The organism is Adhaeribacter swui (assembly GCF_014217805.1).
Classification (GTDB): domain Bacteria; phylum Bacteroidota; class Bacteroidia; order Cytophagales; family Hymenobacteraceae; genus Adhaeribacter; species Adhaeribacter swui.
Genome location: NZ_CP055156.1, coordinates 1,153,430 through 1,268,772, shown reverse-complemented (window position 1 = coordinate 1,268,772; position 115,343 = coordinate 1,153,430). Strand labels below are relative to the sequence as shown.

Annotated in this window: 77 protein-coding genes and 1 other RNA gene (1 of these 78 cut by a window edge); 63 read left to right on the top strand and 15 right to left on the bottom strand. The window is 40.8% G+C overall.

Going from position 1 to position 115,343, the window contains the following annotated elements; genetic code table 11:
- Positions 1–20: 20 nt before the first annotated feature.
- The 13 genes from HUW51_RS06190 to HUW51_RS06130 all read left to right on the top strand — a co-directional run bounded on the left by HUW51_RS06190 (position 21) and on the right by HUW51_RS06130 (position 17,334).
- Positions 21–788, top strand: a complete 768-nt coding sequence (locus HUW51_RS06190) for a S1/P1 nuclease (RefSeq protein ID WP_185273118.1) — start codon at positions 21–23, stop codon at positions 786–788.
- Between the two features lie 979 nt (positions 789–1,767).
- Positions 1,768–2,748, top strand: coding sequence for a YpdA family putative bacillithiol disulfide reductase (locus HUW51_RS06185; protein WP_228466940.1), 981 nt, complete (start codon positions 1,768–1,770; stop codon positions 2,746–2,748).
- An 88-nt stretch (positions 2,749–2,836) separates the two neighbouring features.
- Positions 2,837–3,562, top strand: a complete 726-nt coding sequence (locus HUW51_RS06180) for a DUF4184 family protein (RefSeq protein WP_185273117.1) — start codon at positions 2,837–2,839, stop codon at positions 3,560–3,562.
- 1,253 nt (positions 3,563–4,815) lie between these two features.
- Positions 4,816–5,598 carry a polysaccharide biosynthesis/export family protein gene (locus HUW51_RS06175; RefSeq protein ID WP_185273116.1) on the top strand — a complete coding sequence of 261 codons (783 nt, stop codon included), beginning with the start codon at positions 4,816–4,818 and terminating at the stop codon, positions 5,596–5,598.
- Between the two features lie 31 nt (positions 5,599–5,629).
- Positions 5,630–8,014, top strand: a complete 2,385-nt coding sequence (locus HUW51_RS06170; RefSeq protein WP_185273115.1) for a GumC family protein — start codon at positions 5,630–5,632, stop codon at positions 8,012–8,014.
- Between the two features lie 302 nt (positions 8,015–8,316).
- A complete protein-coding gene (locus HUW51_RS06165) occupies positions 8,317–9,639 on the top strand; it encodes a flippase (RefSeq protein ID WP_185273114.1) in 1,323 nt (440 codons plus the stop codon).
- A 3-nt stretch (positions 9,640–9,642) separates the two neighbouring features.
- Complete coding sequence (locus HUW51_RS06160) at positions 9,643–10,584, top strand: nucleotide-diphospho-sugar transferase (protein WP_185273113.1); 942 nt, start codon at positions 9,643–9,645, stop codon at positions 10,582–10,584.
- A gap of 6 nt (positions 10,585–10,590) precedes the next feature.
- The gene (locus HUW51_RS06155; protein WP_185273112.1) at positions 10,591–11,706 is read left to right on the top strand and encodes a glycosyltransferase family 4 protein; all 1,116 of its coding nucleotides are present in this window, start codon (positions 10,591–10,593) and stop codon (positions 11,704–11,706) included.
- Positions 11,690–13,015: an O-antigen ligase family protein gene (locus tag HUW51_RS06150; protein ID WP_185273111.1), complete on the top strand. Its 1,326-nt coding sequence runs from the start codon at positions 11,690–11,692 to the stop codon at positions 13,013–13,015. The genes HUW51_RS06155 and HUW51_RS06150 overlap by 17 nt, the downstream gene beginning before the upstream one ends.
- Positions 13,016–13,154: 139 nt before the next feature.
- Positions 13,155–13,919 carry a glycosyltransferase family 2 protein gene (locus HUW51_RS06145; protein ID WP_185273110.1) on the top strand — a complete coding sequence of 255 codons (765 nt, stop codon included), beginning with the start codon at positions 13,155–13,157 and terminating at the stop codon, positions 13,917–13,919.
- Between the two features lie 8 nt (positions 13,920–13,927).
- Entirely contained in the window at positions 13,928–14,986 is a 1,059-nt protein-coding gene (locus HUW51_RS06140) for a glycosyltransferase (RefSeq protein ID WP_185273109.1), read from the top strand.
- Positions 14,987–15,067: 81 nt separating this feature from the next.
- Complete coding sequence (locus HUW51_RS06135) at positions 15,068–16,141, top strand: glycosyltransferase family 4 protein (RefSeq protein WP_185273108.1); 1,074 nt, start codon at positions 15,068–15,070, stop codon at positions 16,139–16,141.
- Complete coding sequence (locus HUW51_RS06130; protein WP_185273107.1) at positions 16,138–17,334, top strand: delta-aminolevulinic acid dehydratase; 1,197 nt, start codon at positions 16,138–16,140, stop codon at positions 17,332–17,334. The genes HUW51_RS06135 and HUW51_RS06130 overlap by 4 nt, the downstream gene beginning before the upstream one ends.
- A gap of 203 nt (positions 17,335–17,537) precedes the next feature.
- On the opposite strand, the gene HUW51_RS06125 is transcribed toward HUW51_RS06130, so the two are convergent.
- A complete protein-coding gene (locus HUW51_RS06125) occupies positions 17,538–18,323 on the bottom strand; it encodes a polysaccharide lyase (protein WP_185273106.1) in 786 nt (261 codons plus the stop codon).
- Positions 18,324–18,515: 192 nt separating this feature from the next.
- Here HUW51_RS06125 and HUW51_RS06120 point away from each other — a divergent pair, with 192 nt between their 5' ends.
- From HUW51_RS06120 to HUW51_RS06080, 9 genes are all read left to right on the top strand, one after another.
- On the top strand, positions 18,516–19,871 hold the full coding sequence (locus HUW51_RS06120; RefSeq protein ID WP_185273105.1) for a lipopolysaccharide biosynthesis protein: 1,356 nt from the start codon (positions 18,516–18,518) through the stop codon (positions 19,869–19,871).
- Positions 19,872–20,260: 389 nt separating this feature from the next.
- Entirely contained in the window at positions 20,261–21,487 is a 1,227-nt protein-coding gene (locus HUW51_RS06115; RefSeq protein WP_185273104.1) for an EpsG family protein, read from the top strand.
- Positions 21,488–21,764: 277 nt separating this feature from the next.
- On the top strand, positions 21,765–22,505 hold the full coding sequence (locus tag HUW51_RS06110) for a WecB/TagA/CpsF family glycosyltransferase (protein WP_185273103.1): 741 nt from the start codon (positions 21,765–21,767) through the stop codon (positions 22,503–22,505).
- 50 nt (positions 22,506–22,555) lie between these two features.
- Positions 22,556–23,650 carry a non-hydrolyzing UDP-N-acetylglucosamine 2-epimerase gene (gene wecB, locus HUW51_RS06105; protein WP_228467034.1) on the top strand — a complete coding sequence of 365 codons (1,095 nt, stop codon included), beginning with the start codon at positions 22,556–22,558 and terminating at the stop codon, positions 23,648–23,650.
- Between the two features lie 138 nt (positions 23,651–23,788).
- Positions 23,789–24,499: a polysaccharide deacetylase family protein gene (locus tag HUW51_RS06100; protein ID WP_185273101.1), complete on the top strand. Its 711-nt coding sequence runs from the start codon at positions 23,789–23,791 to the stop codon at positions 24,497–24,499.
- Between the two features lie 103 nt (positions 24,500–24,602).
- A complete protein-coding gene (locus HUW51_RS06095; RefSeq protein ID WP_185273100.1) occupies positions 24,603–25,550 on the top strand; it encodes a nucleotide-diphospho-sugar transferase in 948 nt (315 codons plus the stop codon).
- Positions 25,551–25,947: 397 nt separating this feature from the next.
- Entirely contained in the window at positions 25,948–27,054 is a 1,107-nt protein-coding gene (locus HUW51_RS06090) for a glycosyltransferase family 4 protein (protein WP_185273099.1), read from the top strand.
- 549 nt (positions 27,055–27,603) lie between these two features.
- A complete protein-coding gene (locus HUW51_RS06085) occupies positions 27,604–30,894 on the top strand; it encodes a LamG-like jellyroll fold domain-containing protein (protein WP_185273098.1) in 3,291 nt (1,096 codons plus the stop codon).
- A 145-nt stretch (positions 30,895–31,039) separates the two neighbouring features.
- Entirely contained in the window at positions 31,040–31,771 is a 732-nt protein-coding gene (locus HUW51_RS06080; RefSeq protein WP_185273097.1) for a WecB/TagA/CpsF family glycosyltransferase, read from the top strand.
- 114 nt (positions 31,772–31,885) lie between these two features.
- Here HUW51_RS06080 and fcl read toward each other — a convergent pair whose 3' ends face one another.
- Both fcl and gmd read right to left on the bottom strand, forming a co-directional pair.
- Complete coding sequence (gene fcl, locus HUW51_RS06075) at positions 31,886–32,812, bottom strand: GDP-L-fucose synthase (RefSeq protein WP_185273096.1); 927 nt, start codon at positions 32,810–32,812, stop codon at positions 31,886–31,888.
- Positions 32,813–33,925 (bottom strand): GDP-mannose 4,6-dehydratase, encoded by a 1,113-nt coding sequence (gmd, locus tag HUW51_RS06070; RefSeq protein WP_185273095.1) that lies wholly within the window; start codon positions 33,923–33,925, stop codon positions 32,813–32,815.
- A gap of 668 nt (positions 33,926–34,593) precedes the next feature.
- Here gmd and HUW51_RS06065 point away from each other — a divergent pair.
- Complete coding sequence (locus tag HUW51_RS06065) at positions 34,594–35,988, top strand: undecaprenyl-phosphate glucose phosphotransferase (protein ID WP_185273094.1); 1,395 nt, start codon at positions 34,594–34,596, stop codon at positions 35,986–35,988.
- Between the two features lie 560 nt (positions 35,989–36,548).
- Here the strand turns inward: HUW51_RS06065 and HUW51_RS06060 are convergent.
- Positions 36,549–37,574 carry an L-dopachrome tautomerase-related protein gene (locus HUW51_RS06060; protein ID WP_185273093.1) on the bottom strand — a complete coding sequence of 342 codons (1,026 nt, stop codon included), beginning with the start codon at positions 37,572–37,574 and terminating at the stop codon, positions 36,549–36,551.
- Positions 37,575–37,921: 347 nt separating this feature from the next.
- On the opposite strand from HUW51_RS06060, the gene HUW51_RS06055 reads away from it, so the two are divergent.
- The 6 genes from HUW51_RS06055 (at position 37,922) to HUW51_RS06030 (ending at position 47,547) form a co-directional block, all read left to right on the top strand.
- On the top strand, positions 37,922–38,833 hold the full coding sequence (locus tag HUW51_RS06055; RefSeq protein WP_185273092.1) for an SDR family oxidoreductase: 912 nt from the start codon (positions 37,922–37,924) through the stop codon (positions 38,831–38,833).
- 249 nt (positions 38,834–39,082) lie between these two features.
- The gene (locus HUW51_RS06050; RefSeq protein WP_185273091.1) at positions 39,083–40,054 is read left to right on the top strand and encodes a helix-hairpin-helix domain-containing protein; all 972 of its coding nucleotides are present in this window, start codon (positions 39,083–39,085) and stop codon (positions 40,052–40,054) included.
- A 120-nt stretch (positions 40,055–40,174) separates the two neighbouring features.
- On the top strand, positions 40,175–41,029 hold the full coding sequence (locus HUW51_RS06045; protein ID WP_185273090.1) for an SdiA-regulated/phytase-like domain-containing protein: 855 nt from the start codon (positions 40,175–40,177) through the stop codon (positions 41,027–41,029).
- 152 nt (positions 41,030–41,181) lie between these two features.
- Complete coding sequence (locus HUW51_RS06040; protein WP_185273089.1) at positions 41,182–42,057, top strand: SDR family oxidoreductase; 876 nt, start codon at positions 41,182–41,184, stop codon at positions 42,055–42,057.
- Positions 42,058–42,276: 219 nt separating this feature from the next.
- Positions 42,277–44,214: a DNA polymerase III subunit gamma/tau gene (locus HUW51_RS06035; protein WP_185273088.1), complete on the top strand. Its 1,938-nt coding sequence runs from the start codon at positions 42,277–42,279 to the stop codon at positions 44,212–44,214.
- A gap of 366 nt (positions 44,215–44,580) precedes the next feature.
- On the top strand, positions 44,581–47,547 hold the full coding sequence (locus HUW51_RS06030; RefSeq protein ID WP_185273087.1) for a M16 family metallopeptidase: 2,967 nt from the start codon (positions 44,581–44,583) through the stop codon (positions 47,545–47,547).
- 181 nt (positions 47,548–47,728) lie between these two features.
- On the opposite strand, the gene rlmB is transcribed toward HUW51_RS06030, so the two are convergent.
- From rlmB to HUW51_RS06005, 5 genes are all read right to left on the bottom strand, one after another.
- On the bottom strand, positions 47,729–48,538 hold the full coding sequence (gene rlmB / locus HUW51_RS06025) for a 23S rRNA (guanosine(2251)-2'-O)-methyltransferase RlmB (RefSeq protein WP_185273086.1): 810 nt from the start codon (positions 48,536–48,538) through the stop codon (positions 47,729–47,731).
- Positions 48,466–49,722, bottom strand: a complete 1,257-nt coding sequence (locus HUW51_RS06020; protein ID WP_185273085.1) for a GWxTD domain-containing protein — start codon at positions 49,720–49,722, stop codon at positions 48,466–48,468. The genes rlmB and HUW51_RS06020 overlap by 73 nt, the downstream gene beginning before the upstream one ends.
- Before the next feature lie 215 nt (positions 49,723–49,937).
- On the bottom strand, positions 49,938–52,904 hold the full coding sequence (locus HUW51_RS06015; protein ID WP_185273084.1) for a protein O-mannosyl-transferase family: 2,967 nt from the start codon (positions 52,902–52,904) through the stop codon (positions 49,938–49,940).
- Between the two features lie 125 nt (positions 52,905–53,029).
- Complete coding sequence (locus tag HUW51_RS06010; RefSeq protein ID WP_185273083.1) at positions 53,030–53,623, bottom strand: T9SS type A sorting domain-containing protein; 594 nt, start codon at positions 53,621–53,623, stop codon at positions 53,030–53,032.
- Positions 53,624–54,013: 390 nt separating this feature from the next.
- On the bottom strand, positions 54,014–54,772 hold the full coding sequence (locus HUW51_RS06005) for a biotin--[acetyl-CoA-carboxylase] ligase (RefSeq protein ID WP_185273082.1): 759 nt from the start codon (positions 54,770–54,772) through the stop codon (positions 54,014–54,016).
- A 41-nt stretch (positions 54,773–54,813) separates the two neighbouring features.
- On the opposite strand from HUW51_RS06005, the gene rsfS reads away from it, so the two are divergent.
- The 9 genes from rsfS (at position 54,814) to HUW51_RS05960 (ending at position 64,463) form a co-directional block, all read left to right on the top strand.
- Positions 54,814–55,203, top strand: a complete 390-nt coding sequence (gene rsfS / locus HUW51_RS06000; RefSeq protein ID WP_185273081.1) for a ribosome silencing factor — start codon at positions 54,814–54,816, stop codon at positions 55,201–55,203.
- Between the two features lie 60 nt (positions 55,204–55,263).
- Positions 55,264–57,408, top strand: coding sequence for an ATP-dependent zinc metalloprotease FtsH (ftsH, locus tag HUW51_RS05995; RefSeq protein ID WP_185273080.1), 2,145 nt, complete (start codon positions 55,264–55,266; stop codon positions 57,406–57,408).
- A 30-nt stretch (positions 57,409–57,438) separates the two neighbouring features.
- Positions 57,439–58,089 carry a LutC/YkgG family protein gene (locus HUW51_RS05990; RefSeq protein ID WP_185273079.1) on the top strand — a complete coding sequence of 217 codons (651 nt, stop codon included), beginning with the start codon at positions 57,439–57,441 and terminating at the stop codon, positions 58,087–58,089.
- Positions 58,073–58,843 carry a UDP-2,3-diacylglucosamine diphosphatase gene (locus HUW51_RS05985; protein ID WP_185273078.1) on the top strand — a complete coding sequence of 257 codons (771 nt, stop codon included), beginning with the start codon at positions 58,073–58,075 and terminating at the stop codon, positions 58,841–58,843. The genes HUW51_RS05990 and HUW51_RS05985 overlap by 17 nt, the downstream gene beginning before the upstream one ends.
- Positions 58,833–59,684 carry a hypothetical protein gene (locus HUW51_RS05980; RefSeq protein ID WP_185273077.1) on the top strand — a complete coding sequence of 284 codons (852 nt, stop codon included), beginning with the start codon at positions 58,833–58,835 and terminating at the stop codon, positions 59,682–59,684. The genes HUW51_RS05985 and HUW51_RS05980 overlap by 11 nt, the downstream gene beginning before the upstream one ends.
- Before the next feature lie 203 nt (positions 59,685–59,887).
- Complete coding sequence (locus HUW51_RS05975) at positions 59,888–61,045, top strand: zinc-dependent alcohol dehydrogenase (protein WP_185273076.1); 1,158 nt, start codon at positions 59,888–59,890, stop codon at positions 61,043–61,045.
- Positions 61,046–61,425: 380 nt separating this feature from the next.
- A complete protein-coding gene (locus HUW51_RS05970) occupies positions 61,426–62,763 on the top strand; it encodes a PSP1 domain-containing protein (protein ID WP_185273075.1) in 1,338 nt (445 codons plus the stop codon).
- Positions 62,763–63,239, top strand: a complete 477-nt coding sequence (locus HUW51_RS05965; RefSeq protein ID WP_185273074.1) for a gliding motility lipoprotein GldH — start codon at positions 62,763–62,765, stop codon at positions 63,237–63,239. The genes HUW51_RS05970 and HUW51_RS05965 overlap by 1 nt, the downstream gene beginning before the upstream one ends.
- Before the next feature lie 120 nt (positions 63,240–63,359).
- Positions 63,360–64,463: an endonuclease/exonuclease/phosphatase family protein gene (locus HUW51_RS05960; protein ID WP_185273073.1), complete on the top strand. Its 1,104-nt coding sequence runs from the start codon at positions 63,360–63,362 to the stop codon at positions 64,461–64,463.
- Positions 64,464–64,611: 148 nt separating this feature from the next.
- Here the strand turns inward: HUW51_RS05960 and HUW51_RS05955 are convergent, their stop codons facing one another.
- Positions 64,612–64,803, bottom strand: a complete 192-nt coding sequence (locus HUW51_RS05955) for a cold-shock protein (RefSeq protein ID WP_185273072.1) — start codon at positions 64,801–64,803, stop codon at positions 64,612–64,614.
- 648 nt (positions 64,804–65,451) lie between these two features.
- Here HUW51_RS05955 and HUW51_RS05950 point away from each other — a divergent pair.
- A complete protein-coding gene (locus tag HUW51_RS05950) occupies positions 65,452–67,152 on the top strand; it encodes a hypothetical protein (RefSeq protein WP_185273071.1) in 1,701 nt (566 codons plus the stop codon).
- Positions 67,153–67,354: 202 nt separating this feature from the next.
- Positions 67,355–67,725: a transfer-messenger RNA gene (gene ssrA / locus HUW51_RS05945) on the top strand.
- A gap of 342 nt (positions 67,726–68,067) precedes the next feature.
- Here the strand turns inward: ssrA and HUW51_RS05940 are convergent.
- Entirely contained in the window at positions 68,068–68,769 is a 702-nt protein-coding gene (locus HUW51_RS05940; protein ID WP_185273070.1) for a FadR/GntR family transcriptional regulator, read from the bottom strand.
- A gap of 388 nt (positions 68,770–69,157) precedes the next feature.
- Between HUW51_RS05940 and HUW51_RS05935 the strand changes: the two genes are divergently transcribed.
- The 9 genes from HUW51_RS05935 (at position 69,158) to HUW51_RS05895 (ending at position 85,587) form a co-directional block, all read left to right on the top strand.
- A complete protein-coding gene (locus HUW51_RS05935) occupies positions 69,158–72,469 on the top strand; it encodes a SusC/RagA family TonB-linked outer membrane protein (protein ID WP_185273069.1) in 3,312 nt (1,103 codons plus the stop codon).
- Positions 72,470–72,488: 19 nt separating this feature from the next.
- Complete coding sequence (gene nanU / locus HUW51_RS05930; protein WP_185273068.1) at positions 72,489–74,027, top strand: SusD family outer membrane lipoprotein NanU; 1,539 nt, start codon at positions 72,489–72,491, stop codon at positions 74,025–74,027.
- A 200-nt stretch (positions 74,028–74,227) separates the two neighbouring features.
- The gene (locus HUW51_RS05925; RefSeq protein WP_185273067.1) at positions 74,228–75,160 is read left to right on the top strand and encodes a dihydrodipicolinate synthase family protein; all 933 of its coding nucleotides are present in this window, start codon (positions 74,228–74,230) and stop codon (positions 75,158–75,160) included.
- Positions 75,161–75,229: 69 nt separating this feature from the next.
- Positions 75,230–76,354 (top strand): kelch repeat-containing protein, encoded by a 1,125-nt coding sequence (locus HUW51_RS05920; protein WP_185273066.1) that lies wholly within the window; start codon positions 75,230–75,232, stop codon positions 76,352–76,354.
- A 54-nt stretch (positions 76,355–76,408) separates the two neighbouring features.
- Entirely contained in the window at positions 76,409–77,665 is a 1,257-nt protein-coding gene (locus HUW51_RS05915; RefSeq protein WP_185273065.1) for an MFS transporter, read from the top strand.
- A 143-nt stretch (positions 77,666–77,808) separates the two neighbouring features.
- Positions 77,809–79,386 (top strand): sialidase family protein, encoded by a 1,578-nt coding sequence (locus tag HUW51_RS05910; RefSeq protein ID WP_228466939.1) that lies wholly within the window; start codon positions 77,809–77,811, stop codon positions 79,384–79,386.
- Between the two features lie 19 nt (positions 79,387–79,405).
- On the top strand, positions 79,406–81,493 hold the full coding sequence (locus tag HUW51_RS05905) for a GDSL-type esterase/lipase family protein (protein ID WP_185273064.1): 2,088 nt from the start codon (positions 79,406–79,408) through the stop codon (positions 81,491–81,493).
- Positions 81,494–81,603: 110 nt separating this feature from the next.
- Positions 81,604–82,788, top strand: a complete 1,185-nt coding sequence (locus HUW51_RS05900) for an AGE family epimerase/isomerase (protein ID WP_185273063.1) — start codon at positions 81,604–81,606, stop codon at positions 82,786–82,788.
- Between the two features lie 228 nt (positions 82,789–83,016).
- Positions 83,017–85,587 carry a family 20 glycosylhydrolase gene (locus HUW51_RS05895; RefSeq protein ID WP_185273062.1) on the top strand — a complete coding sequence of 857 codons (2,571 nt, stop codon included), beginning with the start codon at positions 83,017–83,019 and terminating at the stop codon, positions 85,585–85,587.
- 63 nt (positions 85,588–85,650) lie between these two features.
- On the opposite strand, the gene HUW51_RS05890 is transcribed toward HUW51_RS05895, so the two are convergent.
- Positions 85,651–86,418 carry a DeoR/GlpR family DNA-binding transcription regulator gene (locus HUW51_RS05890; protein WP_185273061.1) on the bottom strand — a complete coding sequence of 256 codons (768 nt, stop codon included), beginning with the start codon at positions 86,416–86,418 and terminating at the stop codon, positions 85,651–85,653.
- Positions 86,419–87,001: 583 nt separating this feature from the next.
- On the opposite strand from HUW51_RS05890, the gene HUW51_RS05885 reads away from it, so the two are divergent.
- The 8 genes from HUW51_RS05885 to HUW51_RS05850 all read left to right on the top strand — a co-directional run bounded on the left by HUW51_RS05885 (position 87,002) and on the right by HUW51_RS05850 (position 98,885).
- Positions 87,002–90,334: a SusC/RagA family TonB-linked outer membrane protein gene (locus tag HUW51_RS05885; protein ID WP_185273060.1), complete on the top strand. Its 3,333-nt coding sequence runs from the start codon at positions 87,002–87,004 to the stop codon at positions 90,332–90,334.
- 13 nt (positions 90,335–90,347) lie between these two features.
- Positions 90,348–91,748, top strand: a complete 1,401-nt coding sequence (locus tag HUW51_RS05880) for a RagB/SusD family nutrient uptake outer membrane protein (protein ID WP_185273059.1) — start codon at positions 90,348–90,350, stop codon at positions 91,746–91,748.
- Between the two features lie 201 nt (positions 91,749–91,949).
- Positions 91,950–93,263 carry an MFS transporter gene (locus HUW51_RS05875; protein ID WP_185273058.1) on the top strand — a complete coding sequence of 438 codons (1,314 nt, stop codon included), beginning with the start codon at positions 91,950–91,952 and terminating at the stop codon, positions 93,261–93,263.
- A gap of 89 nt (positions 93,264–93,352) precedes the next feature.
- Positions 93,353–94,354 carry a 2-hydroxyacid dehydrogenase gene (locus tag HUW51_RS05870; protein WP_185273057.1) on the top strand — a complete coding sequence of 334 codons (1,002 nt, stop codon included), beginning with the start codon at positions 93,353–93,355 and terminating at the stop codon, positions 94,352–94,354.
- Positions 94,354–95,823: an FGGY-family carbohydrate kinase gene (locus HUW51_RS05865; RefSeq protein ID WP_228466938.1), complete on the top strand. Its 1,470-nt coding sequence runs from the start codon at positions 94,354–94,356 to the stop codon at positions 95,821–95,823. Before HUW51_RS05870 ends, HUW51_RS05865 begins: the two co-directional genes overlap by 1 nt.
- A complete protein-coding gene (locus tag HUW51_RS05860; protein WP_228466937.1) occupies positions 95,802–97,277 on the top strand; it encodes an FGGY-family carbohydrate kinase in 1,476 nt (491 codons plus the stop codon). The genes HUW51_RS05865 and HUW51_RS05860 overlap by 22 nt, the downstream gene beginning before the upstream one ends.
- Positions 97,270–97,869 (top strand): histidine phosphatase family protein, encoded by a 600-nt coding sequence (locus HUW51_RS05855; protein ID WP_185273056.1) that lies wholly within the window; start codon positions 97,270–97,272, stop codon positions 97,867–97,869. The genes HUW51_RS05860 and HUW51_RS05855 overlap by 8 nt, the downstream gene beginning before the upstream one ends.
- 98 nt (positions 97,870–97,967) lie before the next feature.
- Entirely contained in the window at positions 97,968–98,885 is a 918-nt protein-coding gene (locus HUW51_RS05850) for a glycerophosphodiester phosphodiesterase family protein (RefSeq protein ID WP_185273055.1), read from the top strand.
- Between the two features lie 166 nt (positions 98,886–99,051).
- On the opposite strand, the gene HUW51_RS05845 is transcribed toward HUW51_RS05850, so the two are convergent.
- From HUW51_RS05845 to HUW51_RS05835, 3 genes are all read right to left on the bottom strand, one after another.
- On the bottom strand, positions 99,052–100,137 hold the full coding sequence (locus HUW51_RS05845; protein WP_185273054.1) for a type I restriction endonuclease: 1,086 nt from the start codon (positions 100,135–100,137) through the stop codon (positions 99,052–99,054).
- A 695-nt stretch (positions 100,138–100,832) separates the two neighbouring features.
- Complete coding sequence (locus HUW51_RS05840; protein ID WP_185273053.1) at positions 100,833–101,708, bottom strand: phosphoenolpyruvate hydrolase family protein; 876 nt, start codon at positions 101,706–101,708, stop codon at positions 100,833–100,835.
- Between the two features lie 282 nt (positions 101,709–101,990).
- Positions 101,991–103,247 carry a Tm-1-like ATP-binding domain-containing protein gene (locus tag HUW51_RS05835; protein WP_185273052.1) on the bottom strand — a complete coding sequence of 419 codons (1,257 nt, stop codon included), beginning with the start codon at positions 103,245–103,247 and terminating at the stop codon, positions 101,991–101,993.
- Between the two features lie 515 nt (positions 103,248–103,762).
- On the opposite strand from HUW51_RS05835, the gene HUW51_RS05830 reads away from it, so the two are divergent.
- From HUW51_RS05830 to HUW51_RS05805, 6 genes are all read left to right on the top strand, one after another.
- Positions 103,763–104,803 (top strand): LacI family DNA-binding transcriptional regulator, encoded by a 1,041-nt coding sequence (locus HUW51_RS05830; RefSeq protein ID WP_185273051.1) that lies wholly within the window; start codon positions 103,763–103,765, stop codon positions 104,801–104,803.
- Positions 104,804–105,252: 449 nt separating this feature from the next.
- On the top strand, positions 105,253–108,891 hold the full coding sequence (locus HUW51_RS05825) for a PVC-type heme-binding CxxCH protein (protein WP_185273050.1): 3,639 nt from the start codon (positions 105,253–105,255) through the stop codon (positions 108,889–108,891).
- A 107-nt stretch (positions 108,892–108,998) separates the two neighbouring features.
- Positions 108,999–109,772 (top strand): ThuA domain-containing protein, encoded by a 774-nt coding sequence (locus tag HUW51_RS05820; protein WP_228466936.1) that lies wholly within the window; start codon positions 108,999–109,001, stop codon positions 109,770–109,772.
- A 270-nt stretch (positions 109,773–110,042) separates the two neighbouring features.
- Positions 110,043–111,188, top strand: a complete 1,146-nt coding sequence (locus tag HUW51_RS05815) for a Gfo/Idh/MocA family protein (protein ID WP_185274436.1) — start codon at positions 110,043–110,045, stop codon at positions 111,186–111,188.
- Positions 111,189–111,245: 57 nt separating this feature from the next.
- The gene (locus tag HUW51_RS05810) at positions 111,246–112,118 is read left to right on the top strand and encodes a sugar phosphate isomerase/epimerase family protein (RefSeq protein ID WP_228466935.1); all 873 of its coding nucleotides are present in this window, start codon (positions 111,246–111,248) and stop codon (positions 112,116–112,118) included.
- A 534-nt stretch (positions 112,119–112,652) separates the two neighbouring features.
- Positions 112,653–115,343, top strand: the 5' portion of a protein-coding gene (locus HUW51_RS05805) for a SusC/RagA family TonB-linked outer membrane protein (RefSeq protein WP_185273049.1). 543 nt of this gene lie beyond the right edge of the window; the window shows 2,691 of its 3,234 coding nt (coding positions 1–2,691); its start codon is at positions 112,653–112,655; its stop codon lies off the right edge, out of view.

The window sequence follows — 115,343 nt, the reverse complement described above, 5'->3', positions numbered from 1 at the left end:
GTTTAATAGTTTAGTATGTAATGAAAAAAGTAATTAGTTTTTTATTAGTTTTTCCTTTCCTCATTAACCAGGCATTTGCTTATGGCCAAACTGGACACCGGGTAGTGGGGTTGGTAGCGGAGCAACATTTAAGTAAGAAAGCCCGCAAAAAAGTACTGCAGATTTTAGAAAATAACTCGCTGGCCGAGGTTGCTAATTTTATGGACGATATCAAGTCTGATCATGCCTACGACCACACCCACGACTGGCACTGGGTAACCATACCCGATGGGCAACAGTACGAGCAAACCCAGAAAAACCCACACGGCGACGTGATCATGAAGATTGAAGAGCTAATACAAACGCTCAAAGCTGGTAAACTCACCCCGGCTCAGGAACAAGAAAATTTAAAATTTTTGATTCACCTGGTGGGCGATCTGCACCAGCCTTTGCACGTAGGCGGCCAAGACGATATGGGCGGCAATAACGTAAAACTGCAATGGTTTGGCCAGAACTCTAACTTACATCGGGTTTGGGATAGCGACATGATTGAAGGCAAAGATTTAAGCTACACCGAACTCGCTGCTTTTCTGGGCGAACCCGATAAAGCCCAGATAAAAAGCTGGCAAAGCACCAACGTAAGAGCCTGGGCCTCCGAAATGACAACTTACCGGCCGCAAGTCTACGCCATCCCACCTGACGGAAAATTAGGTTACCGCTACTCCTACGATAACTTTAACACCATTCAGAAATTATTACTGCAAGGCGGTATCCGGCTAGCCGGTTTGTTAAATCAAATTTACGGGTAAAAGCCTAGTAAAGAATTCAATTTTAAAAATGCCCGATCAGAAGCTGTTTTGATCGGGCATTTTCTATTTAAAGCTAACTAACCGGCTAATACCCGCTGCGAAAACTAATTTTTGTGGTGAAGTAAAGTTTATCCGTTTACGTACTCCCTAACCAAAAGAGTTTGGCTGTACCCTAGCCCTGAAGTAAACTAAAACAGATTGGTTGTTTATACCTAAAGCCTACAGTTGTACTAATACCAAATCGTATTAATAAGCTACCATTGATTTTGCTTGATAAATAGCGTTTTCTTTGGAGCCGGTTCCCGTCTCCATGCTCAAGTGCTATCTTATTTGAAAAGTAGCCAGTTCGCCTCGTGGCCGGCGGGCCTCGTTTGACTCTCTCGTACTCGCCAGCCTTCCTTTCCTCGACTCCGTCTACGGAATTTTGCTGCGCAAAACCGGAACCCTAGCAGGTGCTCAACAGCCAAACTGGGATCAGTGGCGAGTAGCTACGGTTTTTCTGACTTACGCTTTTTAGAAAAGATAATTAGAGTATATAATGTTTGTACTTTAAGTTTTGGTAGTTGTATAGGTGCGTATGGAGAAATTCTAAACCAAAGAATATTGCTGATTCTCTGACATCTGTAAACAAGTAGCTAAACGCAAAGATACCAGTTTGGCTGTTGAGGGCCTTTTAGCGTTCCGGTGCCGACGCAGGAGGCATGGCGCAGTGCAACGAGCCAAGGTTTGCTAAACCGCCCGAAAGAGCCAAACGAGGCCCGCCGGCCACGAGGCAAAACTTGAAGCCAGCAAGTTAGATAGCACCAATGCATGGAGACGGGAACCGGCTTCAAAGAACAACATCAAAATCCGCTATAGCAACTACTTCTTAACACTAACCTAATTTAATAACTCCCGCAGAAACGACTACTTTTGCTTTTACAACGTAGTTACGTTTTGTATCATAAAGCCAACAATTATTTGGTGTAGTTTATTAAGTATGATGGATTCTCCTGTTTTAGATATTTTAATTATTGGTGCCGGTCCTATTGGGCTGGCTTGTGGGCTGGAAGCTAAAAAAGCCGGCTATTCGTACCTGATCGTGGAAAAAGGTTGCCTGGTAAATTCCTTATATAAATACCCTTTAAACATGACCTTTTTCTCTACTGCCGACCGGCTGGAGATTGGCGGTATTCCTTTTGCTTCCATTCAGCCTAAACCTAACCGGCCCGAAGCCCTGGAGTATTACCGCCGGGTAACCGATTCACAAGCGCTAAACGTAAATTTATTCGAAGAAGTAACCGCCTTAGGCGAATCAGAGGGTATTTATCAAATTACAACGTCCAAAAGTACTTACCGGGCCAAACACGTAATTATTGCCATCGGCTTTTACGACGTACCCAACCTGTTAAACATTCCCGGCGAAGGTTTACCTAATGTCCGGCATTATTACTTCGACCCGCATTTTTACTACAAACAGAAAATTGTGGTAATTGGGGCCAATAACTCCGCCGCCGATGTAGCCCTGGAAACTTACCGCAAAGGTGCCGACGTAACCATGGTCATCCGCGAAGCCGAACTGGGTCGCATTAAATACTGGACCAAACCCGACCTCGAAAACCGCATTCAGGAAGGTTCCATTAAAGCTTACTTTCAATCGCACCTTACGGTAATCCGGGAAAACGAAGTAGATGTACAAACCCCCGCCGGGCTGGTTACTTTACCGAATGATTATGTCTTAGCCATGACCGGCTACCAGCCGCAGTTCTATTTACTCGAAAAGTTCGGCATTACCTTATCCTCGGACTTAAGACGCCATCCTTTCTATAACCCCGATACCATGGAAACGAATCGCAAAAACGTGTTTCTGGCCGGGGTTATTTGCGGCGGCATGGATACCCACATCTGGTTTATCGAAAATTCCCGCGAGCACGCCGTTAAAATTATCCGGCACATTCAGGCGCAAACGCAAGCTGGGTAAAGAACCCGCAAAACCAGCTACTTGCGAATGCCAGTAAAACCTTTTATACTACTGCTGTTATTAACTACTGCTTCCAGATTTAAGTAAAATGCCGTTTACCTTTTCGCATCCCGCCATTGTTCTGCCGCTTTACTACTTACCCCGAAAGACCCGGTCTATGACCGGTTTAGTGGTAGGAAGCATGGCTCCGGATTTTGAAAAGTTTTTCCGGATGAGCATTCATGATGGTTTCAGCCACACCTGGCCCGCTATTTTTTATTTTAACTTACCACTGGCCATTCTGCTGAGTTTTGCCTTTCACCAGGTAGTGCGCGATCCTTTGATTGATAATTTGCCTGGTTTTTTAAAAAAAAGATTAGTGCTTTACAAAGGTTTTAACTGGCTCAGCTATTTTAAAGCGCATTATTTGATTGTTGTGTTTTCTATATTAGTGGGCGTCCTATCTCATCTCACCTGGGACAGCTTTACGCACCCGGGCGGCAGGTTGGCTTTAATGCTGCCCTTTTTATCAAACTGGATAGAAGTTTTCAATCATTATATGTTATTATCTACTTTTAGTGATCGGGTAAGCTCTATTTTGGGTTTGTTGGTAATTAGCGGGGTAATTTTTACCAGTCCTTTTAGGGAGATTCCTGAGGGAGCAGACAATAAAAGAAGAAATTATTGGTTTATCATGGGGTTTATGATTGTATTTGTCCTTTCAGTCCGGTTGCTGATTGGGATTGAATCTGATAACTTTCTCTGGGATTTTATAATTTCTATCATATCGGCTACCTTATTTAGTTTGTTTGTTACTTCTTACGTAGTTCGATAAAATTCCATCATAACTTAAGAAACTGTTTTACCAGGCCAGAATTTAATGCTTTGTCTGAATAAGAGCCTGGGTTAGAATATATATATACGTTTTCACGAGCAGCTTTAATAAAAATGCAATCACCTTTACCTTCCTAAACTTAGGAAAGAAGCTTGTACCCCAACTTAATGTATATTATATATATTGCTTCATTGATTTTTTACTATATAAACCTGATAATTTAGAAAGTAAATATTCTCCGCTTTACATTCCGGATTTAGACTTCAGGTTTATTTAGCTGGCTTCACGCAATAAAATGTACATTCTTCGGTGTTAAATATTTCGGAGCATCCGGGATTTAAAAAACACAGAACGCGCCAGGTGTAATTCAGTCCAAAACTTTTGAATCATACCCTACCTAATACTTTCATTGCAGCAGATGGATTGGGGCAATCGGTATAGATAAAATATTCTAAAGATTTTTCTAAAATACCCGGTAACAAATCAGCAACTAACCGGATTTATAGTTGAACTACAAAAGAAGGAGCTAATCTGATAAATAGAATAAAGAAGATTGAAGGATATACAAGAGGCTGTTGCATTTTTAAGTAAAAGTTAATAGTAACGCTTACTATATCTTTAAACAAGACAGACTTGGGTTTATTGTATTGCAAGTATTCTTGATTATGTTCAATTTAATTGGTTCTACTTATAGGAGTTGTATATAAGTAATTTAATATGCTTGCTGGTTTTAAATAGTTGTTATTTTAAGCTAGAAAGTGATTTTATATATTTTAAAATATATAATTAAAGAAGTTGTGTTATAATTACTTAGTTGGGTGTTTAAAGGTTAGATTGGAATAGTTCTATTTTGCTACTAAATGTCGGCTTTGTATAAGGTATTTAATAGGGTTTTATATAATCCTTATATACATTAATAGGTTTTTTTAAATATTTGTAATAATCAAAGTCAAAGTTTAATTATTTTAAAAAAAACTTAAGGCATACGAAACTTATTTATTTTGGTTTCATGTTAGGCGGTATATTATAAAAAATCTCTCTATTGTATAATATTATTCATGCGCTAATTTACAATCAATTAGAGAATTCAAAATTTCTTTGAACATTATAAAATAGCTGTTCTTTAAGTATAAATCGCTTATCGTCAATGTACTACTAACTAGAATTAAAACTTTGTTCTAGATTTTATCTGATTTTTATTATTAGCCCTAAAATAAGTCAAACTATCGAATTAATTTTTACCTAACTTCTAAATGCGTCTTTTTACTCTCCGAATCGTAGGCTTATTGCTGTTTGCCTTACTTACTGCTTGTAGTTCTTATAAAAACATTCCTTATTTCCAGGATTTAAATAGGACGGCGCCTTCCAAAGAAGATATTACTAATTTTTCGCCACTTAAAATTCAGCCGGGTGATATTTTAGGTATCCACGTAAATAGTTTAAATCCAGAAGCTTCTGCTTTATTTAATTATAATATGAACCGGATGGCAGGGCCCAGTAATGAGTTCTTTTATAATAACCCGGTAGTTGGTTTTTTAGTGGATGTTAACGGAGAAATTAATTTGCCTTTAATCGGCACCGTAAAAGTATCTGGTTTAACTACTACGGAGATACAGAATAATTTAACTGCGCAACTGGTTACTTTCCTTAAAAAGCCCGTGATAAATGTTCGTATTTTAAATTTCAGGGTATCGGTTTTGGGGGATGTACAAAACCCGAATGTGTATACCGTTCAAAACGAGAGAATCACTATCACGGATGCTTTAAGTTTAGCCGGCGATTTAAACATTACCGCTATGCGTAATAATGTTCTCCTGATCCGCGAAATAGACGGAAGCCGCGAGTATTATCCCATTGATTTAACTTCTAAGAAACTTATGGAATCGCCTTATTTCTACCTCCGGAACAACGATGTACTATACGTGCAACCCGATAAATCAAAATTCGCTACGGTTAACCGGGGTTATCAAAATGCAAATCTGGTGTTCTCGGCTGTATCAGCTCTTTCCATCCTTTTAACGATATTCTTAAGGTAATTTTGCTAGTTTATTAATAATAGCTTAGTGTATGAGTACTACCCAGCAAGCAGCCCAGTTTACCACATTTACCCTCCCTGCCCGAGAAGCCGAGTCGTTTGATATTAAAAAATTAGTAGATAAATACCTGTACCATTGGCCGCTCTTCGCGTTAGGGATGGTACTTTCAGTAGTGGGTGCTTTTTATTATTTGCGGGTAACCGACCCCACTTACGAGGTAAAAGCAGCGCTGGAATTTAAAGACCTCAGAAAAACAGGGGTTAATACAAATAACAAGAATTTATCGCTGAACGAAATAGCGCCGAATACCACTAAATTAGTAGAAAACGAAATGGAACTGTTGAAATCCCGGAAGCTGGTGCACCAGGTAATTATGGATTTACAGTTGTGGGTTTCTTACCAGCACCAGGATAGCGTAAAAAACCGGGATTTGTATGCCATTACTCCCGTAAAACTTACCTTTTTAAAGCAGCCCACTACGTTTACTATTCCGGAACTGGAAATTCAGATAAAAAATAAAAATAGCTTTATTCTAAAAGAACCGGATGGCAAAACGAAAGAATATGCTTTTAACAGTCCCATTCAGAATGATTTAGGTAATTGGCAATTAAAACCAACTGCTAACCTAAACTGGTTTATTGGTTCGGAAATTAAAATAATTATTCAGGACCCGGACATTGTTTCGGATGCGTACCAGCGGAACCTGAAAGTATCCATGGAAAACAAATTAGCACCCTTTGTTTCCCTGGCCATAAATGAGCAAGTTCCGCAACGGGGCCGCGATTTTCTGAATACTTTATTGGAAACATACAGTAACGATGCAGTTAATCAAAAAAATAATGAAACGCAAAAGAATTTAAATTTCATTAACTCCCGGATTGATTCACTGGCAAAAGAATTAAGCCGTACCGAGGAAGAGTTAGAAGATTTTAGAAGCTCGCAGGGTATTACTGATATTTCTTCTGAATCGAAAGTGTACCTGGATAATGTGCAAGCTAACGAAAACAAGCTAAACGAGGCAACGGTACAACTTAATGTTATTCAGGGTATTCAAAATCACCTCAATTCTCCGCAAAATAAAAATACGGTACCAAGTTTAGTGGGTATTGCGGATGAAGGTTTAGTTCAACTCCTGCAAAAATTGTCGGATTTCCAATCGCAACGCGACCAGATGCTGGCTACTACTCCCGAAGCAAACCCCATTTTTGAGCCCATTGATCTCCAGATTAAAACGACCAAAGAAGCTATAAACGAAAAAATAGAAAATATTAAATCTTCGTTTCTGACAACCCAAAAACAACTCCAAGCTTTTAACCAAAAGTTTGAAGGTTCCATTAAAAAATTACCGGGGCAGGAACGACAATTGATTGTATTACAGCGGGAACAAGCCAGTAAAGAAAAGTTGTACACCTACCTGCTCGAAAAAAAGGAAGAGGTGGCCCTGAGTTATGCTTCTATCTTATCGGATGTGCGGATAGTGGATGATGCCCATGCCGGTCCGGTAAAATGGCCACAGATCCCTATGGTATTGGGCATTGCGCTTTTATTAGGCTTAGTGGCTCCGGCAGGATTTATCTATGCCCGCGAAAATTTAAACGATAAAATCATCTCTCGTCAGGATATTGAAAACGAAGTGGACGTACCCATATTGGCAGAGTTATCGCACCAGAATTCAAAAGAAGCGATTGTGGTTACCAATGGCCGGGGCAATTTTGCCATTGGGGAACAATTTCGGACCCTGCGCACGAACTTGTATCACGTGCATAACCACAATGAGGGTGGCCGGGTTACCTTAATTACTTCCAGTACCGGGGGAGAAGGAAAAAGCTTTGTAAGTACTAACTTAGGGGTAGTACTGGCCCATTCCGACCGGAAAACAGTTATTCTGGAAATGGACTTACGTAAACCCAAAGTTTCCCAAGCGTTTAAGATATCCCTCGAACAACAAGGCATTAGTGATTTCCTGAATGGACAAGCAGCTTTAGAGGACATTATTCAAGCTTCGGGCATCGCTAACCTGGATATAATTGGCTGCGGTAGCATATTACCTAATCCTTCTGAATTACTGGAGAAAACGAAATTAGACGATTTAATCCTGATTCTGAAAAATTGGTACGACGATATTATTATTGATAGCCCGCCCATTCACTTGGTTACGGATGCCGTTATTATCTCCCGCGTAGCCGATGTAACCTTGTATATCGTGCGGCAAGGCTTTACCCGTAAAATTGAACGTGACTTTATCAAACAAGTATTTAAAAGTAAGAAAATGCCTAATATGAAAATTGTTTTCAACGGCATACAAGGTGAAAAATTTGGCTATGGATATAACTATGATGATAGTTATTATAATTCCTATAATCCCGACGTGAATAAGCCAGTTACACGATTTAAAAAATTCTTTAATCGATTTTAATTCTATTCACTATGAAATAAGTTGTTATATCATTTAATAATATAACAACTTGGCTATTCTAAATCCAAAAAATCTAGCTATACTTTGTTAACATAACTACTTGATATGAAAATTAATAAATATCAAAAATTAATTATAAAAAGTAAGTTTATAAATACAATATACACCTAAATATAATTATTTATGATTGCCATAAATTTAAAAATCAAAAATTCATACTAAGTAATAAACATTACAGCTTGATAATGATTCATGTAGCAGCTTAAATAAGTATGTAAATTTAGAAATAATACAAAATATTAATGGAAGTTCTAAATGATTTTGTAGGGAAGCTAAAAAATAAACAAAAGATAATCTTTAATTCCATATGGGTAATTGGTGATAAATTAATAAGAATGTTTGGTGGTTTAATCGTTGGTATCTGGGTGGCTAGGTATTTGGGGCCATTCAATCTAGGCGCTTTAAATTATGCACTAAGTATAATTGCTATTTGTGTGCCAATTATAAGTTTAGGTTTAAATAATATTGTACTAACAGAATTAATAAAGGAGAATAATAAAGGACAAGTCGTTTTTACTTCATTAATTTTACGATTATTTTCAGGTTCTATTATTTGTTTTTTGATTTTCCTATTTTCTTTTACTTTAAATAATGAACCTTTAATAAAGTATTTATTAATTATTTTATCGTTTCAATGTATTTTCCAAAGTTCAGAAATTTTTGATATCTATTATCAATCCCTAACTGAATCAAAAAAATCAGTTATTGCAAAATCAAGCGCGTATATTATTATTAATATAATAAAAGTTTTTGCATTATTAAATGGTTCAAATATTTTAATATTTGGTTTGTTGTCAATTGCAGAAACTTTTATAGCGGGAGTTATATTAACTTATTTTTATTTGATAGTTTCAAGACAAACCATAAATGAATTAAAGTTTGATCTATCTTATGCTAAAAATTTATTGTCACGTTCATGGCCATTAATAATTTCTGATTTATTCATTATTATTTACATGCGGATAGATCAGTTAATGATAAAGAATATGGTTGGTAATACAGAACTTGGTAGATATAGTGCAGCCGTTCGCTTATCTGAAATACACTATTTTTTAGCAGGAGCAATATGCATTTCAGTTTATCCTTCAATTATACAGCTTAAGGAAAAGAATGAAACAGACTTTTTGAATGCATTCCAAAAGCTATTTAATATCCTCTGTACGATTTCAGTTGTATTCGCAATAATATTTACCTTTTTTTCTGATATAATTGTTAACACACTCTATGGAATTGAATATAATGGAGTAGGTGGGGTATTAGCAGTGCATATTTGGACGGGAGTATTTGTATTTTTAGGAGTGGGAAGTAGTAATTGGTTTATAATCAATAATTTACAACGACATGTAGTAATTAGAACTATAATAGGTTTAAGTATAAATATTATTCTAAATATTGTTTTAATACCTGAATATCAAGCCTTTGGTGCCGCTATAGCGACACTTATAGCACAAATGTTTGCAGCATTTATAGCAAACTCTTTTACAACAAAAACACGTGTTATTTTTAATCTACAATTAAAATCTTTTTTGGTATTCTTCAAGCCATCAATTAAAAATTATATTTAATCTATGCCTGTTCCTCCTGTATTAATTATTGGCTTCAACAGACCTAAACACATTCAACAAGTTTTTAATGCAATCAAGCAAGCAAAACCTAATAGACTTTATATTGCAGTAGATGGGCCCAGAAAAGATAGAAAGGCTGATTTGATTAATGTTCAAGAGACAATTAATATATTCGAAAATATTGATTGGCCATGCAATGTCAAAAGATTAATACGTAAAGAGAATTTAGGGTGTAAAATGGCGGTAAGCTCTGCTATTACTTGGTTTTTTGAACATGAAGAACAGGGTATAATACTAGAAGATGATTGTTTGCCTTCATCTTCATTTTTTAATTATTGTGAATATTTACTTGATAAATATAAGTATAATGATTCTATAATGCATATAAATGGCGTTAATTTTCAAGATGGTATTGTAAGAGGAACTGGATCATATTATTTTTCAAAAATTTGCCATGTATGGGGTTGGGCAACTTGGAGAAGAGCATGGGAAAAATATGATATAGAAATGAAAGAAGTTGAAACCTTTTTTGAATATAATATCTACAAAAGTGTTATCAATTATCCTAATTCTTTAAAATATTGGCAAAGTGCATTTTATAAAACAAAACAAGGCTTAATTGATACTTGGGATTATCAGTGGGTGTATTCTGTATGGAAAAATAATGGCTTAGCTATAGCTTCAAATTATAATTTAGTTTCAAATATTGGCTTTGATGAAATGGCTACTCATACTAAAGATATAGATTTAAATGTATCAGGAAAAGCTTTAGAATCTATTAAAGGAGAAGTTCAAGACTGTAGTATTTACATACCACACTATGATGCAGATATTTATTCTTGTAATAAATTATTTACGGTGCGAAAAAAGAATTTATTTGTAAGATTTAGAAATAAAATAAAGAGTGAAATTTTAAAAATAAATAGTTATTATAATAGTAACTGAGCATTAATGAAAGTTTTAGTAGATTTTCAAATATTTTTTCTTCAAAGATATGGTGGAATATCTAGATACCATGCAACTATTAATGATTATATAAATGCTTCTAAGAAGGAAAGTAAATCATCTATCATAAACCTTGGCTGTAATAACGCCTATACATCATCACAATTTGAACTTTTAAAAATTTTTAATAGGAAAGGATGTAGAAGGCTTCTTTATGCAATTAACAAGTATGTGGTAGCTTTAAAAATTAATAAGTTTGACATTTTCCATCCAACATATTATGATTCATATTTTCTAAAATTAAATTCATCTACTCCTTATGTTATAACAATACATGATATGATTCCTGAGATTTTTTTTAAAGAATCGATGAAAACTCTTATTGACAACAAAAGGAAAATAATTTTAAATGCTTCAGCAATAATTGCAATTTCAGAAACAACAAAATCTGAAATATTAAACCTTTATAATATAGACCCTGATACCATACACGTTATTTATCATGGCTACCCTGAAGCCTTTACAATGCATAATGTAAGTGAAAATAATAATAACCTTATTACTGATGGTTCATATATTTTATTTATAGGACAAAGAGAAACTTATAAAAATTTTATATTTTTTATCAATGCGGCTTCAAACTTCTTAAAAAAGAATAATATTCAATTAAAAGTAATAGGAGGTCCTGCTTCATCTCAGGAGTTAAAATTGATAGAATCTCTTAATTTGACAAATAGAGTTATTTTTAAGAACCATGTTTCAGACTTTGAGTTATATTCTTTCTATGCTAATGCACTTTGTTTCGTGTTTCCTTCCCTCTCAGAAGGCTTTGGTATGCCATTACTAGAAGCATTTATAGCGAATTGCCCTGTTGTTTGTTCTGATATTCCTATATTTAGAGAAATCTGTGGGCCAGCTGCTGAGTATTTTAAATTAGACAATAAGGAAAACTTAGAAAAAAGTTTAGAGAATATACTTAATAATAAACTCCTCCGGAAAGACTTAATCAAAAGAGGTAAAGAACAAGTTAAAAAATTTCAATGGAGTGATGCTGCAACAAAAACCCTTAATGTTTACCAATCTGCTTTGAAAAATAATAAAACTTATGAAAACAATATATAAAATAAATAATTGGGTTTTATTTTTTCTTGCTATTAGTATTCCTTTTTTAAACTCTTGGAAAATTGGTGGACATAGTATAGCGAATTTTACACAAATAACTATTATTTTATTATTATACTATTTTGTACTTGTTTTAAAATCACCATTACAAAATAATCCTTATAAAAGTACAAGTTCTTTTCTTACTATTTTCCTTTTTTTATTTACTTTATCTATCGTCTTTTCCCTTATTCAGGTAGAAGATATAAAGCAAGGATTTACACAATTTTTTAATTATTTACAAATTCTGATTATATATATTATACTATCAGAAATTACATTTTATGACAATGCATTTGAGTACGTCATTAAAGGATTGTATTTTGGGTTTTTAATATCAGTATTTATTTCAATAATGCAATATTTTGGGTTTTCTGCATTTAACTTATTTACAGAAGATCAACTAAATTCAAATACAACTTTTAGTTCAAATGAAAGTGAATTAAGTGTTTCACGTATCTGGGGGCCTTTTGGTAACTCCTTAACTTTTTCTCTTTATCTTTCTGTTGTTGGATTAGTCCTTTATGTTTATTTTAAATATTATAAAAATAGAAAACTTGTAGCATTATTTTTACTTATACTTACATTGCTTTGTATTGGTTTGACTATCTCCAGAATGGCTCTTTTTGCATTTGGTGTATCTTTATTTATTATGGAGTTTATAGCTGGTACTAAAAAATATAGGATAATTTATTTGGGTTTATTATTAGTCTTATTTTTTAGTTGGGAAACAATACTAAACCAGATTGCAGGTGGTAGCCCTTTACTAAGTAGAATTAATAATTCTCAGGATGATTTACAAAAAGGCAGATTAGAATTATGGGAAGTTGGTTATCAGGTTTGGAAGGATAATATCTTTTTCGGTTCGGGCCCAGGCAATCTTGCATACGAACTTTATCATCATGGTTGGAATACATCTATTGATAAAATAGTTTATACAAACACCGCTGGACATGTGGAAAACTTCTATTTAACTGTTTTATTTACTTTTGGACTAGTACCATTCCTTTTTTATTTTCTATTTTTTTTAAAATATAATATTGTAGCACTTTCATTATTTTATAATTCATTTAAAAATAAAATAGATTTAATGTCTATGATATTGTTTCCTGGATTTTTATGCTTTTTTATTAATAATCTTATTAATCCCGCTTTAAATAGTGATCAAAGGATACAGCTTTTATTTATATTTCTACTGGTACTAACAAATATTTATTATAAGAAAAGTAAATTAGTTAATAGCTTAGCTAATGCAAATTATAGATTATAAAGTGAAAAATTATTGTAGCTCAAAAAATAGAAATCTAAGACTAATTCTCCAAAATTTGTAAAAAGTTATATTGGTGCAAAAATTTGTTAGCATTGTTTTTTTGCAAACATATTAACTTAGTAAAATTTAAAATGCCTATATGACAAATAATATATTAGTTTCAATCATTACACCTTCATATAATCAAGGTTCGTATATAGAAGAAACTATTTTATCTGTTATTAATCAAACCTATAAAAATATTCAATACATAGTTGTTGATGGTGGTTCGTCAGATAACACGATGGAAATCGTAAATAAATATAAGGATAAAATAGATATTATTATTCATGAAAAAGATAACGGGCAATCTGAGGCAATAAACAAGGGTTTTAAATTATCTAAAGGTGAATTGGTAGGTTGGATTAATTCTGATGACTTATTGTATCCTGAATGTGTTGAGAAGATAGTGGAGTTATATCACTCTAAACCAAATGGAAGCATTTATTATAACGCCTATGGGAAAATGATTGATGGAAAAGGGGATACTATCAAAGAGTATTGTATCATCATACCAAATAAGGATTATCTTCTTAATCATGATTATCGTGTTTCTCAACCAGGATCATTTTATAACAAAGCAATGCTTAAAAAGGTAAACTACCTAGATGAATCTATTCATTATTGCATGGATTTAGATTTGTGGCTTAGATTATTAAATTTTGCCCCTATATATTATACAACTTATCCACCATTAAGTTGCTTCAGAATTTGGGAAGAAACAAAGACATCAACTGGTGGCCAAAAATTTTTTAATGACATAAGATTAGTACTTTTAAAAAATGGTGCTAAGAAGTATGCTAAAACTGTTGTAAAAACCTATTGGTATAGTTTTAAGGCACGTATTAAGGATTTAATTAAATAAAGTAGTTGGTGAAAATAGTACACGTTATATTTTCTCTGAAAACAGGTGGAGCAGAAACCATGTTAGTTGATGTTTTAAATGAGCAAATAAAAAGTTCCAGTGTTGAATTAATTATTGTTAATAATATTTACGATCTAACTTTAATTAAATGCATTGATAAGAGAGTCAAAATTAGCTTTATTAATAGAGAACCTAAAAGTTTAAATATTCTCAAATTATTAAAGCTTAACTATTTAATTTTTCAGATTAATCCAACTGTTATTCATTGTCATAATCATAACTTGGCGCCACTTATAAAATTTACAGGTACTTCAAAGATTTGCTTAACTGTTCATTCTTTAAATATGCCTTTAAAGCATTTTACAAAGTATAACCAAGTTTTTGCTATTTCTGATGCGGTCAGAAAGGATATATTAAGTAGAAGTGGTATTAATGTTAAGGTTGTTTACAATGGAATTGATTTTGAAAAAGTTGAGTATAAAGAAAATATAAATAGCTATAGCCCACTCTTTTCTATACTTCAAGTAAGTCGATTAGATTACAAATTGAAAGGTCAGGATGTCCTTTTAAGAGCATTAGCAATCTTAATTCATGATAAGGGTATCAAATATATAAAGTTAGATTTAATTGGAGAGTCTAATAACAATTCAGACAAAATTTATTTAGAAAATTTAGTTCACGAATTGGATATTAAAGACTATGTTAATTTTCTCGGACTTAAGAGAAGAGATTATGTATATCTAAACCTAAAATCATATAGTTTACTTGTTCAGCCATCAATTTATGAAGGCTTTGGTTTGACAATTGTGGAAGCTATAGCTGCCAAGATTCCTGTGTTAGTTTCAGATATTGAAGGTCCTATGGAAGTAATTGGTGGTGGTAAATTCGGCGAATATTTTGAAAAGGCTAATCATTACGACTGTGCTAGTAAAATTGAAAAATTAATTATGGATTATTCAAATCAACACAGATTGGATAAAATTAATAGAAGTTTTGAATTTGCTTTTAATACTTTCAATATAAAAAATACAGCGAATAATTATTTAAAAGAATATGCATTGCTTTAACATTTATTTTGATAAAATGAAATTCTAAATTTTAGTATTAAATGCCGTCTTAAAGCAAAATTTTAATAGGCTCAATACAAGTTGAAAGTTTTAATAACAATTCCTGATTTGTCTATTACTGGAGGTGTTTCTTCTCTTTTTAATATATTAAAAATGAGCCATATATCAGGGGTAGATTACTTTTTTGTTACCGAAAATGGAGAAGTGGGAGGAATTTTAAGATTTAAGAAACTTGTTTATAAATTTTGTTATTTCTATTTAAAAATAGTAAAATACGATTTACTTCATGTAAACCCATCTTTAAACTCAAAATCTTTTTTTCGAGATGCAGTTTTTGTACTTCTGGCTCTAATTCATAAAAAGAAAGTTTTAGTATACTGGCATGGATGGCAAGATGATTTTGAACAAACCATAAAAAAAAACTGGTTAAAAAAATGGGTCTTTAATAGAACCTTTAAGAGAGCAAATACATCTATTGTTCTCGGGGCTGTATTCAGGGATAAGCTAATCTCTTTAGGAGTAGTAAACACCATAATTTTAGAATCTAATGCAGCTGACGATTATTATTTAAAACTTAGTGGCGGAGGTAAAGAGACATTATTGGAAAATGAAACTTTTACCTTGCTTTTCTTGGCTAGAGTAGTAAAGGAAAAAGGCATCTATATTGCCATAGATGCTTTTAAGGAATTAAAGAGGAAATTATCAAAACCGATACAGCTTATTATAGCCGGAGATGGTAATGAGTTAGGTAAGGCTAAGGCTTACGTTAAAGATAATAATATTGATAATATAATTTTTAAAGGTCATGTAAGCGAGGAAGCCAAGCATGAGGTTTATTGTGTGAGCGATATTCTTCTTTTTCCCAGTTATTATAACGAAGGCATGCCATTGGTAATATTAGAGGGTATGATTTATGGTTTACCAATAATTACTAGACCTATAGGAGGAATACCTGATTGGGTAATTGATGGAGAAAATGGATTTTTAATAAATAGCCTTAATTCTGATGACTATATTAGGCCTATTATTAGATTATTAGAGGATGATAATTTTTATAAAAAAATATCAAATAATAATTACCAAAAGGCCAAAGAAAATTTTACACCGGATAAAGTTAGAGATAGGCTCGTTAAATATTATAAATCTCTTGCATGAAAGAAACTAAATCAGTTCTTACTTTAAGAGATGTAGCTTTTTCATTAAATAAGCTAAAAGCATACTGCGAATCTAACTCTTTTAAAGGTTATGATCCTTATGATGGATTAAATAGTATACTTTTTCAGTCCATACCCGCTTTGTCCAGAAATCGTTTAGCCCGTTTAGCCTGGATACAATTGTTTAAACGTATTCCCTTAAATTTAAGACCATTAGTTGGGGTAAAAAAAGACTATAATCCTAAAGCGCTTGGATTGTTCTTGTCCGGTTATTGTAATCTGTATAAACAATCACCTGATAAAGAATACTACGACAAGATTTTATTCTTCTCAAGCAGACTTTTAGAATTAGTAAGTAAAGGCTGGAGTGGCGCTTGCTGGGGTTATAACTTCGATTGGCAAGCCAGAGCTTTTTTTCAACCTAAGTATACACCAACGGTGGTGGCAACAACTTTTATTGGCAACGCCATGCTTGATGCGTACGAAATAGTAAATGATGAACGTTTCCTGCAAACCTCCCGAAGTGCGTGTTCTTTCATTTTAAATGACCTTAACCGGTATTATGATAATAATGGAAATTTTGCATTCTCTTACTCTCCACTAGATAAAAGTATAGTATTTAATGCTTCACTTTTGGGTAGCAGGTTACTGGCCCGTGTTTATAGTTTTACTAAGGAAAAAGAACTAATAAAAGAAGCCAGGAAATCTGTTGCTTTTTGTTGTGACCATCAAAGGGAAGATGGATCTTGGGGGTATGGCACCTACCACTTTCATCAGTGGGTAGATAACTTTCATACTGGTTATAATTTGGAGTGCATAACAGATTACATGAATTTTTCTGGTGATTTTTCATTTAAGCAACATGTACTGAAAGGCTTTGATTATTACATAAATATTTTTTTTACAGAAGAAGGCGTTCCTAAATACTATAATAATTCTGTTTACCCAATTGATATTCATGCTCCGGCTCAGATGGTAATTACTCTGGCTAAATTAGGTAAAATGGAAGAGCATAAGGTTATACTAGATAAAGTTTTAAACTGGACTATTAAGCATATGCAATCTGATAAAGGGTATTTTTATTATCAGCTAAATAAATACTTCTCATCCAGAATACCGTACATGCGTTGGGCCCAAGCCTGGATGTTTTACGCGCTATCAACATATTTATTATTCAGTCATAATAAGAATTGATTTAAGTAATGAAAAACTAACGTTAGTAAAACATATTTGGGAACAAATATTAGCATTAATCAATGTGATACAGTTAACAGTTGTTATATAAGTGTTAAGTGGTAAAAGCTTCTAAATACGTTCAAGATTAAAATTAGATTAGTTAGAAAAATTTTTGTAAGTGCAGGAATATGAAAACTTTTACTTGAGTGGATCCAAAGAGATTAATTTTTATTAGGTGTAATATCTTTATACTTAATATTTTCATTTCCAATTTTTACTTCATCATAATAAAGAACTCTTTTGTTGATTGTAGATTTTAAACTTGGTTCTAACCAGGTCCATTTATAAATACCTATCTTGAAATAGGGGAAATTTACATCGTTATAACTGTTTGGGCCTTGATATCTTAATACCTGCTCGTCGTTATTCCAGATTTCAAGTAATCCATCTGTCTGATATGAAAATCTTATATGAAAAACCCAATCATTCCAAGAGTTTTTTTTCAGTAAGCCTAAATTTATTTTTTTATAGCCTGAAATTGTTTTGTTTGAGTTTACATTTTGTGTTGCCCAGAGAATAACAACATAAATAGAATCATTTTGTATCTGAAGTGAAATCGGAGGGCTTCTCCAGGTTTCACCCAAATCAAAATCTGGAATTTCGTGCCATTGCGTTACAATTTCCGGTTCAGAATCGAAGCTATAGTTATTAGGAAAAAATATGCTCATGCCATACCATCTTTCATATCCACTAACCTTTGAAGTTACTAACTCTGACCTTTTGCCATTTGCAACAACGCAGTCAGTTTTATTTAATTCAAAGCGAGCAGACTGTTTTCCAAATCTGCTGATCGAATCAGTAAGTATTATAGATGAAGATGAACAGGTTTCGCTTATCCATTTTTTTAAGTCACTGCTGTTCTCAAATGTAGCTTCGAGTAGTAAATTATTATGTTGAACATTTATATAAAGAGGCGCTAAAATGAAAAAAATAATAAAGTATTTCATGGCTTAAGTTTTAAATTCTAATTTAAATAAAGTATAATTATATTTTATTGACAACAAATTAAATGATATCATATGGATACTTTTAATTCATAATTATTAGATTCATTTAACCTGAAAAATAATTGATAATAATCCTATTTATTTTTTAATTGAGCTTTTCTCTAAACAGAGTTTTTATATGCTCTTTATATTATGATTAATAAAATTAAGATATTCTTTAAAAACTTTTTTACCCAAGGTCATAATAGAACCATACTGTTTAAAAAGAATATTGTGTATTCTTTACTTACCACAGGCAGCTTAATGGTTGTAAATCTTTTATTGGTACCAGTAACCATGCGGTATGTTAATACATTTAACTATGGAATTTGGCTAACATTCAATTCTTTAATGTTGTGGGTAGAACGATTTGACTTAGGGTTAAGCAACGGATTAAAAAATAAATTAGCCGAATCTAATGCCATAGGCAATATGAAAGATGGCAAAATTTATGTAAGTACCACATATGCTTTACTAGTAATAATTGCGTTCATTGCTTTTGTTTTGTTTTTATTTATTAATAACCTTATAAATTGGCAGAATCTTTTAAAAACAAGAGATTTATCAGGAATTTCGTTGAAAATGCTTACAGCATTTTTATTTCTATTTTACTTTGTTCAACTTGTGGTGCAAACTATTAACATGGTATTAACCGCAAATCATGAACCGGCAAAAGTTACTGGTATAACTTTGGTCAGCTCCTCCTTATGTCTCATTCTAATTTTACCCTTATCTAATACAAGTACAGGTTCCTTGTTAGAACTTGTTTTAATATTGGCAGGTATCCCCCTTTTAGTTTTAATACTAGCTAACTTCTGGTTTTTTAATAGAAAGTATGTCTCGGTTGCCCCAAAATTAAATTTTGTAAATTTTAAATATGCACGAGAGCTTTTTAATATTAGTTGGTTATTTTTTATTATTCAACTTGGTCATTTAGTAATTTATAATACGCATAACCTAATTATAGCAAAATTATTTGGACCTGTAGAAGTTACTCAATTTCATGTGGCAAATAAATATTTTACAATTATTATTTTAGTTTTTTCGGTGGTTGTCGCTCCCTTATGGAGTGCTTTTACTGATGCGTATGCTAAACAAGATTTACTATGGATCAAATCTGTTTACCGGAAAATGAAAATGCTTTGGGGTTTATGTGTTCTAATATGCACATTAATGCTAGTTGTATCGCCTTTTATGTATGCGTTGTGGGTGGGTGATAAAGTTAAGATATCTTTTTATTTATCCATGGCGATGGTATTTTATACTATTGCTTACATGTGGCATTTATTACATATTTATCTTCTAAATGGAATAGGTAAGTTAAAGCTTCAAATGTATGTGACTTTAGCCAGCGCTTTGGTTACTATACCCTTAGCTTTGGTTTTAGGGAAACAACTAGGTCTGGTTGGAATTACGCTTGCCTATGGTAGTGTTTTTTTGTTTATGGGGCTGCTATTATCACTTCAATGTTCTCGAATTTTAAATCTTAATTTTTTTAAAATGAATTAGTTATAAGTAAACTTTATTAGCTATAATCTTAATTCGATGGAAAAAGAGGCTGTTATTGTAAATTGTAAACGTAAAAGAGAAATCAACATATGAACCTTACGTACGGAATTGATGCCTGCCTTTTATTAGCAAGAAATAAAAATTATAAAAGTAAATAAAGAGCTAATTTTCTTCAGACAGTAAGGGAGTAGTTAAACGCAGTGTATAAATAGATGTCATTAATTTGCGTCTTTAATTATGCTGGTTGTAAGGGAAGGTATCAAGGAAGATAGTTAACTGATGCAAAACAAGAATGCAAGAACTTAGTGGATCAAAAATTTTAGTCAGGAGTTAAAGCCAAACATCCAATTTAATAATATAATAAATATTTTGTTATAATACTTATATCAATGTCACCTAGTAAATTAATTATTCCTGCTATTATATTATTTATTCTAAATCCATTTATAAGTATCGTGCTTTTAGGGATACTCTTAGCAATTGATAAGACTATTGATAAAAAGTTTTATTATATTTTTTATCTGCTATTGGCTTTTTTCTTGGGATTTATAAATATGACCAAAGTGCCAGAAAGTGATCTTGGTTTTCATGCCTCTAAATATTTATATGTTTCCCAATATTCTTTTCTCGATTATCTAAGTTGGTTTGAGAAAGAACCAGTTTTTTATGCGTTTAATTACATTTTTTACTATATATCAGGAGGGAGCGTAAAGTTTTGGGTGTTTGTTATTACAGTTTTTCCTTATTTTATTTTATTTATTTCTTTAGATAAATTTCATTCTAAAGTAAACGTAAATAAGCGGTATATCCTTTTCTCTATTGTACTTGCAGCATTTTTTCCACAACTTTTTAGTTTATCGGCACACTTGATCAGGCAGTTTATAGCTGGAGCTATCATAGTATATTTCTTAGTAGATAAACTTATATATGGTAATAATAAGTGGTGGTTAGCAATTTTGGGTGTTTTGATTCATTCTACTTCTATTTTAATTTTTCCTTTAGCCTATTTGTCTTTTTTAAAAGAAAAACTTGGTAAAGGAAATATAGTTTATTTTGTTGGCTTAATTTTTATACTATTTACCTATCAGTATTTTGCCCAATTGTTATTGCCTTACTTCACAGGTATTGAAAGTATTCATTATATTTTAGAAAGAGCAAGTGTGGACAATACTTTTGAATTAGAAAAATTCTCAGCTTTGAATTATGTTTTTATAGGTGTTTTATTGGTCATTACCTTGTATAATCAATACAAAGAAGAGTTAGATATAAACATAACCGGGTTTAACCATTTAGCTAATATAATTCTCCTATTTGTTATTTTTATATTGATGAATTTGAGACAAACTGAGTTAGCATTACGATTGTTTTTTTATTTATTTTTCTTTTTCCCTTTGATTGTTCCGTTAGTATTAAAAAAAAATCCTTTTGATAAGAAATTTAGTTTCGCTTCTGTTTCTATTTCTATTATATTATTCTTTTTTTATAGGTTAGATACTGGCACCTGGAACTACGATGATAAAGAAAAGATTGTCCTTTCCTCTTCTTTTGATTTTTTATCCCGTCCTGAACCTGTAGTATATGATTATACTCGCTATTCAGAGGCAGACGCTCAATAATAATGGTTTTCCATGTAAATAGTAGCTGTTTCATTGACGAATTTTTATAAATTAATAAATGAAAATGAATCTAATATCTTATTTTTTTTTAAGATTATTTAATTATTTCCAATATATTATTAAAATACTTACATGTAGAGTCAAAATCATTTGTTTTTAATAATACAATTTTATATCATAATAAGATAATCATTCAATCAAAAAGCCATACTAATACGATGAACTGGTATAAATTTTTCGCTAAATTTAATTATATACACTTACAACAACACTAACAATGTCCAGAATAAAAATTTGCAATATACCGGTGGATGTTTTGACCATGCAGCAGACATTACAAATAATTGACTCGGCAATTGCTAAAAAAGAAACTATCCATCATGTTGTTGTAAATGCCGCTAAACTAGTTAATGCGCAAAAGGACTTAAGATTAAGAGAATCGATTTTAAATTGTGATATAATTAATGCAGATGGGCAGGGAGTCGTATGGGCATCTTATTTTTTAAATTGTCCTTTACCAGAACGTGTAGCTGGTATTGATCTTATGGAAGCACTAGTTGGCTTAGCAGCAAAGAAAGGGTATAAAATATTTTTTCTAGGAGCTACGGAAGAAGTTGTTGAAGAAGTCATAGCAAAGTATAGCTTAGCTTATGGCTCGGAAATAATTGCAGGCTATCGTAATGGATATTTTAAAAATGAGGAAGAACCTCTGATTGCGCAGCAAATTGCCTCCTCTAATGCTGATATGCTTTTTGTTGCAATGAGTTCACCTAAAAAGGAAATTTTTCTTGATACTTACAAATCCTGGATTAAAACACCTTTTATTATGGGGGTAGGGGGTAGTTTTGATGTAGTTTCAGGGAAAGTGAAGCGTGCTCCCCTATGGATGCAAAATTCAGGATTAGAATGGCTATTTAGAACATTACAAGAGCCTGGTCGAATGTGGAAACGCTATTTATATACTAATACTGAATTCGTCTACCTTATTATAAAAGAGAAATTAAAAAGCCTTTTTTAATTTCTCTTTAAAATTTATTATTAGTTGTCTGATACTTATATAACGTACTAATTATGAAACTTACTGTCATTGCTGGTGCCCGTCCAAATTTTATGAAGATTGCTCCTATTATTGAAGCTATAAGAAAACAAGTTGAAAAGGGTATTGATATAAGTTATCGTTTGGTTCATACCGGCCAGCATTATGATAAGAAGATGAGTCAGGATTTTTTTGATCAGTTAGGTATTCCTGAGCCGCATTCTAACCTTGAAGCAGGAGGTGGAAGTCAAGCAGAACAAACGGCTGCAATCATGGTTCGATTTGAAAAAGAATTGATGGAGAATTCTGCTGACCTGGTTATTGTAGTAGGCGATGTTACGTCAACCATGGCTTGTTCTATTGTTGCAAAAAAGTTGAATACCAAAGTTGCTCATGTAGAAGCTGGTATCCGTTCTTGGGATTTAAGTATGCCTGAGGAAATAAACCGTATGGTAACAGATGCTATTACTGATTATTTTTTTACAACTTCGGAAATAGCTAATACAAACCTGCGCAAAAATGGCGTTGAAAACAATAGAATTTTTTTTGTAGGTAATACTATGATAGATACCTTATTAAAGCAGATTCCTAACTTTAGGAAGCCTACTATATGGGATGAAGCACTACTACAACCAAGGGAATACTTTGTAATTACTTTACACCGGCCAGCGAATGTTGACCAAGAAAATGAATTAAAATATCTTATAGAAGAGATAATATTAAATAGCCATAATTTACCAATAATCTTTCCTGTACATCCACGAACAGCTAATGTTCTAGCAAAAGTTGGTATTGAGGCTCCAAATTTATATATGATTGAACCTTTAAGCTATTTGGAGTTTAATTATTTAGTTCGATATGCTAAAGCGGTAATTACTGATTCAGGTGGTATAACCGAGGAAACAACAGTAATGGGGATACCATGCATGACTCTAAGGAATAGTACAGAAAGACCTGAGACATGCACAATAGGTACTAATGAACTTTTGGGTGTAAATCCTAAAGCACTAAAACCTTCTATGGAAAGCTTATTCAAAGGTGAATGGAAAAAAGGAAGTATACCTGAGTTATGGGATGGTAAATCAGCTGAACGAATTGTGTCTCATCTAGTACATTTATTTGCGTAATTATATATTTACATAATTAAAGGAATAGTAAAAGCTAAATCTATTGATAAAATAAGATTATTCTGTTAATGTATAAAAGGCGTATTAGATTGTTTACGTCTCATCTCAATAAGTAATTTAGTTTTGTCAATAGAGCAAATGAAAATAATTACTACCAGTTGGGACGATGGTTACCCGGCCGATTACCGGATAGCGGAATTGCTGGAAAAATATAAGTTAAAAGGTACTTTTTATATTCCTCGCTCTAATCCGGAGCACGAAGTAATGCCGGAACCGGAAATACGAACCCTGGCCCAGGATTTTGAAGTAGGTGGGCATACGCTACATCATGTACGATTGCATAGTCGTTCGGGAGCAGTTTTTACCGAAGAAATTTTAGGGTGTTACAATTGGTTAAAAGATTTATTGGGTATTGCTCCTGTTTCGTTTTGCTTTCCGGGCGGCGTATATAACCAGCCTGCCATTGATTATACCCGCACCACTGGTTTTAAAATTTTGCGAACTACGGAGCTGTTAAATCCCGGATTACCGGATAACTTGGGTTTGGTACCCACTACTTTGCAGGTGTATAATCATTCGGGCTTTACCTATTACAAACACCTCTTAAAAAGAATAAAGCTGCGCTCGTTAGGTATTTATTTAAAAAATAAAAACAGTGCTGATTTGCTTAATCTGGTAGAGTATTACCTGAACTATGTGATTAAAAATCAGGGTTGCTTGCATATTTGGGGGCATTCCTGGGAAATAGAGCAATACCACCTTTGGGATGAGTTAGAACAAATATGTAAATTAATTTCTGGTATCAACGAGTGTACGTACGTAACCAATGGGGAGCTTAGCCAGGTGTAATAAACAGTTTTTAAAAAATAGTAAAAAAGTGCTCTTGGGTAAGTGTTAAGAAAAAAGTCCAGGTTATTGAGAAATACTTTAATTTACAATCTTCCTGTTTATAATGTCAGTTCTCTTTGAAACGCCGGTTCTTTTTTTAATTTTTAACCGGCCCGATACGACACAGTTGGTTTTTAACCAGATTAAGCAAATAAGGCCTAAATACTTATACGTGGCCGCCGACGGACCGCGGGAAACAATAGCCGGGGAAAGTGAAAAATGCTGCGAAGCCCGGGCCATTATAAACCAAATAGATTGGGATTGTGAAATAAAAACCTTGTACCGGGATAAGAATTTAGGTTGTGGATTGGCCGTTAGTTCGGCCCTCACCTGGTTCTTTGATCAGGTACCCGAAGGTATTATTCTGGAGGATGATTGCTTCCCCGATTTATCTTTTTTTCGCTACTGCCAGGAATTATTAATAAAATACAGACAGGTAGACCAGGTAAAATTGATAGGAGGCAATAATTATCAGAAAGGCATTGTGCGAGGAAAGGGAAGTTACTACTTTTCTTATTACCCCGAAATCTGGGGTTGGGCTTCCTGGCGAAGAGCTTGGGCAAATTTTGATTTTGAGATGAATGACCTGGAAGAAACTTTCCGTACGGGAGGATTAGACCATGTATTTCAAAGCCGCGGCGAAAGAAATTACTGGTACTGGAAATTGCTAAATACCAAAAGAACCGAAAAAGTAAATGTTTGGGATTACCAGTTTATGTTTTCTATCTGGAAAGATAAAGGAGTGGTTATTAGTCCCGGGGTGAACCTGGTAAAGAATATTGGTCTGGATAATAATCCTACTCACCATTCTTTGTATGATTCGAGGAAAGATTTGAAATTACATAGCTTGGCATTTCCTTTGATTCACCCTGACCTGGAAGTTGATAAAAAAGCGGACCAGTATACTTTTGCGCATGAATTTAGTTGGTCTGCCCAAAGGCTTTTTCGGTTATTAAAAGAAAACGGGATTAAAATATTTCTTTCTTATTTAGTAAATAAAATGTTAAGATAAGCTCCGGATGTAAGATGGGTCTTTTACTTGAAGGATAACAAATAAATTTAGAATTCTAAAAGAAAATTAGAGAATCTAAAAAAGTTGTGAGACAAAACTTGCATCCCTTAAATTTAGTTTATGCTTTAAAACAATATTAGAATTTTCTTTTTATTAAATATTTAATTGTAAGTAAAGAGGCAAATTAAATGATATACGATAAGTTGGGGGTAAAAGCTCCCCTCTTAAGTTTAGGAGGGGTAGGGGTAGTTGTTTTTCTATAGAAGCTACCAGGGGAAATGAATATTTATTTCTGTCCAAATACTTAATAATTATTACTCAAATAAGTCAAAGGATTAAAAGAGATATTTCAGAAACAAGTAAAATTTAAGTCCGGTTTAGTTTAACAGCTTTATTATTGAAACCTCGTATTCTTTTTATATTACATCTTCCTCCTCCCATTCATGGTGCAGCCTTGGTAGGGCAATACATTCAGGAAAGCGCGCTTATTAACCAAACCTTCGATACCACTTTTATCAGGCTTTCTACCTCCCAAAAATTAGAGGAAATTGGTAAAGGTGGGTTACAAAAAGTGTACGCTTTGTTTAAAGTACAGGCCAAAGTTTTTAGAGCCCTGAAAAGGAAAAACTATGATTTGTGTTACATGAGTATCAACTCGCATGGACCGGGTTTTTACAAAGACTTATTGATTGTATTCCTTTTAAAATTATTTAAAAAGAAGATTGTTTATCATTTTCATAACAAAGGAATTCTTTTTGAACAGCATAAAATTTTCCATAAATACCTCTACCGGTTTTCTTTTAAAGATACCAGAAGTATTATATTATCAAAGTACTTGTACCCCGATGTAAAAGCGTATGTAAAAGAGAAAGATATATTTTACTTGCCCAATGGTATACCTGGACCTTCTTTTAAAGAACCGAAACTAGTAGAGCAAGAAAGAACTTCCAGCCTTTGCAGAATTTTATTTTTATCAAATATGATGGCGGCCAAAGGAGTATATGTATTGTTGGAAGCTTGTAAGTTATTAAAAGTACAAGGACTAAAATTTGAGTGCCATTTTGTGGGCTCTTGGTTTGACATATCAAAAGAAGAATTTCAAGATTACTTAGTTCATGAAAATTTGACGGAAGAGGTATTGGCTCACGGGGGGAAGTATGGCGCTGAAAAATTTAATTTTTTTTACGATTCTGATATTTTTGTACATCCTACTCTGGATGATTGTTTTCCGTTGGTTTTATTAGAAGCCTTAAGTACCGGTTTGCCTATAGTGGCAAGCGAGGAAGGTGGAATTCCGGATATTGTTGTAGAAGGAGAAACGGGATTTTTAGTGCCTAAGCAGGATGTACAAACGTTAGCGAATAAGATTAAGCTTCTGATGCTTAATCCGGAGTTACGAAACAAAATGGCTGTAGCAGCCAAAGAAAGGTTTTATAAATTGTTTTCGTTTGAAAGGTTTGAAAATAACCTACAGGTTATTTTAGAAAAGGCTTTAAAAAGTTAATAGTTGTTTTTTGTTTCTAGTGAAAGCGGCCAACCTAACTTTCATCCGAACAAAATAAAAGCATTTCTGCGAAACCGGTAAACTGCTTGTTAGATTTTTTTGATAGTAACTAAGAGCTGTTTAATGGTTAAAAATTAAGGCTTCGCTTTTATATCTAATCATCTTGTATTAGCAGGAGGCATTTTACTTGCCAAGATTTCCTCTCGTTATAAATCTGATTTTTTTATTCTTTTTACGTTGGAAAAGCTTTTGGTTTAAAGGGTGTGGTTGCTCTTAATAAAATAAGTAGTAGCAGATAATTTTATTTATAATTCAAATTTTTCTTTTTAAATTACAAGAATATCTGGCTTTCCTGTTTTATTTAGTTCCTTCTATATAATTGTTTACAGAGCTAAAATCTACAAGTAAACATCTTGCTTAAAATTACTCAATAGCAAAGTCCTTTCATGAAGTTTATAAAATACTCGTTAGATGAGACTCTTTACACTAAAGATTGCTGATTTTTGTGATACAAAGATGCAATGGGTTACCCGTATTTTTAAATGTATTATGGGGGCTTGGCTGATTTTTTCGGGATATACAGGAAAAGCACAAACTGTAAATCCGCCTGATGTAACAAGTAACTCACGTTGCGGGGTTGGTTCTGTGGTGCTGTTGGCTGTGGGTTCCCCGGCTGGTGGAACTTACCATTGGTATACGGTTGCTACCGAAGGTACGGCAATCGCCGGGGCAACAACGGCCACCTTTACTACTCCTGATTTAGATGCTACTACTACTTATTACGTGTCGTATGTTTCCGGAGGCCGGGAAAGTGCCAGAACGGCGGTAACCGCAACTATAAATCCAACTCCCAATCTTAGTATTACGCCTTCGGAGAACTTAATTAGTTCGTATATCTTTGCGGGTAACGCTAATGATGTGTCCGGAAAGAATAATAATGGTACATTACATGGGACCATTAATGGTGGTCCCTCCTTAGCCCCGGACCGGTATGGAAACCCGGATAATGCGTATACCTTCGACGGGGAAGATGATTATATTTCTACGGCAACCCAATTTAATAATCCAGGAGAATTCTCGCTTAGTATTTGGTTTAATACTACGGTTGCCGGAGGGCAGCTAATCGGGTTTCATTCTCCTCGAACTGGTCAGAGCCAGGATTGGGATCGTTTGGTATACATGAACAATGATGGGCAGCTTATTTTTGGTGTTTACCCGGCAGATAAAACTTTAACTCTTTCTACAACGGATGCTTACAACGATGGCAAATGGCACCATCTGGTTGCTACTCTTTCGGCCAAGAATGGCACTAAGCTTTATTTAGATGGTACCTTGCAGGCGCAGGATGTTACGGCTGATGCGGCTCAACCTTTTGCCGGCTATTGGCGGATTGGTTATGGCACCTTAGATTATTGGCCTGATGCACCAACTAATTATTATTATCAGGGTTTGTTAGACGATATCAATATTTATTATACTGAGCTTACTCCTAACCAGATAGCTGATTTAAATGGAGCGGGAGCAGATCCGGTTTGTGCCGGCAACACCTTAGCCTTTAAAGCAAACACCATTCCCGGAGCTTCTTATACCTGGGCCGGTCCTAATGGCTTTACTTCTAATCTGCAAAACCCAATTATCCCGGATGCCACTACTGCCGCTAGTGGCACTTATACTTTAACGGTACAAAACAGTAGCGGCTGTACCTCACAAACTTTGGTGGAGGCCATAGTAAAGTCTTTACCTTTAGCTACGTTTACTGTTAGCCCTACAGAGATGAATACCGGGGAAAACAGTGTATTAACTTTTAGCGGTACCCAAGAAGAAAACGCCGAATATAACTGGGGTTTTGATGGTGGAACTATTGTATCTGGTTCTGGAGCCGGGCCATACCAGATAACATGGAATACACCGGGCAAAAAAAATATTACGCTTTCGATTATTTCTAATGGCTGTACTTCTGCGATGCAAACAAGATTAATTACAGTATATGGTAATTATATCTGGACTGGCAATACCAGCACCGATTGGAGTAACCCTGCCAATTGGGCCCCCAACGGAGTACCCGGAGCTAACGATAATGTTATTATTAGTAATACGTATGATAATGCACCGGTTACTCATTTGCCGGTAATTACTTCCAATGTTGCGGTAAAAGATTTTATCATTAACTCCGGAAGGCTCAACCTGAATGGAAAGACATTAACTATTAGCGGGGTAGTGGATTTTAATGGGGGGCAGGTAACGAACGGAAATCTGACCATTTCATGTGCCCGGGTTACTTTTAAAGGCACCAGCTTTACGGCTGTGTTAAATGTAATCTGTGACAATATTTATTTTAATGGTTCGGTATTCCAGAATACTACTACCATCACTAAACAAGGTGCGGCTACAGTGGATAACGATAGCGAAGGCGGCAGTGTTTTTAACGGACCAACTACCATCATTAACAACACAGATTCCCGGATGCGCCTAGGAACAGCCATCGGTGATATGTTTGCGGGTAATGTTACCTTTACGAACCAGGCTAGCGGCACATTAGAGATAAGTTATAATAGTGCTTCTGATTTTAGAGGCGATATTTCTGTAAATAGCAACTCAGTAGTTACATTCGGTAATGGAACCGGTATGGCTGTAATATCCGGGCAGAATGATCAGACTATTAGCAAAAGCGGCGGTACTCCTGTTCTGTTTAACCGCTTAACAGTAAATAAAATTAGCGGGAAAATGTTGCTTCAAACCCCAATAACTATTGGCAATGAACTAATTTTAACGCAAGGTATAATAATCTCCTCCACCGCTAACCCGCTTATATTTTCGGCTGGTTCAACGGTAACAGGGGCAAAGCACAGGAGTTATGTAGAAGGACCTGTTAAACGGTTTGGATCCGGCGCTTTTACTTTCCCGGTCGGTAAAAATAATTTTTACCGACCTATTGGGATTAACCCAAATGGGGGAGTTAGTGGTGCTTTCACTGCTGAATATTTTCCGGTTAGTTCAGCTACAGCCGGTAACCATAACAGTAAAGAAGCTACCATCAACCATTTAAGCAACTGCGAATATTGGCAATTAGACCGGGTTGCGGGTTTGGCTGCTACTCCGGTTACCTTAAGCTGGGATACCAACAGCTGCGGCGTAGATGTGCCGGCCGATTTAGTAGTAGCTCACTGGAATGGAAGCAAGTGGATAAATACTGGAGGTCGTTCTATAATTGGTAATAATTCTGCTGGAACTGTGACCAGCGCAGAAGCTCTTACCGTGTTTAGTCCGTTTACATTAGGATCAAGCTCTGTTAATAATCCTTTACCAGTACAACTCCTAAAATTTACAGCTGTTATGCAGGCCGGGAAAGTTGTTATTAATTGGCAGACTGCTTCTGAAAAAGATAACAAAGGTTTTGAAGTACAACATTCTGCTGATGGCGTTACGTTTACCAAAGTAGCTTTTGTAGAAGGGGCAGGTACTAGTTTTGATATTAAAGATTACCAGGTATCTGACTACTCACCTGGATCAGGCATTACTTACTACCGTTTACTTCAGGAAGATTATACCGGTAAAATTTCTTATTCGAAAATTATATCGGTAAAGCATACAACGGAAACAAAGCTTGTGCTGGTTACCCCTAACCCGGTTGTTAATAAAGCAGTAATAAGCATGCAATTGCCATTATCTAAAACCTGCACTATAAAGCTGGTTGATGTTTCAGGTCGTACGGTTTACTCGCAAAGTATTACTTCTGGTAGGTTAGTATTGGATATGTCGGGTTATGCAAAAGGAGTGTACTTTATTTCTTTACAAGAGGGCTCCAATTTATTTTACCGGGGCAAATTGGTGAAAGAATAGAAGTGATTAAAAAGCGGGTGAACTGGAGTAGATTATATATTACCTAAAATTAAAAAATTAAATTGCAGATGATCTTGGAAGAAAGAAAAGATTTTAGTCAGGATTGTATATTTAAGTTAAATTTGTATAGCTAAGAATAAATTAAGTGCTTAGATATAAATCTTCTAGTCTAACAGATTTTAATATCTTTTCTTCCAAAATTGAGGATATTAAAATTTCTGCCAAAACGATTATTAATACCATAAATCAATACTCGTATGTGGTAGCCAGTAAAGACAAGGCATTCCGAAAAGCATTAATTGAATCGGACGTTTTGCTTCCAGACGGAGTGGGAATTGTTTTTGCATTTAAATTTTTAAAAGGTGAAAATATAAAGAAAATTGCAGGTGCCGACTTGCATTATTACCTTTTAAATAGCTTAAATCAAAATTCTGGTAGTTGTTTTTATTTAGGATCTGCTGAGGAAACCTTAATTAAAATAGAAAACCGGATTTTGGCAGAATACCCTAATATTCGGGTAGGTTATTATTCTCCTCCTTATAAGACAGATTTCAATAATTTTGATAACGATGCAATGGTGAATGCCATAAACACTTTTAGACCAGATGTGTTATTTGTTGGGATGACTGCGCCAAAGCAGGAAAAGTGGGTGCATTATAATAAAAGTAGAATTGAAGCAAAAGTTATTTGTTCTATAGGTGGAGCGTTTGATTTTTTTGCGGGTACTGTAAACCGTCCTGGTAAATTTTGGATTAATCTGTGTTTAGAATGGTTCATTAGAATGATGAAAGAACCAGGTAGAATGTGGAGGAGATATCTGTATTATGGCCCTGTTTTTATGTTTTTAATAATCAAACAAAAATTTCAGGATAAATAAAAGGCAGGTAATTAATTGAATTTATTTTGGCAAAAATAAGTAAAACAAACGGTAGATAATTAGCTTAAACCAGCCTTATTATCTACCGTTTAAATTTTATTTAATGGTGGTACTTCACCAATTTCCTTTTACTTCTTCGTACACCTTCCGGATTCCTTCTTCTAAAGAGATTTTAGCTTTCCATCCAAAATTATTTAATTTAGATACATCCATTAATTTGCGGGGTGTACCATCAGGCTTACTAGTATCTGTTTTAATTTCACCTTCATAGCCTACTATCTTCTGAATAAGCCGGGCTAAATCCAGAATAGAAATATCTTCTCCCACGCCTATGTTAACCAAACCGGGTTCATTATAATTTTGCATGAGATAAAAACAGGCATCTGCCAGATCATCTACGTGCAAAAACTCCCGCATGGGTTTACCAGTGCCCCAAATAGTTACTGATGGAGCATTTTCTTCTTTAGCTGTAATAATCTTGCGCAACAATGCGGGTAATACGTGTGAGTTTTGCAGGTCGTAATTATCATTAGGACCATACAGATTAGTCGGCATTACCGAAATAAAGTTACAACCGTATTGGGTACGATAGGCATCGCACAATTTAATACCAGCTATTTTGGCAATGGCATATGCTTCGTTGGTGGGTTCTAGTTCGCCGGTTAATAAGTACTCTTCTTTTAAAGGCTGGGGTGCTAATTTCGGGTAAATACAAGATGAGCCTAAAAACAGCAGCTTTTTAACTTTATTTAAATAAGCAGCGTGTATTACGTTGCTTTGGATCATGAGATTATCGTACAGAAATTCTGCCGGGTAAGTATTATTTGCCACAATACCGCCCACTTTGGCCGCTGCCAGAAAAACATAATCTGGTTGATGCGTAGCAATAAAATCATTAACCTGTACCTGGTTGCGGAGATCTACCTCTGTAGAGGTGCTGGTAATGATATTGAAATAACCTTCTTTTTCTAATTTCCGGAGTATAGCGGAGCCAACCATGCCTCGGTGGCCGGCTATATAAATTTTATTGTTAGGTTGCATTTATTCAAATTGGTTCTTTACGCGATAGCCTGCTTCCTGTAGCATCTTTTCCTGGGCAAAATGGTTTAGGTCGGCTTCCATCATTTCTTTTACTAATGCGGGTAAATCGTATTTAGGTTGCCAGCCTAATTGGGTCATGGATTTAGTAGGGTCACCGATAAGCAAGTCTACCTCTGTTGGCCGGAAGTAACGCGGATCAACGGCAACTATTTCTTTTCCGGTTTCTAAGATATAATCCGGATTGGTGCAGGACTTGACAATGCCTTTTTCATGTACACCTTCCCCGGTAAACTCCAACTGAATGCCGGCTTCGGCAAAAGCCATTTTTACAAAATCCCGTACGGTAGTGGTAACCCCGGTGGCAATGACGTAATCTTCCGGTTTTTCTTGCTGTAATATCAAATACATGGCTTCTACGTAATCTTTGGCGTGACCCCAATCCCGGCGGGCGTCCAGGTTGCCCAGGAACAGCTTATCTTGTAAACCCATGGCAATTTTAGCCGCTCCCCGGGTAATTTTGCGGGTTACAAAAGTTTCGCCTCTTAAGGGGCTTTCATGGTTAAACAGAATGCCATTACAAGCATACATGTTGTAAGCTTCCCGGTAGTTTACCGTTATCCAATAGGCATATAGTTTCGCAACGGCGTAAGGGGAACGGGGGTAAAAAGGTGTTGTTTCGGATTGAGGTACGGCCTGTACTAAACCGTATAACTCCGAAGTAGAAGCCTGGTAAATTTTGGTTTTTTCGGTTAAACCTAATAATCGTACCGCCTCTAAAATCCGTAGCGTGCCGATGCCATCGGCATTAGCGGTATACTCCGGCGTATCGAAGCTTACTTTCACATGGCTCATAGCTCCCAGGTTATAGATCTCATCCGGTTGTACCTGCTGTATGATTCGGATGATATTGGTAGAGTCGCTTAAATCGCCGTAATGCAACTTAAAGCGTATATTTTCTTCGTGCGGATCCTGGTACAAATGGTCAATGCGATCGGTGTTGAATAAGGAACTCCTGCGTTTGATACCGTGTACCTCGTACCCTTTTTCTAATAGCAGATCAGCTAAATAAGCTCCATCCTGACCCGTAATACCTGTAATTAAGGCCTTTTTCATTAATGTAATTAGTTTATGGATTGATAATGGGGTAATCTCCTAAATGTATCTTTATAAAGTAGGCTATAGGAGTAGCCTTTACTTGATTTCAAAATTACTTTTTATAATTAGAGGATTAAAATAAAAGATTCTTTTTGTTCTCCTAAGTAGAGTCGCTTGCAATAACTAATCCTGCTCTTAGATAATTTAGTAGAAGTTATTTAGTTGTAATCTATAATAATTTAAAAAATATTTTTTGAAACCGTAGGTAACAATTCTCCTGATCATAGAATTTAAAGAAACAAGAAATTATTTAATCCAATAGATTCCTTACTCACCACTTGGATTAAGCTATTTTTAAAACAAGTACGTGATTTTACTGAATATATATGTTTTTAAAAATTACATGTATTCAGTTTACATCGAAATTTGTATTAATTAAATATTAGCTATATTTTTTATATTAGTTCTACATTTAAAAAATTCAATTGTAAATAGAAGTAATATTTTTATAACTTAACTAAACTAAGTATTTATTGAATGAATAATAAGATTAAGTAAATATAAATTTTAAATTATTTAAAAATGTATGGGTTTATCTTAAATCTTTTTATATTTGTTTACTCTCATAATAATACAAGATCCTTCACATACATCTTTTGCGGTATTAAATAGAATAGGATTTGCCTATGACACAGAAATACAACACTTATTTTAAATGGGTTAACCTATTTATTGATTATTTAATCTTGAATGGCGCACTTCTGTTTGCTGTTGCTCTAGATAGTAATATTCCTCTGGCAAGTCCAATTTCTGAAGGTTATAAACTGGAATTTTTATTATTAAACTTGTGCTGGTTTTACTGTGCTAGATTATTTGGGTTGTATAGTAATATTTTAAATCGGAGTGCCCTTTCTACCATGAAGGCTACTATTTTAGCTTTAGTAGTATATGTTATGGTTATTTATGTACTAAATCTTGCTTTTCCTTCTCTAGTTCTAACTTTTTCTTCATTATCTTTTTTTCAGGTATTATTTGCCATTTTATTACCTACCTGGAAGTTTTACTTTCTGGCTTTAAGAAGAGCTAACCGCAAATTTGGGGTAGATTGTACGCAAGTGGTTGTTTTGGGGGCTAGCCGGGCGGGGGTAGAGATAAGCAAATTTTTTAATTCTAATCCGCAGTTAGGTTATAAAGTAGAAGGTATTTTTGATGATACGGCTGCGGGAGTAGTTGATGGGCAAACTATTTTGGGTACGGTAGCGGATTGTTTTAATTACATGAAAGCTACAGGTATATCGGAGGTTTATTGTGCGTTGCCCAATAAAGAAGTTTGCCGGATAAAAGCATTAATGCAAGAGGCCGACAAGCAAATGGTGCGTTTTAGAGTAATGCCCGATATTAATGACTTTATTGAACTTAATGTGTATACGGGTAAAAACGGGAAATTTCCGGTGCTGGCCCCGCGTGTTGAGCCTCTGGAGAACAAGTTTAATGAAATCCGGAAACGTTTATTTGATGTTTCTTTTTCGTTGTTAGTTGTGGTTTTTTTACTGAGTTGGTTAATTCCTTTGTTGGGTTTAATTATTAAATGGAATTCAGCAGGGCCGGTTTTCTTTAAGCAGTTACGTTCGGGGAAAGATAATAAGCCTTTTTTCTGTTTTAAGTTTAGAACCATGACGGTAAATGCGGAAGCTGATAATAAACAAACGCAGAAAAATGACGCCCGGGTAACGAAAGTAGGTGCCTTTCTCCGGAAGACCAGTATAGATGAGTTGCCGCAATTTATTAACGTATTGTTAGGGGATATGTCGGTAGTAGGTCCGCGGCCGCACATGCTGAAACATACCGAAGATTATTCTGTATTAATCGACAAATACATGGTGCGCCAGTTTTTAACTCCCGGTATTACGGGCTGGGCTCAGGTAAACGGCTTTAGAGGCGAAACCAAAGAAACTGAAGCCATGTCGAAGCGGGTGGAAGCGGATCTTTGGTATCTGGAGAATTGGTCTTTATTGCTGGATATTAGAATTGTGTTTTTAACAATATGGCAGGCAATTAAAGGAAACGAAAACGCGTATTAGTTACTGCAGGTAAAAGTTTAATCTTTAAATATTAGTAGCCAGGTAGGTTAGCAAGGATAAAATGCAAATGGTTAACACGTAGTAAAATTTTCTTTCTGTTAAAACCTTTTTGCACGTATTCGTAAAAGATGCTAGTACAAGTCCAGAAATTGCCCCTACTATTCCAAATAAAACTAGTTCAATTAATCCCATTTTTAAATTTTACTTTCTTCTGCTTACTGCCAAACAAACTTATGGTTACGAAGAATAGATGATTTTGTTCCGCAAGAATCAAAAAAGGTCTTCTTTTGTAAATTTTAATATTCTAATATAGGGGAGAATAATGGTGCTGCCTGCTTTTAATTGGTAAATACCGGCAAATGGGACAAGATACTTAAATAAGTCTTATTTAAAGCTTAGAAAAACACCAATCAATCGAATTTAGATAAGATGCAGAAGTGCCATTTACAATATACGGTTTATTAGTAGCTACCCCAATAAGATCAAAGTCATCGACCTTATTGGGGTAGTTGTTGAGGAGTAATATTAGCACTTAAACTATTTTAAAAATTTATTAAAAACTACGGCAGCGGCATGCGGTAAATGGTGTAGGGCGAGGTGCGTTTATTTTGGCCTTCGTTGTAGTCTGGTTGTTTGTTGATTTGGGAACAACTAATGTACAAGTGCCCGTCCGAGGAGAGCGAGTAACTATCGGGCCAGATGAGCCGGTCGTCTTTCATAATGGTTTTCATTTCCAGATCAGGAGTTATTTGTACCATCGCGTAATTTTGATAATCGCCGAGATATAAATTGCCGTCCGGGTCAAAGATCATGCCGTCGGTAGTGGTAAAGCGGCCGAGGTCTTGCACGTGAGTTCCCAATTCTGTTTCGCTCAGGTCGGGGTTGCGCAAGCATTCTGTTGAAATGCGGTACAATTTATTATCCGTTAACGGTTTGTAGTACAGCCATTCACCATCCGGCGAAAGGGCAATGCCATCGGAGTGAATGTGCACGGGTTCGCCTTGTTTTTTAAATTCTTTGCCATCTACCAGTAAAGTAAACTCCGGATCTTGTTTTACAGAGTAATGGTTTTGCAAGAGTTGCCGCGCTTTTCCGGTTTGTAAATCTACCACTACCAGGCCGCCTTCGTTGGAATTTGTTAAATAGGCTATTTGCCTTTGCGTATCTACCCGCACATCGTTAATGTAGCTTTTATCGCTGAGTACGCCTTCAAAAGTATAAACGCGTTCAATGGTATCGGTGGCCAGGTTAAACTTTACCAGTTTATAACTTCGCTCGTACACCTGCTCCATGTTCGGGCAGGCCGGGTCAACTACCCACAGAAAATTATCAGCATCAATGTACACGGCTTGCACGCAAACCCACTTGTTTTTACCATCGTCGCCGGGTTGCCAGTTGTTCATTTCTTCGTTGGGGTAAGGTTTTACCTGATTATCCGGGAGCACTTCTACTACGCTGTATTTATACGGGCCGGGCCACAAGGGGTAATTGGTAAATAATCGGCCATCGCGGGAAATGGCTACTCCGGTAAGCTGGTAAGTGTCGTCGGCGAATAAAAGCTCCAGACTGGTATTATGAACTTCCATGGTATAAGCAAGTAATTAGGTTCCTGATCTAGTTTTAGTAAACGTATACCGGTCTGGCGCAAACCTGGTTTTAAAAAGTTATGACGGATGCTGGTAGGATAGGAGCAATCCGGAATTTACAGATGGCAAAAAGAAGAATTTTTAAAAAATGAAAGATTAGGGTTTGCCGAAAAGAACAACTGCTGAAAATATCCGTTTATTTGTACTTTTACCGGAAACAAGGCCGTCCGAATTATTTTGATTTTTCAAAAATAGAATTTTTTAAAATTTTGCTCTGTATTTAATAGTAAGGGGTTAATTGCCTGCCGGCATTAAGTAAAGAGCGAAAGAACTATTCCTGAACTTGCATGAAAAAAAAGATTTTAATTACCGGTTCCAACGGTTTGCTGGGGCAAAAGCTGGTAAACTTATTATTGCCCAATGCCGATGTAGAATTGCTCGCAACCAGCCGGGGTGAAAACAAATTAGCGGCAGTATATCCGCAGCTAACTTTTGTTTCTTTAGATGTTACCAACCCCGACGAAGTACAACAGGTAGTAGCCACGCACCAGCCCACGCATATTATTCATACGGCCGCCATGACCAACGTAGATGAATGCGAAGTAAACCGGGATGCTTGCTGGAAACTAAACGTAGATGCCGTAGCCTATCTGGTGAAAGCTGCCGAAGAAAACAACGTGCATTTCACGCATCTTTCTACCGACTTTATTTTTGATGGCTCAGCCGGACCCTACGACGAAGAAGCTGCCGCTAACCCCATAAGTTACTACGGCGAAAGTAAACTGGCCGCCGAAGAGTTAGTAAAACAAAGCAGCGCCAGCTGGGCCATTGTGCGTACGGTGCTTGTGTACGGCATTGTGCACGATTACGGCCGCTCTAACATTGTGCTCTGGGTTAAAAATAGCCTGGAAAGCAAAAAGCCCATTAAAGTGGTAGATGACCAGTTCCGGACGCCTACCTTGGCCGAAGATTTAGCTTTGGGTTGCTGGCTAATCGCCGACCAGGATGCCGAAGGCGTTTTTAATATCTCGAGTAAAGAATTAGTAACGCCCTACGACATGGCCTTGCAGGTAGCCGATTATTTTAAACTGGATACCTCGTACATTACCCGCGCCGATGCCAGTAGCTTTACACAAACCGCCAAGCGCCCGGCCCGCACCGGCTTTATAATAACCAAAGCCGAAGAACAATTAGGCTTCCGGCCCCATACATTTACAGAAGGCATTGCGGTGGTAGCGAGTCAGCTTCCTTTATCTTAGATTAATTAAAAAAGCAGAATTTTAAAAAATCTTAATTTCTATGACTTGGATGCACTTTTAAAAAATGGCCATGTTCCAAAATAAACATGTTCCAGAACAAATAAAAAGATCCGGAACCGTGTTAATCAGATTTAATATTTCTGGTTAATCAAAGTAGCCGAAAATAATTTTTAGATAGCATCAGAGGTGGTTATCCAGTTAAACACAGATAGCTGCCTCTATTTTTAATAATATAGGGTTTTATTCTTTATGAAAGGCATAGAACGTTGGCTTCGGAATTATTTTCATTTTAACCGGCAAGAAACCAGCGGCTTTATTCTTTTAATTTTCGGACTGATAGTAATTGTGTGTTTGCCCTATTTCTGGCCAAATCGCCAACCGGCTTACGATCCTACGCTAGACAGGCAAATCCTCGACAGCCTGGCGGCGCAACTAAAAACCAGCCCTTACGAAAACAGAAATTACGCGTACAATCGACCAAACCGCAAAGCAGCACCGGTAAAACCTATTCCGCCGGAATTACTGCAGCCCTTCGACCCGAATAGCTTAACCCAAGCCCAATGGGAAAAATTTGGCTTGCCCTCGTATGTAGCCAAACGTTTGCTTACCTACCGCGATAAAGCCCAAGGGTTTAAATACAAAGATCAGATTAAACGCATCTACGGGTTTCCGCCGGAGCTGTATGCGCAACTAGAGCCCTACATAACTTTACCGGAAAGCCGACCCAACCAATCGTACGCCGATGCGCGCGAAAGAGCCAGTGCTTACCCCACGTACGCCAACAAACCCCGCACTGCTTATTCCCGCGAACGCAACCGCCTGCAACCTTTTGATATAAATACCGCCGATACTACCCAATTAAAAAAGCTGCGCGGCATTGGTACCAAGCTGGCTGCCCGCATTGTGAAGTTTCGCGATAAATTAGGCGGTTTTAAAAGCGTAGATCAACTGCAGGAAGTATATGGTTTACCGCCCGAAATGGTAGATAGTTTAAGAAAATACACGTTTGTGGGCGACACTTTTGTAGGTATTCGCTTAAATATAAATTCCGCTACCGTAGACCAGTTGCAGCAGCACCCGTACTTAGGATATAAACTTGCCCGACACATTGTGGCTTATCGTACGCAGCACGGCCCTTTTGTTTCGCTGGAAGATCTGCGTAAAATAAAAACCATCGACGAAGCTACCTTTCAGAAGGTGAAGCCTTACCTTACTTTGTAATTTAAAGCTTTAGCGCCTATTTTGGGCCGGAACTATATCGGTTAACTGCCCGTAAAATCCATTTTTTTAAATTTTTGTTTTTTCCGTACCTGCCAGAAAGCTGATTGCCCGAATATCAGGATGCTCCTCGAAAAACTATTTACCATTTACGTGTATTTTCAAACTTTACTCTGTGGCTGCTCTATGGACCGCAAACAAGCGGGTTTTCAGGTGAACGAGCCCAGATACCGGGTGCAGAAAATTGGCCGCATGCATAAAAAGGAAATAAAGGAAAGTTCGGGTTTAGAGTTAGCGCCCGATAGTACCACCTTCTGGACGCACGCCGATAGCGGTAATCCGCCGGTAATTTACCAGATAGATTCCAAAGGGCATTTGCTTAACTCTTATAACATTCCGCATACTACTAACCTGGATTGGGAAGATGTCGCGAAAGATGACCAGGGTAATTTGTACATCGGCGACTTTGGTAATAACAGCAATACCCGAAAAAATTTGCGCATCTACCGCGTTAAAGAAGACAACTTCACGCAAGTAGATACGATTTCTTTTTCCTATCCTGACCAGAAAGCTTTTCCGCCTGCTCAATCCAAAAGAAATTTTAATTGTGAGGCTTTCTTTTACTTTCAAGGTAAGTTGTACTTGTTTTCGAAAAACTATGGTACCCGGGATTGGGTAAAGATGTATAGCATACCCGCACAACCGGGCGCTTATACCGCTAACCTGGTCGATAGTTTAAAAATAGCTTCCCGGATTACTGCCGCCGATATTAGCCCCGATGGCAAAACCATTGCGTTGCTGGGTTACGGCAATTTGTACCTCTACCAATCCGATAGTACCGGTAAATTCTTCGCGGGTAAAAGAAACTGTTTAGCTCTTCCAAAATCGGGGCAAGCCGAAGCTGTAATTTTTAAAAATAATCAGGATTTAATTTTTACGAACGAGGGCGGTAAAATCTTTCGGGCAATAAAAAAGTAGAAATGCAGCCATCCGATTTGGGTAAGTTAATCGGGGCAATCGGCCGGTTCTTTTCGTAGCAATTCCTGATTTTGCTTCCTGCTACAAACTCTTTTGCTACTCATTTGTTGTTTTCGCGTACGCATTACCTGTATTACCATAATTAAAATTTTATGCACGAAACCATTTTAGTTAGCGGCGCTACGGGCACCGTGGGTACCGAATTAATTGAAGCTTTATCTTCGGAGAATGTACGCGTCCGGGCCGGAGTGCACTCTATCATAAAAGGCGACCGTTTCCGGGTTTTCCCGAATGTTGATTTAGTAGAAATAGATTTTGCCCGGCCGGAAACGCTGCGTGTAGCTTATACCGGAGTTACCCGCGTTTTTCAGATAACCCCTTTTGTCGAGAACCAGGTAGAAATAGAAAAACAGTTGGTTGATATGGCCAAAGAAGTTGGGGTTAAACAAATCGTAAAACTATCAGCCAGCGGCGCTGATGCAGAACCGGGTATTCAGATGGGCCGTTGGCACCACCAGGGCGAGCAGTATTTACAAAACTCGGGCATCCCTTTTACTATTCTGCGGCCCACTTCTTTTATGCAAAATTTTATTACCTACGAGGGCGCCTCTATTCTGCAGGAAGGTAAAATTTACCAACCCCTGGGTACGGGCAAAGTAAGTTACATCGATGCCAACGATATTGCAGCCGTAGCTCAAGTAGTATTAACTCAACCCAATTATTATGGTCGTATTCTAGACATATCCGGGCCGGAAGCTATTTCGGTAGAGGAAGTAGCCGCTATACTATCGCGGGTAAGTGGGCGAACCATTACCTACGTAGATGTGCCCGAAGAAGCCGCCCGGCAAGCCATGAGCAGCCACCATATGCCAGAATGGATGATAAACGCCATGCTGGAACTTAACCAAACTTTAAAAGCCGGTTATGGCGCCAATGTAACCAACACCGTAGCGCAAATTACCGGTCGGCCAGCCCGAACTTTTACCGAATTTGCCCAGAATAATGCTCATTGCTTTATTCCGGAATAAGGCCGAAAGATAAGGTTGAGGTTGATTTCTAAAAATTAAAAAATTTAAAAAACAGTCGGCTCTCTTGCGAGAAGGGCTGTTTTTTTATAATCGGGGAACAATAGTTAATTTAGCGGTAATTTTAAAAATTTAATTTAATCATCTGGATTATAGATACTTAATTAGGGTGTAAACTTTTAACTTTTAACCTTAATCCGGTTTTCTTATCTTTGTTTAAGGATGGAAAACTTTGTTGTATCGGCTCGTAAATACCGGCCCGCTACCTTCGACAGTGTAGTAGGGCAGCACCACATTACTACTACGCTTAAAAATGCCATAACCAGCAATCACCTGGCGCAGGCCTTTTTGTTTTGCGGACCCCGCGGAGTGGGTAAAACTACCTGTGCCCGTATTTTGGCGAAAACCATCAACTGCCAGAACTTAACGCCGCAAACCGAAGCTTGTAATGTATGCGAATCGTGCCGGAGCTTTAACAACAATGCCTCGTTTAATGTGCACGAGCTCGATGCGGCTTCTAATAACTCCGTAGAAGATATCCGGAGTTTAGTGGAACAGGTACGTTACGCGCCCCAAACCGGTAAGTATAAAATATACATTATCGATGAGGTGCACATGCTCTCCAACTCGGCTTTTAATGCTTTTTTGAAAACGCTGGAAGAGCCGCCGTCTTACGCTATTTTTATTCTGGCTACTACGGAGCGCCACAAAATTATTCCTACTATTTTATCGCGCTGCCAGATTTTTGATTTTAACCGTATCCGGATTGAGGATATGGTGAAGCATCTGGGTTCTATTGCGGCCAAAGAAGATATTTCGGCGGAAGATGATGCTTTACATTTAATTGCCCAAAAGGCGGATGGCGCTCTACGCGATGCGCTTTCTATCTTCGACCAGATGGTAACTTTTTCGGGTAATCAAATTACCTACAAGGCTACCGTCGAAAACCTGCACATTCTCGATTACGATTATTATTTTAGATTAACCGATTTTTTCCTGGCGGGTAACTTGCCGGGTACTTTGCTGTTATTCGACGAAATTTTAAAAAATGGTTTCGATGCCCACAATTTTGTGCTGGGTATTGGCGAGCATTTCCGGAATTTATTGGTTTGCAAAGATGCCGTAACGGTACAGTTACTGGAGGTATCGGAAAATATTAAAACTAAATACGCGCAACAAGCCCAGAAAGCTTCTTTATCTTTATTGCTGTCGGGGCTGAATATTGTGGCGGCTTGCGACCAAAATTTTAAAAATAGCAAGAACCAGCGCCTGCACGTAGAGCTATGCCTCATGAAACTGGTGCATTTGCCTTCCGCTGTTTCTTTTGCAAAAGACTTCTCCCAAAACGGCGACGTCAAAAAAAAAACTAGCATAGAATCTAATTCCGGGGTAAATGGTACTGCAGCGCCAATTCAAAGTGCGCCACCGGCTACCGATGGGCAAAAAACAACACCTGCTCCTGCCGTAAATGGAAATGGTGTTGTACCGGCATCCGCGCCTAGCAACGGAAACGCCGTTCCCAAACCCGAAGCTACTCCGGTTACTTCCGATACGGCCATTAATAAATTGCCGCCGGTACCTACCGTACCTTTGCCAACCCCTAAAGTACCCGAAGACCAGTTTACCGAGCAGCCATTTGTTCGGCCTGCCGCCCCGGTAGCACCGGCCAAGAAAATTGTAAAAATGCCCAGCCTGAGCGATATTAAAGCAAAGGTGCAGAGTCCGGTTACTACCAGTACCACAACGGTAATAGCCGAGGAAGAAGAACCGGAAACTTACGCCAACGGCAGTGTACAACCAGTAAACCAGTTTGAGTTCGAAACCGTCTGGAACCAATTGAAGGAACAGAAAAGGATCGAAGGTAAAATGTCGGAATACATGATTCTGAACCGGCCGGTACAGATTACATCCGCCAACATAATTGAGTTAGCCGTAGAAAATCACGTGCAGATCGAGCAGTTTAATTCATTCAGGGCTGAGTTTCTGGCCGCTTTACGAAACCGGCTGCGCAATAACCGCATCAACGTGAAAATAGAAGTAAAAACCCAGGAAGAAGGAGTGAAGCTGTACACTTCCATTGATAAGTACAATTACCTCGCCGAGCGTTATCCCATCTTGCCAGAAATTAAAAAACGACTGGGTCTGGATACTTCTTTTTAAATTTTTCTTCTAACCCCTCCGCCCTAAAGGGCACCTCCCCTAAAAACAGGGGAGGAGATGCCAGTAAGGCTGCGCAGAAAAGCTTGTATCTATTATTTACTCCAAAGTATAATCGTATACTAATGTTTAAGATGGTACGTTGAAAATGGCAGTTTGTATAGTTAATCTAGATCATCTGAATAAGTTTAATAAAATAGCTTTCTTGTAAAACGGAAAACCAGCATCTCCTCCCCTGTTTTTAGGGGAGGTGCCCTTTAGGGCGGAGGGGTTAAATATTTACCCGGTATCATCGTTATCTGATAACCCGGAATTGCATTATATTTAAATCATCAAGTTCTGCAAGCCATTACATCTTCTATTTAAAAAATGAAAAAAATCGCCTATTTCTGGTTGGTAGCCGCCATATTGGCTTTTCCCCAATGTAAAACCACCAGCCAGCAAACTTCTGCTCCGGTTAGCACCATCGCTCCGGATAATGCTACCCCCAAAGAAAAAGAATATTCCTACACCACTGCTCCCGGCGATTCGTTAAAAGCGCGTATTTATAAGCTGGAAAATGGTTTAACGGTGTATTTAACCGATTACAAAGACGCACCTCGTATTCAGACGTACATTGCCGTACGGGCGGGTAGCAAAAACGACCCAGCTACGGCTACCGGTCTGGCGCATTACCTGGAACACATGGTTTTTAAAGGTACTTCGCGGTTGGGTTCCCTGGATTACGCAAAGGAAAAAGCAGAACTAGATAAAATTGAACAACTCTACGAATTGTACCGCACCAAGAAAGAGGCTGCGGAGCGTAAGAAAATATACCACCAGATTGATAGCGTATCCGGGGTAGCGGCTAAGTTTGCCATTGCCAACGAGTACGATAAAATATTGGGCGCCATTGGCGCCAGCGGGTCTAATGCCTACACGTCGGTAGAGCAAACGGTATACACCGGCGATATCCCTTCTAACCAATTAGAGAAATGGGCGATGGTAGAAGCCGAACGTTTTGGTGAACTGGTTCCCCGCTTATTTCACACCGAGCTGGAAGCCGTGTACGAAGAAAAAAACCGTACCCTGGATAGTGATGGGCAAAAAGTATTTACCGCCATGCTCGAAGGTTTATTCCCGACGCACCAGTACGGCACCCAAACCACCATTGGTACCATTGAGCACCTGAAAAACCCATCCATCACCGAAATTAAAAAATATTTCGATACGTATTACGTGCCTAACAACATGGCCATTGCCATGAGCGGCGACCTGGACCCGGATCAAACTATTCGGGTAATTGATAAGTATTTCGGTAAGTTAAAGCCTAAACCTTTACCTAACTACAACCCACCCGCTGAAGCGCCTATTGCCAATCCAGTAACGAAAGAAGTATTGGGGCCAAATGCCGAAAGCGTGATGTTAGGTTTCCGTTTCCCGGGCGTAACTACCCGCGAAGCGTTAGTTTTAAAAATGATCAGCCAGATTTTGTCTAATGGCCAGGCGGGACTGATCGACTTAAATTTAAACCAGAAACAAGCCGTACTGGAAGCTTCTTCGTTTGATTATACCATGAACGATTACTCGGCGCATTTGCTGTCGGGTAATCCGCGAGAAGGACAAACTTTAGATCAGGTGAAGAATTTACTACTGGGCCAAATTGATTTTGTAAAGCAAGGCAAATTTGAAGATTGGCTCATTCCGGCAGTAGTAAACAACGCCAAAATGGCCTTAATGAAATCGTACGAAAGCAACGAAGCCCGCGCCGATGCTTTTGTAAGTGCTTTCACGGCGCGCCAGGATTGGAAAGACTATGTAAACCGGTTTAATGAATTTTCCGGTATCACGAAGCAGGAAGTAGTAGATGTAGCTAATAAGTTTTACCGAGATAACTACGTGGTGGTCTACAAACGCCTCGGCAAAGACCCCAATATGCAAAAAGTAGAAAAACCGGCTATTACCCCGGTTGCCGTGAACCGCGAAGCACAGTCTGAATTTTATATGCAAGTAATGGCCGCTCCCGCTACCGAGTTGCAACCTGTGTTTGTGGATTATAAAAAAGACATTACCGAAGCAAAGCTAAAGCAGAACATTCCGCTGTATTACACCCGCAACAAAGAAAACGGCTTGTTTAATTTGTATTACGTGCTGGAAACCGGCACTAACAATAATTTAAAATTAGGGCTCGCAGTAAATTATTTAAAATACTTAGGCACCGATAAATACAGCGCCGAAGAACTGCAAAAAGAGTTTTACAAACTGGGCTGTTCTTTCGATGTGTTTTCGTCACAGGAGCAGGTGTATGTGAGTTTGTCAGGGTTAGATGCCAGCTTTGAAAAAGGCGTAACCTTGTTCGAAAGTGTGCTGCAAAATGCCAAACCCGATCAGCAAGCTTTATCGGACTTAATAGCCGGAATTTTAAAAGAACGGGCGGATGCCAAACGGAGTAAAAACACCATCCACAGCGTGGCTATGGTTAATTACGCTAAGTACGGTCCTAAAAACCCGTTCACCAATATTATTCCGGAAAGTCAGCTTAAAGAAATCAATCCGCAGGAGTTAGTCGCTATTATTAAAAGCATCCCGACCTATGAGCACCATGTGTTGTATTACGGGCCAAGGGCAGCCGAAAACTTAACGACTGTTTTAAATGCCAGCCATATTGTACCAGCTAAACTAAAGCCCGTACCACCGCTAAAAGTATTTCAGGAGCAGGATATTACCAGCCGCCAGGTTTACTGGACCGATTACAACATGGTGCAAGCCGAGCTGATATTCTTAACCAAGTCGTTTAATTTTGATGCGAAGCAAGTGCCTACTATTACGTTGTATAACGAGTACTTTGGCGGAAATATGGGCTCCATTGTATTTCAGGAACTGCGTGAATCTAAGGCGTTGGCTTACTCGGCAAGCTCCCGGTACGCGAATGCCAGCCGGAAAGACCGGGCAAATTATATTTTATCCTACATCGGTACGCAATCCGATAAGTTGCCCGAAGCCATGGAAGGCATGCAGCTCTTACTCAACGATATGCCCCAGGCCGAAGCCAACTTTGCCAACGCCAAAGAAAGTATCCGCAACAGCATTGCCACCGAGCGCATTACCAAGTCCGATATCTTATTCGACTACGAACGGGCCAAACGCTTAGGCATTGACTACGATATCCGGCAGCAGGTATACCAGAATATAAACGCCATGACCTTTGACGACATGAAGAAGTTTCAGCAGCAATTCGTGAAAGGGCAGAACCAGATAATTCTGGTGATCGGCTCCAAGGACCGGTTAAATTTTAAGGAATTAAGTAAATATGGAAAAGTAAAGCAGTTAAGCTTAAAAGAACTGTTCGGGTATTAACCGACTAGTTAAAACATAAAAAGGGGTTGATAATGAATTATTATCAACCCCTTTTTATGTTAGCTTACATCTGACTGGTCGCTGCTACTTTTACCAGGTAAAAGTTTAAATCACTAGAAAGGCGTTTATTGATTATAACAGTGGTATAAATTAAAAAATATTAAATTTTTAAAAATTTAGCTTATTGGTTAGCTGCCAAACGTTGCCGCAACACTTCAAACAAAACAATGCCACTGGCTACCGAAACGTTAAGCGAACCAATCTGACCCGCCATAGGTATTTTTACCCGAACATCTGCTTTTTTTAAATATTCCGGCGAAATGCCGTCTTCTTCGCTGCCCATCAGAATAGCGGTTGGACCGGTAAAATCAATTTTTTCGGTAAGGTTCTGCTCGGCTTTTTCGGTGCAGGCCACAATTTGCATTCCGGATTGTTGTAGGAAAGTAATGGTGTCTTTTAAATTAGTTTCCCGGCAAACCGGTATAATATTTAAAGCTCCCGCCGAAGTTTTTAGAGCATCGCCGTTAATTTGAGCAGCCCCCCGGTTCGGGATCACAATCGCATCCACGCCCATACATTCGGCATTTCGGGCGATGGAGCCAAAATTACGCACGTCGGTAATCCGGTCTAAAATCAATAACAGCGGAGTTTTTCCTTTTTCGTAAATATCGGCCACAATATTATCCAGAGGCATGTAGGTGATGGCCGATAAAAAAGCCACAGCTCCCTGGTGGTTCTTGCGCGTAAGCGTATCTAGTTTTTCTACGGGTACGGTAGCTACGGGCACCTTCGCCTGATGGGCTAGTTCGGTAATATCTTGCGTAATGCTGTTACGCTGGCCTTTTTGCAGGAATATGCGCTCCAGCACTTTACCGGCGTGTAATGCTTCCAAGATTGGCCGTAAGCCAAAAATCATTTCTATCTTCTCCGATTTCTCCTGCCGGAAGGGGCGGCGTCGGGCATTATCATCCCGATAGTTCCTTTTCTCCATTGATCTACTTGATTATACCAGGCAAATTCATACGCGGCATCGCGCACGAGTTCGTAATGGTTTTGGGTAAAGGTATTGGGTTTTTTTATGAAAATGAATTTTACTTCGGCATTTGGCCCATCATATTGGGGGTAAATCCATTCTTCCCGGTCCCAATCGCGGGTAATGTAAGCCGGCGTGCCAAAAACCAGGTAAATCATACCCCGGTCGGTGAGCCAGCCCGCTTTGTGTGCGGCAAAGTACCGGTTCGCTTTTTCTACCCGGCCGTAATATTCCCGGATTAAACTTTTACCTAAATTTTGATCTTGCCGGGCAATGCCCAACCAAAAAGCATCTACGGCTAATTTAGGATTAGGAGCATCGTACAGGTTTTTGCGCTCTGCGGAGCTGGTAAGGTAAATTAACGGTTCAATTAACTCGGCTGCCGAAGTTAAAGCCGGATACGATCCTTCTTCCACTAACAAAGAGCGGCACCCCGATTGGGTTTCCAGAAGGTATATGCCTGGGGCAGCGAGTTGTACGGGCTCATTCGCCGGAAAAGTAGGCTTGCTCTGCGCTTTAAGGGTAGGCGCTGTGGCCGCATTTTTACGCGACATTGGCGGAATAGCCGGCGTAACCGTTAAAGGAAATTGCCGGGCAGTTACCAGTGTATCTGGCCTGGAAGCTTGGATATAAAAAGTTTGCTGATTATTAATATACGTTTGAAACAGCGGGTATTGCCCCGTTGAATCGAGCAGCAGAAAGTTCTGGTTTTTAGTAGCGGTTGTGAGTGGAATATCCAGCAGGGTTTCCTCCTGCGTAGCCGAAAACTGGGGCAGCCGTAAAGTAATTACCGATGGATACGTGATTTTACTGATGGGTATAGTAAAATCAATCATGGCAGCATCCTGAAGTAGATTTTTTAAATTTTTATCTACCGCCAGCACTGAATCGCGCAGATAAATACTGTTGCGTGTATAATCACGGCTTAAGAAATAAGGAACAGTGGCACCAGGTTTTTGTAGATTACCAATGGTAGTTTTGTTCGTGATTTTAATAAAAACATGTAGGCTATCTGCTTTTGTTTGCAAATCGTAGCTTAAACCGGTATCGGGCAGAAAAGTGTATTTTAATCCGGTACGTGCCGGCATTAACTCCGGAGAACAAGCCGAAATAAAAATCACCAGAACTAACAACGGCTGCATCTGGGACAAGAACCGGCGCTTGGACTTAAAAGTTTTTCGCTTTAAGAAAGATGAAAAAAGTAAATGCATGCTTTCTTTTTTAAGGAAATAAATTTGTAAAAAATAAAAATTTTAAAAAAAACGCCCTACTGGACCAACCTTTTACTATTAACGAGATAAAGAGAAAGCCGGTATATTTACCGGCTTTCTCTTATTACAATTAAGTTTTAACGTACTTACTGATTACCGCCATAGTAGCGCATAAAAGTTTGTTCCATTTTACCCGCCCGATCGTTCAAACCAAGAGCGCGGGCTGAGAAAATAAGTTGTTGTAAAGTAATAAAGTTCGTTTGTTGTTCCCGGTCGAATAAACTGCCTTGCTCGGAGTAATAGGCCAGGGCTTTGGCGGTTCGCTGTTCCAGTTTATCCATAATCTCCATTGCCCGCTTTTTATCCCCCACTTTTGATAAGGGTTCAATAAATTGCGGTGTGTAATAGTCGTACGGAATCGATTTATCCGGCATTACTTTAAAGCAATAATCCATTACTTCTTTGGCTTTCGCCGGATTGTTACTGGCCAGGTAAGCACTGGCTAAACGGTAAAACTTATCGCGGGTGTTCGGGGGCAACTGGCTAATGTAACTCTCATCGTAGAAAATGCGGGGGTTATCCAGGTTACGCCACTGGAACTTCTTCATCATGTTGTTAAACATTAAATCTTTCGCTACGTAGCCCTCGTCTTCGGCACTTGGGTTTTTGGCCGGTAAAATGCGGTAAGCTAAACCTTCCAGCTGAAAATACGGCTGCAGGTTCATGAAATCAGAGCTGGAAACCGTAGTAGAAAAGTAAACCGGACGTTTCCAGTTATTGGTAGCTAGAATATCCAGAATGGCCAGGTGTTTCTTTTCCAGTGCCGATTTGCCCACGTTCCAGGTCATTTGATCAACTACCTGGCCTTCGCGTTCTTTCGGTATAATGCCACTCTGCAATACGGCAGCTTTATCTACATCCAGGTAAAAGTTCTTCGTCGGGAACGACATGAATGGCTTACCGGTTTGCGCCTGCACTTGCAAAATTGGGTGGTTTTGTTTTACCAAGGAGATAAACTGCTTTAAATCCATTCCGGCTTTTACCTGCGGCTTTTCTACATAAGGCAAATAGTCGTTGGTACCCTGGCGGTAATTTTCATTTTCCAAGGAAATTGGCAAAGGTTCTGACAGATACGAGCGGCGCTTCATCTGATCCAGGTACCAATCGGTGTTCAGGTAACTTAATACCGCTACCCGCACATCGGTCCGGAAGCCTTCTACTTCCTGGGCATACCAAAGCGGGAAAGTATCGTTATCGCCGTTGGTAAATAAAATAGCGTTGGGTGCGCAGGAGCTCAGTAAATTCTTCGCTGAATCGATGGTGTTGTATTTATCCGAACGGTCATGATCGTCCCAACCTTGCGCCGCCATAATAACTGGCACCGATAAACTGAGCACAGTAGCTACTCCGGCCCGGGTAGTATCTTGTTTTAAAACTTTTTCCAGTAACGAAGCCAAGCCAATAACACCCAAGCCAATCCAGATAGAAAAAGCGTAGAAAGAGCCGGCAAAGGTATAATCCCTTTCGCGGGGTTCGATGGGCGGCTGATTCAGGTAAATGGCAATCGCCACCCCGGTAAAGAAAAACAACAAGCCCACAATAAAGGCGTTTTTTTCGTCTTTGCGAGCATGGAAAAACAAACCAATTAATCCCAGAATAAGGGGCAGCATGTAAAAGTTGTTGCGGGCTTTGCTGTCGGCTACCCGGTTGGGTAAGTTATCGGTGCGTTCTACGGGCCATAAAACCCCGGATTGCTGCACATCGCTATCGCGCCCCACAAAGTTCCAGAGAAAATAGCGCCAGTACATGTGGCCTAACTGGTAGTTAAATAAAAAGGATAAGTTTTGCCCCATGGTGGGTTTTTGGCCCGCCTGAATGTTTACCCATTTTTTATATTCCTGCACGTGCTGCGGCTGCGAACTGTAAATGCGGGGCAGCAGCGCCATGTCTTTCGGGTCGTAAACCGGCTCAATTTTATAATCAGCAATTTCGTATTTGTCTTTACCTTTAATGTAGCGGGGTTCGCCTTCTTTTTGATCAATTACTTCGGCGTTAAATTGCGGGCCATAGAGCAAAGGCCGGTCGCCGTATTGCTCCCGTTTTAAATAAGAAACAAAGCTTACAATATTTTCCGGGTCGTTTTCGTCGATGGTGGGGTCATAAGTCGACCGGATGGGAATAATTAAGTAAGAAGAGTAACCAATTAAAATAAAAACAAAGGAAAGTAAAGCCGTGTTTAAAACGGGTTTCATCCGGCGCTGAGAGTAAGACAAGCCATAAATAATAGCGGCCAAAAATAATATCAAGAAAATAATAATGCCGCTGCCAAAAGGTAAACCAACGCTATTAACAAAGAATACCTCGAAGCGACCCGCCAACGATGGCAAACCCGGAATAATCCCCCATAGTATAATGCCAATGATTAAAGCGCTGGTAACAAAGGTAAATACCACGCCTTTTGTAGACGTTTTTCCCCGGTTGTTTTTATAATAGTAAATAAATGCCAGAGCCGGTACGGCTAATAAGTTTAATAAGTGCACTCCAATGGATAAACCCATCATGTAGGCAATTAAAATTAACCATTTATTGCCGCTGGCTTGGTCGGTTTGCATTTCCCATTTAAGCATGGCCCAAAACACAAAAGCCGTAAAAAAAGACGACATGGCGTATACTTCGGCCTCAACCGCCGAAAACCAGAAGGAATCGGAAAAAGTAAAAGCCAGTGAGCCAATAATACCGCTGCTCAAAATCAACAACGCCTGGCCAAAGGTAGGCTGGCCATCTTCGGATTTTACGAGTATTTTCCGGGCCAGGATGGTAATGCTCCAGAATAAAAACAGCACCGTAGCCGCACTCATTAAACCCGATAAAAAGTTAATTAAAGGCGCTACTTTTAATACGTCGCCGCCGCTGAGTAAAGAAAATACCCGGCCAATTAATAAGAAGAAAGGAGCGCCCGGGGGGTGCGGAACCAATAATTTGTAAGAACAAGCGATAAATTCTCCGGCATCCCAGAAGCTGGCAGTAGGCTCAATAGTTAAACCGTAAACAACAGTGGCAACTAAGAAAACTAACCAACCAACAATGTTATTAATTCTATTAAACTGAATCATAAAGTGTGTTTGAAAGAATCCCCGAAAGTAATAAATTAAGTTTTAAAAAAGAGCAGCAGCGTTAATTTTCAAAAAAATAGCCGGCTTTCCGGGCCGGCTACGTATTAAACTATCTTGCGTTAATTTTATTGTTGCAGAATTAAACGTTTTGTTTCTACCATTTTGTCGTTAATTAACAAACTGTAAAAATAAACGCCCGCCGGTTTATCTGACAAATCAATGGATATATCGGCGACATTGGTGTGGTCACCCAGGGTAATGGTTTGGATTACTTTGCCAATGGTATTCGAAATTTTAATTTTGTAAATATCCCCCGCGGTTTGAGTCAGCGAAATAGTAAACCGGCCTTTCGATGGATTCGGGAACGCGCTGAGTGTAGGCAACATTTTAGGCTTTCCATTATCCGGACTAATGCCATTTTGTACCGGACCTACTCCCAGCAACTGGGTGTTTGCGGCGGTAGTAGCGGTATAGTGCACAAACTTTTTACTCGCGAATGGCTTCAGCAAATAAGAAGTAAAATTGGTTAACCCAAAATGTGACCAGCTATCATAAATTGCTGCCGTGGCCGTTTCGGTAGTATTTGACTTCCAGATGGCAATGTTGGCGGCAGAATGCCCATTCTTCGGAACATCGTCGAACGCTCTTTTACTAGCGTGGCCTGCCAGGCAAGACCCCACCATTAAAATTACGATTCCTATTTTCGTAAATGTATTCATATCATATATCTTCTGTGCGTAGCTGCTTTTTTTATTTTAAAAAGCAAATGTACTGGTTACATAAATTTCTGCAAATATTCTGGCGCTTCTTCGGTAAATAAGTTAATTCTAAAGCGCTGATTATGTTTGCTTTAAATAATTAAATGGATTGTGCGATATAAACTAACATAAATATATTAATTTCCACAATTCGCAGGCAAGTTAATTTAAAGTTATTAATAAATGTATTATTTGTAAATATTTATTTTATTGATAGTTATATAAACGTAATGATTCTTTCTGTGCCCCAGTGGTATCCATCAACTTAGAAACTTGATCAGAACTTGTTCCATAAAATGGATGAATACCCCCTGGAATTTCCATAAAATTTAAAATTTTAAAAATTTAATTTTAATAGAGGTAAATAATCTCTTTAAAATTAAAATAACGAAGTTCGTGTTTTATTTGCAGCGCTAACCGGCCGTTTGCATCAATTCCCATTATCTGGCCGGCAGTTTTCTCGCCGTTAATTTCAAAAAAATGAATGCTTTGGTAGCGGTACAGCGTTTGTAAGTATAAAAATTTAAGTTTTTCTAGTTGGCCACTGCGCAGTTCTAAATATCTTTTTTCGAGATTCTCTAATAATTTTTCGGTTACTATAGCCCGGTTAAATTCCTTATTAGTAAGTTTAGCTAAAGAAGTGGCCCGCGGATAATGGAATATTTTCTGGTTAACGTTTAAACCAATTCCGACCACGGAATGTTGTAAAAAAGACCCGCTAACTGTATTTTGAATTAAAATACCCGCTAATTTTTTATCTCCCGCAACAATATCGTTCGGCCATTTTATTTTAATTATTTCGGGTATTATGCTTTGTGCAGTATCCAGCACGGCTAACGATACGCACATGGTTAAGTAAAATTGTTGCGACGTACTTAAAAAAACGGGCTTTAATATTACAGATAAAGTGATATTTTTGTCGGGGTCGGCTTCCCAAGTGTTGCCACGCTGTCCTTGGCCGGCGGTTTGATGATCGGTAACTACGACACAACCTTCGGTGGCTTTATTTTTGACTAATAGTTCAGAAGCAATGGTATTAGTCGAAGGGCAGGCTGGTAAATAAACGAGTTGTTTACCTATAAACAGCGTTTTTGGTGAATATTGGGGCAAATTTTTAATTATTTTTGGTATTTCAAAGGTAAAAATATAAAATGATAAAAAAGAGAATTAAGGAAGAGTCAGACATATTGACAGAAGTAGTTTTAAAAGGCATGCAGGAAAAGAAAGCTTCTGACATAGTAGTGATTGACCTTAAATCGATGAAAAACGCTGTTTCGGATTATTTTGTAATTTGTTCGGCAAATTCAGATACGCAATTAGACGCCATCGCGCGTTCTGTAGAAGAAGAAGTTTCTAAAGCTATTCAGCAGCATCCGTGGCAAAGCGAAGGCCGCACAAATAAAGAATGGATTTTGCTGGATTACGTAGACGTAGTAGTGCATATTTTCCTGAAAGAAAAACGGGAATTTTACGCCTTGGAAGAACTTTGGGGCGATGCTCCCATCCGTCACGTTGAAACAGAAACAGCAAAAGTAGTTTAATCGCAAACAGAACATTTCGCGTAATGAAGTGTTCTTTATTTACTTGTAATTTTAAAATTCATGGCTGACAAGAATTCTAATAAGAAAAAGAAAATAAATTTACCCAACAACCCTCCTCGTCCAACAATGCAGATGTGGGTTTTGGCGGCGCTCGTATTCCTGATTTTTGGAATTGCGTATTTTAACCGGAGCAACTCCACCATTCCGATTAACCAGCAACGTTTTGAAGAAATGATGCTGAGCCGGGATGTGAAAAGCCTGGTGATGGTGAATGGCCGTACAGTAGAAGTATCGCTGAAAGAAGAAGCCTTACAAAACGATAAATATAAATCGGAGCTTACCGGCCGGGGCGTACTGGCCATGGAGCAAGGTCCGCAATACCATTTGCCCATTATTTCGCCGGAAGTTTTTAAAGAAGATTTTGATAAGATTCAGGAAAACGTACCGAAAGAAGAACGTATAGGTTTTGAAATTGAAAACCGTACTGGTTTCACAGATATGTTCGTGAACTGGGGCTTTATTATTATTCTGCTTTTTGGTTTTTGGTTTTTAATGCGCCGCGTTACCAATGGCGCTGGTGGTGGCCAGATCTTCAATATTGGTAAATCCCGGGCTGCTTTGTTTGATGCGGAGAATAAGGTTAAAGTTACTTTTAAAGATGTAGCCGGCCTGGAAGAAGCCAAAGAAGAAATTCAGGAAATTGTAGAATTTTTAAAAAATCCGGCCAAATTCACCATATTGGGCGGTAAAATTCCGAAAGGAGCTTTGCTGGTTGGTCCTCCGGGTACCGGTAAAACCTTGTTAGCGAAAGCGGTTGCCGGCGAAGCCGATGTGCCATTCTTCTCTTTATCGGGCTCTGACTTTGTAGAGATGTTTGTGGGGGTAGGTGCCGCCCGGGTGCGCGACTTATTTAAACAAGCGAAAGCCAAAGCTCCGTGTATTATTTTTATCGATGAGATTGATGCCATTGGTCGTTCGCGGAGCCGCGGACAAGTACCGGGTGGTAACGACGAGCGGGAAAATACGCTAAACTCGTTGCTGGTAGAAATGGATGGTTTTGGTACTGATTCCGGAGTTATTATTCTGGCCGCAACCAACCGCCCTGATACTTTAGACTCCGCTCTGTTACGTCCCGGCCGTTTCGACCGTCAGATTAGCATTGACAAACCTGATATCGTGGGCCGTACCGAAATTTTCCGGGTACACTTAACACCGTTGGCTTTGGCCGAAGACGTAGATCCGAAGAAATTAGCCGCTCAAACGCCTGGCTTTGCCGGAGCTGAGATTGCCAACGTATGTAACGAAGCTGCTTTAATTGCTGCCCGCCGCGACAAGAAAAAAGTAGACTTGCAGGATTTTAATGACGCTATTGACCGGGTAATTGGTGGTTTAGAGAAAAAGAATAAAATTATATCGCCGGAAGAAAAGAAGATTGTGGCTTACCACGAAGCCGGTCACGCGATTGCGGGCTGGTTCCTGGAACACTGCGACCCGTTAGTAAAAGTAAGTATTGTGCCGCGCGGTATTGCCGCTTTAGGTTACGCTCAATATTTACCGAAAGAGCAGTTCTTGTACACTACCGAACAATTAATTGATGAAATGTGCATGGCTTTAGGAGGCCGGGCCGCGGAAGAATTAATTTTTGGTAAAATATCTACCGGTGCGTTAAGCGATTTAGAGCGGATTACCAAAATGGCTTACAGCATCGTTACCATGTACGGCATGAACGAAAAAATTGGTAATGTGTCGTTCTACGACTCCAAGCAATCAGATTATTCTTTTAACAAACCTTATTCTGATGCTACGGCGCAAACCATTGACGATGAAGTACGCCGTATTATTCAGGATGCTTATACCCGCACCAAAGAATTATTAACCAGCAAGATGAACGAGTTGGAAGTGGTAGCCCAGGAGTTGTTGGCAAAAGAAATTCTTTTTCAGAGCGACTTAGAACGGTTGGTGGGTAAACGTCCGTTTGCCGGTTTAACTACGCTGCAAGCGCACATGTCGGGTACCGACCGGAGCCAGACTTTAAGCGAAGTAGAGCAGCAAATTGGCGGCCATGTACACGATAATGGCAACCAGAACGGCCAATCTACCGAAAATAAAAACACTGTTGCCTCGGATAACAGTTCCGAAGAAAAAAAGCAGGAACCGGAACGTGAAGGCGCTGCCCCCGGACAATCTTATTCTTTCGATAGTTAAAAAATTAGTTCTACCGATTTTATAACTGGCATGTACGAAGCTCGGTCTAAGGATATTGTTTTACGGAAAGTACGCGAGGCGCTGGCTAAGTCAGCGCCCGTAGTACCTCCTACGCCAGATTTTACCTCGGATTTACATCCGCCGCTCGATGATGATTTGTCGGTTACGTTTGCCACTAATTTTTTAAAAAATAGTGGTGTTTTTATCTACTGCGAGTCAGAAGAAGATTTTTACGACCAGCTATTTGCTTACAAACAAGAAAAAAGCATCGAGAACTTGTATGTGTGGGAACAAGAATGGCAGCTTAAATTACATGCGGCCGGCATAAATTTCCTGGATGACGAAAGCAATTTTATTAAGCAGGGCGACGCTGGTTTAACTACTTGCGAAGCTTTGATTACCCGCACGGGCAGTGTTTTTGTAACGGGTACCTCCGAAAGCGGCCGTAGGTTAAGTATTTTCCCCGAAAAACATTTAATTGTGGCTTATATGTCGCAGTTGGTTCCGGATATTAAAGACGGACTGCAACTCATTAAAAAGAAGTACGGCAACAAAATTCCTTCCATGATTTCGTTGGTTAGCGGCCCCAGCCGGACCGCCGATATTGAAAAAACACTTGTAATGGGCGCTCACGGACCGCGCGAAATGGTTCTGTTTCTGATTGATGATACCCCCCATTAAGCAATTACTGCCCGGTAAAAAAATTTATTTTGCTTCTGATTTTCATTTAGGCGTCCCCGATGCTGCCAGTAGCTTAATCCGCGAGAAAAAAATTGTTCGCTGGCTCGATCAAATTAAAGCCGACGCCGAGATTATAATACTGGTTGGCGATATTTTTGATTTTTGGTTCGAATACAAACACGCTATTCCGCGGGGGTTTATTCGTTTGCAAGGCAAATTAGCTGAGCTTACCGATAACGGTATTGCGGTATACTTCTTCACGGGTAACCATGATATGTGGATGTTTGATTACTTTACCAAAGAGTTAAACATACCTATTATCCGAAAACCTATTTCTACGCAGTTTGGCGCTAAAACTTTCTTCATTGGTCACGGCGATGGCCTTGGCCCTAAGGATTATACGTATAAGGTTTTAAAGCGCATTTTTGCCAATAAGGTATGCCAGTGGTTATTTGCCCGCATTCATCCTAATCTGGGCATTGGCATTGCTAATTCCTGGTCCAGGCGCAGCCGCATCAGCAATACCGTAAAAGACGAAGAATTTAAAGGCGAGCGGGAATGGTTGATTACCTATTGCCGCGACATGGAAAAACATACGCACCACGATTATTACGTATTTGGTCACCGGCATTTGCCGCTTGATGTTCAAATAAATGATCGGGCACGTTACGTAAACCTGGGCGAATGGGTAAACTTTTATTCCTATGCTGTATTTGATGGCCAGCAGCTTACACTCGAATATTTTGAAAAATAGCCGTATTCTGGTACAAAAGGGAGTAGTTTGGTTAGCTTGGTTTATTTGCCTGCTAGCTATAACCAATGTTAGTCTGGCGCAAACAGCTTTAAACCAGCCTGATCCGGTGGCTAACAAAGTTGTGTTTACGGGAGTAGTTTCGCAGGACCGGTTAAATAATGTTTACCTCACCGATCAACAAAATAATCTGCATAAATACGATGCGAGTGGTAAGCTAATTACTACTTTTTCCCCGCCGCTAACCGGCCGTATCGCCATGCTTGAAGCCTGGAACCCGGCTAAAATTCTACTTTTTTACGACGACCAACAAAAAATCATCTTTCTGGATCGTTTTTTAACCCCCATCAGTACTGTTAATGTAAGAGATTATGCAGATGGCTTAGTAAAGGCTGCTACCTTCTCTTCGGATAATAAAATCTGGGCTTTTAATGAGAGCAGTTTTAGTTTGCATAAAATTGATTTGCAATATCCGGAAGCAAGCCGCACTATGCCCCTGGATTTGTTGCTCCCCAGGCAAACCTACGATATTCGGTTTATGCGGGAGTACCAAAATAACTTGTATGTAGTAGATAAACTTTCGGGCGTGTACGTGTTCGATAATCTGGGAAATTACCAAAAACGATTACCTTTTACCGGCTTGTCATTTATTGGTTTCCGGGGCGACGAGTTGTATTATCTGCAAAACGGAAAAATCCACTTGTTTCATTTGTACTCGCTCCAGGATAAAACGTTGGATTTGCCAGTTGACGTAGATGCCGCTAACTTAAAACAAATTGTTATGGACGAAGAGCAACTATTTTTAATTGCAGCGTCTGGCATAAAAGTAATCCCGCTAAAGTAGTTGCCTACCTACCAGGTTTCAACAGCCCATTTTTTAAAAAATTTCTTTTTTGGTTCGCTACGAGGTTCTTCAATATAGGAGCCAAAATTAATCCCAAAAATTACAGAGCGCTTCCAACTACCTTAGTTAGTTTTCGTTAGATGGGAAACTATTGCCATAATCCTATACATGGCAGCTATTGTTTCACTTCCTAATTTAAAACTATGAAAGCGCTTGTATTCCACAAAATTAACGATGTTCGGGTAGATACCGTGGACGATCCAAAGATTGAAGATAGCCGTGATGCGATTATTCGGGTTACTTCTACAGCGATTTGCGGTTCCGATTTGCATATTCTCGATGGCTTTGTACCGCAGATGAACAACATGGTGTTGGGCCATGAGTTTATGGGAATTGTGGAAGAAGTAGGCTCGGGTGTGGGAAATTTAAAAAAAGGCGACCGAGTGGTAGTTCCTTTTCCAATAGCCTGCGGTAGTTGCTTTTTCTGCACGCACAAATGGCCTACGCAATGCGAGAACTCCAATAAAAATTACGGCCCGGACGGCGGTTTAATGACCGAGAAAGGGGCGGCTTTGTTTGGCTACACCGATCTATATGGCGGCATTCAAGGGGGCCAAGCCGAGTACGTGCGGGTTCCTTACGCTGATTTTGGTCCCCGGATTGTACCCGACGGACTCACCGATGAACAAGTGCTGTTTTTAACGGATATTTTCCCGACGGGCTGGGCCGCCGCGGACTGGGGCCGGATTAAAGGCGGCGAAACTGTAGCCATATTCGGGGCTGGTCCGGTCGGGATTATGGCGGCTAAATCGGCTTGGATTATGGGCGCGGGCCGGGTAGTGAACATAGATGTGCAGCAATACCGCCTGGATATGGCCAAAAAAGCTGCCAACTCCGAAACTATACTTTGGGAAAGCGAAGACCAGGTAGTAGAACTTATCCGTAGCATGACCGAAGGCCGCGGTGCAGACGTGTGCATTGATGCGGTAGGGATGGAAGCCGACCGCAGTTTGCTGGAAAAAGCAAAAGCCGTGATTAATTTTGAAAAAGGAACTACCAAAGTGCTGGAAACCTGCATGCGCGCCGTTCGCCGGGCCGGTGTGGTAAGTGTAGTAGGCGTTTACGGCGCTCCGTATGATAATTTCCCGATAGGCCGCTGGTTCGATAAAGGCATTACCCTGATGGGTACACAGGCTCCCGTGCAAATATACATCGACCACTTAATGAATCTGGTGCAAACCGGCCAGGTAACCCTCAACGACATTATTACTCATACTTTACCGTTATCGGAAGCGCCCCATGGCTACGATATTTTTAAGAAAAAAGAAGATAACTGCGTGAAAGTAGTACTAAAGCCGTAGGCTGTTATTCCTGAAAAAGATAAAATTTAAAAAAAGCAGGCGCATTGTCTGCTTTTAATTTACCCGGGCTAAACGAATTTTTTTAGCCTGTATTCTGTCTTCAATGCAGATATACCCACCGCAATCTGATTTTTAAAAAATCGGATTTCTCAAAGTAAATACCTAGGGCTGCAAGCTCCGCATATTTAAATTAGTCAGATTTCGGTTTTTGTGTATATTTGTTGTTATCGTGTTAATTACGATTTAAATAAAGAAAACAGGAATTATAGATATAAGGAGAATAAATTGTGGGATGTGGTTCATGTTCAAGTGGCGGATGCAGCACGAATGGCTGTAAAAGCACTGGCGGATGCAGCACCGGTGGTTGTAACCGGTTAAATGTGTTCGATTGGCTGAGCGATATGGATTTACCAACGTCGTTCGAAGAATTTGATATAGTTGAAGTACGCTTTAAAGGTGGCCGTAAAGATTTTTACCGGAATGTAAATAGTTTGCCCTTAATTACCGGCGATGCAGTAGTAGTGGATGTACCTAATGGGCACCATATCGGTTATGTGTCGTTGAAAGGAGAGCTGGTACGGTTGCAGATGCTCAAAAAGAAGGTAGATAATAACGAAGAAATTCGCAGCATTTACCGGATAGCCACCGAGAAAGATTTAGAAAAATTGCAGGCGGTACAGGATTTGGAGTCCAACACCATGTACCGGGCTCGGACCATTATACAAGAGTGTAAGCTTAAAATGAAATTATCGGATGTAGAATACCAAGCCGATCGTTCAAAAGCTACTTTTTACTACTCCGCCGAAGACCGGGTTGATTTCCGGGATTTAATTAAAAAACTGGCCGACGAATTTAAAATTCGGGTAGAGATGCGGCAAATTAGCTTGCGCCACGAAGCCGGTCGTTTAGGCGGTATTGGTTCGTGCGGCCGGGAGTTATGCTGCTCTACCTGGCTCACCGATTTTAAAAGCGTATCTACTACGGCGGCGCGGTACCAAAACCTGTCGTTAAACCCCAGTAAATTATCGGGGCAGTGTGGCCGTTTAAAGTGCTGTTTAAATTATGAGCTGGAAACCTACATGGATGCTTTAAAGGACATTCCGAATGTAACCCGGCCTTTGTTAATCCAGCGCGGCGAAGCCATTCTGCAGAAAACCGATATTTTTAAAAGATTAATGTGGTTTGGGTTCCGCGACGATAATAACTGGTACCCGGTAAGTGTAGAACGGGTAAAAGAAATTCTGGATTTAAATGCCCAGGGTAAGCCCGCCGAAACTTTGGTACCCATCGTGGAAAATCCGAAGAAAGAAATTAGCCTGGTAGCGCAGCTAGAAGGTAATCTGGAGCGCTTAGACGAGAAGTTTACCAAGCCGAAGAAAAAGAAAAAGAAGAAAAAAAATCCGGAAAACAAAGAAAATAAAGGCGATCAAGCTGCAGTAAGCCAGCACGCCAAAACGCCGGAAGTAGTAAACGATGCCGCCATTCCGGGGCAAGGACAACGGCCAAAGAATAAATTTAAAAATAAGAAAAATAAGCCGCGCCCGGTAACCGCCGAAGCCGGTAATAACGCCGTATTAGCAGGCGCGGCACCTAATAACCGGCCCGAACGCGAACGGGTAAAACACGAAAATAATGCCGAAGGTCAGCCCCGGAACCGGGATAAGCGGCCGCATCATAGACCCAAAGGCCCTCGGCCAGATAAACCCGCTTCCGTGTAATGCAGTGGCGTAAATATTTATACCTATTGCTTTTTATCGCAGTTTTAACCGGCTGCGATAAAAACCGGGTATTCGAAGAAAATCAGGATATCCCAAATAATAGCTGGCAGATTAGAAATGTGCCGCAGTTTTCGTTTGTTATCGAGGATCCGGCTACTACCTATAATATTTACTTTAATGTGCGTAATGCCATTTTCTATGAGTTTTACAACCTGTACATGCGCGCCGAACTTATTGGCCCCAATGGCAAACCCTTAGACGTAAAGCTCCACGAAATGTACCTGATGGATAAAACCACGGGTAAGCCCTTAGGCGATGGTGCCGGCGATATTTTCGATCATCAGTTCTTAGCTATTAAAAATTTTAAATTTCCGCAGGCGGGTACTTACAAAGTGCGTTTAAAACAATACATGCGCCGCGATCCTTTACCGGGTATTATGGCTGTTGGCGTGCGCGTAGAAAAAGTAAATCCGTAAAATCCTGCTTTTTAAACATTAAGAATTTTCGCGAGAAATGCGGATGAGAGTGGTAATAAATACCTAACCTTTTAGTAGAAATTAGGTAAAATGTAGTTATATTTTTAGAAATTTAACTACATGAAAATAACTCTCGAAGCGTTCGGCTTTTTGTTAATTTTATTTTCACTTCTGCCGCTTATTAAAACCCACTACTGGTGGATCCGCATTTTAGATTTTCCCCGGGCGCAGGTTGCCTTTTTTTCAGCTATCACCTTAGGGCTTTATATTTATATCAGCCCCTTTACTTTATTTTACGAAGTGGTATTTGCCGTTATGTTGGGCATTGCCTTGCTAAACGAAATAATTCATATCTACCGTTTTACGCCTTTAAGTAAGATCGAAGCGCTACGTAGTAAAATAAAAGCGCCGGCCAATTCTTTCAGTATTATGGTGTCTAATGTGCGGATGTCGAATAAGAAATATGATAAATTTTTAAAAGTTGTCCGCGAAAACGATCCGGATATTTTACTGATTAACGAGCCTAACCAAAGGTGGGCTAATGCCATTGCCGACTTAGACCAGGTTTATCCGTATTCGATTAAGAAGCCGCAGGAAAATACCTACGGCATGATGCTGTACAGTAAATTTAAGCTGGTAACGCATAATATTCAGTTTATTGTAGAAGACGATATTCCGTCTTTTTACGCCGTAATTCAATTGCCCAGCGGCAAAAAAATTGATTTGTTTACGGTCCATCCCCGGCCGCCGCATTATGATAAAAACACCGATACCCGCGAAGCCGAATTGCTGCAGGTTGCCCAGTTGGCCCGGCAAACTCCCCTGGCTACCATTGTAGCCGGCGATTTAAATGATGTGGCCTGGTCGTATACTACGCATTTGTTTCGTAAAATAAGCGGCTTATTAGACCCCCGCATCGGGCGCGGGTTCTTTAATACCTATAATGCCTTAATTCCATTTTTCCGGTATTCCCTCGACCATATTTTTTACGATCCGGCGTTCCGGCTGATTCGCATAAAACGATTACCTAAGTTTGGCTCCGATCATTTTCCGATGTTTTTACGATTAAACTACGAACCCTTAGAGGCCGAAGAGCAAGAAGTACCTGCGCCAGAACCCGAAGAAGAACAAGAAGCCCAGGAAATGATTGATAACGTAATAGAGCCGGAGAAAGAAAAAACGGCTGATATGAAAAACCTGGATACCATGCTAAACATAGAGTAGGAGAGAAGGCTTTCTTGTTTGGAGTTACTTCTGTTTTAATTACAGAGTTGCTTTAATCAAAAGTTGGACATAAAAAAAATCCCGTTCAGTTTGCTGAACGGGATAATAATAAAATAATACGATGCCTGACGGCAATATATTTTTTAGGTTAGATTCTCTCTACATTAACTGCATTCAAACCTTTTTTACCTTCGGTTACTTCAAAAGATACCCGGTCGTTTTCACGAATCTCATGTACCAGACCGCTCTGATGAACGAAGATGTCTTGGTTAGTTTCGTCTGAAACAATGAAACCGAATCCTTTAGATTCATTAAAAAATTTTACTTTACCTGTTTTCATAAAAAAATGTGAAATTAATAATTAATACAAATATAGGATTTAAATTTAATATTTCTTCTTTGTTAGTCCTTTATACCAAACTTATTTCGTAAATATTTTAAAAATTTAATTTTAAAAGGAACTCTAGGGCACTAAAATACTAATTTCTTCCGTTCTAACACCTTATTTTTAAAAAAAACGTAAAATTCACCGTTTTTAAGTTCTTCTTTTTTAGCACGCCCTACTAATAGTAATCTGCCGGTATTAATTTAAGCGAAAAACCTTTTAAAAGTTATTCTGGATACTGCTAAATTTTTAAAAAATTTAATAGAATAAAAAAAGCCTTTTTAAAGTTTACGACTTCTTTTGAGAAGTAGCGAAATTAGTATTTATTTAAAAAAATATCTCTTTCGGCTTTATTGGTTTAATAAATAAATTAAAAAGATAAAAATCTGATTTTTAATTAGCTAAGATGATTGTTTCGGAGATGTTCTTGGGTTTTGCCCGGCGGGGTTTATTTAAAACATAGAAGAAAAAGGCTGCGTATAGCAGAGAACCACTAATTTGTAGTACTACAAAAAGCTAAAAAATAAAAGTAAAAGCTTCGTGTTTTTGCGATTATTTATAAGCTGTTTGTCTAATTTTTTTTCCACCTAAACTCAAGATAAAATGGAAAACAATCAAAAAAATCAGGCTGAAGATCAGAATACCAATTCTAATTCGGGGCTGACCTCTAACGTTTCGGCAACAGCTACCGATTCATCGTCTATGCAAAATAATACCGATAATAAATCGGCCGGAGTGCAGGCAAGCTCGGCCAATGCCAGCACCCCGGAAAACAAAAATCAAAACAAAGATAACAAAAATGAGTCGGAAGGCTTGTTCGGCAAAAAAGTAGAAAGCAAAGCCGATGCAGGGAGTGCCGTAAAAAAATCAAGCGCGAAACCAGAAACCGCTACGGCTAAAGCCACTACCGATAGCAAAAGCAAGGGCAGCAGCAAAAGCTCTGGTGTTTCTGCCACTACCGATAAAAATGCCAAAACAGATGTAGCCAAAACTGTCGGTAAAACCGATAATAAAGACGACCAAAAAAACAGCAACATCGGCGATCAGCAAAATTCCTATGGTCAATCCGGCAATCAGAACAAAGACCAGCAAAATCAAAATAACCAGTTTGCCGATAACAATAACAATTGGTCGCAGCAACATAACCGGGGCGATTACAGCCATTCTGATTACGATAACTACGGCACCGAACAACGCAGCAGTTGGGGTAACCAAGGGGGCAACTATGGCCACCAAAGTGATTTTGGCGGTAGCGGTTCCGGTTACGGAGGTTACGGACAGTCAGGAATGCGGGATCAGTATGGCCAGCAGCCATCGTCGCAAGGTTATGGCGGTTACGGCAACCAAGGGGGCTTTCAGGGCGGTTATGGCAACCAACAATCCCACGACGATAATAACAGCGGCTACCCATCGGCAGCGCGGGGCGGTTACGGTTTACCCGAAGGTGGCCAATACAGCAACCATTCGCATGGCGGATTTCAGGGCAGCTACGGCGGCCACGACATGCGCAACAGCAATTACAACCAACAACAGCAACCTTATAATAACCAGAATCGCAACGACCAGTACAATCAGCAGGATTGGAATCAGCAATCGCGTTTCCGGCAGCAAGACGATTACCGCGGCCAAGGCTACCAAAATAACGCTTCGCAATGGGAGCAGCGTAATCAGCAAAGCCGCTACGACAACGGCCACGATTATGATCAGCAAAACCGCAACCAATCGTGGCAACGCGGTACTTCCGATCGGTTAGGTTCTTCTTACGGTTCAAATTCCGGCTATGGTAACCAAGCTGGATATGGTAATCAGCAAGATCGCCAAGGTGGCTTTAATCAACAAGGCGGTTATGGTTCGCAGGGTGGTTCGTATAACGATGAGTACCGCTCGCCTAGAAATGAGCGGGGCGGCGCGTATGGCAACAATTACGGCTCACCGGGCTATGATAGCCACCGGAGCCAAAACCAGGACGACCGTTTCCGGCAATCTGACCGCGATCAATACCGGGGATCTGGTAGTGGCTCTAACTACGGGAACTCGGCTTACGGCAATTCTTCGCAGTTTAACCGGCGCGATGATTACAGTAACCGCGAAAATTACGGTAATTCACAACACGGTAATTTCCGGAATTATGACCAGGATGAAAGCCGCAGCCGGTATCAGGGCCAAAGTGGTTATGGCAACTCTTCTTCCTCCAGACGTGGACCGCAAAACCAATGGGATGATGACCAGTACAATTCTTCGCACCGGGGCAACCAGGGTGGCTACGAAGGCCGCGCACGCCACATCAGCTACGACGAAGATTAATATTTTAAAAATTTAAAATTTTAGCATTAAAAAGCGCTTCTGGCATGTCAGAAGCGCTTTTTTGCTAGTCGCGGTTTTAGTAAACAACTAATACGGGTACGAACTGTTATTCAAATTGCTTTTATTTTTGTATCTTTACAACCAGAAACTATCCGGAATTTTTTGTTTCTTTCGGGTGTTTACTAGAAGAATCCGCAACTAAGGGGCTGACTGGAATTGACAGCTTGTGCAGGCTGCGGGTAAGCATGTCGGGAGTTGAGCGAATCTCCTGTTAAAAAGTCGTTCAAACAATAATCGGCGAGACTAACTACGCCATGGCTGCTTAATCTAGGTATTAAGCAATAGCCATTGTCCCGCAACTGCTTCTCCGTTCTGCGGTTGAGTACGGGGCATCGAAATGAATGGATAGCAAGGGTGAAGGTACGGCACCCGCGCGAAGCTAAAGTATCTAAGGTGCATTCACAGGTCTGGTGCCGACCTAAATGCGCTCGAAAACCCAACGGCAACTAAACATGTAGAAAGCTCGACGGTTTCCTTGTCTGGACCAGGGTTCGAATCCCTGCAGCTCCACACTTATTACCAGAAACAAAAAACGCCTGCAAACTTATGGTTTGTAGGCGTTTTTTGTTTCTGGTCGACTATCTTACTTTATTTATCTAATCTAATTGAAATAGTATTTATAACGGTGCAGTAAAATAATGTGAGTTCGGCATTATCGTTTATGCTGTACTATCAATCAATAACAATCCGTATTAGCACGTTAAAACTACATTGCTGATGTTTCTCTCTGTCCATTCCTGATTGTGTTCTTTGCTTAGCTCGAAGGCAGGTAGAACTTGTTTGCCAATTTTAGCAACCGGTCTTAATAATTCTTTAAAGGATTTAAATAGAAAGAAGCAGAAGTGCGAAAGCTAATTAATGGAATAGTCGTGCAAAATGATTTTCCAGATGATTGCGCATACCATTTCGTAACATTTCCGCCGATCCGTGTTCAATAATATTTACCAGCCCCTGGTGTGACACAAATTTCTTAATAACTGCCTCTTTCTTTAACAACCCGCTTTTGTGCACGAAATCAAATACCGGCATAAGCATTTTCTGAAATTTTTTGAGCGTTGCATTACCGGAAATTTCGTATAATTTACCATGGAAGGCAATTTCATGATGGATTTGAAACTGATAAGTTTCAGTTTGAGCGGGTTCATTAGCTACAATCTCTTTCAATTCAATAATGTCTTCTGGGGTAACCCGCTCCATGATTAAATCAGCCATGCCAATTTCCAATACCAGGCGCAACTCAAATATTTCCCGGAGCGTTTCGTCATCCAGCACCTGCGGGATCATGCGTTTCTCGAGCAAGGCCAGCAAATCCGGGTTGGTAATAACAGCGCCGCGATGCTTCTTAGATTCTATTAGGCCAATCATACGCAGACGTACCAAGGCTTCCCGCACCACCGAACGGCTTACGCCTAGTGCCCCCGCTAATTCAATTTCGGTGGGGATGGCGTTGCCAACTTTTAAATTTTTTTTAATCAATAAGTCTATTAGGTTTCTTTCCACTCTATCTACCAGCGAGCTGGTATCAATCATCTCTAATTTATTGATCATATTTTCCATGATGTATAAGTAAGTCTATATCATAACTTAAACATAGACTTTAAAGGTTGATTATTATTTTGAAAATTATTTAAAAATAATTTGGAATAAGGAAAGTAATTTTTACCTTGATTATGTCTTACATAATACAAGCAGGTAAGTTATTTATACTGCATGTAAATATTAAGCTATTTATAAAATGTCTTCCGTTGCTTAAGTCTTTGTTTCTAAAAGACCAAATTTTAAAATTGTATATTTTTAAAGCGGTAAATATACAATTTTGTTAATCAGTATCAATTTATATTGTAGAATATACCAGGATTTTGGATCATAAACGACGTTCTAAATTCAGGAAGAATACTTTTTGTTTGTTTATTATGTCTTACTTAATACATTTGAGTTGCTGCTTATGAAAGTAAAATTACTATGCCGGCTCCTGTTGTTGGAATTAGGCCTTTTTCTTAGTCAAATAATGTACGCGCAGTCGCCGGGGGTTAGTGGCCGCGTAATTTCCGAGGAAGATAACCAGCCGCTGATCGGTGTTACTGTAGTAGTGAAAAATAAAAATCAAGGTGTACAAACCGATTTAAACGGTCGTTTTAGTGTGCCAGCAGTAGTAGGCGATGTATTGGTTTTTAGTTACACCGGTTATGAAGGTCAGGAAGTGGCTATTAAAAGTGCTAACGAATCGCTAACCATAACCTTAAAACCATCAACCAAATTATTAAATGAACTAGTAGTAGTAGGGTACGGCAAACAAAGCCGCGAAACCTTAACCAACTCCGTAGCCAAATTGGATGCCGAAGTATTGTCTAATGCGCCGAGAGCCAATATTGGTAGCGCTTTACAGGGCAGCGTTTCAGGAGTACAGGTTACCAATAGCACCGGGCAACCAGGAGCGGCACCAGCAATATTATTAAGGGGAGGAGCCTCCATTAATAATCCCGGGGCCCCGTTGGTAATTGTAGATGGGGTAATCCGTTCGCTCAACGATATTGCTACGGAAGACATTGCTTCCATGGAGCTTTTAAAAGATGCAGCTTCCACGGCTATTTATGGTGCCCGGGCTAATAACGGGGTTATTTTAATTACCACAAAACAAGGGAAAGCCGGTACTGCCCAGATTTCTTATAAATTTACCGGAGGTTATAACCAAAACCGGCAAGGATATACTTATTTGGGAGCCCGGGATTATATTTATTATACCCGCTTAGGTTATTTAAACGCCAACCGGACCTTGGCTCAGGTAAACGCTTCGCGGGGTTTGGGTTTATTAACCGATCCCGCTAATCTGGCTGCTTTCGATATTCAGAAGCTGAACGGAAATAACCTTGGTTTGCTTACCGAAGGTTGGGAAGTTATGGCAGATCCTTATAACCCGGCAACTGATTCCATTATTTTTAAAGACCACAAAGGCGAAATAGAAGATTTGGTATTTCGGAATACCTATACCCGCAATCATTACATTAGTGCCAATGGCGGTAACGACAAAGGAAAATATTTTGCCAGTTTCGATTACTTCAATGAAGACGGAATTATTGTTGGGTCGAACTACCGGCGCTACTCCGGCGTATTAAACGGTTCGTACAAAATTCGCCCAAATATTGAAGTTAATACTGGAGTATCTTTATCTACTTCTTCGCAGATTGGAGTATTGGCCGGGGAAGCAAATGCTATTTACCGTAGTCTTGCAATTTGGCCTACTTTCAACCCGTGGCTCGATGCGGCTAAAATCCAGCCCAATCCTGGTAATAGCGTCAGCGATGGGAACCCGCTTTACTGGTTAAGTCGTAACGAAAGATCAAACGAAATTAACCGGATTACGGCGAATGCCGGTGTTAATTGGGAAATTTTACCCGGGTTTTATTTTAAAGGCACCGGTAATGCCTACTTGTTTGAGACCCTGAACCAGTCTTTTCAAAAAGCAACCCAGACTTACGCTAATATTTTTGCGAACCCACCTTCTTACAGTAATACCAGCCGGAACTCAACTAATAGTTTTTCGCGGGATTTTCAGCAACAGTTTAATGGGATGTTTAATTACGTAAGAACCTTTGGGGCAAAGCATAATGTAGATGCCATGCTGGCGGCCGAGTACTTTGGGGTGCGTTCGAACGCCCTGCAGGTACTGGGCCAAAATGCCCCTACTGATGATATTCCTACAGCCAATGCTTCCACTGTTTTTGCTCCCGGCATTAATAATAATTTCAGTAACACATCCGAGTACCGGATTATTTCCACTTTTGGGCGGTTCAATTACGATTTTGAGCAGCGTTATTTGTTTACAGCTGTTTTCCGGCAAGATGCTGTTTCTAGTTTGGCTCAGGATAACCGCGTTGGTTTCTTTCCGGGTATGTCGGCGGGCTGGAATATTCACCGCGAATCCTTCTTTGAAGAACTGGGTTTAGAAAAGTATGTTTCGACTTTAAAACCACGGGTAAGCTACGGCGAGAATGGCAATGTGGCTGGCTTAGGCCGTTACGAAGTGCAAGGAGTTTATGGCCTGGAAGGTAACTACAACGGGAATGCCGGGTTTCTGAGTACCGAATTTCCGAACCCCGGCTTACGTTGGGAAAAGAGCAAAACCATAAACGTTGGGGCTGATTTAGGTTTTTTAGAAAATAGAATTTCGTTATTGTTTGATTTCTTCGACCGGAGAACCAGCGATCTGTTAACTAATTTAACCCTGCCGAGCTATGTCGGGTTTAATTCAGTCCGGACTAACCTCGGTACTTACCAGAACAAAGGCTACGAGTTTAGCGTGACTGCCGATGTGCTTCGTACACGGTCTGGGGTTAAGCTGAGCGTAGGGGCCAACGCTTCGTACATTAAAAATAAAATATTGCAATTGCCTTTTAACGGCAACGAAAGAAACAGGCAGGGCGGTATCCAGGTTTATGATCCGGAAGTAGGCGAGGTGGTATGGGTAGGTGGCTTGCAGGAAGGTGGCCGGTTAGGCGATATTTATGGATTCCGGCAAGTCTCTATTTTTAAAAACGACGAAGAAGTAGCCGCCATTGCGGGTAGCCGTACCGACGCGATTGCGCGCATTACCGGGCCCAATTTGCCTGCCGGCCCGAATGGACGTATTACTCCTGGTGACGTTAACTGGGAAGACGTAGATAAAAATAATATTATCGACTCCCGCGATCAGGTTTACCTCGGTAACATTTTCCCGAAATGGACGGGCGGCTTTTCGGCCACATTGTCTTACAAAAACTTTTCCCTCTACAGTCGTTTCGATTTTGCTCTGGGTCATACCATCTACAACGATTTAGTAAGCCGGACTTTAGGAAATTATCAAGGCACCTTTAATTATATAGATTGGATAAAAAATGCTTGGTCGCCGACCAATACTGAAACAGATATACCTAAGGTGTATTTTGCCGATCAGGTAGCCGGTTCAAAGCAGAATTATACCCGCGCTAATAATGCCGGTGTGGTTTTAAACGGGAATAATTCGCGTTTCTACGAAAAAGGGGATTATCTGGCCAGTCGGGAAGTTACCCTTTCTTACGATGTAGCCAAATCAATATTAGCCAGAGCCAAAGTTATCTCACAGGCCAGACTCTATATGAGCTTAAACAATTTGTTCTACATTACCAATTTTATCGGTCACAGCCCGGAGCCACCAACAACTAATGGTACTATTTCCGGAATTTACGTTGGTACATATCCCACGCCCCGGTCAGCAGTTTTAGGTGTTCAGGTTACTTTCTAATTAGTACACGTTGTTAATTATGAGAAAAAATTTAAAAAATATCCTTGTTTTAGCTGCAGGATTGGTATTCCTTAATACCTCTTGTTCAGATAAATTAGAGTTGGCCCCGGTAAGTTCTATTAGTAATACCAATTTTTGGAAATCTGCCGATCAGTTCGATGCTTTTGTAACCGGGGTGCATGCCCGTTTCCGGAGCCATAATGGTAATTTTTTGTACCTAGGCGAATTAAGGGCTGATATATATGGAATGGAGCCAGGTTCCAGCGCTTCTTTTACCGGCGAGGCTTCTCAGGGATTAGAACGCATGTGGCTGCAAACCTTAGATCTGGATAACCCTGGAGTCAGTAATTTCGGTGGGTTTTACAACAACATCAACCAGCTTAATTTGCTGATTGATAAATTAAACACCACCAATGTAGTTACCGAGGCAAATAAAAATTATTATCTGGGTATCGCCTATGGCATGCGGGCATTTTATTATTTTCAGTTGCTTCGTAGCTGGGGAGGAGTTGTAATTCAAACGGAACCGTTAAACACTATTGATATTGCCAATTTAGCGAAACCGGCATCCACGCAGGAAGAAGTAATGCAACTAATAAAATCAGACTTAAATCAGTCATCGAGTAGTTTTGGTAATGATTTTACTTTTCGTCAAACCAAGTCGTTTTGGTCGAAGGCAGCTACTTTAATGCTGAAAGCTGAAGTTTATCTATGGACCAGCTACCGAAGCGGTGGGGCGGCAGATGCAACCATGGCAAAAGAGGCGTTAACTGAAATAAAAACAAATGTGCCGGAATTGAATCTGGTGCCTAATTTTGAAAACGTTTTTGCCGTAAATAATAGAGGCAACGCCGAAATTATTTTTGCCAGCCGGTACCAATTAAACGAAGCAAACCAAGCGTTTATAGCCGGTAATTTCGTGCCGCAATCGGGCCTGATTACTAATTTTTACGATTCGCTGGCCAACCGGCAATTTAACGTTACCACCGATAACTGGGGTGGCTTGCTACGGGTGCCGGTAAAGGTTGCTACTTTCCGGCATTTTAAAGACTTGGATACCCGCAAAAGGACTACCATCCAGCCGGCCTATCAGAAGGTGAACGACAATTACGTTATTGCGGGAGCTTTTGTGAAAAAATACCAGGGTGAGCAAAATGCCGGTGCGCGGCAGTATACCAACGATTTTCCGATTTACCGCTACGCCGATTTGCAACTGTTATTAGCCGAAGCTAAATTATTATTGGGTGAAGACCCGGCATCCGAAATAAATTCGGTGCGGGCACGGGCATACGGGGCCAACTACAATCCGGCCGTTCATGCGTTTCCGAGCCAACCCATTGATGCCAACCCCCAAGAAGCTTTGTTACAGGAACGTTTCTACGAATTTATTTTTGAAGGCAAACGCTGGTACGATTTACGGCGCATGGGTGATAATTTTGTTTATGCCCACACCACACTTACTCCTGCCGAGGCTTATAAACTGTTATGGCCAATTGATCGGAATTCTTTAACCAACAACCGGGCTTTAGAGCAAACTCCTGGTTATTCTCAATTTTAAAATTTTAGGCGAATTACAAATGGTGTCTGTGCCTACTACCGTGTTAAAAAGGTAAATAGCGGGCTGATAGATTACCTGTTGCTTGTTTTAGTTATTCTATTAACCGGTGTATTACTTATTAAACGAAAAGCAGAATAAGGTGCGGTAAATAACCTTGCCGCACCTTATTCTGAAAATTAAATTTTTTTAAAATTCTTTTAATGAAAATCGAACATTTAACCGGCCTTATCGCGGCCCCTTTTACCCCCATGCACCCTAACGGTAGTCTGAATCTGGATTTAATACCAGCTTATTACCAATTATTAAAATCTAATGAAAATACCGGAGCTTTTATTTGCGGCTCTACTGGGGAAGGTGTTTCGCTTACCCTCCAAGAAAAAAAGCAGGTTGCGGAAGCTTGGGCACGGGTGACACAGCATGATGCTGATTTTAAAGTTATTACCTTGGTAGGTGGTACCTGCCTGCAAGATGCTGTTGAACTGGCCCGGCATGCCCAGGATATTGGGTTATACGCTGTATCTTTTACCGCGCCTTTTTATTTTAAACCAGCAAACGTACAAATGCTGGCAGCTTGCTGCCAGACAATAGCCGAAGCGGTACCCCAAATGCCATTTTATTATTACCACATTCCGGTGCTGAACGGGGTAAATTTTCCCATGATTGATCTTTTGCGGGAAGTGGATGGCCGCATTGCTAATTTTGTCGGTATAAAATATACCCACGAAGATTTTATGGATTTTCTCTCCTGCCTGCATTTTGCCTATGGTAAATACGATATGCTTTGGGGCCGCGATGAGAACCTGTTATCGGCGTTGGTATTGGGCGCTAAAGGTGGGGTAGGAAGCACCTATAACTATGCGGCACCTCTATACCATCAGTTAATTGATGCTTTCAACCAGGGCGAGTTCGAAAGCGCGCAGGCTTTGCAGCAGCAATCCATTGATATGATTAGGTTACTAGGCAAATACGGCGGCATTGCTACGGGCAAAGCGTATATGAAATTAGTAGGGCTGGATTGTGGCGAATTTCGCCTACCAGTAAAAAATATGAGTCCGCAATCGTTTGAAGCATTTCAGCAGGAGGTACAGGCCCTGTCGTTTGATGTTTATAAATCCTTAATAGCGCAACCGTAATATTATCCTGGACTATTGCTGATGAAATTAAAGCTATTAAATACAATTGCTTTATTCTTACTAATGGTAATGTATAATCAAACAATGGCTCAAAAGCAAACCGTTGCTACTATAAACTGGGAGGTAATTGCGGAACTACCGACCAAAAACGGACAATCCAAAGCGTTAGGCCTTGCCGGTCCGGTTGCGGGCGTACACCACCAGGTATTGCTGGTGGCGGGTGGAGCTAACTTTCCAGATAGTATGCCCTGGCTCGGAGGCAAAAAAAAGTATTACGACGATATATACGTATTTGAAAAAGACGATAAGGGAGATTTTATTAAACCTTACCCTCAGCTATTTCATTTGCCTTACCCGGTTGCTTACAGCGCCAGTGGTTCTTCCCCAGCAGGCATTGTTTGCGCTGGCGGCGAAAACGCGAGCGGAATTACCAACAAAGTACTGCTGGTGCAATGGAATGTTGCTACTAAAAATATTGCTGTAAAAAGCCTGCCAGATCTACCCATAGCCGTTACGAATGCCTCTATAACTATAGATGAAAATAAAGTTTATTTAGGTGGTGGCGAAATGGCAGACGGTGTATCTCATTATTTTTATAGCCTTGATTTAGAGGATATACCAGCAGGTTGGAAGCAAATGCCCTCATTGCCAAAACCAGTTTCACATGCTGTAATGGTGATGCAATCCAGCGCTGACCATAAATACATCTATATGATTGGCGGAAGAAAGAAAAACAGCAATGGCATCAGCGACTTATATGCATCGGTATATCGGTATGATTGTAAAAATAACCAATGGCAGCAAAAGAGTTCATTGCCTTATGCTTTATCGGCCGGTACCGGTATAGCATTAGGGGCCGGTGGTATATTGTTATTTGGCGGGGACAAAGGCGAAACGTTCCATAAAACAGAACAGTTAATTGCGGCTATTGCTGCTGAAAAAGACGAAGCAAAAAAACAGCAATTGGTTCTGCAAAAATCTGACTTACAGGAAGCACATCCGGGATTCAGTGAAGAAGTACTGCAATACAAGGCCCTGACTGATACCTGGGAAATAGCCGGAACCATTCCTTTTCCGGTGCCGGTTACTACTTCTGCTGTTAACTGGGATAAAGGGGTGCTAATACCCACAGGTGAAATAAAAGCCGGTATACGTACTCCCCAACTACTACTCGGAAAATTCCTTAATAAATAACAAATGCATCGCGCTGGATGGCGCCGATGAAAACCTTTCTTTTAAAAATAACACATGGTAGCTACACAATCAAATTATGAAAAACATTACCCCTGGGTTGTGGTAGGTTTATTATGGGTAGTAGCCTTGTTAAACTACATGGACCGGCAAATGCTGTCTACCATGCGGCCTTCGATGCTGGTAGATATTGCTGAATTACAATCTGCCACAAATTTTGGCTATTTAATGGGTATTTTTCTGTGGATCTATGGCTTTATGAGTCCGGTAGCAGGCATTATTGCTGATAAATTTAACCGTAAGTGGATTATCGTTAGCAGTTTATTTGTTTGGTCCGGCGTAACATACACGATGGGCTATGCTACTACCTTCCAGCAGCTATACTGGTTACGGGCCATTATGGGCATTAGCGAAGCCTTGTATATACCGGCGGGTTTATCCCTTATTGCCGATTTTCATCAGGATAAAACCCGCTCGTTAGCTGTTGGCATTCACATGACCGGACTTTATATGGGGCAGGCATTAGGTGGGTTTGGAGCTACGATTGCTGCTACTTATTCGTGGCATACTACTTTTCATACGTTTGGGTTAATAGGTGTTGGGTATTCCGTTGTCTTAATGTTTTTTTTAAGAGAGAAGAAAGATGCTCGGGCAACGGCAAATATGAATATTACCAATCCAAAAGATCAAACCTCTGTTGTAAAAGGGTTGGCCGTGTTATTTACCAATATCTCTTTTTGGGTTATCCTGTTTTATTTTGCCATTCCCAGTTTGCCGGGCTGGGCTACTAAAAACTGGCTACCTACGCTGTTTGCCCAAAATCTACAAATAGATATGGCGACAGCCGGTCCTTTGTCTACCATTACCATTGCGGCCTCTTCCTTTTTGGGTGTCATCTTCGGGGGCATATTATCTGATAGATGGGTGCAAAAAAATATACGGGGCCGGGTTTATACCAGCGCCATTGGTTTAGGGTTAACTATTCCGTCTTTATTGCTGATTGGTTTTGGGGATTCCTTATTTAATGTGGTAGGGGCTGCCTTTTGCTTTGGCTTTGGTTATGGTATGTTCGATGCCAATAATATGCCTATTCTTTGTCAGTTTGTTTCGGCCAGATATCGGGCAACGGCTTACGGTCTGATGAATATGACCGGAGTATTTGCCGGCGCTTTTATTACTGATTTATTAGGAAAATCTACTGATGCCGGAAATTTAGGAAAAAGCTTTGCCATGCTGGCGGTAATTGTGGTGGTAGCCTTACTTATTCAGTTGTATTTTCTTCGACCAAAGGTTAACAATTTTGTGCATGCATAAGCCTGATGCCAGATAGTATAAAGCACTTTCTATTAATATGTTCTATTGCAACTTTATAGTAGAGTTGCAATAAATAAGCTGATTGTAAAAATAGGCCTTTTATAGTATACACATTATAAAGGCAACAATACCCAAATAGAATAATGAGAAAATTTAAAAAAAATAAATTATCGTTCTTACTGCTGGTAATACTAATCACCAATTTTGGTTTTGTGGGCAAAAAACCTGCTTTAATGCCTGTACCTGAAGTTATGATAACCAGTACGGCTCCTGTTAACCCAATATTAATGGGCGTATCGGCTAATCCGCTGTTGCGGATTGGCGTTTACGTCCCAGCCGGGATTTCTCCGGTTAGTTATTCGGGTATCCAATGCCGGCTAAATAAAACCGCGGTTCAGGATATTGATAAACTGGAGGTTTTTTTTACTGACCAGGAACCAGTGTTTGCGGCTGTTAATGCTATTGCATCGGTTTCCCCAACCACCACCGATTTTAAGATACCGGTGCAATTGCGTTTGCAACCAGGCTGGCACTATCTCTGGGTGAGCGCCACCTTAAAAGAAACAGCGGATATTAAAGGTAAGGTGGAAGTGCACTGTCCCCAACTATTAGACGGCCAGAATAAAACCCACCGCATAACCGAAGATCAATCTAGCTATGTTAAAAGAATTGGGGTTCCCGTACGGCGGGCCGGCGACGAAAAAGTAAATACGTACCGCATTCCGGGTATTGGCACCACTGATAAAGGCACCTTGATTTCGGTGTACGACATTCGCTACGAAAATTCCCGCGACTTGCCGGCCAATATCGATGTGGGCATGAGTCGCAGCACCGACGGCGGCAAAACCTGGGAACCCATGAAAATTATCATGGATATGGGCGCGCCGCACGAAAATAATGGTGTGGGTGATCCAGCCATCTTATTCGATCCGGTTACTAAAAAGATATGGGTAGCGGCTCTCTGGAGCAAAGGCAACCGCTCCATTGCCGGTTCAAAACCCGGCCTTTCGCCCGATGAAACCGGTCAGCTTGTACTGGTAAGCAGCGCTGATGATGGAAAAACCTGGTCGGAACCAATCAGTATAACCAACCAGGTAAAGAACCCGGCCTGGAACTTGTTTTTTAATGGCCCCGGCAACGGTATTGCCATGCAAGATGGCAAGCTGGTATTTCCGGCCCAGTACTGGGACGAAAAAGGAATGCCCCATTCTACTATTATATACAGCACTGATCATGGCAAAAATTGGAAAGGCAGTATTTATGGCCCTAAAGCCAATACCACCGAGAGTCAGGTAATAGAAACAAGGCCGGGTACTTTAATGCTAAACATGCGCGATAATCGCGGGCGTTTCCGGAGTGTTGCTACAACCAGCAATTTAGGTAAAGACTGGGTAGAACACGTTACTTCCTATAATACCTTACCCGATCCGGTGTGCATGGGCAGCCTGATAAAAGCAAAAGTAAAGGTAAAGGGCCAGCTTCAGGAGGTTTTATTTTTTAGTAACCCGAATAACCCGGATAGCCGAAACAATATTGCTATTAAAGCCAGCCTGAATTTAGGCGAAACCTGGTTGCCAAATAACCAAACTATGATAGACGAACGCCCCAGTTTTGGCTACTCTTCACTCACCAAAATAGACGATAACACCATTGGTATCTTGTACGAGGGTATCAAGGATTTATACTTTGTGGCGGTACCGGTAAATGAAATAATAAAATAACGGAACCGGATCACCCAGCATGATAAGATTTATCCTGATTCTATTTACGAATATTATTTCTTTCTCTTCCTTAGCCTATCAAAACCAGCAAATAGAAAAAGTAGCTTGTATTGGCAATTCGGTTACTTTTGGCGCCGGCATTCAAGACCGGGAGCAATATTCTTATCCGGCCCAATTGCAAAAGCTACTCGGTGCAAGCTATGAAGTAAAAAATTTTGGTTTAAATGGAGCAACATTGCTGCAGAAAGGGCATCGGTCTTATAATAAAACCCCACAATACCTGGAGGTGCTAGCTTTTAAACCCAGTATTGCTATTATTCATCTGGGCCTTAATGATACCGATCCTCGCAACTGGCCCAATTACAAAGACGAATTTGCAACTGATTATTATAAATTAATTGATACCCTGCGAGCAGTGAATCCCAAAGTGCGTGTACTGGTTTGCCGGCTTACCCCTATATTTTCGGGGCATCCACGGTTTAAATCAGGTACCCGCGACTGGTACTGGCAAATTCAAGACTTGATACCAAAAATTGCTCAGGCTAGGAACGTAGAATTGGTTGACTTGAATGGCCCTTTGCATAACCGCCCCGACCTATTTCCGGATGAGTTGCATCCAACAGCCGAAGGTGCAACTATTATTGCTAAAATGCTTTATGGCCAACTGACGGGTAAGTACGGCGGGTTACAATTAAATGCAGTATTCTCCGACCACATGGTGTTGCAGCAAAAAATGGCGATACCGGTGCAAGGCATTGCTGACTCCGGCGAGGAGATAACAATTAGTTTTGACCAGGAGCAGCTAAAAACCAAAGCCGGAACCAATGGTCGTTGGAAAGCAGAGTTAGCTCCCAAAAAAGCAGGTGGCCCTTACCAACTAAAGGTAGCTACAGCTACTAAACAAATTCTGGTGCAGGATATTCTGGTTGGGGAGGTTTGGTTGTGTTCCGGCCAGTCAAATATGGCTTTTCCGTTGCATGCGGCTCAACAGGCTAAAGACGCGAGTAACATTGCGCAGCAATCCCCCAACATTCGTTTGCTTCGAATGAAACCATTAGTGGAAACCGGTAATTTTGCCTGGGATTCCGCAACGCTCCGCCAAATAAATCAACTACACTATTTTTCCGGCCGCTGGCAGCGCTGCGATTCGGTAAGTGCCGGCGATTTTTCAGCAGTTGGTTACTTTTTCGGCCAGCAATTACAACGCCAGTTACATGTTCCTATTGGCCTGATTCAAGTAGCCGTGGGCGGGTCTAATACAGAGTCGTGGATAGATCGTTCTACTTTAGAGCATCATCCGCAACTGGTAGATTTATTATCTAAATGGCAGACCTCAGACTTTATAATGGACTGGTGCCGCGAACGCGCCGGGGTAAATTTAAAAAATGCCACGGTATCTAAACAGCGGCACCCGTACGAGCCTTCCTATAATTATGAAGCTGGCATAGCGCCATTCACCTCCTTTCCTATAAAAGGGGTAATCTGGTACCAGGGGGAAAGCAACGCGCACAATGAAGAGCTGCACGCCGAATTATTCCGTACCCTTGTGCACAGTTGGCGGCAGCAATGGGGTTTCGAGTTCCCGTTTTATTATGTCCAGTTATCTAGCCTCAACCGTCCTAGTTGGCCTTATTTCCGCGATAGCCAGCGCCAGTTGCTTTCACAAATAAATAAAGTGGGTATGGCAGTAACCAGCGACATTGGAGATTCCACGGATGTACATCCGCGTCAGAAAAGGCAGGTAGGCGAACGTCTGGCCGCTTGGGCTTTGGCGCAAACCTATGGTAAAAATATGGTTTACAGCGGGCCACTGCTTAAATCCGGAAAAGTAAAAGGTAAACAGGTAAGCTGCGCGTTTTCGTTTGGCCAAGGGCTGCAAACCAGTGATGGACAGCCAGTACGCGGGTTCGAAATCGCGGGCAGTGATCTGGTTTATAAAAAGGCAAAAGCCATAATTCACCGGAAAAAGGTAATAGTTTCTGCTCCGGACCTACCGCACCCCAAGTATGTTCGCTATGCCTGGGAGCCTTTTACGAGAGCCAACTTGAGCAATAAAGCCAATCTACCGGCCTCTACCTTTAAATCAGAAACTAAAAATTTTAAATAAACACGTGTATCGCTTTTCTGGGTAGGTTACAGGCAATCAAGCAGCACACCAGTTGCTGCCGGCAAACATGTGCCCTTAATAATAGTTTTGAAGCAAAATTTAAGTCATATATGGAAATTCCGTCCGAGCCGAATTTAAAATATTACCAGAACTTTTATAAAAAGCAACTCCTGGAAGATACCGTTCCCTTTTGGTTTCCCCGGTCCATCGACGAAGAATATGGCGGTTACCTGTTGATGCGCGATGCTGACGGTAGTTTACTCGACGACGATAAAGCTGTTTGGATACAAGGCCGGGCCGCCTGGCTGCTTGCAACATTGTGCAATACCGTCGAACCAAAACCCGAGTGGCTGGCAGGTGCCAAAAAGGGCATTGATTTTCTGCGGAAATATTGTTTTGATACGGATGGTCGTATGTTTTTTCATATGAACCGGTTGGGAGAGCCCATCCGGAAGCGGCGGTACTTCTTCTCCGAAACTTTTGCCGTTATTGCCTTTGCGGCTTACGCTAAAGCTTCCGGCGACGAAGAAATTGCTAACCAAGCCCGGCAACTCTTTGGAAAATGCCTAGAATACGCCACCACGCCCGGATTGCTAGTGCCTAAATTTACGAATACTCGACCAGCTAAAGGCATAGGTGTACCCATGATTATGATCAATACGGCGCAGCAATTACGGGATACCATAGGTGATGACCGGTGCGAGGAATGGATTAGCCGTTGGATTGCTGAAATTGAAAAAGATTTTGTAAAAGACGACATCCGGTGTGTGATGGAACAAGTAAGCCCATCCGGCGAGATTATGGATCATTTCGATGGCAGAACGCTGAACCCGGGCCATGCCATTGAAGGAGCCTGGTTTATTTTACACGAAGCCAAACACCGCCAGAACGATCCGCATTTAATTAATCTTGGTTGTCGTATGCTCGATTATATGTGGGAGCGGGGCTGGGATCAGGAGTATGGCGGCATTCTTTACTTCCGGGATGTTTATAACCGGCCGGTACAGGAGTATTGGCACGATATGAAGTTTTGGTGGCCGCAGAATGAAACCATTATTGCTACGTTATTGGCTTACCTGATGACGGGTAACCCCAAATATGCCGATTGGCACCAGCAGGTGCATGATTACGCTTATGCGCACTTCCACGACCGCGAGCATGGCGAATGGTTTGGTTACCTGCACCGCGACGGGCGTTTATCTTCCAGTATTAAAGGTAATTTATTTAAAGGTCCTTTCCATCTGCCCCGCCAGGAGTGGTATTGTTGGCAGGTTTTAAATCAATACTTAAAATAAGCACTTACTGAAATAAATATGATTTCTGCCGGACAGTATAAAATATGTCAGTAGATAGTAATTTTTAAAAAATGAAATTTCTGGCCATTGCAGTCTGGCATTGCATCTAAATAAGGGCAATTAAAGTAAGCCTGACCTTAATTTCACCTATGCTGGCGCTGGTTTCCCGAACATTAGTTTGCCTTGCGTTTTAATGAATCCCTTTTCATCAGAAGTCCTCTTTGCTCTATGATTACACGATTGCTCTTTTTTTTCTGTTTTTTGCTTTGTACCCTATCTGGTTGGTCGCAAATAGTGCTGCCAGCTACTCCGGATCCCCTTTTTTCCACCTATTACCACCAGCGGGTTAGCCATTTCGGTTCTTTGCCTGCTTCCGCAAAAGATATCGTTTTCCTGGGAAACAGCATTACAGATGGCGCTGAATGGGTGGAGTTATTTACGGATAACCGCCTTAAAAACCGTGGAATCAGTGGTGATGTATCAGCCGGAATTTTGCACCGACTTCCTCAAATAGCTGCCGGCAAACCCGCTAAAATTTTCCTGCTTATTGGTACCAATGATCTGGCCCGTAATATTCCGGCTGATAGTTTGCTTAAAAATATTTATCGCATTGCTGCTTACCTGCGCCAGGAAACACCCCTGACCAAACTATTTGTGCAAAGCATTTTACCGGTAAATACCGCATTTAATAAATTTGCCAGACATACCAATAAAGGAGACCAAATAAGAAAAGTAAATGCCCAATTGCAGCAAAATGCGTTGGCTAACCATTATACTTTTATTGACCTGTTTGCGGCCTTTGCCAACGAAAAAGGAGAATTAGCAGCAACATTTACCAACGACGGCCTGCACCTAACTGGTAAGGGTTATACATTATGGAAACACTTGGTATATCCGTACGTGTTTGGGGTGGAGTCCCGGCCTGCCCTTATTCCGGTACCGCAAAAAACACAATGGCTACCCGGGTATTTCTCCTTGCTGGCAGGCAAAACCATTGTGGTGAAAGGTAAAACACTAAAGCCGGAGGCAGAGCAACTACGCCAACTTTTAGGGGCTAAGGGTATATCGGTTAAGATTATAGAAGAGGCAAAAGGTAATGAACCGTTTATTGAACTTCGGTTAGGTAAAATAAATGCCCCTCAATATCCCGAAGAAGCCTATCAACTGGAAGTAACTGCCAAAAAAGTAGTATTAACGGCTAATACGGCACACGGTATTTTTAACGGCATTCAAACTTTAAGCCAGCTCATCCGGGATAATGTGCTGGTAGATGCCTGTCTGATTACAGATTGGCCTGCTTTTTCGTGGCGCGGGTATATGGTAGATGTAGGCCGCAATTTTCAGTCAGTGGCCTTGCTGAAGCAGCAAATTGATAAGATGGCACAATACAAGCTTAATATTTTTCATTTCCACCTGACCGAAGATATTGCCTGGCGACTGCAAATTCCGAAGTATCCGCAGCTTACCGCTCCGGAACACATGCTCCGTAACAAAGGCGCTTATTATTCAGTGAGCGAAATGAAAGATCTTATCCAATACTGCCGTGATCGCTACATTACGCTCGTGCCGGAGATTGATGTTCCGGGCCACAGTGCGGCTTTTGTCCGGGCTATGGGCGTTGAGATGCAAAGCCCGGAAGGATTAGCTCTGGTAAAAGAAATTTTAACCGATGTTTGCCAGACTTATGATGTTCCTTATATTCACTTAGGCGGCGACGAAGTAAAAATAACCAATCCCGACTTTTTGCCGGCTGTTACCAGCTTGCTGCACCGATTAGGTAAGAAAACTATTGGCTGGGAGCCAGGCGGAAATTTGGCGGATAATACCATCCGGCAACTCTGGATGACCGAAGGGCCACGGCAACCTAACCTTAAATATATTGATTCGCGGCACCTGTACATTAACCACATGGACCCGCTCGAAAGTGTAATTACTATTTATAATCGACAGCTGGGCGATGCTATTCAGGGAACAGAGCAAGTGTTGGGAGCTACTTTTTGCGTATGGCACGACCGCAATGTATTAAAAGAAGAAGATGTGCTACACATGAACCCGGTTTACCCGGCAATGCTGGCCTTTGCCGAACGCAGTTGGCAGGGTGGAGGCTATTCTGGCTGGATTACAAATATTAAATCTTCCGCTAGCCAGCAACTTCAGGTATTTAAAGACTTTGAGAAACGATTGTTGGAACATCAAAAGTTGTATTTTGCCAGTCTGCCTTTTTCATATGCCGCGCAAAGTGAATTAAAATGGGAATTGTTGGGGCCTTTTAAAAATGGAGGCGACGTTGCCCAAGTATTTGCGCCAGAAAAAAAAGGGTTTAAGCCGGAAAATTCACCCTTTACGGCAGTGGGAGGTACCGTGGTGCTGCGGCATTTTTGGCACCCGCTGGTAACCGGCGTTTTAGAAAATCCAGAAGAAAATACTACCTGGTATGCTTATACCCGCTTCTGGAGCGACGTAAGCACGACTAAAAAATTCTGGATCGGATTTAATAATTTATCCCGGTCTTATAACTCTAATTCGCCAGTGGAAGGAACCTGGGATAACCGGGGAAGTGCGGTATTTTTAAATAATCAGCTACTTACGCCACCCCAATGGCAGCGGGCCGGGCAAAAAGGAAACGGAGAGGCGCCGCTTTTGGATGAAGGGTACGAATATCGGGCACCAATTACTGCCCCCGTACATAAAGGATGGAATAAAATTTTAGTGAAACTGCCGGTAAAAAGTTTTAAAGGCAGTGATTGGCAAAATCCCGTAAAATGGATGTTTACTGTTGTTCCGTTAAGTGAAGAATAAGAATAATTAAAATAATTAGTAAAGCTTTACGGCCTAAGTTCTGGATTTAAATTAAAGAGCCCTTTATTTGGCAATAATCACTTTAATTCCTCTTTCTTCTAACTTCTCTACGGTACTGGCCTGTACGCCGCTGTCGGTTACAATGTATTGAACTTGTTCCAGACTGCAAACACGGCCTAAACCCCGACGGCCAAATTTACTGCTATCAGCTAATACCACAATAACCTGAGCCGCCTCTACCATTTTTTGGTTCAAGCTGGTTTCTGTTAAATTAGCAATAGAAAAACCAAACTCTAAATCAATGCCATCTACGCCTAAAAACAACATACCGCAAGAAATACTCGCCAATAAGTTTTCGGCGTAAGCTCCGGCAACCGACGATGAATTAGGTCGGATTAAGCCACCTAGTTGCAGAACTTCCACGTTGGGCCGGTTGCATAGTTCCAGGGTAACTTTAACGGCCGGCGTAATAACGGTTACATGTTTTGTCGGTTGAAGGCAGCGCGCCAGTTGAAAAACCGTGGTTCCTGAGCCAATAATAATAGAATCGTTCTGACCGATTAATTCTAAAGCGGCCTTCGCAATTTTTTGCTTTTCATCTGACCGGATAAATTCTTTTTCGTTTATGGGCCGCTCAATAGCATAAGGGTTGGTAATGGAACCGCCCCCCCGGGTACGAAAAAGTAAATTTTTATCTTCCAGTAGTTTTAAATCTTTCCGGATGGTAACCCCCGACACCTCCATCAGGTCGCTTAATTCCTGGATATTCACCTGACCATCTTCTTTTAATTTCTGCAAAATCAATTGGTGTCTGTCGGTAATGTTTTTCATAAAATTATCGGGTGCCTAAGTAAGAAAGTAAGTTAAACTTTCAAGCGTTTTCTTAAATCTTTAAAAATATAAAGGTATAAACTTTTTTATTCTAATATAAACTGGTAAAACCTTAAATTATTTCAATAGTAATGCAATTAGGTTTTAATTTGTTAAATTTTATTTAATTAACTTAAATTTATAGGTTTAATTCTGTTTAATTTACTTTAATAATGTTATGTTTGTGTTGTAAGCAACCAGATGTAAGCAAAATTAATTTAAGATTAATAAATAGGTGTTTCGTAATGCATCAATAACCTTATTTCTAAAAAACTGCCTTTTATTAACCTGAAACATGTTTTAGTAATGTGCTGTTAATACTCGGTTAGCCCCTTGGTAAACTTAGGATGGTAGCTTTGTCGTGTTTATAAGAAATGCAGAATGTAGATAGAAGAAAAGTAAAGTTAAATATTGTTGCTTTAATTTGCTTTTATTAAATGAATTGTAATATAAAAGTAATATATTTTAAATTTATTAAAAGTTAATTCATCTTTCTCCTTTCATGCACTTGTAAGTTTATTCACCTATCACAAAGAAAAGTCTCATGAAAAAAAATTACCTGAATTCCAGGGGCAAAGCCATCCGTATTGTTTTGCTATCCTGTGCGGCTACTGTTTGCTTTGCCGAAGAACTCTCTGCGAGCCCGGTAAAAGTAAAAGAAATAAAAGGTTTAAGGGCAAATGTTACACTCTTTGCCAATAAAAGTAAACTTACTGCTACTACCCCATCCGCAAATACGGTAAAGCTATTTAGGCCAGCTGATATTATTGTTCCTCAGGCGACTTCTGCTACCGGAAATTTACTAAATAAACCGGCGAAGCAAATATCCGGTAAAGTTACCTCCGAGTCCGGCGAAGCTTTAATAGGCGTAACGGTGGTTTTAAAAGGGACTACTACTGGTTCTTCAACAGATGTATCGGGTAACTATTCGTTAGAAGTGCCGGATAACGGCGGCGTACTTGTATTTTCTTACATCGGGTATATAGCTAAAGAAGTAGAAATCGGGAATGCCACTACTCTAAATATAACCTTACTCCCCGATACCAAAAGCTTAGACGAAGTAGTGGTAGTGGGTTACGGAACCGAAAGCAAAAGAAACTTAATTAATTCGGTAGCCTCGGTAGATAGTAAAGCCATTGAAGATCGGCCGGTAGTCAATTTTGAGCAATCGCTGGCTGGTAAAATTCCGGGGGTAACTATTGCGCAAAGTAATGGGGCACCGGGTGGCGGCATGACTATTAATGTGCGGGGAGTAGGCTCTATTACCGGTGGTACCCAGCCTTTGTATGTAATTGATGGTTTGCCGCTTTCGGCGGGCAGCGACCAGGGAAATGATAATTTTAACTACTCCCTCAATCCTTTAAATTCTATTAACCCCACGGATATAGAAAGTATTCAGGTACTAAAAGATGCGGCTGCAACGGCTATTTACGGCTCGCGCGGTTCTAACGGGGTAGTTATTATTACTACTAAAAAAGGAGCTTTGGGCGAGAAACCGACTATTACTTTTAATGCCTACGCCGGTGTTTCGCAGTTGGCCAAAAAAGTAGATGTGATGAACGCCTACGAGCACGCTAATTATACGAAACTGGCCCGCGATTTAAGTTGGATTAGCAAAGACCCGGTAAATCACAAAGCCAGCGATCCGTTAAATTTAAGAAATATAGATGACCGCTACCCGGCTTACATGCTACCTTATATTAATGGGGAACCCGGATTAACGGATACCAATTGGCAAGATGAATTTTACCGGACGGGTAAAGTACAGAGCTACGACTTAGCGGTAAGCGGCGGCACCACCAAAACCCGGTATTACGTTTCGGCCAATTACTTAAATCAAGAAGGTATTATTCCTAACTCCGGCATTGAAAGAGTAGGCGTACGGCTGAATCTGGATACTGAGTTAAGCAGCAAGTTGCGCATTGGGGTAAATTTAAATCCTACTTACATTGATAATAATTTGGCGCGCTCCGAGAAAAACTGGGGCGACGAAGGTTTAGTAATCGGTACTTTAATGCAACATCCGGAGCTGCCGGTGTACAATCCGGATGGTTCCTACGCGGTAGATAAATTGTTCCAGACCTTGTGGAGCGGCGAATCTAACGTGGTGCAGTTCCAAAATCCGGTGGCCCTGGCCAACCTGGTAGATAACCGGATGAAGCAATTCGGGATGAAGTTTAACGCCAATGTGGAGTACGATATTACGAGTAAACTTACTTTTAAAACCACTTTTGGCAGCGATATCAATTTTAACGACCGCAAATACTACCGGCCTAAATCATTAAGTTACCGCACTGAACCGGCTCCCACTACTTTCTTTAACTATGGTTCAGTATTTAACTCTAATTCGGCTAATATTCTCTGGGATAATACTTTATCTTATACCGAAAGCATTAACAACGACCATAATATAAATATTTTGCTGGGTAGCAGCATGCAAAAAGAGGTAAGTAAAGATGCTACCGCCGAAGGCCGGAATTTTGCTACCGATAATGTACGAACTATTAATACGGCTCAGGAACGCTACAGCTCCGAAGACCAGCGAGAATGGAGTTTACTATCTTATTTTGGCCGGGCTAATTATAATTTCCGGGGTAAATACCTGGTTTCCGCTACCGTTCGGGCCGATGGTTCTTCGCGGTTCGGGAGCAATACCAAATGGGGCGTGTTTCCTTCGGTTTCGTTAGGCTGGCGGGTTTCGGACGAAGCATTTTTTCAGAACGATTTTGTAAATGACTTAAAATTACGCGCCAGTTACGGCCTTACCGGAAATAACAATATTCCGTACTACGGCTCCATTGCATTGCTTTCTACTGGTGGTAAATACCCTATTGGCGATGTGGTTCAATCGGGCTTGTACCCCAGTACTGCGCCTAACCCCAATCTTTCCTGGGAAACTACCAAAACCATTGATGCCGGATTTGATTTTACTTTTTTAAAATATTATACCTTCACCGCCGACTACTACCATTCGCATCGGACCGATTTGTTACTGAACGTTCCGGTTCCATCGGCTTCTGGTTATAGTTCTTCGCTGCAAAACATTGGAGAATTACAAAACCGGGGAATTGAGTTGGCTCTGGGTACGGCCAGAAAAGTAGGTCCGGGAGAATTATCGGTGGGTGTAAACTTCTCGGCTAACCGCAATAAAGTATTAGCCTTAGGTCCGGGACAAGAGCAGATTATTTCTTCTGGAGGCTTAAGCGGCTCTCACATTACCCGGGTGGGCCAGCCGGTAGGTTCGTTCTTTGGTTACAAAGTAATTGGCCGCTTTGAATCCGCGGATCAGTTATCGACTACGCCTAAATTGGGCAATCAGCAAATCGGGGATTTTATTTACCAGGACACCAACGGCGATAAAGTAGTGAACGCCGACGACCGGGTTATTTTGGGCGATAACTACCCGGATTATCAAATCGGGTTTAACTTTAGTTACAAAATTAAAGGGTTTGATATTTCTGCCTCGGTTTACTCGCAGCAAGGCCTGGAAGTAATGAACACCATGCACCGCTATTTAGCCGAAGCCTGGGGCAACAACTTGTCGGTTTATTTAGACGAAGATGCGCCGCGGCCGGTTTGGGGAGTAGGCTCTAGTACGCATACCCGGGCTTCGAGCTGGCAGGTAGAAGATGCTTCTTTTGTGCGGTTGCGCGAGGTGATTGTGGGTTATTCCTTACCTAATGCTTTAACCAATAAACTTCATATCAGTCGGGTACGCGTTTACGCTTCCTTACTAAATCCGGTTACCTGGACTAAATATTCCGGTTATAACCCCGAAGTATCCAGCAACTACGGCAGCGCCCTTACTCCCGGCGAAGAATTCGGTAACTACCCGCTAAGTAAGACTTCTACCATTGGTATAAATGTTTCATTCTAGTTTCTAAAAAGTCATGAAATATCTCCTGTATATAACTTTATTTTTCGCTTTGGTTTCCTGCGAATCCTACATCGATTTAAAACCATTGGCCGAAAACAGCGTCGATAATTTTTATAATACTGCTTCGGATATGGAGCAAGCTGTAATAGCTACTTACGACGGGCTACAAACCAGCATGCGGCCGGGCTACCTCGATCATTTTGCCGAAGTACGAAGTGATAATACTTATGATTTTGCCACTACCCCGGCGGGCGGCGCTTACGCCGATTTCGACAATTTTAATCTTACTTCGGCCAACGACCGGCTAAATGTTTTCTGGCATAATTCCTATCTTACTATTCAACGAGCCAATATTGTGCTTAATAGAATAGATGCCATTACTATGGATGAAACCATAAAGGCCCAACGCAAAGGCGAAGTAAAGTTTATCCGGGCGCTTACTTACTTTTATCTGGCTCAGATCTGGGGCGATGTACCTTTGGTGGTAGAAGAAACCACGGATCCTATTTCGTTTATTAATCAAACCAGAACTCCGGTAGCTGAAATCTACAACCAGATTTTAAAAGACTTAACCGAAGCCGTAGATGTATTGCCGGTAACCGTAGATAACGCCAACGACGGAAGAGTAACCCAAGGCGCAGCGCTGGGATTATTAGCCCGGGTTAATTTAGTGCGGAAGGATTACTCGAAAGTAATTGAATATACCGACCGGGTAATAAACCTGGGCGTGTATTCTTTAGATGCAAATTACGCCGGCATATTTAATTATGCTACCAAAAGCAACGAGGTAATTTTTAAAGTGGTTTTTAAAAGTGGTACTAATTCCGAAGGCTATCCTTATTTAAATGTAAATCACGATTACAACAATACCGCCTCCCGCGATTTTATGGAAACCTATAAAGACGATCCGCGCTTAGATGCCATTGTTGATACCACTAATATTAAAACCTACAACAGCCCTAAAGTACACAACGAGAATGTAAACACCGATAACACCATTGATATTAAAACAACGGTAATACGTTACTCGGATATTCTTTTAATGAAAGCCGAAGCCCTGAATGAGCTTCAATATCCCAGCCAGGAAGCTTTAGATTTACTAAACCAGGTGCATACCCGCGCCCAGCCTAACCCCGCTTTTGATATGGCCAGCTTTACTTCTAAAGATGCATTTTTGAACGGAGTTTTAAACGAACGCAGAATTGAGTTTGCTTTCGAAAATTTACGCTGGTTTGATTTGGTAAGAACCGGTAAAGCCCTGGAAGTAATGTCGGCTAAAAATACTGGCGGCGATAAACCCAATTCGGCCTCGGCCCTGCCTTTTACTATTAGCGAGCGCGATTTATTGTTTCCTGTACCGCAAGTGCAAATTGATGCCAGTAGCGGTAATTTAACCCAAAATCCGGGGTATTAATTAAATTAAGAGTTATTGAAGGAGCGCAGGAGAGGGATAAAAGTAATTTTAGAACGCGCCTGCCTCCAAACTTTAAATTTTTAGTCTGGCTATTCCTTCATCTACCAAGAGCAGAGAAAAAATCTACGAGTAGGAGAGGAGTAAGCTTACTATTTAAATTAAGAAAACCAAAGTTTTACATAACCTAAAAAGGAAATTACAATGCAAGTGCAAACAAATACAGGAGGCTCCTTTCTGGATAGGGCCGGCATTCCCAAACAACTGGGGTGGGGATATTTGGGTATCTTAATTTTTATGATGGGCGATGGCCTGGAACAAGGCTGGTTAAGTCCGTACCTTTTGGAGCATGGCATGTCCATTCAACAATCGGCCTCCTTGTTCACGGTGTACGGCATTACCATTGCCATTTCGTCGTGGTTTTCCGGCGTACTCGCCGAAGGGTACGGCGCTAAGAAAACCATGGCTGTGGGCTTATTCCTGTATATTTTAGGTACCATTGGCTTTGTGGGCTACGGCATGACGGATCTTAATTTTCCGATGATGCTCTTTACGTATGCTTTGCGGGGCTTTGGCTATCCTTTGTTTGCTTACTCGTTCCTGGTTTGGATTACTTACCGCAGTCCGCAGCAAAAGCTAGGCCGCGCCGTGGGTTGGTTTTGGTTTGTGTTTACCGGGGGTTTAAATGTGTTAGGCGCTTATTATTCCAGTTGGGCCATTCAGCACTTAGGCTACATCAATACCATGTGGAGCTCTATTTTCTGGGTACTGGTAGGCGGCTTTTTAGCATTAATTTTAAACCGCGATAAATTTCAGGCGAAGAATAGCCAAACCGGCGCTAAAGCCCAGGAATTAATAAAAGGCTTAACCATTGTAAAAGAAGAGCCTAAAGTATTATTGGGTGGCCTGGTACGAATTATTAATACCACGGCGCAATTCGCTTTTCCGGTGTTTCTGCCTACTTACATGGCGGCGCATGGTTTTTCAACTACCGAGTGGCTGCAAATCTGGGGTACAATTTTCACGGCCAACATTGCTTTTAATTTAATTTTTGGGTTTGTGGGCGACCAGATGGGCTGGCGTAATACGGTAATGTGGTTTGGTGGGGTAGGGTGTGCTGTTTCTACTTTACTATTTTTTTATATGCCCCAATTGGTCGGCACTAACTTCTGGGCTGTTTTATTAGCGGGCGTTTTATGGGGAGCTTTATTGGCTGGTTACGTGCCACTGTCGGCCTTGGTACCTTCGCTGGTGAAAAAAGATAAAGGAGCGGCCATGGCTATCTTAAATTTAGGTGCCGGTTTGCCGGTGTTTCTGGGGCCCGCCATTGTGGGTGTATTTATTGGTACGGTTGGTAACGAAGGTGTAGTTTGGATTTTGGCCGGATTGTATTTGCTAAGTGCGATTTTAACCAAATTTATTACCCTGCCCGATAATGCGAAAACCGCGCATCAGGTAAAAGCCGAAGAAATAACTCTTCCCGCCGGAGAAAGATTAAAAACAACCCCACTCGCTTAAGTCTAAATTTTAAATTTTTAAAAATATTGCTTTAACCGGGCGGAGTTTTTGGATTCTGCCCTTATTAAGTACTCCTATAACAATTGCGTATGAAAATTTTAATTACCGCGCCTTACCACGAGAAAGCGCAACAAGTATTGGCCGCTACTTTCGGAGAAATTATTTACCGCCCCTGGAAACCGCATGGCCGGGCGTACAACGAAGCAGAGTTAATAGCTATGTTAGAAGAAACGGAAGCCGATGCTTTTATAACCGAACACGACCACGTTACGAAACAAGTAATAGATGCTTTTCCGGATTTACAATTTATTGGGGTTTGTCGCGGTACGCCTTCCAATGTAGCGGTAGACACGGCCACAGAGCACGATATTCCGGTTTTTCATACCCCAGCTCGTAACGCCCAGGCCGTAGCCGAAATGTTTGTGGCCAACGTTATTACTTTTCTGCGCAACACCATTGCCGGTTGTGCCTGGCTGGAAGGAGAAAACTGGGAAGCCGGAGCGCATACCTCGTACCTGCAGTTTAAAGGCAACGAATTAGCCGGCAGAACTATTGGTATGGTAGGGTTTGGCGCTATTGGGCAACGCATTGCAAATATGGTAAAAAACTTTCCGTGTACCATCCAGTTCTACGACCCTTACACCGAATCGCCGGATCCGGATTTTAAAAAGATAAGTTTAGAAGAAGTTTTTGCCACCAGCGATATTGTTTCTATTCACCTGCCGGTTACAGAACAAACCATTGGCATGATTGATAAAAACTTAATTTCGTTAATGAAGCCGGATGCTCTTTTTGTAAATACTGCCCGCGCCGTAGTGGTAAAACGCGAAGATTTATGGGACGCCTTGAAAAATAAACGTATCCGCGGTGCTATTCTGGATGTATTCGATCACGAACCTCCGGATGCCCTGGATTACCAGATTATTCATAGCCCTAACGTTTTGGCTACTCCCCATATTGCCGGCGCTACCTTTGAGGTAGAAGACCACCATGCCTATATTATGAACGATGCCCTGAAAGCCTGGTTTATCGACGATAATAAAACTATTAAACAATTAGCCAACAAAGACGTGCTGGCTGTTAAAAAATAATGGAAGGTAGCACCATGCAGGAAGGATACATTATTGTAGACATTGGTACCGGAAACGTTAGGGTGGCGGTAGCCGCTAAAAGCGGTGAAATATTAGGTGTGGAGCGGGATAATATGCCTTATCAAACAGATGAGCATTATCCCGAATCTATTTTTTTCGACCCGGAACAATTGTGGCGAATCATTTCTAATCTGGCCCGAACGGCCTTAAGTAAAGTACCGGGCATTAACATTAAGGCTTTAACCGCTACCAGCCAGCGCGAAGGTATTGTTTTAATCGGCCATAAAGGCGAGTCTTTAATCGGATTACCCAACATCGACCACCGGGGCCGGGAATGGGAGCATTTAATTACCGATAAAAGTTACGTTTATGAGCTAACCGGCCGTTATCCTACTTCGCTTTTTTCCGCTTTAAAACTGGTAGGAGTACGCGAACGGCGGCCCGAATTATGGGAGGCCTGCGCTACTTTTTTAAGCATCAGCGATTGGGCGCAATTTAAGCTAAGCGGCGTAGCCAGGTACGAGCACTCCCAGGCCTCGGAAACCTTGCTGTACGATGTGGCTCAAAAAAGCTGGTCGCCGGAATTAAGTTCTCTATTTCAGCTTGAAGCAGATTTTTTACCCGAGTTAGGCGCTTCCGGTACTATTCTCGGACCGGTTTTGCCCCAGATAGCACAAAACTTTACAATTTCTCCGGAAGCTCAGGTAATTATAGGGGGCGCCGATACGCAGCTAGCCGTTAAAGGCACCCAGCCACAGTTAGAAGATGTAGTAATTGTATCGGGCACAACCACGCCCCTGATTAAACTGGTGAATGAATACATCACCGACCACAAAGAACGTTCCTGGACCAACCGGCATATTGATGAAAACAGCTTTGTACTGGAAACCAATGCCGGCGTAACGGGCTTGAATTACCAGCGCTTAAAAGAAATTTTTTATCCTCATGAAAGCTACGAGGTAATTGAACAAGAGTTAAGCCAGGTAAAAAATGTGCATTGCGTGGCTTCTTTGGGTTCGCTGGTTGCCGACGAGAAATCGCCGGTTACGAAAGGTGGTTTTATATTCCCGGCCCCGGTATCGCATGTGCTCACGCGGGCTCATTTTGTGTGGGCTACCCTCTGGGATATTGCCTGCAGCATCAAAGAAAATTATGGTACTTTAAGCGCTATTTCAGCTAATGAGCGGGATTACGTTTGGGCCTGCGGGGGCGGTTTTCAAAGTAAGTTGCTACGTAAGTTTATCGCCAATTTACTAAATAAAAAGGTGTATATCCGCAGCAGTTACCAGCAATCTTCGGTAGTAGGTGGTGTGTTTATTTGCAACGAAGCTTTGGGAGAAACAGGGAATTCTGCCGGAAGTACTACGGTGGTAGAGCCGCAGGAAACAGGCAATTACACGGCGCTTTACGAAGAATGGAAACGCAACCGGCAAACTTTTAAGCAACTATGTCTGGAGGAAGTAGTATGACGGCACCTTATTTTTTAGGCATTGATGTGGGTACCCAGGGCGCCCGCATTGTGTTGTTAGATGTTACCGGCAACGAGGTGGGCAGCCGCGAAGAAGCTTTCTCCTTAACTACTAAATCCCGGGAAGAACAATCACCAGCCGAATGGTGGGCCGCCTGCCAACGTTGCTTGCAAAGTTTGTTGGCCGAGGTGACCCATACTATTTCGTTGACCGATATAAAAGCGGCTTCGGTTACGTCTACCTCCGGCACGGTTATTCCCCTGGATGCGCAAAACAACCCTTTGCACCCGGCTTTAATGTACAGCGACAACCGCTCGGTAGCAGAAGGCAAGCTTTGCCGTGAAACAGCTTTAGCTTTTCACCCGAAAGGGTATACGGGCTTTAATGCCAGCAGCGGCTTATCTAAAATGGTTTGGTTTAGTAAAACTTATCCGGAGAAAGCTCAAAAAATAGCGAAATGGATACATGCTACCGATTTTATTATTGGCCAACTAAGTAACCAATGGGGCATTACCGATTATACCAATGCTTTAAAAACCGGGTATGATGTAAAAAATAATAACTGGCCGGCTTATATCCACGAGCAGTTACCCCTTAAAAAAGAGTGGTTACCCCAGGTAGTTTCTTCGGGTACTCCCGTTGGTAAAATAACGCCAGAATTAGCTACGGAATATAATCTAAGCCCGGAGTTAATAATAGTTGCCGGCATGACAGATGGTTGCGCGTCGCAGGTAGCATCGGGGGCGGTTAACCTCGGCGACTGGAATACGACCATTGGCACCACCCTGGTAGTGAAAGGCGTAACCAGTCAGGAAATAAAAGACCCCGAAGATCGCTTGTACAGCCATCGCCACCCCGAAGGTTTTTGGATGCCGGGTGGGGCCAGTAACACCGGCGCCGATTGGGTTACCAAAGAATTTAAAGAAGATTTAGCTGAACTAAACGAACAGGCAGCAAGTATTATTCCATCGGGCTATTTAGCTTATCCTTTACAACAGGAAGGTGAACGTTTTCCGTTTATCGCTCCCCACGCCCGTGGTTTTGAACCAGAAGGATTATCTCCCGTGGAACGCTTCGTGGCGAATATGGAGGGTGTGGCTTATATAGAACGCTATGCTTTTGAAATGATTCAGCAGCTTTCCGGGGAAAAAGTAAAAGCTGTTTATACGGCGGGCGGTGCCAGTAACAGCGATGCTTGGCTTACCATCCGCAGCAATGTGCTAAATTTGCCTATCTTCAAAATGAAGTACGTTACGGGAGCCGTAGGCGCAGCTATAATTGCAGCTTCCAAAACGCATTTTACTTCTATCAGCGAAGCTACCCAAGCTTTAACGCAAATCGAAAAAGAAGTGCATCCTACTCCTTACCTTAGCGCGAGCTATCAAAAAAGTTACGGTAAATTTCTGCAGCTTTTGCGGGAGAAAAAATACATCACTGATTACCATTATGCTTAAAATTTATTTACTACGCCACGGCCAAACTGCCTGGAATGCCGATGGCAACCGTTACTGCGGCCGCACCGATTTGCCCTTAACCAGTAAAGGTTTAGAACAAGCGCATCTGGCCGCGGCTCAACTTAAAAATATTGATTTTGTTGCGGTTTACTCCTCGCCCTTAGAACGGGCGCACCGCACGGCTTACATTGCCGGCGGTGGTCAAACCGTAATAACCGATGAGCGGTTGATTGAAGCCGATTTCGGGCAATGGGAAGGAAAGCCCAAAGAAGTTTTTATTCCGGAGAATGAACTGCTCTGGCAAAACTGGTGCGAAGACCCTATCCAAACCAAAGCCGGCGGCACCGGCGAGTCGGCGGGAGAAGTAATTAAGCGGGTAGATGATTTTTACCGTTCGTTGCAGCAGCAATATACCAAAGGCAATATTCTGGTAGTAGCCCATAACGGGGTAAACCGCTTTTATTTAGCTTACAAGTTAGGTATGCCGGTAAAAAACTACCGCCAACTGGTTATCGATAATTCGTCAGTTACCATGTTTGAGTTAGATGCAGCCGGTGAACTTTACCTAGTACACTTAAATAGTAAATTATAATATCATTTCTTAATCAGAGCGTTAAGCCATACAATACCATGAAATTTTTTAAAAAAATCTTTTTCTGTAAGCGTTATACGAGTGGTTTAATAGGGATCATGTTAATCTCTAGCATCTGCAACCAGGTACTGGCTCAGCAAAAAGCGCCGCTGCAAACGCTAAAAATTAAAAATACCCGGGAGCTGCACGATTTCTTTAAATACACCGGCCTGGATGTTCCGATTGTTAGCGGGCACCGGGGTGGCACCACCAAAGGTTTTCCCGAAAATTGCATTGCCACTTTCGAAAATACGTTACGCCACACGCCGGCTTTTTTTGAAATAGACCCGCGCCTCACCAAAGACAGCGTAGTGGTATTAATGCACGATGCCACCCTGGATCGTACTACCAACGGCACCGGCAAAGTGTCGGATTATACCTGGGCAGAATTAAAGAAATTTAAATTAAAAGACCCCGAAGGCAATGTAACGGAATACGGCATTCCTACTTTAGACGAAGTAATTACCTGGAGCAAAGGCAAAACCATCATTAACCTGGATAAAAAAGATGTGCCTTTAGCTATGACGATGAAAAAGTTAAAAAAGCACAACGCTGCCGCCCACGTAATGCTCACCGTACACACGCCCGAACAAGCTAAATATTACTACGATAATATACCGGGTGTTATGTTTTCGGCTTTCGTGAAAACTAAAAAAGAACTGGAAGGCTACGAAAAAGCCGGTGTGCCCTGGTCGAGTATTATGGCGTATGTAGGCCCGGAGAACAAGCCCGAAAACAAAGAAATGTACGATTTACTACATGCCCGTGGAGTAATGTGCATGATTTCGGCCGCCCCGACTTACGATAAATTAACAGATCCGGAGGCCCGTAAAAAAGCGTACCAGCAAACCTTTGAAATGGGAGCCGATGTACTGGAATCAGACTTGCCTATTGAAGTAGCTGCGGCCATTCAGGCACAAATACCCAAAACCAGCAAAAAAGCGAAATATTTTAACCGAAACACCCAGGCCCAGTAAGGACTTGGTAAGTAAATTATGTAATACTGAATAATAATTTAATACCCCATATAGCCCTGCAAGCAACCCATAACGTTACTGTTATGGGTTGCTTATTTAAGCCAATTTTAACTATAAATTCATACCGGCCAGCACAAAGCCTCTTGACTAGGATATTTTAAAAAATTTATTTAGAATCATAACTTAAAGCAGTGGCTTCTAGCTGATCTGAATATTTATAAATATCATCGAGGTTTGTAATTTCATTTTTAACCTCTTTCCTATTTTCGTCAAAGTATACAATAAACTTTTTATTTCCTTCCAAATACAATCTACAAATAGGTTTACGATTGTTGTTATCCAGCAATATTCCAAAGTACGATTGCGTGTCCCGGTGTGTAATTCGGCTAGAATCAACTTTTGTTCTAAGAATAGATCGAACAATAAAAAAGGCTTCTTTTTCAATTTCATGGGTTACAATTTTTGATTCAGGTTCTTTTACTGGGGTAACAGTAACGTCTTCTTCAACCCTTGCTGCAATATCAACCCGTTCGCGATCTTGTTCAGAAGCTAAAGCAGATTTCAACCGGTCACTAATCATATCGGTAATAAACTGATTTAGTGAGCGCTTAACAACTCCGGTAAATTGCTCCAGAACTTTGGCTATCATAGGGCCAGTGTGTATTTGCCGGGCAAAATGTTTTACAAAAGCTTCTGATGGATTATTAAATTCTTCGAGCAATATTTTCTTAATCTCCCGGGCAAACTTTAGCTCAGTAGCTGAACTTAAAATGGTATCAACATTAAAGCTATTGCGCTGGTACTTTTTAAGCTCAAATACATTGGCATCAGATATATCGGTAATGTTAAATTCCCAAAATGGCTTATCATCCATCTTGTTAGATTCCACTAAATCGGTATAAAATTTATAAATGATACCATTAGTGAGTATGCCGAATCGGGTGGTAGTAACATGAAAATAACGATGTAACTGAGAATTATGAACGTTAAGGTCTTCTTTCCAGTGTTTGCATTCTATAATCATTATAGGGCTGTCATCCTTTAAAATGCAATAGTCTACTTTTTCTCCTTTTTTAATGCCCAAGTCTGCTACAAATTCGGGTACTACTTCGTGGGGGTTAAATACATCGTAGCCCAAAGCAGAAATAAAAGGCATAACAAATGCCATTTTGGTAGCTTCTTCGGTTTGTATACTATCTTTCATGCGAGACACCTTCTCACCTAATGCTTTAATTACATCAATAAAGTCCATGCGTATTTATATTGGTTTTTAATATTTTGATTTTTGGGACTAAGTCTGCGTATTGGAACCCCTTCATTCTGGTGCCAACGAAACTCGAATTTTAAAAAATATAAAATTTTGAAGCTTGAGTAATTTTGTTATTCCTCGTTCCCAATTAACTCACTTGTTTTTTGTGTTACACCGCTGGCGATGGAGCACAAAAACATTAGATAAAATACTGCTTTATAGATTTGGAGGAGGTAAAGAGCACGAATTGATAATTTTTTATATAAATATCAATTAGAGAAGGATTGTTACCGGGGTATCAGTAAAATTGAGATAATTATTTGAAATAAGCAGCCGGACAGAATTGATTTAGTATTTAATGTTACGATTTTAAAAATACATATAATCTATTGATAAAATAATGAAAGCCTGATATCAGCTATCTAAATGCTTGTGTTTTCTGTTAGTAAAACCGATAAACGCCGGAATGGCTGTTTTATAATCCAGAAAATACGACCTTACTTTATCAGTACAATCAGTGTTTGCGATCTAGTGCTTTCGTGAACGGAAGGCGAAAATACGGTGGATAGGCAAGTATAAATATCAAAGTACCGGGTAAGTTAGAGTACTTACCCGGTACTTTAATGGTTGCATTGGTATAATATAAAACAGATCAGAGTTGCTGCCGAAACAGATTGGTCGCTTAATGGCTCTCGGTCCTAGCTGTTTTTCCGGTAGGGCAGAGTTAATTCTTTAAATTTCCGGGTTAAATCGGTTAACGACGCTTCTACGCCCATGCGTTCCAGCGAAGAGGCACCCACAAAGCCGTGCACTTCGGTGGCCGCTAGTATCTCCCGCACATCATCCGGGGTGTTAATCGGGCCGCCGTGCGTTAGAAAAAACATATCAGGGTTTACTTCTTTGGCGGCTTCCATAATGGCGGTGGTACGGGCAATGGCATCGTCCATGGTGCAGGATGCTTCAACCACCCCAATAGAACCGCCTACCGTGGTGCCCACGTGCGCAATAATAGCATCGGCGCCGGCTTCCGCCATTTGCCGGGCTTCCTCGGGATGGGCTACGTACACAATCGAGAATAAATCCATTTTAGAGGCTAGCCGCACCATTTCCACTTCTTTTTCAAAGCCCATTCCGGTTTCTTCCAGCACCTGCCGGAAATGACCATCCACGATGGAGTGCGTCGGGAAATTGTTAATCCCGGAAAAGCCCATTTCTTTAACTTTTAATAAATGGTGCCACATGCGCCGCCGCGGGTCGGAGCCGTGTACCCCACAGATTACGGGTATTTCTTCTACTACTGGTAACACTTCAAATTCACCGATTTCCATGGCTACCGCATTGGCGTCGCCGTAGGCCATTAAACCCGCCGTAGAACCATGACCCGACATCCGGAAGCGCCCCGAGTTATAGATAATAATTAAATCGGCACCGCCTTTCTCAATAAATTTGGCACTGATACCGGTACCCGCTCCGGCCGCAATAATGGCTTTTTGTTGCTCGATGGTACTTCTTAAACGATCTCTTACTTCTTGTCGGGTATAAGGATTTCCCTTACCGGTCCACGGATTTGGCATAGTCTGTTTGATTTATATAGATGGGTATTGAAACTTCGGGCGAGTAGCTGAACAAGGTTAAGCGGGCGAAAAATAAGAGAAAGATTTTAAATTTTCGCAAACCAGAAAATTTAAAATCCGATTTCCGGTAATATCGTTCTGCCCAAAAACCTTTTTATATATTCTTAATTAACCTGAATTTTAAAAAAAATCACTCCGGTAAAGCTAGATTTTAAAAATTTTATCTTAGCCATGAACTAGACCGGCTTTTGTTGTCAGGATAAGTTGATGTGGTATTAAAATTTAAAAATTAGCTTTCTCTTTTAGTTTTTCCTGATTTTCCTGAATCATTTCCAGAAGCGTGCTTACCAAAAAATCAGCGAAAGCGGCATCGTTAATGTGGGCGTCTACTTCTTTTACCTGCACGGGCGCTTTGGCGTGGGCCTTAATGGTACTAAATAAAACCTGGTCTACTTCGGGGCGATGAAAAACCCCGCCGGAAGCGCTGATCTGCGAAATGCCCCGCAAGGGTAAAACAATGGTAACGGGACCTCGGGCCCCATTTAGTTTGGTAGCTAACTGTTCGCCCAGCTGCTGGTTTTCTTCGGCGTTGGTGCGCATTAAGGTTACATCGGGGGCCCAGTTGTAAAATTGCCGCGAGTGGTAGGAGCGGGGTACGGTTTCTTTCTGGGCAAAATTTACCATATCCAGACAGCCCGGCACCACCACCTGCGGAATGCCCATTTCGGCGGCAGCCGTTAAACGTTCGGGACCAGCGCTTAAAATTCCCCCGCATAAATCATCGGCTAACTCGGTAGTGGTAACATCCAACACGGCGGCAAAGTAATTTTCGCGGATGAGCGCTTCCATGGTTTGCCCACCCACCCCGGTAGCATGAAATGCCATGGTTTCGTAGCCTTGCTCGTTCAGGAGCTTACTGCATCGGTCCACGCAGGCAGTGGTATTGCCAAACATGCTAATAGCGATGCTTTTGCCGGAATTTTTAAATTTTTGGTTTTTTACCCGGCTCATGGCGCTTATGGCGGCGGCAGCCTGGCTGATTAACAATGAACTGATGGAATTAAGGCCCGCCAGATCCACCACCGAAGGTACTAAGGTAATATCTTTAATGCCGATTTGCCGGGATAAGTCTTTGGTGGCTAAAGTGGTTAAACAAAGCTTGGGCACACCTAATGGGATGGATTGCATGGCGGCTAAAGTAATGTAGGTTCCGCCGCCCCCGCCCATGCCAATGGCGGCCTGCATACCGCCTTTTTTTACCAGATCAGCTACCAGGCGGGCTGCTCCTTGGCCCATTACATCTACCGCAAATCCCCGGTCCTGCTTTTCCCGGATGGCTTCCAGCACGTGGCCGGCAGCTTGCGCTACTTGTTCTGCTTCGTAATCCACGGGAAACAAAGCGGTAGTGCCGAGTACACCGGTATTTAAAGTAAGCACGTTTAAACCATGGGCCAGTAATTGGTCGCGCAAAAAAGAAAAAACTTCTTCTTTGGTATCAAAGCAACCCAGCATTAAAATGTATGGACTATCTGCTTTCATTCTGGTTGATGCCGCACAGGCTTTAGCTCCCGAAATGGATAAATTTAAAAAATTAGCTGATAAGCTGATGAAACTAGCTCTGGCACCAGTACTTTGCTGTTGTTTTAAAATAAGTGTAATTTGGTAAACCGATGCAAAACAAATAAAAAGTGATCCGATTTGAGCCTAGTAAACCTATTTAAAAAAAAGCAAAATCGGGCAAACCAGCTATGCTTTTGCCCAGGCAACCTGGGTGATTTTATAAAAAAATGCGCTTACCTTAGTAATTATTAGTAAAACTAACTAAATAGTACACCAATTTACCTGTTTCTTTTGGGCTTGTTCTGCCAATCCAACTTGCAAGTGCTGTTGAGCCATTAGCGATATACCTGTATTTTGTAAGTAATTTAGTGGCTCTGAGTAGAAGATGTAAACTGTAAAAGCATAAAGCCGGTTTTGTTTTCCAAATTTAAATTTTCTGAATATTTACGCTTGTTTTGTTGGAAATAGGAGCTGGTTAAGATAAATTTTAGAAGATGGCGCAAGTACCGACCCCCTATAAAGAAACTACTATTATTGATATTGCCCGGGAGCTAAACGTTTCAAAATCAACCGTATCTCGGGCTTTAAAAAACCACCGGTCTATTGGCGAAGCTACCAAAAAAGCGGTGCAGGACCTGGCTAAAAAGTACAATTACCATCCCAACGATATTGCTTCCAGCCTTTCCAAACGCTCTACCAAAACCATTGGAGTAATTGTGCCGCTGCTGTCGCATTATTATTTTTCCACGGTTATTTCGGGGATTGAGGAGCTCGCGTATAAATCGGGCTACAAAGTAATTATTTGCCAATCGGCGGAGTCGTACGAGCGCGAAGTCATTGTGTCGCAAACTTTATTGTCCAGCAAGGTAGATGGTTTGCTCGTGTCTATTTCGCGGGAAACAAAGAACTACGATCATTTTAAAGTTTTCCAGGAGAAAAACATTCCGCTTATTTTCTTCGACCGCATTTGCCCCGATATAGAAGCCAGCAGCGTTATCCTGAACGATTACCAGGGTGCTTTTATGGCGGTAGAACATTTAATACAACAAGGTTGCCGTAAAATCGCGCACTTTGCCGGTCCGCCCTTGTTGTTAATCAGTCAGAATCGCATTAATGGCTACAAAGATGCTTTAAAAGCCTATAATATTCCTTTCGAGGAAGAATTATTAATTGATTGCGGCCCGGGTTTAGAACAGGAAAATGGGAGCGAAGCAGCGCAAAGAATGTTAGATGCCGGCATCCGGCCCGATGCCATTTTTGGTTTCTGCGACCCTATTGCCATTGGGGTAATGATTACTTTAAAAAAGAATAAAATTAAAATTCCGGACGAAATTGCCGTAGTGGGCTTTTGTAACGAACCTATGGACACGGTAGTAGAACCGCCTTTATCTTCGTTGGTGCAACCCGCTTTTCAGATTGGCGAAACCGCCGCCGAAATTTTTTTCCAACACATCCAGGATAAAACCGTTCTCATCGAAAAAAAAGTACTTTCCACGGAATTGATCGTGCGGGAATCGAGTCTCAAAAAAAAATAAGTATTTTTTTACAATCAGTATTTTGAATATAAAAAATTTTGTTCTAACATTACGCAACCGGTTGCGCATTTTAATTTCTTTTACCGGATATCCTTCTTCTGGCCATTTTTTGCATTTAATGTAATTCGCCCGAAAAGATTCGCAGATTCGTTTTAAATAGTTCGATAGATATATTTTTTAAATTTTTTGTTTTTAGCTGCTTTATACAAATCGGTAAAAGCCCCAAAAGATTAAGTTTTACCTTAAGCCTTCCTGGAGAAAAAGGCAGTACCTGATTCCACAGCAAAAAACCAAAAACTGATAAATAAAGCATTTACCCAAGTTCATTTAATACTTAATTCTAAAGCACCAATACGTTGGGGTTTAAGAAACAGGGGGTAAAGCAGGGTGCTTTTAATTGGTACTCACCAGTTGAAAATTAGCTTTTAATATACTCATACATCGCTAAAATGAAGAAACTAATTTGCCTTGTTCTTTTCACCGGTTTGCTGTTTTCCGGTTGCGCCAAAAAAGCAGGAATGAACAGTATGTCTGCGACCAGCAATACCTCTGGTAAAGAAGGTCCGCGCCGGGGTGAAGTCTTGTTTCTGGGCCACAACAGCAAACACCACGACTCCGGTAAATACGCGCCCTGGCTGGCTATTACTTTATTTAAAAGCGGTGTAAACCTGACTTATACCATTGATTTAAAAGATTTAAATCCCGAAAACTTAAGCAAATACGACGGGTTAGTTATTTACGCGAACCACGATACCTTAGCCGCCGACCAGGAAAAAGCCTTACAGGGTTTTGTAGAAGGAGGTAAAGGTTTAATTCCGTTGCATTGCGCAACCGGTTGCTTTAAAAATTCGGAGTGGTATATCAACGCTATTGGCGGCCAATTTAAGTCGCACGGCAACGGTACTTTTACCACCGCTATCGTCAATAAAAAACATCCGGTTACGCAGGGTTTAACCGAATTTTCGACCACCGACGAAACCTACGTGCACCAAAATCTGAACAAAGACAAAACCGTGCTCATGGAACGGGTAGAAGGTAGCACCCGCGAGCCCTACACCTGGGTGCGCAACCAAGGCAAAGGACGCGTATTTTACACCGCTTACGGCCACGACGACAGCACCTGGACCAAACCCGGCTTTCAGAAACTAGTAAGCAACGGCGTTTTATGGGCCATCGGCGACAAAGTGCAAAAGCAAATTGCAGCTTTAAATGCCCCGAACGTCGATATTTACGCTTCATCCAACATTGCCATCACGGATTATACCAAGCGCCATCTAGTGCCCAAAATGCAGGAAGCCTTGTCGCCGGAACAATCTTTAAAATTAACCCAGGTACCGGTAAATTTCGAGGTGCAACTATTTGCCACTGAACCCGATATTACCAACCCCATTGCCATGTCGTGGGATGAGCGCGGGCGCTTGTGGATTGTAGAATCCGTGGATTACCCGAATACTTTCTTGGAAACCGACGGCGCCGCCAACGACCGCATTAAAATTTGCGAAGACACCAACGGCGATGGCAAAGCCGATAAGTTTACCGTTTTCGCCGATAAACTGAATATTCCGACCAGTATGGTATTTGCCAACGGCGGGGTAATTGTTTCCATGGCGCCTCACTTTGTGTTTTTAAAAGATACCGACGGCGACGATAAAGCCGACGTGCGCGAAAATATCATGACCGGCTGGGAAAAGAACGACACCCACTTTGGCCCATCGAACTTGCAATACGGCTTCGACAATAAAATCTGGGGCGTAGTAGGTTCCGGCTTCAACGGTACCACCAAAGACAGCAAAAATTTAAGTTTCCGGACCGGTGTGTACCACGTAAATCCAGATGGTACCGGTATGGAGTTTCTAGCTAACACCAGCAACAATACCTGGGGTTTAGGATTCTCTGAAGATAATAACGTGTTTATTTCTACGGCCAATAATACCCACAGTGCTTTTTACTCCATGCCGGCCAAATACACGCAAAGAGCTTTGCCGGCTTTAACGGCTTCTACCGCCGATGGCAAAGCCGCCTCTACCGGCATTTTGCCCGTACAAAAAATCGACGGCCATTACGACGCGCATACCCTAACCCCCAACCTGCGCCAGGTAGACGTAGTGGGCGGTTTTACCTCAGCCGCGGGGCATCATCTGTACACCGCCCGCAGCTTTCCGAAAGAATACTGGAACCGCATTGCCTTGGTGTGTGAACCTACCGTACGCTTACTGCACAATGCCATTATTGAACCCAAAGGTGCTGGCTTTGCCGAAAAAGATGGCTGGAATTTAATGGCCAGTTCCGACGAATGGTTTGGGCCGGTGCACGCCGAAGTTGGTCCCGATGGGGCAGTTTGGGTAGCCGATTGGTATAATTTTATTATTCAGCACAACGTGTTTGTGCCCGCGCAGGCGCCTTCCGAAATGGTATTGCCTTTTACCGAACAACCCATGGGCCAGGGCAACGCGTTTAAAAGCCCCTTACGCGACATCAACCACGGGCGGGTTTACCGGGTAGTTTACAAAAAAGCGCAACCTTACACGCCCCTTAAGCTAAGCAAAACCGATACGCCGGCTTTACTAGCCGCCCTGGAAAACGACAACATGTTCTGGCGCATGACCGCTCAGCGGTTGTTAGTAGAAAATAAAGATAAAGCCGCTTTACCTGGTTTGTACAAAATTATAAACAACCAGAAAGTAGACGAAATCGGCCTGAATAGTCCGGCGGTACACGCGCTTTGGACTTTACACGGATTGGGCGCTTTGGACGGAACCAACGCCGAAGCCATGCAGGTAGCCGTAAAAGCTATGAGCCATCCGGCTGCCGGCGTGCGCAAAGCTGCTCTAGCAGTAATGCCCAGAACTACCCAAACCAGTGATATTATTCAGAAAAGCAGCTTACTCAACGATCCGAATTTAAATGTGCGGCTCAATACCTTGCTAGCCATAGCCGAAATGCCGGCCTCCGATGAATTAGGTAAACTGGTGTACGAAGCTACTTTAAAACCCGAAAATGGCCAGGATGAATGGATTTCCCGGGCGGCTTTTGCGGCTGCAATCACGCACCAAAATGGTTTTTTAGCTGCGGCCGCCAAAAACAATCCTGAAAGCAACAACCCCGATAATTTAAGTGCGCGGGTAGCCAAAGCCGTAAGCGAAGAAAGTTATGCCTTGCCCCGCCGCGGTAATCTGCTTTTTCCGCCGGATGTAAAAGGCAAAGAGATAATTATGAAAGGCACCATTGCCAAAGGCAACCGCGATTTGCAAGGTTTAATTATGGCCCAGGGTGATAAAGAAAATGGCTACGGGCTGTTTATTCAGGAGGGTAAGTTAAACCTGGTAGTGCGGCAAAAAGGCAAAACTTACCAAGCCGTTTCAGCGCAGCCCGTACCCGATAAGTTTGATTTTGAAGCGCAACTGTTAAATGGCGGCGAAATGAATGTAGAAATAGATGGGCAATTGGTAGCGCAAGCCAAAGCGCCGGGCCTATTTACCCAACCGCTTACCACCACCGTGCGGGTATCGCAGGACGTGGAAAACGAAGACCGCATGGGAAAATACGAAGGCACTTTCCGGCTGGTCGGTGATATGCAAAACGCTACTTTAGAACTACGACAAGCCGGTAAAACGAGTAAATCTATAGCCGCTAACAAACCAACCGGGGGAAAAGCGGTGGTAAAAACAATGCCGGTTAAAAATACGGCCAGCGCCACGAACAACAGCGAAACCGTTACCATTAACCTGCGGGTAGTCGAAAATGTGATGCAGTTCGATAAAAAACTGCTTACCGTAAAAGCAGGTCAGAAAGTAATCATCAATCTGATGAACCCCGATAACATGCAGCACAACCTGGTAATTATTCAGAAAGGTACGATGCAAAAAGTAGGAGCCGCCGCCGACGCCATTGCCCGCGACCCGAACGGCGCCGAAAAAAGCTACGTGCCGCAAATCCCCGAAGTACTGCACGCTACTAAACTGGTAAACTCCGGCGAAGAAGTAACCTTGCGGTTTACGGCGCCAGCTCAACCCGGCGACTATCCTTTTGTTTGTACTTTCCCGGGGCACTGGCGCATTATGAACGGTATTTTAAAAGTGGTAAATTAAATTTTCCGGAAAATGCAAAAAAATAAAAAAGCGCGCAGTAGAGTGGTTGAAACAGATAAATTTTAAAAAAAACTAAAATTACCATCTTATTCTAGAGTTATAAATATATGATGAAAGCAACTTTTGAAAAAGTACTTTTGAGAAAAGTAAAATTGTATACGTGGGTCGTGTTTGTACTAACTACCGGCTTCGTATTCTTGAATTGTAAAACTAACGTAACAGCCATTTCCAGCCCAGCCAAAGAAATTAAAGTACTGATGGTGGGCGGCGGCTCATCGCACGATTTTAATAAATGGTACAAGCAAGCCGATGGCGAAACCTTGCGGAAAAACAATCTGGCCCAGGTTACTTACCTGAGCAATCCGGATTCGATTTTATTGTTTTTGCCCCAAACCGACGTGCTGTTTTTAAGTAACAACCAACCCATCAACGACCCCAAAGTACGGCAGGCCATTTTTGATTTTGCCCAAGCCGGTAAAGGTTTGGTGCTGGCGCACCCGGCCTTGTGGTATAACTGGAAGGACTGGCCGGAATACAATTTGCAACTGGTAAGCGGCGGTTCGCGGGGTCACGATAAGTACGGTAGCTTTGAAGTAACCGTCACCAAACCCAAGCACCCGGTTATGAAAGGAGTGGAGCCTAAATTTACCTTAAAAGACGAGCGCTACTACTACAACCCCGATCCGGCGGGGCCGGGCATCGAGGTGTTGGCCAACTCCAGCGTAGCCGGTTCCGATAAAATTTATCCTTCTATTTTTATTATTAAACACCCCAAAGCCCGCATTGTGGGAGTAGCCTTAGGCCACGACGCCGAATCGCACAACATTGCCAATTACCAAAACATTATCCGGAATGCGGTGCAATGGGCGGCTAAAAAATAGCATAATTCTTAATTAAAAGCTTTCTCGCAAGCGCCCCAGAAAATTGAGTGAAACTGGTACAAATAACCAGTAAGCTTTCGTGTTGGCTACTATTTAATAGCTGGCTCCTTTTTCAAGTTTTGGAGGCTATTTAAAGTCTGCTGAAAAGTAAAAATTTAAAAAATAATTCTTTCGGAATGCTGGTCAACTTAATCTTAAGCTGATACCGGAGCAGCTTTTTCCTGAACTACAAATCAAAAATTATCTGATTAATAAACGAATACAAACATGATGAGCGACAAAAAGATTACCGTAGTAATTGTAGGCATGGGTTTCGGAAAAGAATTTATTCCCATTTACCAAAGTCACCCGAACATTAAAGCGGTGGGCATTTGTACCCGCAACCGTCAAACGCTCGATGAACTGGCCGCCAAATACAACCTGGATCAGGATTTACTGTTCGAGAATTTCGAAGATGTACCTTTACGCGACGATGTAGATGCCATTCATATTGTAACCCCGGTACCAGAACACGCTAAAATGACTTTAGCATCCTTGAACGCCAACAAACACACGGCCTGCACCATTCCCATGGCCATGACCGTGGAAGATTGCAAAGCCATTGTGGAAGCCAAACGCAAATCGGGCAAGGTATACATGATGATGGAAACCGCGCTTTATACCCGGGAATTTTTATATGGCCTGCAATTAGCCGAAAGTGGCCAATTGGGTCGGATTCAGTTTGTCAGAGGTTCGCACATCCAGGATATGAGCATGGAAGGCTGGGCCGAATACTGGAAAGGTTACCCGCCGATGTTAAACGGTACGCACGCGATTTCGCCGTTGCTCCGGATAAATAATACCAAGGCCGAAAGTGTGGTATGCCACGGCTCGGGCCGTTTAAGCGACGATTTAGCCAGCCGCTACAACTCGCCGTTTGCGGTAGAAACCGCCACCTTTACTTTGAAAAATTCGGATGTGGTAGCCGAGGCTACCCGCTCGTTGTTTGACGTGGTGCGCCAATACCGCGAGAGTTACGACGTGTACGGCACTAAAATGTCGTTTGAGTGGGAGCAGTTGCAAGACGAGGAACACGTAATTTTCGACGGCGGCGAAAACGCGCGGCGCATTAACGTGCCCGACACCGACGATTTACTCATAGAGCCCATCAAGCATTTTACCAAGCGCGAAAAAATTGATGACCCTAACCACGTTTCGTTTTTGCAAGGCGCTGGTCACGGTGGTTCGCACCCGCATTTAGTACAAGAGTTTGTCGCCGCCATCGTGGAAGGACGCGACTCAGCGGTAGATGCCGAACTAGCTGCTAATTACACCTGTGCCGGTATTTGCGCCCACGAATCGGCCATGAACAACGGCAAACGCATTGCCATTCCGGATTTTGAATTACAGGAAGTGCCGGCAAAAGCCGAAGTATAAACTAACCTGTACGCGCATAAATTTTTAAAATTTTTCTTTCGCCAAATTCTTTAACAGATGATTTCATTAGGTGCCAGTACTTTTATCTGGGTGTCGCCCTTTCAAACGGCTGATTTTAATTTGCTCGCCAAAGTAAAACAAATCGGCTACGATATTCTGGAAGTAGCCGTGGAGCAAACCGACTTAATTGATTGGGTACAGTTAAAAGAACAGGCGCAAGAACAAAATTTAAAAATTACGATTAGCGGCGCTTTTGGCCCGGATCGGGATATTTCCAGCGACCAGGCGGCCTTTCGGGAAAACGGCAAGAGATACATTACGGATTGCATTAAAATTGCCGCCCAAATGGACAGCCCCATTTTTACCGGTCCGGTTTACTCGGCGGTAGGTAAAACCCGGTACGTAACGCCGGAACAGAAAAAGCAGGAACGTGCCTGGTGCGTGGCTAACCTGAAAGAAGTCGGGCAAATTGCCGCCGATTACAACGTGGTGGTAGGAGTAGAGCCCCTGAACCGTTTTGAAACCGACATGATTAACACCGCCGAGCAAGCCTTAGCCTTGGTGCAGGAAGTAAACCACCCGAACATTAAAATTTCGCTGGATACTTTTCATAGTAACATCGAAGAAAAAAATATCCCGGCAACCATCCGGGCGATTGGTAAAGATTGGCTGTGCCATGTGCAAGGCAACGAAAGCGACCGCGGCACTCCCGGCACCGGCCACCTGGATTGGGTGGATATTAAAGAAGCGCTGTACGAGATAAATTACGAAGGAGCCGTAGTTATCGAAACTTTCGGCGCTCCTTCTAAAGAACTAGCGAAGGCCGCCTGCATCTGGCGGCCTTTAGCCAACAGCCCCGACGAACTCGCTACCGAAGGCTGGCAATTTTTAAAGCAGTTATTTAAAGAAGTACCGGTTACCAGCTATTAACCCGTGCTCCTTTTACTCAAAATTGTTTTATTTAACTTGTTGTTATTAAAAATTGTACCGTTGTTAGGTGAAAAGAGGACTTGAGAATTAAAAATTTTAGAAAAATTACAAAATTATTGACCTGAACTGTTGCAAGTGGAGCAAAAATATAATATGTTTATGCAACCGGTTGCGCAATAATAAAAAATATTCCGGTTAAATTTATTTCACCTAAGTACTTGAATTAAATATCTATAGCTTCTTTTAAAATAAGGGTTTTTAGTGAGTTAGTTTTTTGCAGAATAGAAATTGCAACTATTTGTTCTTTATTAGATAATTCAATATTTAAAGTAATAGCAGAATAATCTTATTCTTTTAATAAATACGACTTTTTGGAAAAGCTGGATTAATTGGATTAATCAAGTTTTTGCAACCGAAACATATTGCCCTTTATTTCCCGGATTAAGAGTAAACAATGCCTATAAAGCGGGGTTTGCAATTCTGCTTTAGCAATTATATCCATTAGTTACATCTCTACCATTAATAAATTCTAATATGGAAAACCTGTTACGTAAAAAATCACCCCCTTCTATAACCAACAAAAGGCTTTGGTTTATACAGAAGAAACTGATCCTCCTGCTCTTTTTTACTCTGGTTGGCTTTACAAATTATTCGGTTTATGCCCAGCAAAACATAGCCGGTACGGTTACGAGTATCAAAGGCGAAGCTTTGCCTGGCGTAACAGTCTTGGTGAAAGGAACGAACAATGGTACCACTACAGATGGTAGTGGTAAGTATACCCTTTTGGTACCAGCAGCTCATGCCAATGGTACTTTAGTTGTTTCATTCATTGGATATCTCACCCAGGAAATTGCCATTAATAACCAAACGAGCATCAACGTAAAACTGGCTGATGATACCAAAGCCCTGGAAGAAGTAGTGGTGGTGGGTTATGGTACGCAAAAGAAAGAATCTATTACCGGGGCCGTTTCGGGGGTAACTTCTAAAGATGTGGGTCGGGTGCACGCCGTTACGGTAAGTGGCGCCTTAGCGGGTAAAATCCCGGGGGTGCAGTTTCGGCAACCGGATGGCCGACCCGGTGCGGCAGCCAATATTCAAATCCGGAACATGGGCGGCAACCCCTTGTTTATTATTGATGGCGTACCTAAAGACAAGTCGCAGTTCGATAACATCTCGCCGAACGATGTAGAAAGCATAACCGTGTTAAAAGATGCTTCGGCGGCCATTTACGGTTCTCGGGCGGCTAACGGCGTTATCATCGTAACTACCAAACGGGGTGCTGTGGGCCAGAAAAGCAGCATTAACGTAGATGCCTACTACGGTTTTCAAAACTGGACCCGTTTTCCAAGGGTAGTAAATGCCTACGAGTGGAACTTAGGAAAAGCCGATGCCGAAATAAACCGCGACGGTGTAACCGGCATTACCCAGGCGGAATTAGATAAGTACCGCGCTGGCACCGAGTACGGCTACCGCAACTTCGATTGGTACAATTACATTGTGCAGGAAAATTCGCCGCAAACCAACGTAAATGTGAGCGCCAGCGGCGGCTCCGAAAACATCAACTATTACATTTCCCTCACGCGCTTAGACCAGAATTCCGTTTTAGGCCGGGAGTTCTTGTTTAATCGTACCAATATTCAATCGAACATCGATGCCCGGGTCTCTAAAAGCGTAAAAGTAGGCTTAACGGTAAGTGGCCGATTGGAGCACCGGCAAAATCCGGGGGTACCGGGTGGCGACGATTACTTTGCGCCAAAGTTTGCGATTCTGCGCAACCGCCCTACCGAACGACCTTTTGCCAACGACAACCCTAATTATTTAAATACCATCAGTAATCCGGCTTCGAACTGGGGTTACTTAAATTACGAACACGCCGGTTTCTTCGAAAACGACGCCAACGTAATTACCCCGCAAATTACCGGCGAATACCAAACGCCTTTAAAAGGATTAGTGCTGAAGGGTTTGTATTCGTACATGTTCCGCGATTTTCAGCAGGATATTTTTGAATATACCTACGATACCTATACCTATTTTCCGGATACCGATGAGTACCGCATTACCGGGGGTAGCCAGAACCCGTACCGCGAGCGGGTAACTAACAAGCAAAACGAGTACATCGGCAATTTGCAGTTAAACTACACCAATACTTTTGGCAAACACACGGTAAGCGGCATTGTGTTAACCGAACGTTTAAAACGGCGTGAGCGCAACGTATTCTTTCACTCGGTACCTAAAACCAACGTGTTGCCGATTGTACAATTTGCTGATGCCGACCGCTACGACGATGTGGATTTTACCCAGGCTCGGGTAGGCTATATTGGCCGCTTTAACTACGGCTACGCCGATAAATACTTTCTGGAACTAGCGGCCCGCCGCGATGCTTCCTGGAAGTTTGCGCCGAACAAACGCTGGGGCTTTTTTCCGGCAGTTTCCGTGGGCTGGCGCATTGCCGAAGAACAATTTTTTAAAAATTTAACGGGTGATGGCAATTTCTTAAGCGATTTAAAACTCCGGGGTTCTTACGGACAATTAGGCGACGATGCCATCCGGTACTACGATCCTAGAAATAGCGCTGGTCGGGATATTAATGGCTATAACGTAGACCTGGACCCGTACGCCTATACCGCCGGTTATTCTTACAACACCGGTATCGGTATCATGTCGGGCAACGCGATTGTGGCGGCCCGCGACCGGGGCGTACCTTTCGACCGAATTTCGTGGTTAACGGCTACCATTCTGGACGTAGGCTTGGATTTTTCTTTCTTAGGCAATAAAGTTACCGGTACGTTGGATTATTTCCGGCGCAATCGCGATGGTTTAATTGTGCCCAAAAACAACGTATTCGTGCCCAGCGAAATTGGTTATGATTTGCCCCAGGAAAACTTAGAATCCGATGCGGTAATTGGTGGCGAGGGTTCCTTGATGTATAACGGCAGCGTAAACGGCATTAATTTTACCATTGGCGGTAACATTTCTTTTGCCCGCCGAAAATACCAGAATGAGTTTAATCCGCGCTACGGCAATGCTCTGGAAGAATACCGGAACGCCCGCGGCGATCGCTGGGGAAATATTTTCTGGGGTTACCAGGTAGTAGGCCAGTTCCAGTCGCAGGAAGACGTAAATACCTACGCTGTTAACAACGATGGACAGGGTAACAAAACCATGTTGCCCGGTGATTTTAAATACAAAGACGTAAACGGCGACGGTATTATTAATAACCGCGAT

Excerpts from the sequence above, each read along its gene's own strand:
- HUW51_RS05840 (WP_185273053.1), bottom strand. The coding sequence starts at position 101,708 with ATGCCAAATCCGTGGACCGGTAAGGGAAATCCTTATACCCGACAAGAA.
- ftsH (WP_185273080.1), top strand. The coding sequence starts at position 55,264 with ATGGCTGACAAGAATTCTAATAAGAAAAAGAAAATAAATTTACCCAAC.
- HUW51_RS05860 (WP_228466937.1), top strand. The coding sequence starts at position 95,802 with ATGTCTGGAGGAAGTAGTATGACGGCACCTTATTTTTTAGGCATTGAT.
- HUW51_RS05830 (WP_185273051.1), top strand. The coding sequence starts at position 103,763 with ATGGCGCAAGTACCGACCCCCTATAAAGAAACTACTATTATTGATATT.
- HUW51_RS06160 (WP_185273113.1), top strand. The coding sequence starts at position 9,643 with ATGCCTGTTCCTCCTGTATTAATTATTGGCTTCAACAGACCTAAACAC.
- HUW51_RS05815 (WP_185274436.1), top strand. The coding sequence starts at position 110,043 with ATGAGCGACAAAAAGATTACCGTAGTAATTGTAGGCATGGGTTTCGGA.
- HUW51_RS06010 (WP_185273083.1), bottom strand. The coding sequence starts at position 53,623 with ATGAATACATTTACGAAAATAGGAATCGTAATTTTAATGGTGGGGTCT.
- HUW51_RS06115 (WP_185273104.1), top strand. The coding sequence starts at position 20,261 with ATGTCACCTAGTAAATTAATTATTCCTGCTATTATATTATTTATTCTA.
- HUW51_RS06180 (WP_185273117.1), top strand. The coding sequence starts at position 2,837 with ATGCCGTTTACCTTTTCGCATCCCGCCATTGTTCTGCCGCTTTACTAC.
- HUW51_RS05975 (WP_185273076.1), top strand. The coding sequence starts at position 59,888 with ATGAAAGCGCTTGTATTCCACAAAATTAACGATGTTCGGGTAGATACC.
- HUW51_RS05870 (WP_185273057.1), top strand. The coding sequence starts at position 93,353 with ATGAAAATTTTAATTACCGCGCCTTACCACGAGAAAGCGCAACAAGTA.
- HUW51_RS05835 (WP_185273052.1), bottom strand. The coding sequence starts at position 103,247 with ATGAAAGCAGATAGTCCATACATTTTAATGCTGGGTTGCTTTGATACC.
- HUW51_RS06145 (WP_185273110.1), top strand. The coding sequence starts at position 13,155 with ATGACAAATAATATATTAGTTTCAATCATTACACCTTCATATAATCAA.
- HUW51_RS05900 (WP_185273063.1), top strand. The coding sequence starts at position 81,604 with ATGGAAATTCCGTCCGAGCCGAATTTAAAATATTACCAGAACTTTTAT.
- HUW51_RS05915 (WP_185273065.1), top strand. The coding sequence starts at position 76,409 with ATGGTAGCTACACAATCAAATTATGAAAAACATTACCCCTGGGTTGTG.
- HUW51_RS05920 (WP_185273066.1), top strand. The coding sequence starts at position 75,230 with ATGTATAATCAAACAATGGCTCAAAAGCAAACCGTTGCTACTATAAAC.
- HUW51_RS06170 (WP_185273115.1), top strand. The coding sequence starts at position 5,630 with ATGAGTACTACCCAGCAAGCAGCCCAGTTTACCACATTTACCCTCCCT.
- HUW51_RS06045 (WP_185273090.1), top strand. The coding sequence starts at position 40,175 with ATGCTCCTCGAAAAACTATTTACCATTTACGTGTATTTTCAAACTTTA.
- HUW51_RS05855 (WP_185273056.1), top strand. The coding sequence starts at position 97,270 with ATGCTTAAAATTTATTTACTACGCCACGGCCAAACTGCCTGGAATGCC.
- HUW51_RS06065 (WP_185273094.1), top strand. The coding sequence starts at position 34,594 with ATGACACAGAAATACAACACTTATTTTAAATGGGTTAACCTATTTATT.
- HUW51_RS05960 (WP_185273073.1), top strand. The coding sequence starts at position 63,360 with ATGAAAATAACTCTCGAAGCGTTCGGCTTTTTGTTAATTTTATTTTCA.
- HUW51_RS05935 (WP_185273069.1), top strand. The coding sequence starts at position 69,158 with ATGAAAGTAAAATTACTATGCCGGCTCCTGTTGTTGGAATTAGGCCTT.
- HUW51_RS05865 (WP_228466938.1), top strand. The coding sequence starts at position 94,354 with ATGGAAGGTAGCACCATGCAGGAAGGATACATTATTGTAGACATTGGT.
- gmd (WP_185273095.1), bottom strand. The coding sequence starts at position 33,925 with ATGAAAAAGGCCTTAATTACAGGTATTACGGGTCAGGATGGAGCTTAT.
- HUW51_RS05910 (WP_228466939.1), top strand. The coding sequence starts at position 77,809 with ATGAGAAAATTTAAAAAAAATAAATTATCGTTCTTACTGCTGGTAATA.
- HUW51_RS05875 (WP_185273058.1), top strand. The coding sequence starts at position 91,950 with ATGCAAGTGCAAACAAATACAGGAGGCTCCTTTCTGGATAGGGCCGGC.
- HUW51_RS05905 (WP_185273064.1), top strand. The coding sequence starts at position 79,406 with ATGATAAGATTTATCCTGATTCTATTTACGAATATTATTTCTTTCTCT.
- HUW51_RS05940 (WP_185273070.1), bottom strand. The coding sequence starts at position 68,769 with ATGGAAAATATGATCAATAAATTAGAGATGATTGATACCAGCTCGCTG.
- HUW51_RS06040 (WP_185273089.1), top strand. The coding sequence starts at position 41,182 with ATGCACGAAACCATTTTAGTTAGCGGCGCTACGGGCACCGTGGGTACC.
- HUW51_RS06060 (WP_185273093.1), bottom strand. The coding sequence starts at position 37,574 with ATGGAAGTTCATAATACCAGTCTGGAGCTTTTATTCGCCGACGACACT.
- HUW51_RS05880 (WP_185273059.1), top strand. The coding sequence starts at position 90,348 with ATGAAATATCTCCTGTATATAACTTTATTTTTCGCTTTGGTTTCCTGC.
- HUW51_RS06125 (WP_185273106.1), bottom strand. The coding sequence starts at position 18,323 with ATGAAATACTTTATTATTTTTTTCATTTTAGCGCCTCTTTATATAAAT.
- HUW51_RS05890 (WP_185273061.1), bottom strand. The coding sequence starts at position 86,418 with ATGAAAAACATTACCGACAGACACCAATTGATTTTGCAGAAATTAAAA.
- HUW51_RS06165 (WP_185273114.1), top strand. The coding sequence starts at position 8,317 with ATGGAAGTTCTAAATGATTTTGTAGGGAAGCTAAAAAATAAACAAAAG.
- HUW51_RS06120 (WP_185273105.1), top strand. The coding sequence starts at position 18,516 with ATGATTAATAAAATTAAGATATTCTTTAAAAACTTTTTTACCCAAGGT.
- HUW51_RS05845 (WP_185273054.1), bottom strand. The coding sequence starts at position 100,137 with ATGGACTTTATTGATGTAATTAAAGCATTAGGTGAGAAGGTGTCTCGC.
- HUW51_RS06050 (WP_185273091.1), top strand. The coding sequence starts at position 39,083 with ATGAAAGGCATAGAACGTTGGCTTCGGAATTATTTTCATTTTAACCGG.
- HUW51_RS05885 (WP_185273060.1), top strand. The coding sequence starts at position 87,002 with ATGAAAAAAAATTACCTGAATTCCAGGGGCAAAGCCATCCGTATTGTT.
- HUW51_RS06150 (WP_185273111.1), top strand. The coding sequence starts at position 11,690 with ATGAAAACAATATATAAAATAAATAATTGGGTTTTATTTTTTCTTGCT.
- HUW51_RS06015 (WP_185273084.1), bottom strand. The coding sequence starts at position 52,904 with ATGATTCAGTTTAATAGAATTAATAACATTGTTGGTTGGTTAGTTTTC.
- nanU (WP_185273068.1), top strand. The coding sequence starts at position 72,489 with ATGAGAAAAAATTTAAAAAATATCCTTGTTTTAGCTGCAGGATTGGTA.
- rsfS (WP_185273081.1), top strand. The coding sequence starts at position 54,814 with ATGATAAAAAAGAGAATTAAGGAAGAGTCAGACATATTGACAGAAGTA.
- HUW51_RS05895 (WP_185273062.1), top strand. The coding sequence starts at position 83,017 with ATGATTACACGATTGCTCTTTTTTTTCTGTTTTTTGCTTTGTACCCTA.
- HUW51_RS06030 (WP_185273087.1), top strand. The coding sequence starts at position 44,581 with ATGAAAAAAATCGCCTATTTCTGGTTGGTAGCCGCCATATTGGCTTTT.
- HUW51_RS06085 (WP_185273098.1), top strand. The coding sequence starts at position 27,604 with ATGGGGGCTTGGCTGATTTTTTCGGGATATACAGGAAAAGCACAAACT.
- HUW51_RS05955 (WP_185273072.1), bottom strand. The coding sequence starts at position 64,803 with ATGAAAACAGGTAAAGTAAAATTTTTTAATGAATCTAAAGGATTCGGT.
- HUW51_RS06100 (WP_185273101.1), top strand. The coding sequence starts at position 23,789 with ATGAAAATAATTACTACCAGTTGGGACGATGGTTACCCGGCCGATTAC.
- HUW51_RS05810 (WP_228466935.1), top strand. The coding sequence starts at position 111,246 with ATGATTTCATTAGGTGCCAGTACTTTTATCTGGGTGTCGCCCTTTCAA.
- HUW51_RS06175 (WP_185273116.1), top strand. The coding sequence starts at position 4,816 with ATGCGTCTTTTTACTCTCCGAATCGTAGGCTTATTGCTGTTTGCCTTA.
- HUW51_RS05985 (WP_185273078.1), top strand. The coding sequence starts at position 58,073 with ATGATACCCCCCATTAAGCAATTACTGCCCGGTAAAAAAATTTATTTT.
- HUW51_RS05850 (WP_185273055.1), top strand. The coding sequence starts at position 97,968 with ATGTTAATCTCTAGCATCTGCAACCAGGTACTGGCTCAGCAAAAAGCG.
- fcl (WP_185273096.1), bottom strand. The coding sequence starts at position 32,812 with ATGCAACCTAACAATAAAATTTATATAGCCGGCCACCGAGGCATGGTT.
- HUW51_RS06095 (WP_185273100.1), top strand. The coding sequence starts at position 24,603 with ATGTCAGTTCTCTTTGAAACGCCGGTTCTTTTTTTAATTTTTAACCGG.
- HUW51_RS06185 (WP_228466940.1), top strand. The coding sequence starts at position 1,768 with ATGATGGATTCTCCTGTTTTAGATATTTTAATTATTGGTGCCGGTCCT.
- HUW51_RS05965 (WP_185273074.1), top strand. The coding sequence starts at position 62,763 with ATGCAGTGGCGTAAATATTTATACCTATTGCTTTTTATCGCAGTTTTA.
- HUW51_RS05820 (WP_228466936.1), top strand. The coding sequence starts at position 108,999 with ATGATGAAAGCAACTTTTGAAAAAGTACTTTTGAGAAAAGTAAAATTG.
- HUW51_RS06190 (WP_185273118.1), top strand. The coding sequence starts at position 21 with ATGAAAAAAGTAATTAGTTTTTTATTAGTTTTTCCTTTCCTCATTAAC.
- HUW51_RS06055 (WP_185273092.1), top strand. The coding sequence starts at position 37,922 with ATGAAAAAAAAGATTTTAATTACCGGTTCCAACGGTTTGCTGGGGCAA.
- HUW51_RS06130 (WP_185273107.1), top strand. The coding sequence starts at position 16,138 with ATGAAAGAAACTAAATCAGTTCTTACTTTAAGAGATGTAGCTTTTTCA.
- HUW51_RS05925 (WP_185273067.1), top strand. The coding sequence starts at position 74,228 with ATGAAAATCGAACATTTAACCGGCCTTATCGCGGCCCCTTTTACCCCC.
- HUW51_RS05825 (WP_185273050.1), top strand. The coding sequence starts at position 105,253 with ATGAAGAAACTAATTTGCCTTGTTCTTTTCACCGGTTTGCTGTTTTCC.
- HUW51_RS06110 (WP_185273103.1), top strand. The coding sequence starts at position 21,765 with ATGTCCAGAATAAAAATTTGCAATATACCGGTGGATGTTTTGACCATG.
- HUW51_RS06155 (WP_185273112.1), top strand. The coding sequence starts at position 10,591 with ATGAAAGTTTTAGTAGATTTTCAAATATTTTTTCTTCAAAGATATGGT.
- HUW51_RS05990 (WP_185273079.1), top strand. The coding sequence starts at position 57,439 with ATGTACGAAGCTCGGTCTAAGGATATTGTTTTACGGAAAGTACGCGAG.
- HUW51_RS05950 (WP_185273071.1), top strand. The coding sequence starts at position 65,452 with ATGGAAAACAATCAAAAAAATCAGGCTGAAGATCAGAATACCAATTCT.
- HUW51_RS06035 (WP_185273088.1), top strand. The coding sequence starts at position 42,277 with ATGGAAAACTTTGTTGTATCGGCTCGTAAATACCGGCCCGCTACCTTC.
- HUW51_RS06020 (WP_185273085.1), bottom strand. The coding sequence starts at position 49,722 with ATGCAGCCGTTGTTAGTTCTGGTGATTTTTATTTCGGCTTGTTCTCCG.
- rlmB (WP_185273086.1), bottom strand. The coding sequence starts at position 48,538 with ATGGAGAAAAGGAACTATCGGGATGATAATGCCCGACGCCGCCCCTTC.